Below are 96,866 nucleotides of genomic sequence, written 5' to 3' on the forward strand. Positions count from 1 at the left end.
CATCTCCGGCATCTCCGGCATCTCCGGCATCTCCGACATCTCCAACACCTCCAACACCTCCAACACCTCCAACACCTCCAACACCTCCAACACCTCCAACACCTCCAACACCTCCAACATCTCCAACATCTCCAACATCTCCAACATCTCCAACATCTCCGTCATCTCCGTCATCTCCGTCATCCCGGCGAACGCCGGGATCCAGTGTCGTTCGTCGCGCCTCCGAGAACTTCGTTCGGACTGAGTAGCCGCTTTGCGGCGTATCGAAGTCAGCGTGCATACGGTTGTTTGACGCTCGGGTAGTCTGGTCTTGCTGCGTGCAGATGTACTGGCTCTGGTTCTATCTTTCTTCGGTCAGGAGGGAGCGCCGGGAGCGGCCCGGCAGCCGCTCACTTTTCTTGCTCCGCCAAGAAAAGTAAGCAAAAGAAGGCGGCCGCTACCGCCCAGCCCCTTCGGGGTCCCCGCTGAACCGTGCGGAAAAATGGGAAAGGAGGCAAGTCGCTACGCTCCGGCCTCCTTTCTGATCCATTTTTCCGCACGGTTCAGCGGCTGGGCAGAAGCGGACTTCCGATTCGGCTCGCCTGCGGCTTTGCCTTGTGTCCGGCTCGCCTTCGGCCTCGCGGTGCTTGCTGCTCGCTGCTCACCTGCGGCATCGATTTCGTGGCTCGCTATCCAATGTAATCCGTCATCCCGGCGCAGGCCGGGATCCAGCGTCGTTCGCGGCATCATCTCCATAGTTCGTTTTACGAAGCCGCCATCGCCGTCCCTCACACATCTCACACAATCGACGAGCAGAAGATTGCGAACACCCCTCCCCATCCCGATGCCGAAGGCGAGGCGGTTAAGTCTTCCCCTTGGGGGCCAGCCGGCGGGGCGCGGGGGAAAATGGATCAGAAAGGAGGCCGGAGCGCAGCGACTTGCCTCCTTTCCCATTTTTCTCCGCGCTCTGTCGGGTACCCCTCCGCAGGAGGGGCTGGACCTTAGGGGCCGCCTTCTTTTGCTTACTTTTCTTGGCGGAGCAAGAAAAGTGAGCGGCTGCCGGGCCGCCCCCGGCGCTCCGTTTCGACCGAAGAAAGATAGATATAGAGCCAGTACATCGGCATGCAGCAAGACCAGACTACCCAAACGAAAACAACCGCATACACGCTGACTTCGATACGCCGCACAAGCGGCTACTCAGCCAGAACAGGGTTCAAAGAAGCACAACGAACGACACTGGATCCCGGCCTTCGCCGGGATGACGGCGATGAAAGGAGCCAAGCGTGTATTGCGTAAGCACGTAAACAAGTAAGCGAATTGGCAAGCAGGCAGGCAGAAAACGGTGACGACGTGGAGCAGTAGTTCAAAACCCCAAATCAAACACCAACCAGCGCAAAGACAAAAGATCAAAACATTCAAAAATGGAATACAACATAAGAACTTAAGTCATACAGCGACTTGACTCCCCTTCCTATACTCCCCCTGCCGACACCCGCCACGTCCGCCGGCCGCGGCGGCGGAACCGGAATGACGCCGCCGCGGGGATAAACCGTGCGGGTGCCGGCACCCTTCTTCTGCGCACCCTGTCCACCCGCCCATAGCATGCCGCCGCCGCTATCGACCACCGGTCGTTCCGCTCTCCGTTTCCCATTTTCCTTGCGTCGTCTGCGCCTGTTGACCGAGCGCTGGCGCGCCCGTTTCCCGCTGCGCAACGCCAGCCTGTCGGAGGGCCTGCGCGCCGCCTGCGGGGCCAGCGCCATGCTGCTCCTGGGCGAGTGGCTGGGCAATCCGCTGTTCTCGTGGGCGGCCATCGGCGCCTTCCTGACCTGCCTGGCCGACAGCGCCGGTTCCAACCGCGCGCGGCTGGCTTCGATGGGGGGCTTCGCGCTGGCGTCCACGCTGGGCGGGATGCTGGCCGCGAGCGCCGCGGGGCTGGGCGTGGAGGCGGGTTTGCTGGCCATCATGGCCTGCGCCGGCGCGGCCGGATTTTCGCGCATCTATGGCGCCGCGGCCGGGCTGGTGCTGATGCTGGCGGCGGGCGTGTCGGCCATCATGGCCGATGCGCCGGTGGTGCTGTGGCCGTTTGCACACAGCCATGTGCTGGTCTATTTCGCGGGTTGCCTGTGGGCCATGCTGCTGGGGCTGACGGTGTGGCGCATCCATCCCTTCGCGCCGGCGCGCCAGGCGGTGGCGCGCGTCTACGGCACGCTGGCCGAGCTGGCGGCGGTGGCCGCGGACGGGCATGAGGGCGACGATGCGGCCCAGCTGGCGCATGCGGCCGAACTGGCGGCGCATACGCGTCGCCACGCCCGCTTCGACATCGCCGCCGCGCGCCGCGCCCTGGATGCGGTGGCGGCCGAGCGCACCGAGTCGCGCCGGCTCTACGAAAACCTGCTGGTGCGCCTGGCGCGCGCCGGCGATCTGCTCGACTGCATCACGGTGCTGGCCGACCTGCGGCTGACGCACTACCAGCAACACCAGGCGCGCCGCCGCACCACGCGCGTGCTGCAATCCATGTCGCAGCTGCTGCAAGGCATGCAGCGTGCCATGGCCAAAGGCGAGGACATCGCCGCGGCCGACGACGCCCGCATCATGCTGCGCCTGCGCCAGCTGGTGGCGCGCCTGCCCAGCGGCGCCGGCCGCGTGCTGCAGCTGGTGGAGGCGCCGCTGGCCGCCGGCGGCGACGCCGACGCCGACAATCCGGCCGGGCTCAAGCTGGCCGCCCGCGAAGCGCTGGCGCGGCCGCGCGGCATGCCGGCCCTGCTCCACCGGCTGCGCATGCTGTGGCGCAAGGGCGCGCTGCACGCCAACGCCGGCTCGGCCGAACTGCATCACGCCTGGCGCTGCGCCGCCGCCGCCGGCGTCACCTACCTCATCGTGCATCTGCTGGAACTGCCCTTCGGTTACTGGGCCACCATGGCGACCATGCTGGTGATGCAACCCACCATCGCCGACAGCTGGTCGCGCAGCATGGAGCGCGCCGTCGGCAGCGTGGTCGGCGGCGCGCTGGCCATCGCGCTGTGCCTGGTGGTGCATTCGCCGCTGGCGCTGGCGGTGCTGGTGTTTCCGCTGACGGTGCTGACCATGGCGCTGCGGCCGGTCAGCTATGGCTTGTACGCCACCTTCCTGACGCCGGTGTTCGTGCTGGTGGCCGATGTCGCCACCGAACCCGCGCAGCAGCTGACCAATGCCGCGCTGCGTGCCGGCAACAACGTCATCGGCGCGGCGGTGGCGGTGGCCGCCAGTTATCTGTTCTGGCCGCGCCGCCAGCCGGCCGACGTCGGCGCGCAGTTGCTGCGCATGGTGCGGCTCAACCTCGCCTACCTGGCCGACGCGATCGGCGGCGAGCAGGCGCCGGCCGATGCCGCGCGCATGCATGCGCACCGGCGCGACGCCTGCGTGGCCAATGTCGAGGCGGGGTTGCTGCTGCAGAGATCGATGCGCGAGCGCAGCTTGAACGAGCGCCAGGCCGGCGCCGGGCGTACCGCCGTGGCGCTGTCGCGTCGCCTTGCCGCCGACGCCAGCCACCTGTGGGCGCATCCGCAGCCGGCCGCGCCGCAACTGGGCGAATGGATCGCGGGCATCGACGCCGCGCTGGCGGCGACCGACGCGCTCGCGCTGCGCGAACTGTTGCGCCAGCGCCCCGCGCCGATGCAGCTGGCCCAGGCCGATGCGGTGGAAACGCTGTGCCTGCTGGCCGCCGCCGTGATGCCCGCAGGCAAATAAGCGGAAACAAAATCCCCCTTCCCGGTTCGAACGCGGAAACGCCTTGCATCCACCACGATGCAACCGCGACAACCTATGGAAGGGAAGCGATGACTCTGGACCTGGATTTTCTCTACAACATGAACGAGGGACCGTTGCGTTCCGGCCTCATCGTGCTGGGCGTGGCGCTGTTGTCGGTGGTGCTGGCCATCGTGATCCACCGCGCCGGCACGGCGCTGATACGTCGTCTCGCGCGCGGCCATCCGTTCACCATCACCGCCACCGAAGTGGCCTACAACTCCGGGCGCACCTGCCTGATCCTGTTCCTGCTGCGCCTGGTGCTGACCGGCGCGCCCGACAACACGCCCGGACTGACCTCGATCTCCTACCTTACCTCGGTGGCGCTGATCCTGGCGCTGACCTGGTTCCTGATGCGCTGCGTGAAGTCGGTCAGCGTGGCCGTGGTCAAGCTCAATCCCTACGATGTGGCCGACAACCTGAGGGCGCGCCGCATCCTGACCCAGACCCGGGTGCTGTCGCGCAGCGCCTATTTCATCATCGCGCTGCTGGGCCTGTCCTTCGTGCTGCTCACTTTGCCGGGCGCGCGCCAGTTCGGCGCCAGCCTGCTGGCTTCGGCGGGCGTGGCCGGCATCGTCGCCGGTATCGCCGCCAAGCCGGTGCTGGGCAATTTCTTCGCCGGCCTGCAGATTGCGTTCTCGCAACCCATCCGCATCGACGATGTGCTGATCGTCAAGGGCGAGTGGGGGCGCGTGGAAGAGATCACCGGCACCTTCGTGGTAGTGAAGATCTGGGACGAGCGGCGCATGATCGTGCCCTTGCAGTGGTTCATCGAAAACCCCTTCGAGAACTGGACCCATACCTCGGCCACCATCCTGGGCACGGTGTTTCTGTGGCTGGATTATGCGGTGCCGGCCAGGGAAGTGCGCGCCGAGTTCGAGCGCGTCTGCAAGACCTTGCCGCTATGGGACAAGCGCGTGTGCGTGATGCATGTGACGGACGCCGACCAGCGCTGCATGCAGGTGCGGCTCTTGGTGTCGGCGGTCGACTCCGGCAGCGCCTTCGACCTGCGCTGCCAGATCCGCGAGCACATGATTTCCTTCATCGCGACGAATTATCCCCAGGCCTTGCCGCGCCTGCGCGCCGAAGTCACGCCGCGCAACGATCCCGATGCGCTGGAGCGCATCGTCGACGGTTCGCCCAGGGAGAGCCTGGGCTGACGGCGCGGAAAAGGGAAGGACAAAAACGCAAGGACAAAAAGGTAGGCGGGCCACACTACCGGCGACCGAGGGGAGAGACTGTCGCTTTCATGGGGCCCGCCTGGGGAGAGCTTGGCGCGCCGGGATCTCCGGCGCCCTGTCGGCAAGCGGCGCTGGTGGCGCCGGTGCCGGGTACTGCGTGAACTGCGTTGCTACCGATGCATCGCGGCCGTGCCGCCGATGATTACAGCGCGTTGCTGTTGCTGACGGCCTGGCCTTGCGAACGGGCTTGTTGCAGCTCGTCCTTCACTTGCTGGCGGGTCAGGGTCGACTGGAAAGGCTTGTCGGCCGGATATTGGTCGGTGACCAGGATTTCGCCGTTGGCGCGGGCTTCCTTGAGCTCGGCGACCACGTCGGCGCGGGTCTTGGTCGATGTCACGGCCTTGTCGGCGGGATAGCGGTCGGTGACGAGGATCTCGCCGCTGGCGCGGGCTTGTTGCAGTTCCGCGATCACTTCAGCGCGCGACTTGGTCGACACGATCTGGGTTTCGGCGGGATACGGTGCTTCAGCCATGGCGGCGCCGACGGCGGTGGTCAACAGAAGGCCTGCAAACAGGTTCTTGGCAATGTTCTTGGTGTTCATGATCGTTTCCTTGTGAGAGATAGGATGTGCGATTCAGCCCGGCCCGACACTTGTGGATCAGTCGCTTTTCGCTTTCATCGTGAAACCAAGTTTAGGGATCGCGAGCGCCAAGAAAAAGGCTCAAAACCGGAATACATAATTCCCAATTCCAGAACAATCAGTTTTTTCGTACAGCATGGATGGGATCCGCCATGTTGTCGCATGTGGTGGCTGGGGCGTTCAATTTCAATGGTTAGAATCTAGAATCGGCCGAAAAGCCTTGTAAATAAAGGATGTTGCAAAATAGGAAACGCGACATTTCTTGTACTGGGTGAAAGATTTTTGAGATGACGCAATGCGGAAACTATCGCCCTGATACAGAATTTCAATGAACTTGTTCAATGGATTTGAGCAAGTTCCTCAGGTGTTCGTTGTATACGTTAAGATATAGCGAAAACACCACCCTCGCCCTTCGCGCATCCCTACTCCACAGGCCGCCACCATCATGAAAACCGCCCTCGCCCTCCGCCACGTCGCCTTCGAAGACCTGGGCCAGCTCGCGCCGCTGCTCAAGAAGAGCGGCTACCAGGTCAGCTACTTCGATGTCGGGGTCGACTCCTTCGCCAACATCTCGCCGCTGGACGCGGACCTGGTCATCGTGCTGGGCGGCCCGATCGCGGTCTACGACACCGCCGAATACCCCTACCTGCGCGCCGAGATCGCCTGGCTGCGCGCGCGCCTGCTGGAGGATTTGCCGACGCTGGGGATTTGCCTGGGCGCGCAGCTGATGGCCGCGGCGCTGCATGCGCGCGTCTATCCCGGCACGTCCGGCAAGGAGATCGGCTGGAGCCCGCTGAGTCCGGCCGAGCATACGGACGAGCTGCCCTGGTTCAGCCAGCTGGTCGGGCAGGATACGCGGGTGCTGCACTGGCACGGCGACACCTTCGACCTGCCGGAGGGGGCGCGCCACCTGGCGTCGTCCGCGCTGTATCCGAACCAGGCCTTCGCCTGGGGCGAGAACTGCCTGGCGCTGCAGTTCCATCCGGAATTCGACGTGCGCATGGTGGAGCGCTGGCTGATCGGCCACGCGCACGAGATCGCGCATACGCGCAACATCAGCCTGGCCAGCCTGCGCGCCGACGCCGAGCAATACGGCCGCTCTTTCGAGGCCGCCTCTCAGCATTTCTGGCAGGGCTGGCTGCGCAGCCTGAACGGGGAACGGGAAGGATTGCGGCGCACCGCCTGAGGTTACCCAGGCCGCGCGCCGCGCAGGAAGGGATCAGGCGGAAGGCGTCAACTGCAGCGGCTGCGGGGTGATGTCGCGTTCGCGGCGCGTGCCGCCGGCCTCGACCAGCTGCGAACCCAGGCTGAACTTGCGGCCGGCCTCGGCCAGCTTCTGCGCCTGGCCGCGCAGCATGTCGGAGGTGGCCGTGGCCTGCTCCACCAGCGCCGCGTTCTGCTGGGTGGCGTCGTCGATCTCGGTGACGGCGCGGCTGATCTGCTCGATGCCCGAACTCTGTTCGCGGCTGGCCACCGAGATCTCGCCCATGATGTCGGTCACGCGCTTGATGCTCTCGACCACGTCGCCCATGGTGGCGCCGGCTTCGTTGACCAGCTTGCTGCCGGCGTCGACCTTGCCCACCGAGTCGTCGATCAGCTGCTTGATCTCCTTGGCCGCCGCCGCCGAGCGTTGCGCCAGCGAACGCACCTCCGAGGCCACCACCGCGAAGCCGCGGCCCTGCTCGCCCGCACGCGCCGCTTCCACGGCGGCGTTCAACGCCAGGATGTTGGTCTGGAAGGCGATGCCGTCGATCACGCTGATGATGTCCACGATCTTGTTGGACGAGTGGTTGATCTCGTTCATCGTCTGCACCACCTGCGACACCACCCCGCTGCCCTTCTTGGCCACGTCGGAGGCATCCATCGCCAGCTGGTTGGCCTGCTGGGCGTTCTCGGCGTTCTGCTTGACGGTGGAGGTCAGCTCCTCGATCGAGGCCGCGGTCTCTTCCAGCGAACCGGCCTGCTGCTCGGTGCGCGAGGAGAGGTCGAAATTGCCGGAGGCGATCTCGCCGGCGGCGGTAGTGATCGACTCGGTGCCGACCTGCACTTCGCTGACGATGGCGCGCAGCGAATCGTTCATCTCCCGCAATGCGCCCATCAGTTCGGCGATCTCGTCACGGCCCTTCTGCTCGATGCGCGCCGACAGGTCGCCGGCGGCCACCATCCTGGCCACGTCCAGCGCCCGCTTCAGCGGCGTGGTGATGCTGCGCGAGATGATCACCACCGCCACCGCGCCGATGGCCACCAGCAGGATGCCCAGCACGATCATCAGCTGGATGCTGCGCTGGCTGCTGGCGTCGATGTCGGTGGCCAGCTTGTCGATGGCCTTGCGCTGCATGGCCAGCAGGTTGTTTACCTGCGCGCCGTAGGCTTTGGCCGCCGGGTCGAAGACCTCGACATAGGCCTTCTCCGAAGCGGCGGCGTCGCCGCTCTTGCGCGTGTTCATTACCAGCTCCTTGGCGGCCTGGTACTTCTTGCGCGCTTCGATGATGACGGCCATCAGCGCCTTCTCTTCATCCGAGGACAGCAGCGGCTCGATCTTCTTGATGATCGCGCTGCCGCTCTTGACGCTCTGCTCGATGTCGTCCTTGAAGGTGTTGGACAGCTCGCCGTCGCTGCTGCGCGCGATCATCGAGGTGCGCACCACCGCCGAATAGGTCAGCACGAACCAGTCAGCCACCAGCCTCTCCTTGGCCAGCGGCACCTCCATCATCTGCCGCGTGGCATCAGCGTTGCGCCGGGCGTCGTACAGCGCCATCGACGTGGACAGGACGGCCAGCACCAGAACGAGGGCGAAGCCGAAGGTCAGGCGGTTGGAGATCCGCATGTTGGAAAGGATGTTCATGATGTGTGCGAGTGAAAATGGCTTGCGCCGCGGGCCTCAGGATTATTCTTGTTGATTGTTATTGGACGTCGCCGGCTCTGCCGTGGGGACCGGGTTGCGGTGGCTGTACGGCAGCGGATGCAAATTCAGATTACTGGCTTTTGCAGGCGGAGTGAATAGGGATAAACCGCGTATCGGAAGAAACAGGCGAAAGAGGCGCAATTGCCGCAAGGCATGTGGCGATGCTGCCATGCATCAAAGCACCGTCTTGCGCTCTGCGCCGCCGCCGCGCGAGGAATGCCCGATTCCTCACACACATCTTCTCAACAGCCGGGACCCGCGTTCTCCATCACGCCCACGCCCAGCAGCGGCGGCAATTCCTTCGCCAGTTCGTCGATCACCGTGCGCAGGCGATGCGGCATGTGGCGCATCGGCGTCCAGGCCAGGTGCATGTCGATGGCGACATAGGATTCTTCTTCCATCACCTTCACCAGCCGTCCGGACTTCACATGCGCCGCGATCAGCCAGCACGGCAGGCGCGCGAGCCCGGCGCCGGCCACCGCGGCGGCGGCGATGGCCTCGAGATCGTCAAAGCGCAGCCGGCTGAGCACCGGCGCTTCGCGCAGCCGCCCTTGCGGGTCGCGCAGCTGCCAGCCGTCGTCGCGCGCGCCGCGGCCATACAGAATGGCGTGATGGCGGGCGAGATCGTCCAGGCGTTGCGGCCGCCCGTGCTGCGCAAGATAGGCCGGCGCGGCGCATAGCATCAGCGTCTGCACGCCCAGCTTGCGCGCGGCCAGGCCGCCGCTGTCGTGCATGTCGCCGCTGCGCAGCACCAGGTCCACGCCCTCGTCGACCAGGTCGACGCGGCGGTCGCTGAAGGATGCGGCGATCTCCAGCTGCGGATGGCGGCGCGCCAGCTCCACCAGCAGCGGCGCCACGCAGATGCGGCCGAACAATACCGGCATGCTGAGCTTCACGCGGCCGCTGGGTTCGCGCTTGCCGTCGCCGAGCAGCGCCTCGCCGCTCTCCAGCTCCGCCAGCGCGCGCAGGCAGCGTTCGTAGTAGGCCTGGCCTTCGTCGGTCAGGCTCTGGCTGCGCGTGGTGCGATGAAACAGCCTGACTCCCAACCGCTCTTCCAGTCGCGCGATGCCCTTGCCCACCGCCGAACGCGACAGGTGCATGCGCTCGGCCGCGCGCGCGAAGCTGCCGGCCTCCACCGCCTGCACGAAAACCGAGATGCCGTTGAAGCTGTCCATGCCTGCCCTTCCCTGTAGTGACGATCTTGGCTGGGCGGATTGTCGCGCCATGTCGCCGTGTCGATTGGAGAATCTGATTCTACAGCGCGGCGAAAAAGCACCGCCACCGGCGCCCTGTATTCCTTTATAGACTGGCCTCCCCTTCATCCCTACAAGGAGTCCGTCGATGGAAAAGCACATGCGACGCTGGCGTATCGAGCAGTTCGGCAAACAGAACCTGCGCCTGGAAACCGTCCCCGTTCCCACGCCGGGGCGTGGCGAGATCCTGGTCCGGGTGGCGGCGGTGGCGCTGAACTACCGCGACAAGATGAACATCGACAACGGCAGCGGCGGCGCACAGGTGGCGCCGCCCTTCACGCCCGCCTCCGACATGGCCGGCGAGGTAGTGGCGCTGGGCGAAGATGCGCGACGCTTCGCCGTCGGCGCGCGGGTGATGTCGACCTTCTGGGGCGGCTGGCTCGACGGTGAATGGCCGTCGCACGCCGTGGCGCTGGGCGCGCCCGGGCCGGGCATGCTGTCGGAGTACGTGCTGCTGCCCGAAGACTGGGCCGTCGCCGCCCCCGCCGCGCTGTCGGACGCGCAGGCCAGCACCCTGCCCTGCGCCGGCGTTACCGCGTGGTCGGCGCTGGTGGAGCACGGCCGCCTGCATGCCGGGCAGACGGTGGTGCTGCAGGGCACCGGCGGCGTGTCGCTGTTCGGATTGCAGCTGGCGGCGGCGCATGGCGCGCAGGCCATCGTCATCTCGGGCGACGACGCCAAGCTGGAGCGCGCGCAGGCGCTGGGCGCGGCCCACCTGATCAACCGCCGCCGGACGCCGCGCTGGGACGAGGCGGTGCGCGAGATGACCGGCGGGCGCGGCGCCGATCATGTGCTGGAGATGGTGGGAGGAGACAACTTCCGGCTGTCGCTGCAGGCGCTCAGGCAAGGCGGCCGGGTGTCGGTGATCGGCCTGCTGGGCGACGCCGAGATCCACGCGAGCAGCGTGCCGCTGTTCCTCGGCCGCCCGACCATCCAGGGCATAGGCGTGGGCCACCGGCGCGCGCTGGAAGAGCTCGCGCGCGCCGCCGGTCATGCCGGGCTGGCGCCGGTGATCGAGCGCGAGTACGGCTTCGGCGACCTGCCCCAGGCCATCGATCACCTGGAGCGCGGTCCCTTCGGCAAGCTGGTGCTCAGGCTGGATCGCTGATCAGGCGACGGCGCGGCGCCGTGTCCATACCTCGGGACGCAGCATGTGTTCGGGCATGCGCCCGGCCAGCGCGTCGATCACCTGTTGCGCGCAGCGGCGCGCGGTGGCCTCCAGCGCCTCCTGCGAGGAACCCGCCACATGCGGCGTCAGCACCACGTTGGGCAGCGCGGCGATGGCGGCGTCCGGCGCCAGCGGTTCGCGCTCGAACACATCCAGCCCGGCGCCGGCCAGCCTGCCGGCGGCCAGCGCCTCGACCAGCGCGGCTTCGTCGATCAGCCCGCCGCGCGAGGTGTTGACCACGATGGCGCCCGGCTTCATCAGCGCCAGGTGGGCGGCGTCCAGCGTATGGCGCGTATCGGCGCGCAGCGGGCGATGCAGCGACACCACGTCGGCCTCGGCCAGCAGCTGCGCCAGCGTGGGCACGGCGCGCGCGCCGCCCTGCGCGATCGCGGCCGGATCGGCGCTGGGCGACCATACCAGCACGCGCATGCCCAGGCCGCGCGCGGCCATCTCTCCCAGCAGCCTGCCGGTGCGGCCGTAGCCGACGATGCCCAGCGTCTTGCCGTACAGCGAAACCATGCGCCCTTCGTACTTGAAGCGCCAGTTGCCGCGCCGCGTGGCGGCGTCGGCGGCCACCACGTTGTGGGCCGCGGCCAGCATCAGGGTGAAGGCATGCTCGGCCACCGCCAGCACATTGGCGTCGGGCAGGTAGGTGACCGGGATGCCCAGCGCGTGCGCGCGCTCCACGGCGATCTTGTCGGTGCCGGTGCCGTGGTTGGCGATCACCGCCAGGCGCGGCGCGCTGTCGACTTCCTGTTCGGAGAGGCCGTCGCGCACGATGGCGGCGTCGGCGCGTTGCAGTTCCGCGGCCAGCAACGCCGCGTCCGGCGCCATGCAGACCTCGATGCCGGCTGCGCGCAGCAGTTCGGGGCCCACCGGATGGATGGGCTGGGGAATCACGCACAGCGTCACGTCAGCCCTCCATCAGTCCGGCGCGCGCGGCCATCACCTGCGACAGCGCGCGCGTGCCGGCGGCGAAGTCGTCCAGTTCCATCGCTTCATCGGGATTGTGGCTGCCGTTGCCGTTGCGGATGAACAGCATCGCCGTCGCAATCCCCTGGTTGGCGAACAGCGCCGAGTCGTGCCCTGCCCCGCTGGGCAGGCGCCGATGCGACAGCTGCAACCGCTGCGCCGCCGTCTGCAGTTCGTCCTGCAGTGCCGCGTCCATCTGCGCCGGCTGGCTGCCGGTGCGTTCGCCCAGTTCGAAGCGCACGCCGTGCTTGCCTTCGGCCGCCGCCACCGCGTCCAGCAGGTGGCGCTCCATGCGCTGCAGGCTGTCGGTGCTGCGCGAGCGGATGTCCACGCCGAAGCTGGCCAGGCCCGAGACCTTGCTGATGTCGGCCTGCTGGGCATCGGTATAGACCTGGCCGAAGGTCAGCGTCAGTTCGTGCCCTTCCGCTTCCATCTGCGCCCAGTCCTGCTGCAGGCGCGCGATCACCTCGGCCAGCGCCGCCACGGCGTCGCGGCGGTGGCTGCGCGGGGTCGCGCCGGAGTGAGCGTATTCGCCCAGCACGCGCGCATGGCGATAGCGCAGGCTGCCGCAGATGCCGGTGACCACGCCGACCTGTTCGCCGGCCTCCACCAGCACCGGGCCCTGCTCGATGTGCAGCTCGAGGAAGCAGGCGATGCGCGCGGCTTCGAGGTGGGCTTCGCCGGCGGCGATGCCGGGCGGGCGGCCGCCGCATTCGGCGAGGTGCTCGCGCAGGCTGCGGCGCGTGTCCAGGCGCAGGATGTCCAGCGCGGCGGCGTCCAGCAGGCCGAAGGCCGATTTGCTGCCGATGTACGACACCGGGAACCAGGCGCTCTCTTCCGCGCGCACGCCCATGACGGTGACGTCGCAGCGCGGGCGGCGGCCGGCGGCGACCCAGCCTGCCAGCACCGCCAGCCCCGCCACCACGCCGGCGGCGCCGTCGTAGTTGCCGCCGCGCGGCACCGAGTCGAGATGGGAGCCGGTCATCATGGCCGGCGCATCGCGGTCGCTGCCGGGCAGCGTCATGTACAGGTTGAGCGCGGCGTCGGTGGCGACCTCCAGGCCCAGGCGGCGCGCGGTCTGCGCCATCAGTTCGTGCGCGCGCTGTTCGCCGGCGCCGTAGGTGTCGCGCGTGATGCCGTGTGCGCTGCCGTTGAGTTCGTCGCTGTCGCGGCGCAGCTGTTCGAACAGCTGCCGCGCCAGTTGCATGTCGGGTTCGGCCGTGACGGGTGTGGCGGCCGTGGTCTTGGTATCCATGTCTGCTTCCGATGTGATTGCGGTGTGGCTGGGTGGCGAAGGGACGACGCTGCGGGCATTCTGCCCCAAAACGGCAAGCCTGCCCGCCGCAGGTGCGGCGTGCGCATGTCTCTGTGCCCGGACGGGGTTCGGCGGATGGGCCGCGAGGCGGCGCGGTGGCAGGGCCGGCGGCGGATGGCGCGCGGCGTGTCGTGTTTTCGCAGTCTTGCTGCAAGCAATACTCATGCCGCAGGGAAAGGCGGCACCGTTTCTCACAAGGCGGGGTTGGCGCTGTCCGACAGACGGCGCGCACATGTTTCTTCGCGGCTTCGAAAAGGCGCGTTTTGCGTCATCGGCGAAGCTGAAAATCAGGGCTTGTCCGACATAGCCGGCGCGCGTGGCTGCCTATAGTGGTCGAACGGATTTTCCGGTTATTCATTTGACGCCTAGGAGGTAAAACATGAACGCACATAAGATGAAAGCACGTCATATCCTGATTCCGTCCCTGCTGCTGGCCCTGGCCGGCGGCGCCATGGCGCAGACCACCGCACCGGCCGCGGCAACCGCCGGCGTGCCGTCGAACGACCCGTTCGTGCAGAAGCGCCAGGCCGACGCCGACGCCAAGGCCGAATACAAGGCTCAAAAGAAGGCCGCCAAGGCCGACTACAAGGCCGACAAGAAGGCCGCGTCCAAGCAGCTCAAGCAGGAGCGCAAGGACTCCACCGCCGAACGCAACGAGCAGCTGGCCACATCGCCGGCCACCAAGTCGGACAAGACGCCTTAAGGATATCAGCCACGATTGGCGCATAGCCAGCGCCCACAAAAAAGCCGGATCGCATCCGGCTTTTTTGTCGTCCATCGCCGGCCGCTGCGCGGCCTAGGTTCGTCCGTGTCGCCACAACCTGCGCGCCAGCCATCCTGCCGCCAGCACTTGCAGCAGCATGAACCCCGCCACCGCGTTCCATCCCGAATGCTCCCAGAACCAGCCGCCCACCGAGCCCAGGATGCTGCCGCCCAGGTAGTAGGCCAGCAGGTAGAGCGAGGCGGCGTGGCCGCGGCCGGTGGCGGCCATGCGGCCGACCCAGCTGCTGGCCGCCGAGTGCGTGGTGAAGAAGCCGATGGTCAGCAGCACGATGCCCAGGATCACCAGCGGCAGCCACGGCGTGCAGGTCAGGAACAGGCCCGCGCACGAGATCGCGATGCCGGCCGCCACCAGCGGCGCGCGGCCGAAGCGGTCGGCCAGCGCGCCGGCCCAGGAGGAGGCGACGATGCCGAAGATGTAGGCACTGAAGATCAGGGCAGTGGCCGTGGCCGAGAGCGAGAAGGGCGCGCCCATCAGGCGAAAGCCGGCATAGTTGTACGAGGTGGCGAAGATGCCCATGGCCAGCGCGCCGATGCAGAACACCAGCGGCAGGCGGCCGTGCGCGAGATGGCCTTTCCACAGCGAGAAATGATCGCGCAGCTTCATCGCGCCGTTGCGCATGAAGTTGCGCGACGTCGGCAGCAGCAGCACGAAGGCCACGGCCAGCGCCAGGTCGAGCACGCCGATGGCCAGCATGGCGCTGCGCCAGCCGAAGGACTCGGCCATCATGCTCATCGCCACCCGTCCCATCATGCCGCCGAAGGCGTTGCCGCTGACGTACAGCCCCATCGAAAAGCCCAGGCCGGCCTGGTCGATTTCTTCCGACAGGTAGGCCATCGCCACCGCCGGCACGCCGCCCAGCGCGAAGCCTTCCAGCGCGCGCGCCGCCAGGATCAGGTGCCAGGTCGGCGCCACCGCCGCCAGCAGGTTGCAGCAGGCGGCCACGGCCATCGAGGCGAACATCAGTTCCTTGCGGCCGTAGCGTTCCGAGACGATGCCGGCCAGCGCGATCGACAGCGCCAGCAGGGCGGTCGACAGCGACAGCGCCAGCGAGGCGCCGGCCGCGCCGACGTTGAATTCGCGGGCGAACTCGGGCAGCAGCGGCTGCACGCAATACAGCAGCGAGAAGGTGGCGAAGCCGGAGCAGAACAGCGCCAGCGTGATGCGGCGATAGGCGGCCGAGCCGCGCACCGCGCCCTGCGCGGGTTTGGCTTGGACGCTGGAAGAGGGCGGGCGTTGCGCCGGCGCGCCGGACTTGGCGGGCTTGGCGGATTCGGAGATGGACTGCATGGCGGATTCCTGGCCGGCGCGCGCAGCCGTGAGGGCCGGGCGCCTTGTCGTTTCAGATGAACGCCAGTCTGGAAGAATTCGGCTATATTGTCCAATATATGGCACTGCCTGTATCCATCTACAAAACAGATATCACATGGAACTCCGACACCTGCGCTACTTCCTGGCCGTGGCCGAGCAACTGAGCTTCACCCGCGCCGCCGAGAAGGTCGGTATCGGCCAGCCGCCGCTGTCGATGCAGATCAAGGCGCTGGAGGAGGAGGTCGGCGCGCCGCTGTTCTTGCGCACCTCGCACGGGGTGGAATTGTCGGAGGTGGGGCGGGTGTTCCTGCCGCACGCGCAAAAGGCCGTGGCCGGCGCCGAGCAGGCGCTGCGCGCGGCGCAGCAGGCGGCCAGCGGCGAGGTCGGCCTGCTGCGCATGGGCTTCACGTCTTCCGCGGTGTTCCATCCGCTGGTGTCGCATTCGCTGCAGCAGTTCCGCGAGCGCCATCCGCGGCTGGAGATCTCGCTCAGCGAGGGCATCACCGAACAGCTGCTGGCCGACATCGCCGGCTCCCAGCTCGACGCCGCCTTCGTGCGCATCGCCACCACGCCGTCCGAGGAGCTGGGCGTGGTCGAGCTGCCGGCGGAGAAACTGAAGGTGGCGCTGCCGCGCACGCATCCGCTGGCGCGGCGCAAATCCTTGCGGCTGGACGACCTGGCGCAGGAAAAATTCATCATGGTCCCGCGCGGCAAGGGTTCGGCGCTGTACGACGAGATCTTCAGCGCCTGCCAGGCGGCCGGCTTCGATCCGCAGGTGATCCAGCTGGCGCCGCAGCTGACCTCGGCCATCAACCTGGTGGCGGCGGGCCTGGGCATTTCCATCGTGCCCGAAGCCATCGAGCAGGTGCAGCTGGCGCAGGTGCGCTATATCGAGATCCGCGAACCGGCGCCGCGCGCGCAGCTGTCGCTGGCCTATCACCGGCAGTCGATTGCGGCGTCGCGCTTCGCCGGGCACCTGCAGCGTTCGCTGCGGCGCGCGGGGGCGGCGGAAAAGGAGTGAGGCGGGCGTGAGCGCCGGCGGGGCAGGGCGGCATCGCCACCCGTCGCCGGGTTCAGCGGGTCTTGAACTGGTCCAGCACCGAGTTGGCCTGCTGCAGGAAGGCGGTCGGGTATTCCTCCACCAGCTTCTCCAGCGAAGGGATCATCCGCTCCAGCGCGATGGTCAGCGCGATGTCGCTGATCTCTTCGCCCCACAGCACTTTCTGCACGAAGGCGGCGGGGCCGATCTCGGAGATCAGGCGCATGCTCATCTGGCGTTCGATGGTGTCGGTGCGGGGGCCGAAGACTTCCTCGAAGATGTGCACGATGGCTTCCTCGAGCTTGCGGCGGAACTGTTCGACGTCGTCGATCAGCTGCTGCGGGTCGGCCGGCGCGGGCATCTGGCCGCGCTCGATCAGGTCGCGCGCTTCCTCGGCCATGCGGCTCAGTTCCTGGACGTGCAGCGTCAGCGCGCTGATCTCGTCGATCAGCGTGCGCAGGCGCAGTTGTTGCGGCATCTCGGATTCGGCGGAACCCGATGGACTTGGATTCATATTCTTCTTGTGCTCAGGCGACCGACCGGGCAAGGCCCGCGCAGCCTGGTTGAATCAATCGTGCCGAGGAGACCGTTCCCTCACGGCTTCTTCGCCACCCCTGGGAAACGGCCATCCGATCCGGTGTCCCGGAAGGCGACGGCGACTTCCCGACCCTTGGTAATAATTTCCGTGTGGAAATGATGCGAAGTATAGTGCGGTGCAAAAATTTACGCATGAAAATTTTGGTCGATTCAGCGCAGAAGCGACAAAGATGACGTCTATTATTGCCTGATTATTAAAAGAATGGCGCTGCGTTACGTTTTTTTTCGTGGCCGCCGGCGGCCAGTTCCTCGATCTGGAACATGTCCGAAAATTCGCAGCATTCCTGCGCCAGCATCAGGATCGAGGAGATGAAGCTGCTCCTGCGCTCGCTGCGGTAGAGCGCGACGTAGGGCACGTCGGGCAGCTTGGGGGTGGTCTCCACGATTTCCAGCGTGCCGCCCTCGATCAGCGGGCGCAGCGGCTTGTAGGGCAGGTAGCTCACGCCCATGCCCGAGACGGTCAGGCCGATCAGCGCCACCACGCTGCTGCAGGAGAGCGAGTGGCTGGGGAAGATCGACTGCGACTTGATCCAGCGGTCATAGATGATGCCGGTGCCGGACTTGTTGCCCTGGGTCAGGATGGTGTGGGAGGCCAGCTCGTGCATGCGCAGCGGCCGCCGGCGCTCGCCGATCAGGCCCGGGCGCGCCAGCCATACGCTGCGCACGGCGGCCAGCGGCAGCGCCGACAGTCCCGGCTCGGCGAAGGCGTCGGGCACGATGATGGCGTCCATCTCGTCGTTGAGGAGCTTGTCGCGCAGGTTCACGCTCAGGTCCACGTCCGGCTCGATCACCACCCGCGGATAGTGCTGGTGGATGCGGCGCACCAGGCGCGGCAGCCAGGTCATCGCCGTCAGTTCGGTCACGCCGATGCGCAGGCGGCGCTCGATCACCTCGGGTTTGCTGAACTGCTCGATGGCGATGTCGCGCTGCTCCAGCAGGCGCCGCGCGATCAGCAGCATTTCCTCGCCTTTTTCGGTCAGGCGCGCCTGGCGCTGCTCGCGGTCGAACAGCGGCGTGTCGAAACTGGTCTCCAGTTCCTTGATGCGCTTGGAGACCGCGGACTGCGTGGTGTTGAGCTTGCGCGCCGCCGGCGCGAAGCCGCCGAGGGTGGCGATCCAGTAGAGGGCTTCGAGTTGCTTGAACGAGAACATGGGCTTTCCTGGTGGGCCGCCCCGGGGCGCGGCCGATGGCGCATTGTAGAGCAAGCCCCGGCGGCGCCCCGCGGATGCTGCGTCATATTGCCGCACAAGCGCCTGGGCGCGGCGGCGAACGGGGCGCGCAGGCGGGCGGCCTTATATAATGAGAATGCTTATCGATTCTGCTTGCCCAATTCTCCTCCCCATTATTTCCAAGCCATGCGATTGACCGAATTAGCCAGGGGCGTTTCCGCCATCGTCGACCACGTTGCAGACATCCATGCCGCTGACGCGGTCGCGGGCCGCCTGCGCGACCTCGGATTCGTCAACGGCGAACCGGTGCGCATCGTCGCCGCCGCGCCCTGGGGCGGCGATCCCATCCTGGTGCAGATCGGCTCCACGCGCTTCGCCTTGCGCCGCGCCGAAGCCGACCGCGTGCGCCTGCGCGCCGGGGAGGCCCAATGAGCGGCGCACTCAACATCGCCCTGGTGGGCAATCCCAACTGCGGCAAGACGGCGCTGTTCAACCAGCTGACCGGCGCGCGCCAGAAGGTGGCCAACTACGCCGGCGTCACCGTGGAGCGCAAATCCGGCAGTTTCACCGCGCCGTCGGGACGCGCCATTCGCGTGGTCGACCTGCCGGGCGCTTACAGCCTGCAGTCGGTCAGCCCCGACGAGCGCGTCACGCAAGCGGTGCTGGAGGGGCGCTATCCGGGCGAGGCCGTGCCCGACCTGATCGTGTGCGTGGCCGACGCCACCAACCTGCGGCTGCACCTGCGCTTCGTGCTGGAGGTGCGCCGCATCGGCCGTCCCATGGTGCTGGCGTTGAACATGATGGACGCGGCCGCGCGGCGCGACATCACCATCGATGTGCCGGCGCTGGCGCAGCGCCTGGGCATGCCGGTGATCGAGACCGTCGCCGTCCGCCGCGGCGGCGCGCAGGCGCTGGTGGCGGCGATCGACTCGGCCGCGCCGCCGGCCACTGTTGCGGCTGCGGCCGCGCGCGCGTCAGACGACCTGCACGCCGAGGTGCGCGCGATCCTGGCCGACACCGTGCAGATGCCCGCGCCCACCGACCGCCGCGACGACGCGATCGATCGCGTCGCGCTGCATCCGGTGCTGGGCGTGGCGCTGCTGGCGCTGGTGATGTTCCTGGTGTTCCAGGCGGTGTACGCGATCGGCAAGCCGATGACCGACGCCATCGCCGACGGCTTCGGCGCCCTGGCCGGCATGGCCGGCGAGTGGTTGCCCGAGGGTCCGCTGCGCGGGCTGGTGTCGGACGGGCTGCTGTCGGGCCTGGGCACGGTGCTGGGCTTCCTGCCGCAGATCCTGGTGCTGTTCTTCTTCATCCTGGTGCTGGAGGAGTCCGGCTACCTGCCGCGCGCGGCCTTCCTGCTGGACAAGCTGATGGTGTCGGTGGGCCTGTCCGGGCGCTCCTTCATTCCGCTGCTCTCCAGTTTCGCCTGCGCCATTCCCGGCATCATGGGCACGCGCAGCATCACCGATCCGCGCGACCGCCTGGCCACCATTCTGGTCGCGCCGCTGATGACCTGCTCGGCGCGCCTGCCGGTGTATGCGCTGCTGATCGGCGCCTTCATTCCGCACCGCGAGGTGCTGGGCATCTTCAACCTGCAGGGCGTGGCGCTGTTCTGCCTGTACGTGGCCGGCATCGCCGCGGCGATGTTCGTGGCCTGGATCGCCAAGCGCATCCGCCGCAGCCAGCAGGAACGCGCGCTGCTCATGGAGTTGCCCGCCTATCGCCTGCCCAAGTGGCGCGACGTCGGCATCGGCCTGTGGGAGCGCGGCAGCATCTTCCTCAAGCGCCTGACCGGCGTGATGCTGGCGCTGACCGTGCTGATGTGGGCCATCTGCACCTTCCCCGCGCCGCCGGCCGGCGCCACCGAAGCGGCCATCGACTACTCGCTGGCCGGCACCATCGGCCACACGCTGCAATACCTGTTCGCGCCGCTGGGCTTCAACTGGCAGATCAGCCTCTCGCTGATCCCGGCCTTCGCCGCGCGCGAGACCGCGGTGGCCACGCTGGCCACGGTCTACGCGGTGGGCGGCGACGAGGGGGCGGCGCTGCAGCAGGCGCTGGCCACGCATATCTCGCTGGCCAGCGCGCTGTCGCTGATGGTGTGGTTCGCCTTCGCGCCGCAGTGCATGTCGACCCTGGCCATCATCCGCCGCGAGACGCAGTCCTGGCGCATGGTGGCGCTGTCCTTCGGCTACATGTTCGTGCTGGCTTACGCGGCTTCCTTCATGACCTATCGCATCGCGGGGTGGCTGGCATGAGCGCGCTCTGGTGGCAATACGCGGTGGTCGGCGCGCTGGTCGCGGCCAGTCTGTTCTACATGTTGCGCAAGCTGGCGCCCGCCGCCGCCTGGCGCTGGCAGGCGCGCTTTGCGACATGGCTGCTGCGCCGCCGCTCCCCACGCTGGCAAGCGCTCGGTCGCCGGCTGCTGCCCGCGCGCGCGGGCGGCGGTTGCGGCGGCGGCGCCTGCGACGGTTGCGGTGACAGCGGCGACGCCATGCCGCCGCTGGAGCAGAAGGTCACGTTTCACCGGCGCCGCTGAAGCGCGTTTCCGGCCCCGGTCCCGGGGCCGGATCTTCTTCCCGTTCCTCCCCTCTCAACCCCTTTTTGCGCAGCTCGCGGGAACGCCGTCCCGCGCGGCGGGAGCGCGTGCGCGCGGCAAAGCCATGCCGATATCGATCCGATAATTCATTCTTAAAAGCGATGCTTATTGATAATTAAATATCGCTTTTTTTAACATTTCATCACTCCTATGATGCGGCCATACCCAATAACAAACGCATCGAGGAGATCAACATGGCGACCAATGCCACTGTTCCCGTTTCGCCTTTCCAGATCCATCCCGTCACCGCACCCGCACCGGCCGCCACCATCGCCGCGCTGCAGGACATCGTGGTCTCGCACCTCTCGGACAACCTGCAGCGCCTGTGCGGGCTGGGCGGCCTGCGCCGCATCCACGGCAGCAAGAAGCTGGTCGGCACCGCCGTCACCGTCAAGACCCGTCCCGGCGACAACCTGCTGATCTACAAGGCGCTGATGATGATGCAGCCTGGCCACGTGCTGGTGGTCGACGGCGGCGGCGAGGGCAGCAACGCGCTGGTCGGCGAACTGATCATGCTGTACGCGCAGCAGCGCGGCTGCGCCGGCTTCGTGCTGGACGCCGCGGTGCGCGACACCGCCGCCTTCGCCGAGGCCGACTTCCCTTGCTACGCGCGTTCGGTGTCGCATCGCGGCCCCTACAAGAACGGTCCGGGCCACATCAACGTGCCGGTCACCATCGGCGGCCAGGTGGTCAATCCCGGCGACATCGTGGTGGGCGACGAGGACGGCCTGGTGTCGTTCCCGCAGGCGCAGGCCGAGGCGCTCATCGCCGCGGCGCGCAAGACCCAGGCCTACGAAGACGCCATCAAGGCCGAGATCGCCAACGGCCGCGTCGAGCAGGAATGGCTCACGCGCGTGCTGTCGCCGTTCGGCCTGTAATCAGCGCAGCGCCCGCAGCGCCGTCTCCCTTTTCATCTTTCCGGAGTTTGCATTGGATTCCCGACTCGCCCACCGGCTTGACAGCGTCAAGCCATCGCCCAGCATGGCCGCCAAGGCTCGCGTCGACGCCCTGCGCGCCGAAGGCCGCAACATCGTCGACTTCACCATCGGCGAGCCCGACTTCGCCACGCCGCCGCACATCGTGGCCGCCGGCGTGGCCGCGCTCAACGGCGGCCAGACCCGCTACACCGCCGCTACCGGCACGCCGGCGCTGCGCCGCGCCATCGCCGCCAAGCTGGAGCGCGAGAACTCGCTTTCCTACGCCATCGAGCAGATCGTGGTGGGCATCGGCGCCAAGCACATCATTTACAATGCCTTCGCTGCAACGCTGAACGAAGGAGACGAAGTCATCATTCCGACGCCGTTCTGGGTGTCGTATCCGGACATGGTGGCCATCAACGGCGGCAAGCCCGTGATCGTCGGCTGCGACGAGAGCTCGGGCTTCAAGCTGACCGCCGCCGCGCTCGAAAAGAGCATCACGCCGCGCACCCGCTGGCTGGTGCTCAACACTCCCAACAATCCCAGCGGCGCCGTCTATTCGGCCGGTGAACTGAAGGCCCTGTGCGAGGTGCTGATGCGCCATCCGCACGTGTGGGTGATGACCGACGAGATCTACGAACACTTCGTCTACGGCGGCGCCAGGCATGTGTCGCCGCTGCAGGTGGAGCCCGCGCTGGCCCAGCGCACGCTGGTCATCAACGGCGTCTCCAAGGCCTATGCCATGACCGGCTGGCGCATCGGCTACGGCGCCGGTCCGCTGCCGCTGATGAAGGCCATCGCGCTGCTGATCACGCAGAGCACCACCTGTGCCTCCGGCGCCAGCCAGGCGGCCGCGGTGGAGGCGCTGTCCGGTGCGCAGCAATGCGTGGCCGAAGGCGCGGCGCTGTTCGCCCAGCGCGGCGAGCGCATCGTCGCGCTGGTCAACGCCATCGACGGCATCCGCTGCCTGGCGCCGGACGGCGCCTTCTACATCTTCCCGAGCGTGCAGGGCCTGCTGGGCCGCACCACGCCGCAGGGCAAGACGCTGGACAACGACGTCGACGTGATGATGTACCTGCTGGAGCAGGCCGGCGTGGCCACCATCGACGGCACTTCCTACGGGCAGCCCGGTTACCTGCGCATTTCCTTCGCCACGTCGATGGAGCAGATCGAACAGGGTTGCGCGCGCATCGCCGAGGCGGTGGCGGCGCTGAAGTAAGGCCGGCCGGCAGCAGGCGGCATGCAGCAGGACATGCCGGCCCGGGAGGCCGGCAACGATAGATCGGCCACGCAAAAAAGGCCGCAATCAAACCGGGGGCGCCAGCCGGCGTCCCCTCTTTCAGGAGAGGGATCATGATGCAATTCAAGAAAACCATTCTGGCAGCCGCGCTGCTGGCCGCCAGCTTCTCGGCCGCGGCCGACCAGCTGGCCGACATCAAGCAGAAGGGCACCCTGGTGTGCGGCACCCTAGGCACCGCCGAGCCGTTCAGCTTCCCCAACCAGCAGACCCGCGAGATCCAGGGCTACGACGTCGACTTCTGCAAGGCCATCGCCAAGAACCTGGGCGTGAAGCTGGAGCTGAAGATGATCTCGGTGGCCGCCCGCATTCCCGAGCTGCAGCAGAACCGCGTCGACATCGTGATCGCCAACCTCGGCTGGACCGCCGAGCGCGCCGAGCAGATCGCCTACTCCGACGCCTACTACGCCAGCCCGCAGAAGGTCGCCGTGAAGCGCTCCTCCGGCTACAAGTCGCCGGCCGACCTGGGTGGCAAGCGCGTCTCCGCGACCAAGGGCTCGACCTCGGAACTGGCCGTGCGCAAGGCCATCCCGACCGCCTCCGTGACCACCTTCCAGGATCCGCCGGCCGGCTTCCTGGCCATGCAGCAGGGCAAGGTCGAAGGCTTCGCCGTGTCCGAGCTGATGCTCTCCAAGTTCCAGGCCCAGGTCGAGAGCAGCTCGCCGATCGACATCCTCAACCCGCCGCTGATCAACGAGCTGTGGGGCGTGGGCATGCGCAAGGAAGAGGGCGGCCTGATCAAGCAGGTCAACGCCACGCTGGAAGGCATGGAAAAGTCGGGCGAAGCGCAGCAGATCTTCGACAAGTGGTTCGGCGCATCCACCCAGTACAAGCTCAAGCGCGATTTCAAGATCGAGCCGATCAAGGGTTAAGTCCCCGGCATCGTGATATCGAGGCAGGCGCAGCGCGCCTGCCCAGCCGCATCACCTGACCGCGCAAGGCGGTCGCGACGGCGCCGGGCCCGGGGAGGACCGGCGCCGTGCATTGCAGGAGACCTCCATGAAACTGGATTTTTCGGTGCTGCTGCGCGAGGACTACCCGCGCATGATCATCGAGGGCGTGATCACCATGCTCAAGCTGACCGCCTACTCGTGGCTGCTGGCCATGGCGGTGGGCATCGTGCTGGCGGTGATCCGCATGAGCAACAACCGCGTGGCCACCGGCTTCGTCGCCGGCTATGTCGAGTACCACCAGAACGTGCCCATGCTGGTGCAGATCTTCCTCTGGTACTTCGGCGTGCCGACCCTGCTGCCGGACTCGGTGCAGCTGTGGTTCAACATGCATCGCAGCGATTTCCTGTTCGCCACCATCGCGGTGGGCCTGGCCATGGGCGCCTACATGTCCGAGGGCCTGCGCGGCGGCATCCGCTCGATCCCGCGCTCGCAGATGGAGGCGGCGCGCGCGTTGGGGCTGTCCTACCTCAAGGCCTCGCGCCTGGTGATCCTGCCGCAGGCGCTGCGCCTGGCGCTGCCCACGCTGGTGAGCTACAGCGTGCTGCTGTTCAAGAACACCAGCCTGGCGATGGTGATCGGCGTGGCCGAGCTGACCTACGCCACGCGTGAAATCGAAAGCCAGTCCTTCCACACCGTGGAAATCTACCTCGTGTCCACCATGATCTATCTCGGCATCTCGCTCTTGATCATGGCCGCCGGCGCGGCGCTGGAAAACCGCTACCGCATCAAGACGCGCTGAAGGGGCCGCCATGAACGACATCTACGACATCATCCGCGACAACTGGGTGCTGCTGCTGGTCGGGCAGTATCCGCACGGCCCGCTGGGCGGGCTGGCGATCACGCTGATCCTCTCCGTGCTGGGCCTCATTCTCGCGTTTCCGGTCAGCGTGCTGCTGGCGCTGGGGCGCGTCTCGCCCTTGCGCGTGCTGCGCGTGCCGGCCACCGTCATCGTCTACCTCGCCCGCGGCGTGCCGCTGGTGATGTTCATCTTCTGGGTCTACTTCTTCGTGCCGCTGCTGATCGGGCGCACGGTGTCGGGCTTCACTACCATGCTGATCACGCTGGTGATCTACGAGGCGGCCTACCTGGCCGAGGTGATCCGCGCCGGCATCGAGGGCCTGCCGCGCGGCCAGGTGGAAGCTTCGCGCGCGCTCGGCATGAGCTACCTGCAGACCATGTTCAAGGTGGTGCTGCCGCAGGCGCTGTACAACATGCTGCCGGCGATGATCAGCCAGTTCGTCTCCAACATCAAGGAGACCTCGCTGGGCTACGTGATCAGCGTCAACGAGCTGACCTTCGCCGCCAACCAGATCAACAGCATGCTGCTGACCAAGCCGTTCCCGGTCTTCGTGATGCTGGCGCTGATCTATTTCGTGCTGTGCTTCATGCTCACGCGCATGGCGCGCGTCGTGGAGAAACGCATCGCCGCCAAGCGCGCGGCCAACCCCGTGAACCCGGCGCCGCAGGCTCAGGCCGCGCCCGCGGTCGCGGCCTGAACCAAAACGAGGAGCAACGCATATGGCGAGCAACAACCAGACCGCAGGCAATCCGGCCATGATTTCCTTCGACGGCGTCAACAAGTGGTACGGCGCCTACCACGCGCTGGCCGAGGTCAGCGCCGAAGTGGCCAAGGGCGAAGTGGTGGTGATCTGCGGCCCGTCCGGCTCGGGCAAGTCGACCCTGATCCGCACCGTCAACCGCCTGGAAGAGATCCAGAAAGGCCGCATCGTCTTCGACGGCCAGGACATCCACGCGCCCAAGCTGGACCTGAACCATTTCCGCAGCCGCGTCGGTTTCGTGTTCCAGAGCTTCAACCTGTTCCCGCACCTGTCGGTGGCGGAGAACATCATGATGGCGCCGATCAACGTGCTCAGGAAAAAACGCAGCGACGCCCGCGTGCGCGCGCTGGAGCTGCTCGAGCGGGTCGGCCTGGCGTCCAAGGCCGAGGCCTTTCCCGGCCAACTCTCCGGCGGCCAGCAGCAGCGCGTGGCGATCGCCCGCGCGCTGGCCATGGATCCGCCGGCCATGCTGTTCGACGAGCCGACTTCGGCGCTCGACCCCGAGATGGTGGGCGAGGTGCTGCAGGTGATGAAGGAGCTGGCGCGCGAGGGCATGACCATGATGTGCGTGACCCACGAGATGAACTTCGCCCGCGAGGTGGCCGACCGCGTCTGGTTCATGGACCACGGCAAGCTGGTCGAGACCGGCACGCCCGAGCAGTTCTTCAGCCATCCGCAAAGCGAGCGGGCGCGCAAATTCCTGGCCGAACTGCGCAATCACTGACGCCGCCGCAAGCGCCGGCAAGCACAAGGGGAAAAGCATGAAATGGAATGACGTGCGCGTATCGGTGCGCCTGTCGGCCTGCATCACGGGCCTGCTGGTGGCCATGCTGTCGGTGGCTGCGGCCACCCAGTACACCACGCTGCGCTCGATGGAAGCGGCGCAGGATTCGGTGCGCGATTACGACCAGCGCATCATCACTGCCGTGCGCTGGCTGGGCGCGGCCGAGCTGACCAGCGAGCGCATGGTGGGCGCGCTCAACACCTCCGACGGCGACCTCGCCATGCGTTACGAGCAGGAGGTGCAGGCCGGCCGCGAGCAGATGGCCAAATTGGAGAAGGAGATCGCCGCGCATGAACTGAGCGACGGCGACCGCGCCTCGCTGGCCGCCATCGAGGCGGCGCGCAACAAGCTCGCCGGCATCTCCAGGGCCGCCACCGAGCTGTCTTACAAGGGGGATATCGGCGGCGTGCAGACCATGATAGACGGCGAGCTCAAGCCCGCTATCGCGGCCTATCTCGGCGCGCTCAAGAAGTTCGTCAGCCTGGAAGAACAACAGCGCGACCAGGTGGTGGCCGACGTCGCCGCCCAGAACCGGCGGCTGACCAGCGCCGGCCTGATCGGCGCGGCGCTGCTGCTGGCCTTCGGCATTGCCACCGCGCGCCTGATCGCGCGTTCCATCACGCGCCCGCTGGCGCGCGCGGTGGAGCAGGCCGAGAAGATCGCGCACGGCAACCTGCTGCGCAGCCCCGATGAAGGACAGGTCGCCCGTCGCGATGAATTCGGCCAGTTGCAGCAGGCGCTGGAACGCATGTCCGAGGGACTGCGCACGCTGGTGTCGCAGGTGCGCGGCGGCGTGGGTTCGGTGTCCACCGCCACCTCCGAGATCGCCAGCGGCAACCAGGAGCTGGCGCAACGCACCGAGCAGACCGTGGGCAACCTGCAGGTCACCGCGGCCAGCATGGAAGAGTTCGCCGGCACCATCGCGCAATCGGCCGACACCGCGCGCCAGGCCAGCCGGCTGGCGGTGCAGGCCGCGCAGTCGGCCAGCCGCGGCGGCCAGGTGATGGGCGAGGTGGTGCAGCGCATGGAGCAGATCTCGGACTCCTCGCGCAAGATCGGCGAGATCACCGGCGTGATCGACGGCATCGCTTTCCAGACCAATATCCTGGCGCTCAATGCCGCGGTGGAAGCGGCGCGCGCCGGCGAGCAGGGCAGGGGCTTCGCGGTGGTGGCCACCGAGGTGCGCACGCTGGCCCAGCGCAGCGCCACGGCCGCGCGCGAGATCAAGGAGCTGATCGCCGCCTCGGTGCAGACGGTCGACGCCGGCGGCCAGCTGGTGCAGCAGGCCGGCTCGGCCATGCAGGAGATCGTCGGCGACGTGCATCGCGTGAGCGACCTGATCGGCGAGATCACCGCCGCCGCGGCCGAACAGAACAGCGGCATCAGCCAGGTCAACGCGGCCTTGTCCGACCTCGACGCCATGACGCAGCAGAACGCCGCGCTGGTGGAGCAGGCCTCGGCCGCCGCCGAGTCGCTGCGCGACCAGGCCGCCGGGCTGGCGCAACTGGTCAGCGTGTTCGAGATCGAAGAGCGCCATCCGCGCGCATCGGCGCCGGCGCGCGCGCAACAGTCCTCTCTGGAAGCGCCGCTCGTGCAAGCGATCGGTGTCTGACGGGTTTCGGGTTTGATCGCCCGGAACGTTTCGGGGCCGGTTCGCCGGCCCTTTTTTATTGCCCGCTTTTTTTGGGGCGACCGGGCGCGCGTTTGGCGGGCGCCTTCTTCACTTCCACCTGGCTTGCCGTGAGCGGCTTGCCGTCGCCGCCCATCGGTTGCATGCGCGGCAAGGTCTTGCCGGTCTTGCTCTCCACCAGCTTCGAGTGCGCCTCGCCGGGAGCGAACAGGTGCTGCTCGCCCCACTGGCGCAGGCCGATCACCACCGGCAGCAGCGCTTCGCCCTTTTTCGTGAGCACGTATTCGAGGTAGGCGCTGCCGTCGGAGGCGGGCACGCTGTCGAGGATGCCGGCGTCGGTCAATTTCTTCAGGCGGTCGGCCAGGATGTTGCGCGCCACGCCGAGGTTGTCGCGGAACTCGCCGAAGCGGCGCAGGCCGTCGAAGGCATCGCGCACGATCAGCAGCGCCCAGCGGTCGCCGACGATGTCCAGCGAACGTCCCACCGGGCATTGTTGGGCATAACCGGGGTGGTCGGCGGCGGGTTTCTTGCTGGTCGGCATGGCGGTCTGGAAAGTTGCGTTCAGTTGCATAGTATCAAACCGCGCGCCAAAACCCTTGCGGCAGTCGGGTTGCATTTTGAAACCATATCGACTTACACTGCAACTGGTTTTGAATTGCAACCTGATGAGTTCCCCAAGAAAGGAAAGCCATGCCATCCGCCGCGCCAGCCCCGACCGCCCCGACCGCCATTTCCACCGATCCCTGCCGTGCGCCGGCGCTGGAGCGCGCCATGGTGCTGCTGTTCGCGGTGGCCGCCGGCATCAGCGTGGCCAACGTCTACTACGCCCAGCCGCTGCTGGATGCGCTGGCGGCCGATTTCGGCATCGCCACCGCATCGGCCGGCGTGGTGGTCACGGCGACCCAGGCGGGTTCCACACTGGCGTTGCTGCTGCTGGTGCCGTTGGGCGACCTGCTGCCGCGCCGGGCGCTGATGCTGTGGCAGGCGGCGGCGCTGGCCCTGTTCCTGCTGGCCCTGGCGGCCAGCGCATCGGTGTGGACGCTGTTGGCGGGGATGCTGGCGGCCGGCCTGCTCGGCACGGCCATGACGCAGGGACTGATCGCCTACGCCGCGGCGTTGTCGGCGCCGTCGCAGCGCGGCAGCGTGCTGGGCACGGTGCAGTCGGGCGTGGTGATCGGGCTGTTGCTGGCGCGCGTGGTGTCGGGCGCCCTGGCCGACCTGGGCGGCTGGCGCCTGGTCTATCTTTGCTCGGCGGCGCTGATCGCGCTGCTGGGCGTGGTCCTGGCGCGCACCTTGCCGCCGTCGCCCGCGCCGGCGGCGGTCGGCGGCTACCTGCGGCTGCTGGCTTCGATGGCTGCGCTGCTGCGCCATGACCGCGCCTTGCAGGTGCGCGGTGTGCTGGCGCTGCTGATGTTCGCCGTCCTCAATGTGTTCTGGAGCGCACTGGTGCTGCCGCTCTCGGCGCCGCCGCATTCCATGTCCCACGGCGCCATCGGCGCGTTCGGTCTGGTCGGCGCGATCGGGGTGCTGGGCGGATCGCGCGCCGGCCGCTGGGCCGACCGCGGCCTGGCCCAGCGCGCGAGCGGCGCGGCCCTGCTGCTGCTGGTGCTGTCGTGGCTGCCGCTTGCCTTCACCGGGGCCAGCCTGTGGGCATTGATAGGGGGCATCCTGGTGCTGGACATTGGCGCGCAGATGATCCACGTCACCAACCAAAGCCTGATCCTGCGCGCCCATGCACAGGCGCACAGCCGCCTGATCGGCTGCTACATGATGTTCTACGCAGTGGGCAGCGGCGGCGGTGCGCTGGCGGGCACGCACGTGTATGCCAGCGCCGGCTGGGCGGGAGTGTGCTGGCTGGGGGCGGCGATCAGCCTGGCGGCGCTGCTGTGGTGGGCGTTGACGCTGAAATGGATGCCCTCTGCATCGCCAACGGCGGCGTAAAGAAAGCCGGCCACCTCGCGGCGCCGGCCTGGTTGTCCATCGTGGCCCGCCGTGCATCGAACGCGATGCACGCGCGCATGTTCAGCCCGGCCTGCGATAGCCGCTGGCCACCCAACGTTGCGCGCTGTCGGCGTTCAGTTGGTAGTTGGGCGCCACTTGCACTTTGGCCAGCATGTCGCCCATCTCGTCCCATGCGGTCAGGTCGGCATAGGGGAAGTCATCGTCCGGAACGATGTCCAGCGTGACCTTGATGCGGCCTTCGGCGGTGTCGATGGTGACATGCTTGTGCAATTGCGCATGCAGTTGCTGTTCGCTGCGACGGATGAATTCCGACGCGGTCTTGACCAGGGTGTTGAAGGCGGATTTGTCCAGGGGCTTGGGATTTTTCTTGTCCCGTCCCATGGTCCAGGGGCCGATCAATGCCGGTTCGCGTTCGCCGTCGCGGCTCATCTCGACCGCCCAGCCATCGTCGTCTTCGTTCTTGATCACGCGCGCTGTCCAGCCTTCGTCGCGCCACAGGCGAGCATCGTGAATGGCGTCGTTGTCCGGGGAAAGGGTGTCGTTGTTGCTGTCGATATCTTGCATCGTGGGTATTTCTATTCTGAATAAAACGGAACTGCCATGGGCGCGGGGCGAGAGGAACGCCCCGGCCTGTTGCGGGAGATGCTGCGGCTTAGTGCAGCTCCTCCGCCTCGAACCCCGCCGCGCGCAGCGCCTGCAGTACCTGCGCCAGGTGCGGGCGGCCGCGCGTCTGCAGCACCAGCTCGATGTCCACGTTCTGCGCCGCCAGCAGCGTGAAGGCGCGCTGGTGGTGGACTTCGTCGATGTTGGCGCCGGCTTCGGCGACGATGCCGGTGATCTTCGCCAGCGTGCCCGGCACGTCGCGCGAGCTGACCTTCACGCGCGCCAGGCGGCCGGCGCGCACCATGCCGCGCTCGATGATGGCCGTCAGCAGCAGCGGATCGATGTTGCCGCCGGAGAGCACCAGGCCCACGCGCTTGCCGCGGAAGCGGTCCGGGTAGCGCACCAGCGCGGCCAGGCCGGCGGCGCCGGCGCCTTCGACCAGGGTCTTTTCGATTTCCAGCAGCATCAGCACGGCCTGCTCGATGTCGCCTTCGTCCACCAGCAGCAGATCGTTGGCTTCGCGCGCGATGATGGCGCGCGTCAGCGTGCCCGGCGTGCCCACCGCGATGCCTTCGGCGATGGTGCTGGAGCCGACCGGATGTTCGGTGCCCTTGACGGCGTTGACCATGGTCGGGAAGCGCTTGGTCTGCACGCCCACGATCTCGATCTCCGGCTTGATGGCGCGCGCGGCCACGGCCATGCCGGCCAGCAGGCCGCCGCCGCCGATGGCCACCACCAGGGTGTCGAGCTCGGGCACGGCCTTGAGCATTTCCAGCGCCACGGTGCCCTGGCCGGCGATGATGGCTTCGTCGTCATAGGGGTGGACGAAGGTCAGGCCTTGCTGTTCGGCCAGCTCGTAGGCGTGGGCGCGCGCCGCTTCCAGGGTGTCGCCGTGCAGCACGACGTTGGCGCCGAAACCGCGCGTGCGCTCGATCTTCACGCCCGGCGTGAAGCGCGGCATGACGATGGTGGCCGGCAGCCCCAGGCGCTGCGCGTGGTAGGCCACGCCCTGGGCGTGGTTGCCGGCGGACATGGCGATCACGCCGCGGCTGCCGTTCTCGCTGGCGGCGACGTCGGCCATCTTGTTGCAGGCGCCGCGCTCCTTGAAGGAGGCGGTGAATTGCAGGTTCTCGAACTTGAGGAATACCTGGGCGCCGACGATCTGCGACAGCGTGCGCGACTCGACGCAAGGCGTCTCCAGGATCTGGCCTTGCAGCCGGCGGGCGGCTGCTTCGATGTCATTGAGTGTAGTCATGCTGGGATTGTAGAGGCATTGCCCGGTTTTGTAGCGTATCGATCAGGGCGACTTGCAGGATGACGCAAAATCGACGCCGCGACGACGCTCCTTTGCATCCATCGAAAAACCCGGCGGCATTTTTTTACCGGCTATCGACGGCTGGCGCCGGATAGTGCTGCGCCCGCAGCAAGGCGGGAGTGACAAATCGACAATTAGCGCCTGTCCATACGCAGGCCGGCGGCGATAGAAAAATTCTTTGGCGCGAACCATTGAAGTCCGGCGGAGCTGGGACTACAGTGAATTCTCCGTCGCACCGCAGCCTGAAATTTCCCGCCGAAGTGGAAAGCGACACCGGGCCGTCCGGCCTCTCCCCAGCAACACCATCAACCGGTAATTCAATCCAGCTTCTGCCGTTCTCACCAAGGAGACACTAATGAGCATCGCAACCCGGCATCCGGATGTCAGGCCATCCCCGCCACCGTTGTTCCCGCCGCCGGCTACCCCGCGCATCGCGCCGCGCTACGAGCAGCGCGCCTCGCCGTTGCTGCTGTCGCTGGTCGAGCTCGATCCGCGCGAAGTCATCGAAGGCGTCATGACCGAGAAAGGTTTCCTCGCCGCCGACGTGGTGCCGGTGGGCCCCATGCGCGAAGCATGCCCGCATTGTCCCGGCGTGGCCCTGCAGCTGGTGCTGCGCCATCGCCACGTCAAGCGTTCGCACCTGTTCTGCCGCGTCTGCACCCGTTGCTATGACGCGCTCAACGACCACGGCCATTCGGTGCTGACGGCCTGAGCGCCCGCCCGATCCATTTCCTGTTGCACCTGTCGCCGGGGCGCCTTCCATTGGTTGGCGCCCCGCATCATTTTCCGTCCTGCAATGATGGCGCCTGAACGCCTGCCGCCGCGGGCGCGGCCCTTTCCATTTCCCTGACCACCGCTTCCAGCATGGCCGCGAGGTCGCGCCGCATCAAGGCGCCGCCGAACAGGCCCGGCACGTAGAAATCGGGCGAGAGCAAGCTGGTGTAGCGCAGCAGCACGCCGGGTCCGGCGGCGTCGTCCTGCGGCGCCAGCTCCCAGCGGGCGTGGTACTTGCGCATGTTGCCGCTTTGCAGCGTCATGTCGATGGCCGAGACCGGCTGTTCCCGCACCCGCAGCACCAGGTCTATCGGTTGCCGGATGAACAAGAACTGCGCGTAACCGTGCTGTTCCACCAGATGCTCGTTGGCGGCGGCGTCGGGAAAGGGCAGCGCGCGCGACGAGCTCAGCCGCGGCACGAACTCGGCCAGCCGGTCGTAGCCGGTCAGCACCTTCCAGGCGCCGGCCATGTCGGTGCGGGCGAAGGCCTCGGCGCGCACGTCGAACTCGGTGCGGCCGTCGACCCGGCTGGTGGCCACGCTCACCCGCGGCGGCGCCTGCGCGGCAGTATCGGCGGCTGCCGCGGCCAGGGCGCACGGCAGCAAGAAAGCGAACAGGACCGGCCGTATCTTCATGCGATGAACGAGGGTGGGGATGGCGCAGCATACCGCAGCGATGCGCCGGTATTGTCGGCGCGACCTGCATATTGCGTGTGGGAACCTCGCCGGGCGCCGGCGTTCCATCCGAAGATCGGGCAACATCATTCAATTCCAGTCAATCCCAGTCATCAGGAGTCGCCATGCCCCGTGCCGCCAGATTGCCGTCCCGCCAGGATTTCCCGGTGCACCAGGTCCGCCGTTACCTGGAGCCCGGCCCCATCGTGCTGGTGTCCTCCGCCTATCGCCGCCAGCGCAACATCATGACCATGGGGTGGCACTGCATGATGGAGTTCGCTCCCTCGTTGCTGGGCTGCGTCATTTCCTCCGGCAACCACAGCTTCGAGCTCATCCGCAAAAGCCGCGAGTGCGTGATCAACCTGCCGACAGCCGCGCTGATCGACCAGGTGGTGGGCATCGGCAACTGCTCCGGCGCCGAGGGCGACAAGTTCGAGCGCTTCGGCCTGACCGCCTTGCCGGCGCAGCAGGTCGGCGCGCCGCTGATCGGCGAATGCCACGCCAGTTTCGAATGTCGCCTGCACGACGGCAGGCTGGTCGGCAAGTACAACTACTTCATCTTCGAAGTGGTGCAGGCGCATGTGGCGCGTACGCCGAAAAATCCGCAGACGCTGCACTACAAGGGCAACGGCGAGTTCATGCTGGCCGGCGAGGTGGTCAGCCGGCGCGCGAAGTTCCACCGCGAATATCTCTGATTGCTAGGGCTGCAGCGCCAGCACGAAGTCGAGGAAGGCGCGCACCTTGGCCGGCGGATGATGGCGCGAGGGATAGAGCGCATACAGCGGGAAGCGCTCGTCCGGCCAGTCCGGGAACAGGTCCACCAGGCGGCCGTCGTCCAGCATGGGCTGCAGCCCGAGGTCGAACACCTGCGCCACGCCGTAGCCCGACAGGCACACGCTGTAGAGCGAGCCGCCGTCGTTGACGGTGAGCTGGCCGTCCATCTCCAGCTCGATGCGCTTGCGGCCGCGGATGAATTCCCAGGTGAAGGGGCGGCCGGTGCGCGAGTCGCGAAACAGGATGCAGGTATGCCCCGGCGTCTGCAGCTCCTGCGGCGTGGCCGGACGGCCGTGGCGCTTGAGGTAGCCGGGAGCCGCGATGGTGACGATGCGGCAGTCGGCCAGCTTGCGCGCCACCAGCGTGGAGGCCGGCGGCTGGCCGAAACGCAGCGCCAGGTCATAACCGTCGGCCACCATGTCGCCCAGCTCGTCGCGCATGATCAGTTCCAGCTTCAGCTCCGGGTGGGCCGCCAGGAAGTCGCCCAGGCGCGGCGCCAGCACCATGCGCGAGAAGAACGGGTCGACGTTGACCCGCAGCCGCCCGCGCACCGTGCCGCGCCCCTCCTGCGCCGAGGACGCGGCCTCCTCCAGCGCCGCCAGCAGCGGCGCCACCTGGGCGTGGAAGCGCCGTCCCTCGTCGGTCAGCGTGATGGAGCGCGTGGTGCGGTCGAACAGGCGGATGCCCAGCCGCGCCTCCAGTCGCGCCACCGCCCGGCTCACGCCCGAGGGCGTCATGTCCAGCAGTTCGGAGGCGGCCGCGAAGCTGCCGCTGTCGACGATCGCGCACAGCACGCTGATGCCGTTCATCATGCGTTCGTCAAAGGCCATGGTGTTTTTCCTTGCGGTGGATTGATGATGAATGATCATCAATGAAGTGACGTCGATGATATCGCAAAAGCAGTCGCCGACGCCCAGAATGCGCTCCATGCCTGCCCGCCGGGCAGCCTTCACACACGACAAGGAGCGCAACATGTATGCAATCACGGGAATCACAGGACAAGTCGGCGGCACGCTGGCCCGCAGCCTTCTGGCCGCCGGCCGCGACGTGCGCGCGGTGGTGCGCGACGCCGCCAAGGGGGAATCATGGGCGCGCCAGGGCGCCGAGGTGGCGCTGGCCGAGCTGACCGATGTGCCGGCCATGATCCGCGCCTTCTCCGGCGCCGACGGGGTGTTCATCCTGCTGCCGCCGGCCTTCGATCCCATGCCGGGCTTTCCGGCGGCGCGCCGCATCATCGCCGCCGTGCGCGAGGCGCTGGAGATGGCGGGCCCGAAAAAGGTGGTGGCGCTGTCGACCATCGGCGCCGATGCCGAGCAGCCCAACCTGCTGAACCAGCTGCGCATCATGGAACAGCAGTTCGCCACGCTGGAGATGCCGGTCACCTTCCTGCGCGCCGGCTGGTTCATGGAAAATTCGCGCTGGGATATCGACGCCGCCCGCGCCGGCGCCATCGCCAGCTATCTGCAGCCGGCCTCGCGCGCCATCGCCATGGTGTCTACCGCCGACGTCGGCCGCACCGCCGCCGCGCTGCTGCAGGAGGACTGGAACGGGCGCCGCGTGGTGCAGCTGGAAGGGCCGCAGCGCACCAGCCCGGACGACATCGCCGCCGCCTTCGGTCGCCTGCTGGGCCGCGCGGTGGAAGTCGACGTCGTGCCGCGCGTCGAATGGGAAGGCATCTTCCGCGCCCAGGGCATGGAAAACCCCTTGCCGCGCATGCAGATGGTGGACGGCTTCAATGCCGGCTGGATCGACTTCGCCCACGGCGGCCGCGATTCGCGCCGCGGCAGCGTCGGCATCGAGGCGGCGCTGCGCGCGATGCTGGAGGAGCAGGCCGGTACCGTGTGATGCCGGCTGCGGCCACGAGGGAGGTTCAGCCGCCGCGCTCGCCGTTGGCGCGGTCGGCGATCTCGTTCCACAGGTGCTGGGCCACATAGGCGCGATAGGGCGCCCAGGCCAGGCTGCGCTGTTTCTGCTGGGCGGGCTTGACCAGCGCAGCATCGCGCGCGGCGATGGCCTGCATCAGCACCAGGTCGGTGGCCGGCCAGCCGTCCGGGTCGCGCCAGGCGCGCATGGCGACATACTCCACCGTCCATGGGCCGATGCCGGGCTGGGCCAGCAGCGTCTGGCGCAGCTGCGCCAGTTGTTCCTGTGAATAGGGCTGGCCGGGTGGGTCGATCACGGCGGCGCCTTCGGCCACCGCGCGCGCCAGGCCCTGCAGCGCCGCCACCCGTTTGCCGGGCATGCCGATGCTGGAGAGATCGGCGTCGGCCAGCGCCGCCGGCGTGGGAAAGCGCCATGCCGTCAGCGCATGTCCATGATCGGGGATGTGCTGGCCGGCGCGCTGCACCACGCGGCCCATGATGGTGGTGGCGGCCTTGACGCTGACCTGCTGGCCGATGATGGTGCGCACCACCAGTTCGAACGCCGACCAGGCGCCGGGTACACGCAATCCCGGCGCGGCCTTGAGCAGGGGCTTGAGCCACGGGTCGGCGCCCAGCGCCTTCTTCACCGCGGCGGGATCGGCCTGCAGGTCGAACATGCGCGACAGCGGAGCGGCCAGCGCGTCGGCGTGGCGGCTGACCTTGCCGGCCAGGGTCGCCACCAGGCAATGCTTGGCCGCATCGAGCGTGACGGCCAGCGTGCCGGCGTCGCCTTCCCATTCGATGGCCCGCAGATAGGCGCCGTTTTCCACCGCCTCCACGCCGATGGTGGCGCGGCCGTTGAAGAAACGCAGCATGCGCGGCCAGTCGAAAGGCGGCCGGTAGGGCAGGTGGAGGACGGCGATCGCGGGCTTGGGCATGCGGCATCATAGCGCAGCGCGTAGCGTGTCGCATTCCGCAGTAGAATCGACGGTCTTGAAGCACGGAGACCGCAATGGATTACGCATACAAGCTCATCGACTCGCCCGTTGGGCAACTGACGCTGGTGGCCAGGGGCGACAAGCTGGCCGCGATCCTGTGGGAGAACGACCGTGCCGGCCGCGTGCGCCTGGGCGAGATGACGCCGGACGAGCAGCGCCCGGTGCTGCTGGCCGCCGCCGGCCAGCTGGAAGAATATTTCGCCGGCAAGCGCACCGGCTTCGACGTGCCGCTCAGCTTCGATGGCACCGATTTCCAGAAGCAGGTGTGGGCTGCGCTGCTCACCATTCCTTACGGCCAGACCCGCACCTACCTGCAGATCGCCCGCCAGCTCGGCAACGAGAAGGCGGTGCGCGCCGTGGGCGCGGCCAACGGCCGCAACCCGATTTCCATCATCGCGCCCTGCCACCGCGTGATCGGCGCCGGCGGCGAACTCACCGGGTTTGCCGGCGGCCTGCATGCCAAGAAACTGCTGCTGGCCATCGAAGGCATTTCCACCGAAGGACGCGACGCCGGCGACACCATCGACCCGCGCCGCAAGGCCCAGCATCGTCGCCGGGAAGATCCCAACCAGTTGTCCCTGCTGTAAGTCCCGCACCGGATCCCTGCGTCCGGTCATGCCATTTCCGCCCTTACGGAGAGCCGCCATGGAACAGCCCGCCAACGCATTTTCCGACCCGTTGCACGCGCAGGTCGGCGCCTTGCGCTATCTCGTGCTGATGATGCTGCAGCGGCTCGACGCCGACGGCTACGCCAGCATCGCCGAGATCACCGCGGGCGTGAAGGGCGACCGCGCCCATCTCGATCCCGGCCTGCCCGACCACGCCCTGATCGACGCCACCTTCCGCGAGACCCTGGCCATCCTCGAGCTGGCCGCGCACAAGCACTGAGGCCTTGCGCGCCAGGCGAGAAAAACGGCAGCGGGCGCAGCCGGCTGCCGTTATCGTCGCTTGCGGCTTGCGCTCAGGCCGCCTTCAGGAACTCCGGTCCGAAATCCAGCAACACGTCGCGCACCAGCGAGGCGGTGCTCTGGCAACCGAGCTTGTCCTTGATGCTGGCGCGATGCACGTCCACCGTCTTGACGCTGATATTGAGTTCGCGCGCGATCAGCTTGCTGGAGTGCCCCAGGATCACCTTGTCCAGGATCTCGCGCTCGCGCGCGGTCAGCGTTTTCAGGCGCGCCTTGAGCAGTAGGCGGCGTTCGCGCGCCTGCATGTTTCCGGCCACGTTCTTGAGCGTCACCTGGATGCGCTCCAGCATCTGCTGCGAGTTGTAGGGCTTCTCGAAGAAATCCACCGCGCCGTTTTGCAGCGCCCGCACCGACATCGGGATGTCGCCGTGGCCGGAGACGAAGATCACCGGAATGCCGGCGCCGATCTCGTTCAAGCGCTCCTGCAGCTGGAAGCCGCTGACCTCGGGCATGCGCACATCGAGGATCAGGCAGGACAGGCTGTTGGCGTCGTAGGCCCTGAGGAAGGCCTCGGGGCCGTCGAAGCATTCGGTGCGGATGTTGACCGAGCTCAGGAGCCAGGCCAGCGATGTGCGGACGGCCTCATCGTCGTCGACGATATAGACCACGGGCAGGTTGGAGTCCATCATCATTCCTCGTCAGAAAGCCGGCGCACCGGCAGGTGGCATCCCGGCCGCCGCCGTCGCGGCTGGCACAGGTTGGCGCGGCATGCCTTGATCCATGCAAAAAGCAGGCCCGATATGGCACCCGCCGCGCATCGCACCGCGCGCACCGACATGCCGCAGCATGCGCCCCGCACCGGATCACGGCCTAGGTATTTCTACCTAGGCCGCCTGCGGGAATCCCCCGAAACAGGGCATGCGGCACGAATTGTGGGCGGCCTGCGCCTGCCTTAATCTGGTGACATCGACAACGCCGCGCATCATCGGCGTGCAAACCAGGGAGTCACCATGAGCGCCAACGGCGTCAGCAGTCAACACAACCCGGCGGCCAGGCCGCCGCTCACCCAGCAGCAGATCGCGTTTCGCAACGCCATGGCGCACCTGCCGGCGGCGGTCTCGGTCATCACCACCAACGGCCCGGGCGGGCGCTGCGGCATCACCGCCAGCGCGGTGTGTTCGGTGACCGATTCGCCGCCGACGGTGCTGGTGTGTATCAACCGCGGCAGCGCCATGCATGGGGTGTTCCGCAAGAACGCGCGGCTGTGCGTGAACGTGCTGTCGGATGAGCAGGAGCAGCTGGCCATGCATTTCTCCGGGGCCACCGGGGTGCCGATGGAGGAGCGCTTTTCCTGGGATATCTGGCGGCACGACGGCGCGCTGGAGCAGCCGGTGCTGGCCGATGCGCTGGTGACGCTGGAGGGGCGGATCCTGGAGTTCAAGGAGGTCGGGTCGCATTCGGTGATGTTTGTGGAGCTGGGTGAGGTGCGGGTCAATGAGCGCAAGGACAGTCTGATTTATTTCAATCGCTTGTTTCATAAGGTCAAGAGGACGGCGATTTGACGGGGGCTGTTTTTTCTATGGGGTCTTTTGTTGTTTTCGTGGCGGGGGGATGGGCGCGATGAGGGGACTTGTGTTGCGATGATGGGCATTTCATCGGGTGCGTGACTCGCTATCTTGCCTTCTCCGTCATCCCGGCGAAGGCCGGGATCCAGCGTCGTTCGTCGCGCCTCCGAGAACTCCGTTCGGACTGAGTAGCCGCGTATGCGGTGTATCGAAGTCGGCGTATATGCGGTTGGTCTTCGGGGTAGTCTGCTCTTGCTACATGCCGATGTACTGGCTCTATGCCTATCTTTCTCCGGTCGCAGGGGAGCGCCGGGGCGGCCCGGCAGCCGCTCACTTTCTTTGCTCCGCCAAAGAAAGTAAGCAAAGAAAGGCGGCCGCTACCGCCCAGCCCCTTCGGGGTACCCGCTGAACCGCACGGAAAAATGGGAAAGGAGGCAAGTCGCTACGCTCCGGCCTCCTTTCTGATCCATTTTTCCGCGCGGTTCAGCGGCTGGGCAGAAGCGGACTTCATTGACGGCTCGCCTGCGGCTTTGCCTTGTGTCCGGCTCGCCTTCGGCCTCGCGGTGCTTGCTGCTCGCCTGCGGCATCGATTCCGTGGCTCGCTATCCAATGTAAACCGTCATCCCGGCGCAGGCCGGGATCCAGTGTCGTTCGTTGCGCTTCTCCGAATTCCGTTCGGGCTGAGTAGCCGCGCATGCGGCGTATCGAAGTCAGCGTATATGCGGTTGTTCTTCGGGGTAGTCTGGTCTTGCTGGATGCCGATGTACTGGCTCTATGCCTATCTTTCTCCGGTCGGAAGGGAGCGCCGGGGGCGGCCCGGCAGCCGCTCACTTTCTTTGCTCCGCCAAAGAAAGTAAGCAAAGAAAGGCGGCCGCTACTGCCCAGCCCCTTCGGGGTGCCCGCTGAACCGCACGGGAAAATGGGAAAGGAGGCAAGTCGCTGCGCTCCGGCCTCCTTTCTGATCCATTTTTCCGCGCGGTTCAGCAGCTGGGCAGAAGCGGACTTCCGATTCGGCTCGCCTGCGGCTTTGCCTTGTGTCCGGCTCGCCTTCGGCCTCGCGGTGCTTGCTGCTCGCCTGCGGCATCGATTCCGTGGCTCGCTATCCAATGTAATCCGTCATCCCGGCGAAGGCCGGGATCCAGCGTCGTTCGTTGCGCTCAGCCAGCGCTTCGCTCAGATCGCGCGAAGTTCACATCCATCTCCATCCTCCCAAAAAAAGCCGCCCAAAGGCGGCCATCCCCCCAGCGACCCCGCTCAAAGATCCAGCACCAGCAACCCCGACTTCGCCCGCGAAACGCAGGTGCAGATCTGGTCATTGGCCGCCTTTTCCTTCTTCGACAGGCAATTGTCCCGATGGTCGGGTTCGCCTTCCAGCAGCGGCACCACGCAGGTGCCGCAGATGCCTTCGCGGCAGGAGGTGTCGATGGCGATGCCTTCCTGCGCCAGGATGTCGACGATGGGGATGCCGACCGGGATGCGCACCACCTTGCCCGAGCTGGCCAGCTTGACTTCGAAGGCGCCGTCGCCTCCGCTCGCGGCCGATGTGGAAGCTGGCGCGGCCTGGAAGTGTTCCAGGTGGATGGCGTCTTCGGCACGGTTGCGCGCGGCGCATTGCACCACCGCGTCCATGAACGGGGCCGGGCCGCAGGTGTAGACGTGGGCGTCGCTGGCCGCGGCGTCCAGGCATGCGTTCAGGTAGTGCGCCATGTCCGACGGTTGTACGGCGTAGTGGAAGCGTACATGGGCGGCGAAGGGCGCGGCGTCGAGCAGGTCGGCGAAGGCGGCGTGCTCGCGCGCGCGGACGAAATAGTGCAGCGTGAACTTGCTCTGCCCGGCCCACAGCTTGTAGGCCATCGACAGCAGCGGGGTGACGCCGATGCCGGCGCCGAAGAGCACGTGCTCGGGCGCGTCGGCATGCAGCGCGAACAGGTTGCGCGGGGCGCCGATCTCCAGTTCCATGCCTTCGGTGACGGCCTCGTGCAGCGCCGAAGAGCCGCCGCGCGAGGCGGCTTCCTTCTTGACCGCGATGGTATAGCCGCAGGCGTCGTCCGGCGGGCCGCACAGCGAGTACTGGCGCGTCACGCCGGTCGGCCCGGTGACGTCGATGTGGGCGCCCGGCTCATAGCCGGGGAGCGCCGCGCCATCGGCGCGCACCAGGCGGAAGGAGCGGATGTCGCCGGTTTCGTCGATGAGTTTGTCTACGATCAGTTTCATGTGTTGCGCCAATACGGTGTGCGGTGTTGCGGTCGCGATGCTGCGCTTACAGCAGGAAGCCCAGGGCGTTCAGGCTGTCCATGGAGTTGATCAGGCGGATCACCTTCTGCTCGATCTTCGGTCCCTGTGCGGTAAAGCGCAGGCGGTGCGTGACGTCGCCCACGAACAGCGTGTGCTGCTGGCGCTTGTAGCCGACGATGACCTGGGCCGAGTTGATCTCCACCAGCTCGTCCGACAGGTGCACCGGCACGAAGCGCGACACCGTGCGCACCGTGGCTGCGGCGTCGGCAGCCGACATCGCGAAGCCCGAGGTCAGGCGCTCGATGCGGATCTTGCGCATGTGGGCGTTGTCGTAGGCGTAGTTCAGCGTGGCGGCGAAATCGGTGGTGGCGTGGTCGATCGGCACCACGTAGTAGCCGTCCTCGCTCCACAGCTCCTGCCAGGCGGCGTAGTCCTTCCGGTCCAGCAGCTCGGCCTCCTTCCAGATGAAGGCGATGGCGCGGGCCATTTGTTCGGGGATGCCCTGCAGCTTGTCTTGTTGGTTCATGCTGATCACTTCTCCATCATCTTTTTCCACATGGCATAGGCTTCGCGCATGCCGGTTTCGTCGGTCGAGTGCGAGACCTTGTCGCCGTTGTCGTCGACCCATTCGCGGTTCAGGCCGCGGTTGACCAGGATGGGCGCGTTGCGGCCGGCGTAGGCGCCGGTTTGCACGCGTTCCCAGGCCTCGGCGTCGTCGGGGCTGCCGAAGCCGAACGGACCCTGGAAGTGCTCATGGATGCGCAGGCGCTCGCGGTTGGCGATCTCGGGGCCGCCGTCCATGCCCAGCGCCACGTGGCGGATCTGGGTCTCGGTCACCGACACCGGATGCAGCACGCGGAAGAAGGACATCGACATGGCCACGTTGGGGAACAGGTTCAGGTTGAAGCCGGCGCCGTGCAGCGAGCGCACGATGCGGCGCACCTGCTCCGGCGGCATCGTCCTGGACAGCTCTTCGATGACGTGCGAGAAGCGCTCCTGCAACTGTTCGGAGCCGTCGTCCACATCCAGGTCGACATGCTCGGGCACCATGATCATGACGCTGTGGCCGTTGCCCAGCGAACGGGTGATCGACTGGTCGTCGGTCATGAAGGACAGCATCTCGGAGGTCTCTTCATCCACCGACGAGAGGAAGGTCTTGTGCACCACCGGGAAGTGGTAGCCGTCGGTGGTGTTCTCCAGCTGGATCTTCCAGTTGCCCTTGAAGCTGAACTTGTGCTCGCCCTGCACCTTGATGGGGAAGCCGGCGCCCTGCTTCATGAACAGGTCGATCCATGTCCTGGCGTGGCCGAGGAAATCTTCCAGCGGCTCGATGTCCTGGTTGAAGGAGGCGAAGATCATGCCGCCGTAGCTGCCCACGCGCAGGCTTTGCAGCGGCAGGTCGGCTTTTTCCACCACGTCTTCGTAGCCTTCCGGATAGGGCAGGCCGCGCAGCTTGCCGTCCAGGCCGTAGGACCAGCTGTGATACGGGCAGGTGAAGCCGGTGGCGTTGCCCTTGTGCTTTTCGCACACGGTGGCGCCGCGGTGGCGGCAGCGGTTTTCCAGCACGTTGATCTTGCCGCTCTTGTCGCGTACCACGATCACCGGCTGGCGGCCGATCTGGGCGGTCTTGAAGTCGCCCGGGTTCTTGATCTCGCTTTCATGCGCGACCCAGACCCAGGTCTTGTAGAAGATCTTGTCCATCTCGGCCTCGAAGATCGCCGGATCGGTGTACAGCGAGGGATCGACCACGGCGCCCTGGACCAGGTCGCCGTAGGAAGTGTCCGTCGTTCGCGGATGGAAGCGTAGCGGTGCGTTCATTGCATTCTCCAATTGTTGCGTCGGTGTTGTTGTCGGGGGGTGTCGCGCGCGGCCTATGCCGGCACGCGCCTGAGCGCCTGTTCCAGGTGCAGGCCCAGGGCGCAGATGGTCTCGTCGTCGCCTTTGCGGCCCACCAGCTGCAGGCCGGCCTTGAGCTTGCTGCCGGCGATCGGCACCGGGATGCTCAGCGCCGGATGGCCGGACAGGTTGAACGGCCGCACCAGCGCCGACAGCGTCAGCACGCTGGCGCCGTTGCGGATCTCGGCCAGCGTCGGCGGCAGGGTCGGGAGCGTGGGCATCAGCAGCGCATCGGCATCGGCCAGCGCGGCGTCGACTGCCGCAGTGAAGGCGCTGCGCACCTGCTCGGCCCTGGCCACTGCCTCGTCGCTGGTGGCGCCGGCGGCGGCCAGGCGCTTCTCGATGTCGGCGCCCAGGCTGCCCCGGCCCAGCAGGTGGCCGAAGGCGGTGTGGGTTTCGCGGTTGATCAGCACCATGCCAGCCTCGAAGGCGGCCTGCATGTCCGCCAGTCCGATCGGTGTGCCTGTCCAGCCGGCGGCGTCGAACGCGGCCTGTACGGCGGCGGCGATGGCCGGGTCGGCGTCGGCCTGCACCAGTTTCACGCGCGCGCCGGCTTGCGGTGCGCGGGCGGCGGCGAGGTCGAAGCCGGGGGCGATCGAGGCCATGGCGCTGACGATCAGGTCCATGTTGCGTGCGAAGGGCCCCAGGCAGTCCAGCGTGCTGGCTTGCGGCCAGGCGCCGGCGCGGCTCACGCGGCCATAGGTCGGCTTGAAGCCGGCCACGCCGCAGCAGGCGGCGGGCAGGCGGATCGAGCCGCCGGTGTCGCTGCCGATGGAGACATCCACCAGGCCGGCGCCGACCGCCGAGGCCGAGCCGCTGGAGGAGCCGCCGGGCATGCGCGCCGCATCCTGCGGGTTGACGGGGGTGCCGTTCCATTCGTTGATGCCGGTCATGCCGTAGGCCAGCTCGTGCATGTTGGCGCGCGCGGTGATCTGCCAGCCGTCGGCCAGCAGGCGGCGCACCACATCGGCGTGCTGCGCCGCCGGGCGCGCGTCGGCCAGTGCGGCACTGCCGCCGCAGGTGGGCTGGCCGGCGATGTCGATGCAATCCTTGATGGCCACGGTGGGGCCGCTGCCGCCCAGGTGAAAGCGCGAAAGCAGGGCGTTGCCGGTGCCCGCGACGGTGCGTTCGCTCATCAGGCATCCCCCTTGCATGCGATTTCTGTCTGGCGGCGCAAGGCGGCTGCCGCGGCGACGCCGGTCAGCTTGCGCGGCGCCGGGATCGGGGCGTGGTACCGGGCATCGCCGGACGGTTGTGGCGCCGCGGTGGATGCCGGCGGCGAAGTTGGCTCAGGTGTCATGGCGCATCCGTAGGGTTAGGCATTGCAGGTGGCGCGAAACGCAGCGCCGGCGCGGGATGCAAGCGATCGGGAATCAAAACCTTGGCTGATCGGAAGCATTCTAGAAGTCGCCTTAAAATAGATCAAATTGATGTAAAATATTTTTCTCATAAATGGCATTGATGTATGTGCCGTTTCATCTTCCAGGCTGTTTTTCACCCAGAGGGCTGCGATGGCGACGTTCAACAACATGGATCTCAACCTGCTGCGCGTCTTCCAGGCCATTGCCGACGAACGCAGCCTGACGCTGGCCGGCAACCGCCTGCACCTGTCCCAGCCGGCGGTCAGCTACGCGCTGGGGCGGTTGCGCCACATCTTCGACGACCCCCTGTTCATCCGCACCAAGGAGGGCATGCAGCCCACCCCGACGGCGATCGAACTGTCCAAGCCCATCAACCGCGCGCTGCAGGCGGTGCAGGACGCGCTGCGCCATACCGAGCGCTTCGAGCCGTCCACCAGCACCCGCGTGTTCCGCGCCTCGATGACGGACGTCGCGGAGATGATGTTCCTGCCGCACCTGTGCGAAATCCTCACCGAGCAGGCGCCGGGCACCCGGCTGCAGGTCGAGCAGGTCGCGCCCGCCCATCTGGAAGAAGCGCTGCGCACCGGCCAGCTCGACTTCGCCTTCGGCAACCTGCCGGCCTTGAAGCCGGTCACCCACTACGAACTGCTGTTTCGCGAGAGCTACGTCTGCATGATGCGCAAGCGTGACGGCCTGCCGCGGCGGCGCCAGCTTGAGCTCGACGAGTTCCTCGCCATGTCGCACGTGCTGGTGGAGTCCGCCGAGAGCAGCCACCACCAGGTGGAGAGTTCGTTCCGCACGCTGGGCGTGCAGCGCAAGATCAGCCTGCAGATCCCGCACTTCACCGTGCTGCCGCGCATCCTCGGCAAGTCCGACCTGGTGGCCACGGTGCCGCAGCGCATCGCCAAGCTGTTCCAGGTCGAGCATCCGGACGCTTTCGCCGTCTACCAGCTGCCGGTGGACATCCCGGCGGTGGACGTCACGCTGCACTGGCACGAGGGCTTCGACAGCGACGCCGGCAACGCCTGGCTGCGTCAGATCTTCATCGACCTGCTGCAGCAATACGGGCGCAGCAGCTGACGCCTTCCCGTCCAACGCAGAAGGCCCGTCCTGCGACGGGCCGTCTCCTCTCCCTCCTGCGCGGGAAGGCCGCCGGATGTCGGCGGCGGCCCTCCCATCCTCAGACTACTTGCCCTGCTCAGAAGCGATGGCGGATGCCCATGCGCACCGCGGACTGGTTGCCGGTGGCCGACTGGATGCCGCCGCCGAACACCGGATAGGCGTTGTAGCCCTTGTCGCGGTCATACACCGCGCCCACGTACAGGTCGGTGCGCTTGGAGATCTTGTAGTCGGCCATCGCAATGAGCGCCTGGGCATTGCCCACGCCCTGGTTGCGGCTCTGGAATTGATAGGCCGCCGACAGGTCCCACAGCGGGGTCAGCGCATACACGGTGCCCAGTTCATAGGTGGTGGCCTTGGCGCTGGTGTTGGTGTTCTTCACCTGGGTCGCCACGCCAAAGGGCTTGAACGCGCCCAGCTGGTAGGTCGCGCCGATGCCGTACATGCGGGTCGAGTAGCTGCCGGTGGAGTCCTTGATGTCGGTGTAGGACAGCGCGCTGCTGAAGGCGCCGTTGTCGTACTGGCCGGTGGCGCTGGTGGTGCGGCCGGCCGAGTTGTTGCCGGCCACTTCGCCGAAGCCGTACATCAGGCCGAAGCTGAAGCCGCCCATCTTGGCGCTGTTGTACTTGACCGAGTTGTTGGTGCGGTCGCCGGCGTAGATGTGGTTGTTCAGCGCGGTGCCGTGCGCGGCGTCGGCATGCAGGCCCCAGGCGAAGGAACCGGCCGGCGACAGCGCGCCCATGGCGTACTGGCCGCCGAGGTTGGCCATGAAGTCGTACTGGCGACCCACGCTGACCGAGCCCCACTGCTTGCTGCCGATGCCCACGAAGGACTGGCGGCCGAAGATCAGGCCGCCCTGGCCCAGGCTGCCGTCGTCGGCGCCGAAGCCGGTTTCCAGCGTGAAGAAGGCGTTCAGGCCGCCGCCCAGGTCTTCGGTGCCCTTGAAGCCGATGCGGCTGCCCTGGGCGATGCCGCTGTCCATGCGCAGCAGCGAAGCGCCGCCGCCGCCGGTCTTGGGCGCGCTGGAGTAATAGGTCAGGCCGAGGTCGATCAGGCCATAGATGGTGACGCTGCTCTGCGCATGCGCCATCCCGGTACCTGCCGCGAGCATCGCGGCGACCAGCAGTTTCTTCTTCATGTAATGGAGCTCCCTGTAGTGTTGCGTAGTGAATGTCTGCACAGCCGTGCACGACACGTGGCGACACAACGTGCCGCGCCGACGTGCAAGCGCAGACCACGACAACGTCATGCAGGGCCATGTTAGGGACGGGGTTTGAGGCAGATCAAATTGATGCCTTCGATTGCCGGGATAAGTACGGCCGATGGCGGCGGCGGCGCGCGCTCGCATTCTCGAATTCGGTGCAGAAACGGATGCGCGGCATGGCGCCAGGGGCGCAACGGCACCACGCAAGTGCGCGGCGTCACCAATCCGGCGCGTGCGGCATGGGGGCTAAAGGTATCTTTAGCTGTCGCATTTCACCAACGGCAGCGCGAAGCAAAAACAGGCGCCGCGCGGCGTATTCGGCTGCGCCCAGATATCGCCGCGGTGGCGCGAGACGATGTTCTTGCACAGCGCCAGGCCGATGCCGTTGCCGCTGACCTTGGAGGAGAAAAAGCCGTCGAACAGCCGTTCACGCTGGCCGGCCTCGATGCCGCCGCCTTCGTCGGCCACGCGCAGCAGCGCGGTGGCGCCGGCGCGTTCGACGGCGATGCGCACGCGCCGGCGTTCCGGCTCGAACGCGCTCATCTCTTCGATCGCGTTGAAGGCGAGGTTGAGGATCACCTGGCCGATCAGCACCTTCTCGCAGCTCACCGCCAGCGGCTCGCCGCCGGCGTCGATCTCCAGCCGCACGCGACCCTCGGCGGCCTTGAGCTCGATGAACCAGCGCACCTCGTTCAACACCTCGCCGAGCTCGATCACCGTCTCGCTCTGCTCCAGTTTGACCACGTACTCGCGCACGCTCTTGATGATGGCCGCGGCGTGGTCGACCTGGCGCCCGGCGCTCTCCAGTCCCCACACGATGCCGTCGGCCTGGCTCGCCTCGAGCTGCGCGCGGGCCTGCTTCATGCGCAGCACCGAGCCTTCGAGGAAATTGCGGATCGCCGCCAGCGGCTGCGAGAGCTCGTGCGCGATGGCGGTGGCCATCTCGCCCATGGCGTTGTGGCGCGCCAGGTATTCCAGCGAGGCCTGGTCGCGCCGCCGCGCCTCCTCGGCCTCGACCTGCTCGGTGATGTCGTGGAAGTGCAGCAGGTGACCCTTGAGGTCGTTCTCGATCTCGATGTAGCGGCAGCTCGCGTGGTGCCAGCGCGCCACGCCGTCCTTGCGCACGATGCGGTAGCGGATCGGAAAGGAGATCGCGTCCGGCAGCGCCAGCGTCAGCAGTTCCAGCAGCTCCTCGCGCGACTCCGGCAGGCACATCGCGGCGAAATTGCGCGGCGGATGCTGGCCGGGCCGCACGCCCAGCAGCTTGCGGCCGGCGTCGCTCATGTACTCGATGCCGCCGTCGGCGCGCAGCACCGCCACGCCTTCGTCGGAGTCCTGCATGAACTCCTTGAGGCGGCTCTCCAGCCGCTTCATCTCGCGCCGGATCTGCTCCTCGCGCGCGATGTCGCGGAACTGCACCATGATCACGTCGCGCTCGGACAGCTTCACCAGGGTGGCGATGGCTTCCGACAGGATCTCGTCGCCGTTCTTGGCGCGGTAGCACCATTCGACCACGTTGCTGCCGTGCAGGACCGCCTCATGCAGCCACTTGCGGCCGATCTCGCGGCGATACTCGTGCGAGCGCCGGCTCATGTCGGGCGCCTTCAGCGGCAGCAGCTCCTCCAGCGTGAACCCCAGCACCTTGCAGGCCGAAGGATTGGCCCAGAGGATGGACTTGGTCTGGGCGTCGTGCAGGATGATGCACATCGGCAGCGCTTCCATCATGCGGCGGAAGTCTTCCATTTCGAAGCGGATGGCGTCGTCCGGGGCAGCCATGGTGAGGATATTCACATGTGAATTTATAGAAATATCTCTATAAGCAAGGACTATGCGCGGCGCCCGGCGGCGCTGGCCTTGAAGCCATCATCTCCGGTTTGTACGGTGGAATCACATCAACGCCAAGGAGCCGCCATGAAACTCGCCGCCATGAAAGTCGCCACGCGGCTCAACATCGTCTTCGGCATGCTGCAGATCATCCTGGCCACCGTGATCGGCGTGGCGATCTGGCGCATGGCGCAGATCAACGAGCACATGACCTCGATCACCGATATCAACAACGTCGAAGTCCGCCATGTCAACGCGATGCGCTCGGCCGTGTTCGAGCAGTCGATGACGGTGCGCAACCTGGCGCTGACCCAGGATCCCGCGGACGCGGCGCGCGAGGCCGGCCGGTTGCGCCAGCAGGTCGCCGCCTACGATCATGCCGAGGCGGCGCTGGGCCGGATGTTTGCCGACATCGCCGAAACCACCGACCATGAGCGCCAGGCCATGCAGCTCATCGCGCAGCAGGCCTCACGCGCGCGCCCCCTGCTGGAGCGCGCCGCCGCTTCCGGCCAGGCCGGCGATATCGCCGGCGTACGCGCCTTGCTTGGCGGCGAGATGGTCGCCCTGCAGGCGCAGCGCCGCGAGACGCTGGCCGCCCTGGCGCGCTTCGAGGACGAGCTCAATGCGCGCATGCAGACCGAGGCCGCCGGCGCCTACCGCATGGCCTTCCTCAATATCGTCGCGCTCGGCGTGGCGGCCCTGGTGCTGGGCCTGCTGGGCACCTGGCGCGTCACTCGCAGCCTGCTCGACGAGCTGGGCGGAGAGCCTTCCTATGCGGCGGCGCTGGCGCGCTCGATTGCCGCCGGGGACCTGACGCGCCGCATCCATACCCGCGAGAGCGACCGCCTCAGCCTGCTGGCTGCGATGCGCACGATGAACGAGAGCCTGCAAGGCATCGTCTCGCGCGTGCGATGCGGCGCGCACAGCATCAGCACCGCCAGCGAGCAGATCGCCACCGGCAACATCGACCTGTCGGAGCGCACCGAGCGCCAGGCGGGTTCCCTGCAGCAGACCGCATCGGCCATGGAGCAGCTGACCTCCATCGTGCAGCAGAACCAGCGCAGCGCCGAGCAATGCAACGAACTGGCGGCCGAAACGGCGCGCGCCGCCGCTGACGGTCGCGCGCTGATCAGGGAGCTGATTGCGACCATGCGCGCCATCGATGCCAGTTCGTCCCGGGTGGTCGAGATCATCGAGGTGATCGACGGCATCGCCTTCCAGACCAATATCCTGGCGCTGAACGCGGCGGTCGAGGCGGCGCGCGCCGGCGAAAGCGGACTGGGTTTTGCGGTCGTGGCCAGCGAGGTGCGCGCGCTGGCGCAGCGCGCGGCCACCGCGGCGGCGGAAATCAAGGTGCTGATCGGCGACGCCGCCTGCGCGGTCAATGCCGGCACGCGCCAGGTGGCCGATGCCGGCGGCGCCATCGACGGCATCGCGGAGCGCGTAGAGCGGGTGGTCGGCGTGATGGCCGACATCACCGGCGCCGGGCGCGAGCAGGCCCAAGGCATCGAAGAGATCAACAAGGCCATCGTGCTGATGGACGGCGTCACCCAGCAGAACGCCGCGCTGGTCGAGCAGGCCGCGGGCGCCGCCCAGGCCCTGCTGGACCAGGCGCGCGAGCTGACCGACATGGTCGACGTCTTTACGCTCGAAGAGTCGCCCGCGCCGGCGGCGAGGATGCCGGCACGGCCCGCCGCGCCGCCGGCGGAGATACTGATCAACTGACGTCGCCCGCCTAGGGGTTTTCTTTATGCGCCTCCCGCCTATCCCCTAAAAATCCCCCGGCCGTCCCGATTGAACCGGGAAAGCGCGCTCCCTACACTCGTTTCCAGATGTGCAGCACGCAACCTGGAGAACGAGATGTCCGTAATGGAAGCACCGGAAGCACCGGCCGCATGGGTGGCCGGGGAAGAAGACGCGATGGCGCAGTTGTTTGCCGAGATCCGCGCGCGCCGCGACGAGTTCGGCCGCCAGCGCTTCGTCCCCAAGGAGTTCATCGCGCAGCTCAAGAAGCTGGGCGTCTATCGCGCCGCCACGCCGAAATGCTTCGGCGGCACCGGCCTGGCGCCGGCCGACTTCCTCCGGCTGGTCGAGAAGATCTCCGAAGCCGACGGCTCGGTGGGCTGGGTCGCCAGCTTCGGTTCGGCCTCGGTCTACCTGGCGGCGCTGCCGAAGGAGACCCAGGCCAGGCTTTACGCCGGTTCGCCCGACCTCACCTTCGCCGGCGGCCTGTTTCCGATCCAGCCGGCCACCCAGGTGGACGGCGGCTGGATGGTGGACGGCACCTGGAAGTTCGCCAGCGGCTGCAAGGGCGCCGACATGCTGGGCGTGGGCATAGGCGCGGCGGTGCCGGGCCAGCCGGGCGCCAAGCCGCGCACCGCGGTGCTGCCGCCGGAGCAGGTCGAGATCGTCGACAACTGGGACGTGATGGGCCTGGCCGGCACCGGCAGCCACGACCTCAAGGTGACGCAGCAGTTCGTGCCGGATGAGTGGACCTTCATCCGCGGCGGCGTGCCCACCATCGACGAGCCGCTCTACCGCTATCCCACCATCGCCTACGCCGCGCAGGTGCTGGGCGTGGTCAACCTCGGCATCGCGCGCGCCGCCATCGACGAGATCAACCGCATGTCGGGCGGCCGCGTGGCCATCACCGGCGCGCCCAAGCTGGCCGACCGCTCCTATGTGCGCATCGAGGTGGCCAAGGCCGAAGCCATGCTGCGCTCGGCGCGCGCCTTCCTGTACGACGCCACCGGCGAAGTCTGGCACACCATCCTGGCCGGCGATCCGGTCACGCCGGAGCAGGTCAGCCTGCTGCGCCTGACGGCGGTGGAGATCGCCCGCGCCGGCAATGAGGTGGTGCAGAACATGTTCGGCCTGGCCGGCACCACCGCCATCTACTCGCACCACCCGCTGCAGCGCTGCCTGCGCGACGCGGCCGTGGTCAAGCAGCACGCCTTCCTCGGCGAGGGCATCTACGACGGCGCCGGCGCCGTGACGCTGGGCGTGCCGCCCATGCCCGGATACCTGTGACGCACAACGCATTCAAGACGGAGAACAGCATGACCCCAACCACTGAAAAAGAACCGCTGCGCGTGCTGTTTTGCGTCGGCGTCACGCAAAACTTCTTCGACCTGCCGGCCACCGAGACCGGCCCGGTGTGGAAGGCCTACGGCGACATGATGAGCAACCTGGCCAGGATGGAGGGCATCAGCGTGATCGGCACCATGGACGACGACCGCCTGATGGTAGGCAAGTCCGACGACGCGCCCTGGACCTTCTACATCATGGCCGACGTGGCCGACCTCGACACGGTGGTGGCCGCCTGCAACCTGTTTCGCACCACCATGGTCGGCGAGCATCGCCTGTGGAAGTACGGAAAGATCGAGGCGCGCGTGGGACGCGCGCTGATCATCCAGGGCGGTTGAGCCGCGCTCTTGCAACGATCTCAAGCGACAGGAACACATGGACAAGAAGATTGCACTGGTCACGGGCGCGGCGCGCGGGCTGGGTGAGCGCATCGCGCGCAAGATGCACGCGGCCGGATGGAAGGTGGCGCTGGCCGACGTCGACCTGGAACTGGTTTCGGCGGTGGCCGCGAGCCTCGACGCCAGCGGCGACACCGTCATGGCGCTGGCGCTGGACGTGCGCCGCAAGCCCGATTTCATCGCCGCCTGCGACGCCGTCGAGGTGCGCTGGGGCGGCGCCGCGGCGCTGGTCAACAACGCCGGCCAGTCGCGTGTGGCGGCGCTGATGGACATCACGCCCGAGGAGTTCGACGACGTCACCGCGATCAACCTCAAAGGCACGTTTCTTGCGTGCCAGGTGTTCGGCAAGCGCTTCGCCGAACGCGGCTACGGCCGCATCGTCAACATCGCCTCGCTGGCCGGACAGAACGGCGGCACCGCCACCGGCGCGCACTATGCGGCGGCCAAGGGCGGCGTGCTGACGCTGACCAAGGTGTTCGCGCGCGAACTGGCGGCATCGGGCGTCACCGTCAACGCGATCTCGCCGGGGCCGCTGGACCTGCCCATCGTGCGCGAGATCGTACCGGCCGACAAGCTGGCCGCGACGATCCAGAACATTCCGGTCAAGTCGCTGGGCGAACCGGACTTCATCGCCGACGCCGTGCTGCTGCTGGCCTCGCCGGAGGCGGGCGCGGCAACCGGCGCCTGCCTGGACATCAACGGCGGCCTGTTCATGCGCTGAGCATGCCGTCGACGCACGGCGGCGCCGGGGAGCAGCCGCCATCCGTTTCACTTCACCAAGGGAGAGAACCAACATGCTGCACAAACGCCTGATTGCCGCCGCCGTCGCGCTGGCCGCTTTTTCCGCCGCTTCGGTCCATGCGCAGGTCAAGATCGGGGTCGTGACCTCGTCCACCGGCCCGGTCTCGCTGGTGGGCATCCCGCAGAAGAACACCGTGCCGCTGCTGCCGGCCAAGGCCGGCGACCTGAAGGTCGAATACATCTCGCTGGACGACGCCAGCGACCCGACCAAGTCGGTCACCGAAGTGAAGAAGCTGATCTCCGAATACAACGTCGACGCCATCATCGGCCCCTCGGGTTCGCCCAACGCCATGGGCGTGATTTCCTTCGTGGCCGAGGCCGGCGTGCCGATGCTGGCGCCGGTGGGCACCGCCGCCGTGGTGCTGCCGATGAACGAGCAGAAGAAGTGGGTCTTCAAGACTACCCAGAACGACGACCTGATCGCCAAGGCGCTGGTCGAGCAGATGGTCAGGACCAAGGTGAAGACGGTCGGCTTCATCACCATCAACGACCCCTTCGGCGAGAACTGGAACAAGGTCTTCGGCGAGCTGGCCGGCAAGGCCGGCATCAAGATCGTCGCCAACGAGCGCTACCAGCGCACCGACACCTCGGTCACCGCGCAGACCCTGAAGATCATGGCCGCCAATCCGGACGCGGTGCTGGTGGCGGCGCCGGGCGCGGCGACCGTGCTGCCGCAGACCACGCTCTACGACCAGGGCTACAAGGGCAAGATGTACCAGACCCACGGCGCGGCGCTGCCGGCCTTCCTGCAGCTGGGCAAGAACAAGGTCGAGGGCACCATCCTGGCCGCCTCGCTGATGCTGGTGCTGCCGGAGATCTTCGACGGCAACCCGTCCAAGAAGGTCGCCACCGACTACATCGAGGCCTACAAGAAGATGTACGGCAGCGTGCCGGCCACCTTCGGCGCCAACGTGTATGACGCCGGCCTGTTGCTGCAGCAGGCCATTCCCGTCGCCGCAAAGAAGGGCAAGCCGGGCACCAAGGAGTTCCGCGCTGCGCTGCGCGACGCGCTGGAAAACACCAAGGAGCTGGTCGCAACGCAGGGCGTCTACAACATGAGCGCGGCCGACCACAGCGGCTTCGACGAACGCGGCCGTGAACTGATCACGGTCAAGAACGGCAACTGGACCTTGTTGAAGTAATCGTCCTTTCGCCTTCGATACGCCGCAACGCGGTATATCGAAGGCGCGCCGGAATCCACATCGGAATCCGCATCGGAATTTGACCCGGAATTTGCATCAGGGAAGTCGCAATGAATCTTCAGATCGTGGCGTTGCTGGGACAGGACGGCATCACCAACGGCGCCATCTACGCGCTGCTGGCGCTGTCCATCGTGCTGGTGTTTACCGTCACCCGCATCCTGCTCATCCCGCAGGGCGAGTTCGTCTCCTTCGGCGCGCTCACCATGGGCATGATGCAGAACGGCCAGCCGCTCTCGGTGGCCTGGCTGCTGGTGGCGCTGTGCCTGGGCGCCGCCGCGCTCGACTTCTGCGACATGTGGCGCAGCGGCCGCCGCCGGCCCAGCCTGTGGCTGCCGGCCAAGCTGCTTTACGCCGTCGTCGTGGCGGGCGTGGCGCTGTCGTTCAATTTCAGCGCCGTGCCGATGCTGCTGCAGGTGGCCATGACGCTGCTGCTGCTGGTGCCGATGGGGCCGCTGATGTACCGCATCGTGTTCCAGCCCATCGCCGGCGCCTCGCCATTGGTGCTGCTGGTGGTGTCGATCGCGGTGCACGTGGCGCTGGTGGGCGTGGCGCTGCTGGTGTTCGGCCCCGAGGGCGCGCGCACCGCGCCGTTCACCGAGGCCGCGCTGGAGCTGGGCTCGCTGCGCCTGAGCAGCCAGGCGATCTGGGTCATCGGCGTGTCGCTGCTGCTGATCGTGGCGCTGTTCCTGATGTTCGAGCGCACGCTGTACGGCAAGGCGCTGCGCGCGGCCGCGCTGAACCGCATGGGCGCGCGCCTGATGGGCATTTCGCCGGTGTTCGCCGGCAAGGCCATGTTCCTGCTGGCCTCGCTGATCGGGGTGATGTCGGGCGTGCTGATCGCGCCCATCACCACGATCTACTACGACTCGGGTTTCCTGATCAGCCTCAAGGGCTTCGTCGGCTCCATCATCGGCGGGCTGGTGAGCTACCCGGCCGCCGCCGTCGGCGCAGTCGCCATCGGCCTGATCGAATCCTTTTCCACCTTCTGGGCCAGTGCCTACAAAGAGATCATCGTGTTCGTCCTGATCATCCCCATCCTGCTGTGGCGCTCGCTGACCAGCCGCCATGTGGAGGAGGAAGAATGAAGCGGCCCATCCCCGCGCGCGCCGTGCTGGGCGCGTTCATCCTGCTGCTGGCGGCGGCGCCCTTCGTGCTGCCCTCGTTCTACATGACCCTGCTCAACAACATCGGCCTGGCCTCGCTGGTGGTGCTGGGGCTGGTGCTGCTGAGCGGCGTGGCCGGGCTGACCAGTTTCGGCCAGGCCGCCTTCGTCGGCCTGGGCGCCTATATCTCGGCGGCGCTGTCGGCCAACGTGGTGCCGCTGCCGCAGGCGCTGGACTGGCTGCATTCGCCGTGGGCCGCGCTGTTCGTGGCGCTGGCGCTGACCGCGCTGCTGGCGCTGGCGGTGGGCGCGATCACGCTGAAGCTGTCTGGTCATTACCTGCCGCTGGGCACCATCGCCTGGGGCATCAGCCTGTACTTCATCTTCGGCACGCTGGAGAGCATGGGCGGACAGACCGGCATGTCGGGCATCCCGCCGATCACGCTGCTGGGGGCGTCGCTGTCGTCGGACCGCGCGATCTACGGCCTGATCTGGCTGGCCGTGATCCTGGGCGTGGCGGCGCTGAACAACCTGCTGGATTCGCGCGAAGGGCGCGCCATCCGTGCGCTCAAGGGCGGCATGGTGATGGCCGAGGCGATGGGCATCAACACCGCCCGCTCGCGCACCGTGATCTTCGTCATCGCGGCGGTGCTGGCGGCGCTGTCGGGCTGGCTGTACGTGCACATGCAGCGCTTCGTGAACCCGTCGCCGTTCGGCCTGGGCTTCGGCATCGACTACCTGTTCATGGCAGTGCTGGGCGGCGCCAGTTACGTCTGGGGCGCGGTGCTGGGTTCGACCGTGATCGTGGTGCTCAAGGAATGGCTGCAGGGCGTGCTGCCGGCGCTGCTGGGCCGTTCCGGCAACTTCGAGACCATCGTCTTCGGCCTGTTGATCGTGGTGCTGCTGCAGCGTTCGCGCGACGGCATCTGGCCTTACCTGGCCCGGCTGGTGCCGGTGCGTGCGCGCCGTATCGAGCTCGACCTGCAGGCCGAGCCGCTGCCGCGCCGTCCCATGCCCAATCCGAACGAGGTGGTGCTGGACGTGCGCGACGTCACGCGCCGCTTCGGCGGGCTGGTGGCCAACAACAACATGAACCTGAAAGTGGTGGCCGGCGAAGTGCTGGCGCTGATCGGCCCCAACGGCGCGGGCAAGTCGACGCTGTTCAACCAGGTCTCGGGCGTGGATACGCCGACCTCGGGCAGCGTGCAGTTCCGCGGCCATGAGGTCACCGGGCGCGGCTCGCGCCACATCGCCGGGCTGGGCATGAGCCGCAGCTTCCAGCATGTGCGCCTGATGCCGCGCATGACGGTATTGGAGAACGTGGCCATCGGCGCCTACCTGCGCGGCAAGCGCGGCGTGCTGGCGGCGATGCTGCGGCTGGACCGCCGGGAAGAAGCGCGCCTGCTGGCCGAGGCGGCGCGCCAGATCGAGCGCGTGGGCCTGAAGGAACAGATGTTCGAACAGGCCGGCGCGCTCTCGCTGGGCCAGCAGCGCATCCTGGAAATCGCCCGCGCGCTGGCCGCCGATCCCTGCCTGCTGTTGCTGGACGAGCCGGCCGCCGGCCTGCGCCTGGGCGAGAAGCAGGCGCTGGGCGACCTGCTGCGCAAGTTGCGCGCCGAGGGCATGGCGATCCTGCTGGTGGAGCACGACATGGACTTCGTGATGGAACTGGTGGACCGCATCGTGGTGATGGACTTCGGCCAGAAGATCGCCGAAGGCCTGCCCGAGGAAATCCAGAACAACCGCGCGGTGCTGGAAGCCTATCTGGGCGTGGCCGACGAGGAAGAGGGCGGGGCCGGGGCTGGTGCACAATCGGCGCCGCCACAGGCCGCCATCGCAGGAGCGCAACATGGGCAATAAGGTATTGGAAGTACGCGACCTGTCGGCCGCCTACGGCCGCGTGCAGGTGCTCTCGGGCATCAACGTCAGCGTCGAGCAGGGGCGGATCGTCACCGTCATCGGCCCCAACGGCGCCGGCAAGACCACGCTGCTGTCGGCCATCATGGGGGTGCTGCCTTCGCGCGGGGCGATGGCCTTCGACGGCGCGATTCGCACCTCGCCCGAGGTGGAAGACATGGTGGCCGCCGGCATGACGCTGGTGCCGGAAAAGCGCGAGCTGTTCGCCGAGATGAACATCGAGGACAACCTGGTGCTGGGCGCCTTCCACCGCTACCGCACCGGGCAGCGCGACTACCAGGACACGCTGGAAGAGGTCTACACGCTGTTTCCGCGGCTGCGCGAGCGGCGCACCCAGCTGGCCGGAACCCTCTCCGGCGGCGAGCGCCAGATGCTGGCGGTGGGGCGCGCGCTGATGGCCAAGCCCAGGCTCTTGATGCTGGACGAACCCAGCCTGGGCCTGGCGCCGCTGATCGTGCGCGAGATCTTCCGCATCATCGCGGAGCTGCGCCGGCGCGGCGTCTCCATCCTGCTGGTGGAGCAGAACGCGCGCGCCGCGCTGCAGGTGGCCGACTACGGCTATGTGCTGGAGAACGGCGAGATCAAGATGCACGGACCGGCCGGCCAGCTGGCCAACGACCCGCGCGTGATCGAAGCCTATCTTGGCCTCTCGGGCAAGCACCAGGACAAGCTGGCCGGCTGAGCCGGCGCAACATGAATGCAAACGGATAGACCGGCATCGCGATGCCGGCGGGGGCGGCTGTTCGCCCGCATCACACCACGCCAAACGCTGGATGAACGACATGAGCAATGAGCCAAGCACCGCAGCCGAGCCGCTGCGCATCTGCATCGCCGGCGCCGGCGCCATCGGCGGCACGCTGGCCGTCCGGCTGGCGGCAGCCGGCCACCACGTCAGCGTGCTGGCGCGCGGCAAGACCCTGCAGGCCATCCGCGAGAACGGCCTGACGCTGCATGATCTGCACGGCGTCACGCACGCGCGCCCGGCGGCCGACGACCGGCCCGGCTTCGGCGTGCAGGACCTGATCCTGGTGTGCGCCAAGAGCCAGGACATGGCCGGCCTCCTGCCGCAGCTGCAGCCGCTGATCGGCGAGCACACGGTGGTGGTGCCGACCAACAACGGCGTGCCCTGGTGGTACTTCCACAGGGAGGGCGGGCGTTTCGACGGCGAGCAGGTCAGGGCGGTCGACCCCGAGGGTGCGCTGGCGCGCGCCGTGCCGCTGGACAACCTGATCGGCAGCGTGCTGTTCATCACCGCCGAGGTGACGGCGCCGGGCGTGATCCGCTCGGTCAACCCGCACCTGATCGTGCTGGGCGAGCCTTCCGGCGCGATGAGCGAGCGCCTGCTGCGCGTGCGCGCGGCGATCGAAGCCGCGGGCATCGAGGCGCGCGCCACCGACCGCATCCGCGACAAGCTGTGGACCAAGATCATCGCCAACATCAGCACCAATCCGCTGTCGGTAATCACCCATGGCACGCTGGAGCAGCTCTACGGCCAGCCGGAGCTGCGCGAGGTGGTCACGCAGGTCATGCGCGAAGCGCTGCTGGTGGCGTCCAGCTACGGCGCGCGGGTGGACATCGATCCGCTCACTTTCGTGCAGCTGGGCGAGGCCATGGGGCCGTTCCGCACATCGATGCTGCAGGACCTCGAGCGCGGCCGTCCGCTGGAACTGGCGGCCATCGGCGACGCCGTGCTGGAGCTGGCGCAGCGTTATGCGGTGCCGATGCCGATCACGCGCGCGGTGGTGTCGCTGGCGCGCTTTCGCGGTCTGGGCGCGCAGCAGCAACACGCCGCCCGCGCGGCCTGAAGAGGATCCGGGGACGCGGCCGCGCCGGCATTTCACCTCGCGCGGCCATATCAATCACAGACAGAGTTCGGGAGTTTGACGATGAGCATCATGCAATACAGCTACGGCGCCGACCAGCCGGCCCATTGCAGCGACGAGGAATGGCGCCTGCGCATCCAGCTGGCGCATTGCTACCGCCTGGTGGACTACCTCGGCTGGACCGAGATCATCTTCAACCACATCTCGGCGCGCCTGCCGGGCGCGGAGCATCACTACCTGGTCAATCCCTTCGCGCTGAACTACAACGAGGTGACGCCGGCCAACCTGCTCAAGGTGGGCCTGGACGGCCAACTGGTCGAGCCGTCGGACTACAAGGCCAACCCGGCCGGCTTCGCCCTGCACAGCGCCATCCACGGCGCGCGCGACGACCTGCACTGCGTGATCCACACGCACACCACGCCGATCTCGGCGGTGACGATGAAGAAGTCCGGCTTCGAGCACAACGACTTCTACGGCGCGCAGCTGTTCGGCCGCATCGGCTATCACGACTTCGAGGGCATCACCCTGTTCGCCGACGAGAAGGAGCGCATGCTCAACAGCCTGGGCCAGAAGCACATCCTGGTGCTGCGCAACCACGGCGTGGCGGTCTGCGAGCGCGATATCCAGCGCGCCTTCTTCCTGCTGTGGACGGTGCAGCGGGCAGCCGAGATCCAGGCCGCGGGCCGGGCGATGGGCGGCGAAGACGTGCAACTGGCCGACGAGGTGCGGCAGAAATGCGCCGACCTGACGCAGCAACTGATCCGCAATGACGGGTTCGCGGTGATTTTCTTCGAAGCCATCGTGCGCAGGATGCTGAAGGCGCAGAGGCTGGTGTAGGCGGGACGCTGCGGGCGGAGGGGATGTTCAGGTTTGCGAGAGCGGCTTGACCTGCAGGCCCAGTCCCATCGCCTTGAGGATGGCGGTGAGGCTGTTCAAGCCAGGATTGCCCCTGGACGACAGCGTGCGGTAGAGCTGGGTCGGGTTCAGGTCGGCGCGCTCCGCCACGGCCTGCACGCCGCCGAAGGCCTGTGCCAGCTGGCGCAGCACGATCAGCAGTTCGGACTGGTCGCCGTCTTCCAGGATGTCGTTGATGACGGCCAGCGCGAGGGCCGGATCCTTGCGGTACATCTCGGCCATCACATCGTCATTTGGTCTGCTTCTCATGATCGTATCTCCTCAGCCAATCCTTCCAGCACGCGACGGCGCGCGCGATGTCGGCGTCCTGCCTGCGTTTGTCGCCGGCGCATAGCAACAGCACGATATGTCCGTCGGCGCAGGCAAAGTAGACGCGGTATCCCGGCCCGGTGTCGATGCGCAATTCCCACACGCCGTCCCGGCAAAACTTGTGGTCGCCGAAATTGCCGCCTTCCATCCGGATCACCCTGCGAATTATCGCCAGTCTGGCATGTTGATCCTTCAGGCCTCCCAGCCAGTCGCCATAGTGGTTATGGCGCTGATCGGCGGTGATGTAGTGCTCGACGCGGTAATTCATTTTCGTTTATTGACGAATTCTGGTCAAGTCGGAGATGTTTGCGACTCATCATCCTCGCAGCGCTTGCGTCAATAAAAAAGGACGGACGCCCAAACAGGCATCCGTCCTCGGAAAGCGCCGACATGCGCTCAGGGATTCTTCGGCGTCATGCGCTCAGCGCTGCATGCCCCAGCGCTTCACGGTCGCGCGCTCCAGGGTGTTGAACACCAGGTTTTCCACCAGCAGGCCGATGATGATCACCATCGCCAGTCCGGCGAACACCTTGTCCGTATACAGCTCGTTGCGGTTCTGGAAGATGTACCAGCCCAGGCCGCCTTTGCCGCTGGTGGCGCCGAACACCAGTTCGGCGGCGATCAGCGTGCGCCAGGCGAAGGCCCAGCCGATGCGCAGGCCGGCGAGGATGGAGGGCAGCGCCGCCGGCACCAGCACCTGCAGCACGAAGGACAGGCCCGTGAGGCCGTAGTTGCGGCCGGCCATGCGCAGCGTGTCGGACACGCCGAGGAAGCCCGCATAGGTGTTCACCGCCAGCGCCCACAGCACCGAGTGCACCAGCACGAAGATCAGGCTGCCCTGCCCGAGGCCGAACCACAGCAGCGCGATCGGCAGCAGCGCGATGGCCGGCAGCGGGTTGAACATCGAGGTCAGCGTGCTCAGCAGGTCGCGGCCGAACTGGGTCGACACCGCCAGCGTGGTCAGCACGAAGGCCGCGACGATGCCCAGCACGTAGGCTTTCAGCAGCACCTGCAGGGACAGCCAGGTCTTGTTGAGCAGCTCGCCGGTAGCCAGGCCTTCGAAGAAGGCTTGCGCGGTCTGGCCGAAGGTGGGCAGCAGCAGGTCGTTGTTCTGCCAGCGGCCGATGGCTTCCCACAGCAGCGCCAGCAGCACCAGGATCACGCCCTTGCGGATCCAGGCTTGCTGCCAGATGCGCTGCGGCAGCGAGAAACGGCGTTCCAGCGCGAGACCGGGCAGGGGCGCGAGCGGGATTTCATACTCTTCGCGGACGGGGGGAGTCAGGCTCATGGTGAAATTCCAGTGGCGGCGCGCTCAATAGGAGAAGCGCACATCGCCGAAGTTGATCGGTGGTTCGGCTGCCGCAGGCGGCGCGCCGCCCTCGTCGAACAGCAGGCGGTGGATGCGCTGCGCGGTCTGCTGGAAGCCGGCGCCGCCCAGGCTGGAGAGGTCGTACTGGTGGCTGTTGATCTCGGCGCGCACGCGACCCGGATGCGGCGAAAGCAGCAGGATGCGGTTGCCGACCACCAGCGCCTCTTCGATCGAGTGGGTGACGAACAGCAGCGTGAAGCGCACCTCGTCCCACAGCGCCAGCAGCTCTTCCTGCATCTTGCGGCGGGTCAGCGCATCGAGCGCGGCGAAGGGCTCGTCCATCAGCAGCATCTTGGGTTGCATGGCCAGCGCGCGGGCGATCGCCACGCGCGCCTTCATGCCGCCGGAGAGCGTATGCGGGTAGGCGTCGGCGAAGCGCGCGAGGCCGACCTTGTCCAGGTAATGGCGGGCGCGCTCGGCGGCTTCGCGCTTTTTCAGCGTCTTCGAGGCCAGCAGCGGGAACATCACGTTGGCGAGCACCGTCTTCCACGGCGGCAGCTGGTCGAACTCCTGGAACACCACGATGCGGTCCGGCCCCGGATGGCGCACCGCCTGGCCGTCCAGCCGGATCTCGCCGGAGGCCGGCGGCAGGAAGCCGGCTACCGATTTGAGCAGGCTGGACTTGCCGCAGCCCGACGGGCCCAGCAGCACGAAGCGGTCGGCCGGATGCACGCCGAAACTGACCTCATGCGTGGCCTGCACCACGGCCGAGGCGGTGCGGTACTGCAGGCTGACGCGGTTCACCTGCAGCAGCGGCGAGGAGGCCTGGGCGGTTGCCGAGACGCTGGCCGTTTCAGCTGCCGGGTTGTGCATATGCTTCCTCGAAGAAGTAGTCTTTCCACGACGACGAGCGGTTCTTCAGCACGCCGATCTCATGCAGCTTCTCGGCATAGACGAAGCTGCGCTCGGGCGAGACGGTGAAGTTGATCTCCGGATCCTCGACGATCTTGCGCACGAACTCCGGCGACAGCTTGGACTTCTGCACGCGGATGAAGGTGTCGGCGGCTTTGGCCTTGTTGTTGCGGATGAAGTCGGCCGCTTCCACCAGCGCGTTGTAGAAGGCGCGGTAGGTCTTGGGATTCTCGTCGTGGAACTTCTGCGTGGTGTACAGGAAGTTGAAGGTGGCCGGGCCGCCCAGGATGTCGTAGGAGCTGATCACCTTGTGCACGTTCTTGTTTTCCAGCGCCTGGTACTGGAACGGCGGGCTGGAGAAATGCGCGTTGATCTCCGAGCCGCCGGCCAGCAGCGCGGCGGTGGCGTCCGGATGCGAGAGGCTGACGGTGATGTCGTCGAAGCGCTTGTAGTTCTCCTTGCCGTAGAGCCTGGCGGTCTCGATCTGCAACGTGCGCGACTGGAAGCCGACGCCCGCGGCCGGCACCGCGATGCGGTCCTTGCTGCTGAAGTCCTTGACCGTCTTCACGTTCGGATTGTTCGACAGCAGGTAGTTGGGCATGGAGCCCAGCGAGGCGATCGCCTTGACGTTCTGGCGGCCGCGCGTGCGGTCCCACAGCACCAGCGCCGGCGGCGCGCCGGCCGAGACCACGTCGAGCGCGCCGGCCAGCAGCGCCTCGTTCATGCCGGTGGCGCCGGACAGGCTGTTCCACTCGACCTTGATGTCCAGGCCTTCCTTCTTGCCCTGCTTTTCGATCAGCTTCTGGTCCTGCACTACGTCCAGGATCAGGTAGCCGATGCCGAACTGCTGGGCGATGCGGATCTGGCCTTCGGCCTGCGCATTGGCGGCCAGCGCGAGGGTAATGAGGCCGGCGGCGACGGCCGGGATGAATGTGCGTGCGAACGGCATGTCAGCTGCCTCCCTGGATATGGGCGTCGTCGAAGAAGTAATCCTTCACCGACGCCGGTTTGTTCTTGATGGCGCCCACGCGGTGCATGAATTCGGCCAGCCCGTAGGTGTTTTGCGGGCCGATCTTGAACTGCACCTCGGGGTTCCTGATGATCTGCAGCAGCAGCTTGCGGTCGGTGTTGCCCTTGTTGACCTTGAGGTAGATGTCGGCCGCTTTCTCCGGATTGGCCGAGATGAACCTGGCCGCTTCATCCAGCGCGCCGACGAAGGCGCCGTAGGTCTTGGGGTTGTCCTTGCGGAATTTCTCAGTGGCGTACAACACCGTGGCCGAGGACGGGCCGCCCAGCACCTGGTAGGAGTTGAGCACGATGTGGGCCTTGGGATTGCCGGCCAGCTCCTGTTCCTGGAACGGCGGGTTGCCGAAGTGGCCGGTGATCTCGGTGCCGCCGCTGATGATGGCGGCGGTGGCGTCCGGATGCGGCACGGCCACGCTGATCTTGTCCAGCTTGTTGTACTGGGCGTCGCCCCACAGCTTGGCCGACGCGTACTGCAGCACGCGCGACTGCACCGACACGCCCACCGCCGGCAGGGCGATGCGGTCCTTTTCGGTAAAGTCGGCGATGGTCTTCACGTTGGGGTTGTTGCTGACCAGGTAGTACGGGAAGTTGCCCAGCGAGGCCACGCCGCGCACGTTCTGCTTGCCATAGGTGCGGTCCCAGATGGTCAGCAGCGGCCCCACGCCGGCGCCGGCGATGTCCACCGAGCCCGACAGCAGCGCGTCGTTGACGGCCGAGCCGCCCGAGAGCTTGAGCCATTCGACCTTGATGTCGACGCCGGCGGCCTTGCCGTGCTTCTCGATCAACTGCTGGTCCTGCGCCACGTTCAACAGCAGGTAGACGATGCCGAACTGCTCGGCGATGCGCAGCTGGCCTTCGGCGTGCGCCGCGGGCGCTGCGGCCAGCAGCGGCAATGCCAGGCCGGCCGCCAGGGTTTGGGTAATGAGGCGCCGGAGACGTCCCGGGGCGGGGCGAGCTGGTTTCATGGTGTCCTGTTCCGATGGATGGGCCGGCGGGCGACCGGCGAGGATGGCTTAGAACCGTCTTGCCAGAAAATCGCGGTTCTTTATTCGTTCGGAGTATATAAAGGGCAGGGCGGAAAGAAAAACTCGATTACCGCATATCCATATGAGGCTGCCGTATAGGGTGAAAAGCCTTGCCGGACAAGGGCTGGCGCGTCGCAGGCGGGACTTTTGCGCAAGCTTGACGCCAGGAAAATCCGCAACCGCGATCTTGCCCCGTTGTCAAGTTTCCGATGCCGCGGGAGAGGCGGCGGCGCAACGCCGGTGGCGCGGACCGGGCATTTTGATCGCGCCGCGGGTAGAGTGCGATAAAGTACGCCTCCTGCCGGACCGATGGCCCGCCCGCCGCATTTCCAGGCATGCCCTGCGCATCGCTGCACCCGATGGATACGCAGGCGCCGCGGCCCTCCGGCAACAATTTGAAGAAGCAAAGGGAGCCCGATGAGTTCGTCTCACACCAATCCGAATCTTTCCTTCCGTTCGCAGAAGCTGCACCTGATCACACTGGCCGCCCTCGGGGTGGTGTTCGGCGACATCGGCACCAGCCCGCTGTACGCGCTCAAGGAATGCTTCAGCCCCGACCACGGTATCGCCTTTTCTCCCGACGCGGTGCTGGGCATCATCTCCATGCTGTTCTGGGCGATCACCATCGTGGTGACCATCAAGTACGTGCTGTTCGTGCTGCGCGCCGACAACAACGGCGAAGGCGGCGTGCTGGCCCTGATGGCGCTGTCGCTGCGGTCGGCCGTCTCAGGCTCGCCGCGCGCCAAGCTCCTGATGATGCTGGGCGTGTTCGGCGCCTGCATGTTCTACGGCGACGTCGTGATCACGCCGGCCATCTCGGTGCTGTCGGCGGTGGAAGGCCTGGAGATCGCCGCGCCGCAGACCTCGCACGTGGTGATCCCGCTGACCATCACCATCGTGATGGTGCTGTTCCTGATCCAGCGCCACGGCACCAGCGTGGTGGGCAAGTTCTTCGGGCCGGTGATGTTCGTGTGGTTCCTGTCGCTGGCGCTTCTGGGCCTGTACAACATCACCAAGGCGCCGGAAGTGCTGGTGGCGATCAATCCCTACTACGCTGTGCGCTTCATGCTGGACCATTCGCTGCAGGCCTTCATCGTGCTGGGCTCGGTGGTGCTGGTGCTGACCGGCGCCGAGGCGCTGTACGCCGACATGGGCCACTTCGGCATCAAGCCCATCCGCTACGCGTGGATCTTCACGGTGATGCCGTCGCTGCTGATCAATTACTTCGGCCAGGGCGCCAACCTGATCGCCAACCCTGATGCGATCAAGAACCCGTTCTACCTGATGGTGCCCGACGCGCTGGTGCTGCCCATGGTGCTGCTGGCGACCTGCGCCACGGTGATCGCCTCGCAGGCGGTGATCTCGGGCGCCTTCTCGCTGACCAGCCAGGCCATCCTGCTGGGCTTCGTGCCGCGCATGCGCATCCTGCACACCTCCGAAGATGAACAGGGCCAGATCTACATCCCGCTGATCAACTGGATGCTGCTGGTGGTGGTGGTGGCGGTGGTGCTGGCCTTCAAGAAATCCGACAACCTGGCCGCCGCCTACGGCGTGGCCGTGACCACCACGATGGTCATCACCACCATGCTGCTGGGCGTGGTGATGCGCCATATCTGGAAATGGAAGATGCCGGCGGTGGTGGTGGCCATCGGCTGCTTCCTGGTGGTGGACGTCGCCTTCTTCGCCGCCAACCTGCTCAAGCTGACCGAGGGCGGCTGGTTCCCGCTGGTGATCGGCGGCGCGGCCTTCTTCCTGCTGATGACCTGGTACTCCGGCCGCATGCTGCTGCGCATGCGCATCAAGGACGACGGCATCCCCATCGAGCCCTTCATCGAAGGCCTGCTGGCGCATCCGCCGCACCGCGTGGGCGGCACCGCGGTCTTCATGACCGGCAATATCGCCACCGTGCCGGTGGCGCTGCTGCACAACCTGAAGCACAACCGCATCCTGCACGAGCGCGTGTTCTTCCTGAAGATCAGTATCTGGGACGTGCCCTACGTGGCCGACAGCGAGCGCCTGACCATGAAGGACCTGGGCGGCAACGTCTACCTGCTGCGCGCTTCCTTCGGCTTCAAGGAGACGCCGGAAGTCAACAAGGTGATGGCGCTGGCCGAGCAGCAGTTCGGCCATCACTTCGACCTGATGGACACCTCCTTCTTCCTGGCGCGCGACACGGTGGTGCCGAGCAAGCTGCTGGGCATGTCGCTGTGGCGCGAGCGCCTGTTTGCCTGGATGTACCAGAACGGCGCCAAGCCTTCGGACTTCTTCAATATCCCGGCCAACCGGGTGGTGGAGCTGGGGACCAAGGTGGAAATCTGAGGCGGGCGTTCCGGGCCTCCGACAGCAAAACGGCGATGAGTGATCATCGCCGTTTTTGTTTTTGCCGGGCCCCTGTCATCCCGCGCAGCCATGCCGGCGCTCGGGGTGACGCGGGCCGAGGTCAGTGCCGCATGCCCAGCACCACCGCGCCCGCCGCGATCACCAGGCAGGACAGCACGCGCCGCAGCGTCAGCTTCTCCCCCAGGAACAGCGCGCCGATCAGCAGCGCGAACAGCACCGAGGTCTCGCGCAGCGCCGAGACCATGCCCATCGGCGCCAGCGTCACGGCCCAGATCACGATGCCGTAGGCGACCAGCGACATCACGCCGCCGGCCAGGCCGATCCAGCTCTCACGCTGGTTCAGCGCGATCGGCGAGCGGCCGTGGCGGCGCCAGTAGATCAGCGCCAGCGGGATGCTGTCCAGCACGAACAGCCAGCCGGCGTAGGCGACCGAGTCGCCGGCCAGGCGCGCGCCGATGCCGTCGGTGACGGTGTAGGCGGCGATGAAGGCGCCGGTGGCGAAGGCCGCCGCCGGGCCGGACAGGTTCTCGCGCCGCTTGAGGCTGCGCAGGTTGGCCAGGCTGACGATGCCGGCTGACACCAGCGCGATGCCGACCACCGTGTAGAGGCCCAGCTGTTCGCCCGCGAACAGCGCCGCGCCCAGCGCCACCAGCAACGGCGAGGAGCCGCGCGCGATCGGATAGGACTGGCCGAAGTCGCCGATTCGGTAGGCGCGGATCAGGAACAGGTTGTAGCCGGTATGCAGGATGCCGGAGAGGATGATGTAGAACCAGCTGCCGGCCAGCGGCAGCGGGCGCAGCAGCACCAGCGGGATGGCGGCCACGCCGGCGCCGATGGTCATCAGCGACAGCGAGGCCAGGCGGTCGGCGCTGCTCTTGAGCAGGGCGTTCCAGGAAGCGTGCAGCAGGGCGGCGGCCAATACCAGGCCGATGACGGCGAGGCTCATGGCAGCAAGGCGGTGGCGGGTGGATGGAACAGCGGTGCGGCGGCGTCGGGCGCGGGGATCGTTATTGTCATCTCGTTGTGCCCGCGCATCCGGAGCCGCGCAGGCCGGCGGCGGAAAAAACGAGATGATACCGCGTCAGCGAGGCGCCGGACCGCCTTGGCCGAGATCGGCGGCGCAGCGCCACAACTCGTGGCCGGAGGCCAGGTACTTGCGCTCGAAGGGCGTGATCGGGGCATCGGTGAGATAGCGCTCGGCGGCGACCTCGCGTCCGCTCAGCTGATGCAGCGCGGCGGCGAACTCTTCGACGTAGATGCGCCAGTTGCTGCGGCATTCGATGTGCCCGCCCAGCGCCACGATGGCGGGAAACACCGCGTGACCCTGCCAGCGCCGCGCCAGATGGCCGATCTTGGGCCAGGGGTTGGGATACAGCAGGTAGTGGCGCGCCGGGCGCAAACCGGCGTCCAGCGCGAGCCGCCAGTAGTCGACCAGGTCGGCGCGCACGAAGCACAGGTTGCCGGGCTGCGGGCCGTCCCACAGCGTATTGCGCGCCAGGCGGTCGGCCGACTGGTCGATGCCGATCACGAAATGGTCAGGATATTGCGCGGCCAGGTTCAGCGTCGACAGGCCCACGCCGCAGCCGGTGTCGAGGATCAGCGGCGCTTCGCCGGCGGCGCGCCAGGCGGCGATGCTGTGCTCGAAGGCGCGCCGGTTGTAGTCGGTCACGGGTTTTCTGAACGGGTGCGCGGCGTGGCGCGCGACCAGTTCGGCCAGCTGTTCGTGCACGCCGCTCTGGGCGCTGCTGATGGGGGAGGAGTTCACAAGTGTGCGGCTGAAACGGCAAAGCGCCATCTTAATGGAAACGGCGGCCGAAAAAAAACGCCGCGCAGGTCGCGCGGCGTCTTGCGTCCCGCAGGCTGCGGCATCAATGCAGCGTCATCGGGTGGCGCATCAACACGTCGTAACGGCTCAGGAAGGTGTCGATGTCTTCCATGGTGGGCTCGCTGGCGATGAGTTCCTGAACGTCCTTGCGGAACAGCTCCGCGGCCGGGCCGTCGATATAGATTTCCCGCTGGCCCGACTTGTCCATGATTTCATAGCCGCCAAAGCGCAGGGCTTCGTGGTCGGTGTCGGCACCGAATTCGACGACGCTGTACTGTTCACTGTTGTAGATCAGGTTCATGGTGACTCCTTATGCTGGAATACTGCTTCGAAAAGGAAGTGGCGTCTTCACCGGGAATTTCAAGGGCCACGCACCCGCCGCGCCCTTTGATGCATTTCTGCTATCGCGTTACAGCACCCTCGCGGAGCATCCCCTTTCATGTGCTCCTGAGTCTGGTTACGGCGTTGCGGCCGAAAACTTTTGCACCTCGTCTGCACCTTCGTCCAGCCTTGCAGCACTGTCTGCCGACAGCCTGAAAAAATAGATGAAGGCCGGCGCCGTTAGTTCATCGCACGCTTTCGTTGCCGGCGCGCAAGCGGGTTTGCATCCCGGCAAAAGCGCGGCCGTACGGCCCTTTCCATGTCATTTGCGGCCAGGCCCCCGCAGCGCCATACCGTAGAACTACCGGCCCTTGCGGCGCTGCCCCGGCGACGACCGGTACCGCATTTGTCTCCAGCATGCCGCCGCGGCGGAGAAAAGAACATCAGGAAAATTCTGACCCCCGAAAAGGAGGATGAAGAAGGGGCAGAAAAGAAAACAGGACCGCGATACGGTCCTGTTTCGAGGGGTGCTGCCGGAGGGCGCCGCGCGGAGGCGGCGGACATGCGGCAGGAGGATCAGTGATTTTTCTTCGCCAGCTTGCCCGGTTCCACGCCCAGCTGCTTGAGCTTGCGGTAGAGGTGGGTGCGTTCCAGACCGGTGCGTTCGGCCACGCGCGTCATGCTGCCGTTTTCGCGCACCAGGTGGTACTCGAAGTAGGCGCGCTCGAAGGCGTCGCGCGCTTCGCGCAGTGGCAGGTCGAAGGAGATGTTGGCGGCGTTGTCGGCTACCTGGCCGTAGGGCGTCGCCGTAGCGATGCCGTGGTGCAGGGTGTCGGCGCCGCCCAGCGCGGGCGCGTAGCTGGCGATGGGGGCCGCGTGCTCGGGCGCATGCAGGCTGTCGGCTGCGCCGTTGGCCACCGTCGCCACGGCGGCGGGACGATAGCTGGCCGGGCGCACCGGTTCGCGGCTGTGCGACAGGCCCTGCTGCACGGCCTTCAGCAGCTTTTGCAGCGCGATCGGCTTTTCCAGGAAGTTGAGTGCGCCGATGCGGGTGGCTTCGACGGCAGTGTCGATGGTGGCGTGGCCGGACATCATGATCACCGGCATGGTGAGCAGGCCGTCGCGCTGCCACTCCTTCAACAGGGTGACACCGTCGGTGTCCGGCATCCAGATATCCAGAAGCACGAGGTCGGGCACGCTGCCCTGGCGCAGTTCGCGGGCCTGCTGCGCATTTTCCGCAGTGGCCACGACATGCCCCTCATCGCCCAGGATTTCTGAGAGCAATTCGCGGATACCCATTTCGTCATCGACGACCAGGATGTTAGCCATGTGCTGCTTTCCTCGCTGCTAGTTCAATGTCCAAGTTTTCGGTCTTGTTCCGGGCGATGCCGCTGCGAGGCGGTAAGTGCGCTTGGCAGACTTCGATGAACCGCCGACTTCCCCCGGGGTAGTGCATTGAATCTTGGGTCTTAATCAATAGGTGCTAACTTTACCAGCAAAATTACTATTTTTGCGCCTCTGCTGTCGGTGCGATTCTGGATATCGATTCTTCCGCCGTGTTCCTCGACGATTTTCTTGACCATGGCCAGCCCGAGGCCGGTGCCGCGCGGCTTGGACGTGACGTAAGGCTCGAAGGCGCGGGCCAGCACCTTGGGCGAGAAGCCGGGGCCATTGTCCATGATCGACAGCCGCACCGCCGGCTGGCGCGCGCCGTCGGCGCCGGCGATCTCGATCTGTTCGGTCAGCACGTCGATGCGCGGCGCCTGCGCCGGGGCCAGGGTCTCGTCGCCGACGGCGTCCTGGGCGTTCTGCAGCAGGTTATGGATGACCTGGCGCATCTGGGTGGCGTCGCCCATGACCTTGGCCATGCCCGGCGCCAGGCGCGGCTGGATCGCGTCGCGCCCGTCGCCTGACAGGTAGAGGTTGAGGATTTCCTCGATCAGCGCGTTCAGATCCAGCGCCACCGGCTTGGCCGGCGGCGTCCTGGCGTAGTCGCGGAAGTCGTCGACCATGCGCTTCATGGCCGTGACCTGGTTGACGATGGTGGTGGTGCCCTTGTCCAGGATGGCGGCGTCGGCCGGCATCAGCTTGTCCGACAGGCGGTGCTGCAGGCGCTCGGCCGACAGCTGGATGGGCGTCAGCGGGTTCTTGATCTCGTGGGCCAGGCGGCGCGCCACCTCGCCCCAGGCGATCGAGCGCTGGGCCGAGATCACGTTGCTGATGTCGTCGAACACCACCACATAGCCCACGCCGCTTTCCACCGGCAGGTGCGAGCCGCGGGCGAACAGGGTGAGCTTGTCGTGGTCGGGCGCGCCGGCGCCTTCGGCATCGATCACCGCGCCGGGCTGGCGCGGCAGCTCGATCTGGCGCTGCCAGTGCAGGCCGTCGTGCGGCGCGCCCGTGCTTTGCTGGGCGCGTTGCTCGGAGAACGCGCGGATGATGGCCTGGGCGAACACCGCCTGGCTCTCGATGGTCTGCAGCGGGGTGCCGATGTCGCCCGAGAAGTCGTAGCCGAGGATGCGGCGCACCGAGTCGTTGCTGCTGACGATGTTGAACTGGTCGTCCAGCACCATCACGCCGGCCGACATGTTGGCCAGCACCGATTCAAGGTAGGCCTTGGCGTTTTCCAGCTCGGCGCGGTTCTTCTCCACCGAGGTGCGCGCCTCCAGCAGCTGGCGCGTCATGGTGTTGAAGGACTGCGTGAGCGTGCCCAGCTCGTCGGAGGTGCTGACGATGGGCCGCGGCGACAGGTTGCCTTCGGCCACCGCCTTGGTGCCTTCTGCCAGCAGCAGCAGGGGCTTGGCCAGGTCGCTGGCGATCAGGAAGGCGCTGGCGATGGCCGCGAAGATGGCCAGCAGCAGCGTGAGCGTGAGCGTCACCAGGTAGATCTTGCGCAGGCCCGAGCGCGATACCGAGCGCTGCTGGTATTCGCTGTAGGCCTGGCGCAGGGTTTCGGCATTGCTGGCCAGGTAGTCGGGCACCGGCTGCAGGATCTGCAGGTAGCGGCTGTCGTTTTGCAGCGAGAGGCCGCGGGTGGGGCCGGGGATCTGCACCACCACGTGCAGCCGCAGGTTGGCGTCGGAGTCGGATTCGCCGCCGGGCGGACGCGAGTCGTCGCTCTCGACCGCGGCAAAGCCGCGCGAGATGCGGGCCTGGCGCATCGCTTGGGCGTTGGGCAGCACCGGCGTGAGCGAGCCTATGCTGCCGCCCACGGTGGACATCACCTGCCCGGTGCCGTTGACGATGGTGATTTCCATGTTCTGGTCGCGCAGGCGCGAGAGGTAGGTCACCTGCTCGGATTCGCTCATGTCGGCCAGTTCCTGGGCCATGCCGCGCGCGCGCGAGGAAAGGTCCGACAGCGAGGAGTCCAGCGCGTTGCGGCCCAGGTTCAGGCCCGACTCGAGCGCCGCCTCCATGCGCACGTCGAACCAGGATTCGATCGAGCGCGACACGAACTGCACCGACATCAGGTAGATCACTGCGCCCGGCAGGATGCCGATGAGCGCGAACATCAGCACCAGCCGCGCCAGCAGCCGCGAGCCGAACTTGCCGCGGCGGTAGCGCTTGTAAAGACGGGTCAGCAGCAGCAGGACCAGCCCCAGCAGCGAGATCGCGGCCAGACCGTTGAGGAACAGCAGCCACGGGTAGTGCTGCTCGAAGAGTGCGGAGTTTTCGGAAGCCGAGGCCAGCAGGAACAGCAGGATGCTGATGACGCCCCCGCCGACGACCAGCAGATAGCGTAGGGTGCGGCTCATTCGGGTTTGTAGGTGAATTCGATCCAGTCCGAAGACAGGCGCCAGTCGCTGTTGTTGAGCGCGTTGACCTGGAAGGGCTTGGGCAGCTGCGCCACGTCCAGTCGCATGCGTACGCCCACGCTGTAGGCGTCGCCGGACTTGAGGGCGTTGTTGTCGGCGATGATCCAGCGCGGCGGGCGGCGGATCAGGGCCATGGCGTCCTCCAGGTTGGAGAAGCTCTGCTGCAGCTGGCCGCTGATGGCGGTGTGGTACTGCCGGGTCAGCACGTTATAGGAGATGCGCACGGTGCGCGAGGCCGACACGCTGGTCTCGTCGAACCAGTACCAGCGATGCCGGGTCAGCTGGACCTCGGTGGTGAAGTACAGCGGCACGCCGCGCGAAAGCGCGTCTTCCAGCCCGCGGTTGAGCTCGAACGAATAGGCCAGCGACAGCCGGTAGCCTTCGTCGCTGGGCTCAATCGAGGCCTGGGAAATGGTGATCTCCGCCGCCCTGACGGGCGACGCGCCGGCGCAGGCCAGCAGCAGCACCAGCAGCGCCAACCGCAGCCACTGCGCGAGACGTCCGGCAAACTGCGGATGAGCGCCGCCGGAGGCCGGGCGCGGGCCGTATTGCGAGCGGGAAGTGAAGGAGGCCGATTGCGTCAAATTCATGCACCAGTTTTTTGGAACAGCGCGTAGAACAGGCCATCATGGTCGGTTTCTGCGCTGGCAGTCGGCAACAGTTGGCCTGGAGCTGGCAGTCGTATGGCGTTGTGTCTTTGCGCGAAGGCGATGGCCTGCTGCTCCGATTCCTGGGGCCACAGCGAGCACGTTACGAGCAGCAATTTACCATCCGGCCGCAGCATCTGCCAAAGGTTGTCCAAAATTTGCGAGGAAAGTGTTGCAAGCTGCGCCGTGTCGGTCTTGCGCCGCAGCCAGCGGATATCGGGGTGACGCCGCACGATGCCGGAGGCGGTACAGGGCACGTCGGCCAAGATGCGGTCGAAGGGCTTGCCGTCCCACCATTGCTGCTGGCGGGCGTCGCCGGCGGTGAGCTCGGCCCGCAGGCCCAGGCGCTGCAGGTTCTCGTCGATGCGGCCCAGGCGGCGCGGATCGTGGTCCAGCGCCTGCAGCTCCAGGTCGGCCAGCTCCAGCAGGTGGCCGGTCTTGCCGCCGGGGGCGGCGCAGGCGTCCAGCACGCGCATGCCGTCGGCCACGTCCAGCAACGGCGCGGCCAGCTGGGCGGCGGCGTCCTGCACCGAGACCATGCCGTCGGCGAAGCCCGGGATCTGCTGCACCGGCAGCGCCTTGTCCAGCCGCACCGCGGTCGGCCCCACCTGGCGGGCGGCCATGCCGGCGCCGGCCAGGGTGGCCAGATATTGCTCGACCGTGGCCTGGCGGCGGTTCACGCGCAGCGTCAGGGGCGGCGCCTGGTTGCCGGCGTGCAGGATGCGTTGCCAGTCTTCCGGATAGGCGCCCTTGAGGCGGTCGATCCACCAGGTCGGGTAGTTCCAGGTGCCGGGCGGGGTCTTGGTCGCCTGCGGCATCAGCAGCGCGCGTTCGCGCTCGAAGCGGCGCAGGATGGCGTTGACCACGCCCTTGGCGAAGCTCATGTCGGGGCTGATGGCGGCAGCTTCGACCGCCTGGTTCACCACCGTGAAGGGGTCGTAGCCGGCCTCTTCCCCATCCACCAGCAACGCCAGCGCGCAATTGAGCAGGCCCAGCAGCGCCTCGGGTTCCGGCGGCTTGTTGGCCAGCAGCGCCAGCAGGCCGTCGGTGACGCCCAGGCGCCGCATGGCGCGGTAGCTGATGTCCTGGATCGCGCCGCGCGAAGGCGGCGGCGCGTCGGCGCGGGCGAAGATCTGGGCCAGGGCCTGCGGCAGCGCGCTGCCGGCGCGCACGGCGGCGACCGCCTGGGCGGCGTAAGCCAGCTGGTAGGCCAGGGAGTCGGCCTTGGCCGCGGGGGAGATGAGGGAAATGTGGATCACGTCAATTCTTGCAGAAGGCGGGCGCCGCCGGGGGTGTTGCCGGGCGGCATGAGCGAGCTCGCCGTGGTCGGCCGGGCCGCCAGTGTACCAGCCGCGAAGGAGGCCGGGGCGGCCTTCGGCAGGATTTCGCGGCTTCGGCTAAAGTGGCTGCCTCCGATGCCGGGCCAGCCCGCACGCCACCTGTACAGAAAGACAACTTCCATGCAAGCCGCCACGGCCGATACCACGCTGCCACACGATATTCCCCGCTGGATGGTGATGCTGCTGGCCGCCGCCTGCGGCATCATCGTCGCCAACCTCTATTACGCCCAGCCGCTGATCGGCCCGATCGCCCGCGCCACCGGCATTTCGCCCGGCGCGGCCGGCCTGATCGTCACGCTCACCCAGATCGGCTACGGCCTGGGCCTGCTGTTCATCGTGCCCATGGGCGACCTGTTCGAAAACCGCCGGCTGGTGCTGACCGGCCTGGTGATCACCTGCATCGCCCTGGTGGGCGCGGCCTTTGCCGAAAGCGCCGCGCAGCTGATGGCGTCGGTGCTGCTGATCGGCCTGTCCTCGGTCGGCGCCCAGGTGCTGGTGCCTTATGCCGCCCACTTCTCGCGCCCGGAAACGCGCGGGCGCGTGGTGGGCAACGTCATGAGCGGCCTGCTGCTGGGCATCCTGCTGGCGCGCCCGCTGGCCAGCCTGGTGGCCGACCTGCTCGGCTGGCACGCCATCTTCGGCCTGTCGGCGGTGGCGGTGGCCGCGCTGATCGCCGTGCTGTCGCGCTACCTGCCGCAGCGCCGCCCGCCGGCCGGCATGCATTACCTGGCCCTGCTGGGGTCGATGTGGACGCTGGTCAGGACGACCCCGGTGCTGCGCCGCCGCGCGTTCTATCACGCCATGCTGTTCGCCTCGTTCAGCCTGTTCTGGACCGCTTCGCCGCTGTGGCTGGCCAGCCCCGACTTCGGCATCTCGCAAAAGGGCATCGCCCTGTTCGCCTTCGCCGGCGTGATCGGCGTGATCGCCGCGCCGATCGCCGGGCGCATGGCCGATCGCGGCTGGAGCCGCCCCGCCACCGGCGCGGCGCTGCTGTGCGGCGCGCTGTCCTTCCTGCTGCCGCACCTGGTCCACGGCGGGCGCGAGTTGTCGCTGGCCATGCTGCTGCTGGCGGCGATCCTGCTCGACTTCGCGGTCTCGGCCAACCTGGTGCTGAGCCAGCGCGCCATCTACGCGCTGGGCGGCGAGATCCGCAGCCGCCTGAACGGCCTGTTCATGGCCACCTTCTTCGCCGGCGGCGCGCTGGGTTCGGCGCTGGGCGGGTGGATGTATGCGCAGGCGGGCTGGAGCGGGGTGACCTGGGTCGGGTTTGCCTTTCCGTTCGTGGCGCTGCTGTATTACCTGAGCGAGCTGCGCGGGGGCAAGTGAGCGTCGCGATGCCTGCGCGCGGCATGCGGGCTGGGAAGTCGGCCCCAGGAATATCCCTTTTCCTTCGGAAGAGCAGCGTTCTGTATTAACCGCGAAATATTATTAAATCTAGAAAGTAAACGATTGCCATCCAGGTCATGAATGGATGAATCTGGCAGGTTTCAATGAATGCATGCCGACCGCGGCGCGCATGCTTGCCTGGGGATGGGACCTGCAGATGCCGAACGGCAAATTCCGACGTCAATTTTTCAAACGCGCAGTGCTGGCCGCCACGGTCGGAGGAGCGATTGCCGCGCTGGCCGGCCTGCTCGGATCCAGCCGCCGTCGGGCGGCTGGGACACAGCCCGACGAACTTCTCTGGCTGGAGGAACAGGAAGGTGCGCGCGCGCTGGACTGGGTGGCGCAGGAAAACGCCCGCACCCTGGCCGCGTTTGCGCAAGGGCCGGCGTTCGAGCCTCTGCGCGGGAACATCCTGGCGGCGCTGAACCAGGACGGCCGGATCCCCTGGGTAAGCAACTATGGCGGCCAGTATTACAATTTCTGGCAGGACCAGGCCCATCCTCTGGGGCTTTGGCGCAGGACCACTCCGGCGCAATACCGCAAGCCCGATCCGCACTGGGAGACCGTACTGGACCTGGACGAGCTGTCGCGGCAGGAAGGCGTGGAGTTTGCGTTAAGCGGGATCACGCCGCTTGAGCCCGAATACCGGTATTGCCTGGTCAGCCTGTCGGCGGGCGGCGGCGATGCGGCCGAGGTGAGGGAATTCGACCTGCTGGAAAAACGCTTCGTCCCGGACGGTTTCTCGCTGCCGGCGGCCAAGAGCCAGGTCTCGTGGATCAGTCGCGACGAGCTCTTCGTGGCCACCGACTTCGGGCCGGATTCATTGACGCGCTCGGGCTACCCGCGCAGCGCCAGGCGCTGGCGGCGCGGCGAGCCGCTTACCGCCGCGCGTATCGTGTACGAAGGTGCGCAGCAGGAAGATGGCGTGGTCGCCACGCATGACCCGGAACCCGGTTTCGAGAGGGACTATGTGTTCCGCTTGATCGATTCCCGCCGGGTGCAGACCTTCCTGTTGCAGTCCGATGGCGGGCTGCTGCCGCTGGACGTGCCTCTGGATGCCACCGCGACCGGCTATCGCGAGCATTTGCTGGTTACCCTCGCCAGCGACTGGGAGGTCGGCGGGCGGACCTACCCTGCGGGCAGCCTGCTGGTTGCAAATCTGGAGGCCTTTCTGGCGGGGGCGCGGGACTTCGACGTGCTGTTCGCGCCGGCCCCGGGCCGCGGCCTGGGCGGTTACGACTGCACCCGGGATCATCTCATCCTCCGCATCATGGAAGACGTGTCGACCCGGCTGGAAATACTGACACCGGAGCGCGGAGCATGGCGCCGGGCGCCGCTGGGAGATGCCCGGTCGCTGTCGGCCATCGGGGCCGCTGCCGTCCGCCGCGACAGCAACGAATACTTCCTCAGCGTCGGCGAATTTCTTCGGCCGCCGGCGCTCTATTGCGGCAACCTCGACACGGCCGACGCGCCGGAACTGCTGAAGCAGGAGTCCCCGGCTTTCGACGCACAGCGTTATGAGGTCAGCCAGCATTTCGCCGTCTCGCAGGACGGCACGCGCGTGCCGTATTTCCAGCTTTCCCGGCGCGGTATTGCAAGAGACGGCAGCCATCCGACGCTGCTCACCGGTTACGGCGGCTTCGAGGAGTCGCTGTTGCCTGAATATCTTGGCGCGGGCGCCATCGGCTGGCTGGAGCGGGGTGGCGTCCATGTGGTCGCCAACATTCGCGGCGGCGGGGAATACGGGCCGCAATGGCATCAGGCCGCGTTAAAGCGGGAGCGCCATCGCGCCTATGAGGACTTCGCTGCCGTGGCGCAGGATCTCGTGGCGCGCGGCATTACCGTACCGGCCAGGCTCGGCGCGCGCGGCGGCAGCAACGGCGGGCTGCTGGTGGGAAATATGCTGATCCGATATCCCGAGCTGTTCGGCAGCATCGTCTGCGAGGTGCCGCTGCTGGATATGCAGCGCTACACCAGGCTGGGCGCCGGGGCCTCCTGGATCGCGGAATACGGTGATCCGGAGCTGCCTGAAGAATGGGCGTTCCTGAAGACATATTCTCCGTTCCACAACCTGCGCCCCGGCATGGCCTGTCCTCCGGTGCTGTTCTGCACGGCCGTCAACGATGACCGCACCCATCCCGCCCATGCGCGCAAGATGGCCGCCCGCATGCGGCAGATGGGGCTGGACCAGGCCTATTTCTACGAAAGCGATGCCGGCGGACACGGCGGTTCCATCGACAACGAGCAGGCCGCCTTCACCGAAGCGCTGGTGAGCGAGTTCCTGTGGCGCCATCTGGCGGCCTGAAAAGACCAAACGGCCGCCGCGGTGGATGATCGCGGCGGCCGTTCTTCTCGTTCTTCCGATTGACGCAGGGCGGTGCTGTCAGTCCGGTCGCCCCGGCCTCATCGCAGCCGCTCGGGACTTACACGCCCCACAGCACGTCGTAGTTGCCTTTCTTCGCCTCGCGCAGCATGTCCAGCAGCGGATAGGCGCGCGCCGAGAAGCTGACCGGTTCGATCTTTTCGTGGTTGTGGTCGTCGGTATTGGCGTTGTGGTGGGCGTTGACGTCGCGCTCGAGCGCGTCGGCCGCCTCATGCGCCTTGCTGGCGGTGATGTGCTTTTCCAGCAGGGCGATGGCGTCGCCCGCTTCAGCGGAGGTGATCACGCCGCGGCCGGCGTCCTTGTGCAGCAGGTCCAGGATGGGTTTGGCGTGCGACTCGTACATCACCACATCGGCAGCCGCTTTTGATTTGAAGGTGATCAGCATATTTCCTCAGGGTCTTTGATTGATAACGATTTTTGTCGGCGGGCCGTATCGGGCCGCCGGGAAATGCGCTGCAGACTGCATCCGCACTTCTGCGGGGCTGTCCGCCGCCGGGGCGGGCAATCCGGTCTCTAGAATACTCCCCGGCTCAGGCCTTTGTCATCCGCCCGCCGTCCTGCCTACGTTGGTTTGAAAGAGCCGAAAAAGGTTTCAATATTCTCATCCGTGAGGGCTTTTTCATCGCCCAGTATCAGCACCTGGTAGATGCGCCGGTCGCGCGCGGCCAGCCGGGCCACCAGGCGCAGCGGCCGGCCGCCGGCTGCGCCATGGGCATCGAGGTCGATGCTGCGGGAGAAACCGTCGGTCTTGCCCGGCAGTAGCGCTGCGCCCTGCGGCCGGCCGCCGATGTTGTTGAGCAGGGCGGTGGACATGGCGTCCAGCGCCTTGACGGCGGCGGCGGCATCGGCCAGCTCGGCCGTGCCCACCGCGAAGGTGGCGCCCCCGGCCTCGGCGGCGGTCATGGTCATGTCCACCTTCGGGCCGTCGAGGTCGACCGGGCGCGTGACGGTGGCCGGCTTGCCCGGCAGCAGCACGACGAAATGCGCGCCGTTGTCGCTGGCTTCGCGCCAGTTGTAGCGGGGCGAACAGGCGGCGAGGGCGAGCAGCGCGGCCAGGGCGGCGGCGGAAATAAGGTTGCGCATCGTTTGGGCAGGCGTGAACAGGCAGATGGCCGCGGCGCGGCCGGGCGCAAATCATAGCAAATGCGGCGGGCGAGCCGGGCCGGCAGTGCTTGGCGGAAAAATCGGATTTTGTCTGACAGTGGCGAGCCGATTCTTGCGGTATAAGAACGCATTCCAATAAACAAAGGACCGCACATGCATAACGACAACCAGGCCGGCCTGCCTGAATTGACCCTGCGGGGCATCGTGCTGGGGGCGCTGATCACGGTGGTCTTCACGGCATCGAACGTCTATCTCGGGCTGAAGGTGGGGCTGACGTTTTCCTCGGCGATTCCGGCGGCGGTGATCTCGATGGCGGTGCTGCGCCTGTTCTCCGGCGCCAACATCCTCGAAAACAACATGGTGCAGACCCAGGCCTCGGCGGCCGGCACGCTGTCGTCGATCATCTTCATCCTGCCCGGGCTGGTGATGATGGGGCACTGGCATGGCTTTCCGTTCTGGCAGACGGTGGGCATCTGCGCCGCCGGCGGCATGCTGGGCGTGATGTTCTCGATTCCGTTGCGGCGCGTGATGGTGGTGCAGGGCGAGCTTCCCTATCCCGAGGGCGTGGCCGCCGCCGAGATTCTGCGCGTGGGCAGCGCCGACGCCGACGGCGGTGAGGAAACCCGGCGCGGCTTGCGCGACATCCTGTTCGGCGGCGCGCTGTCGGCCGGTTTCAGCCTGGTGGCCGGCGGCTTCAAGATCTTCGCCGAGAACATGAGCCTGTGGTTCTCCGCCGGCGCCTCGGTGCTGCGCCTGACGGTGGGCTTTTCGCTGGCGCTGGTGGGGGCCGGCTACATGATCGGCATCGTCTCCGGCATTGCGATCCTGATCGGTTTCGTGATCGCCTGGGGCATCGCGGTGCCCTATCTCACGGCCGTCACGCCGCATGAGGCCGGCGTCGCCATTTCCGCCTTCGCCAACGGCATCTGGAGCAAGCAGGTCCGCTTCATCGGCGCCGGCATGATCGGCGTGGCGGCGGTCTGGACGCTGGCCACGCTGTTTGTGCCGATGATGGATGGCGTCAAGGCGTCGCTGTCGACCTTCTCGCGCCGCCAGCAGGGCAGCGGCGAACGCACCGACCGCGACATGCCGCCGGCCTGGATCATCGCTATCAGCCTGGCCATGATCGCGCTGCTGGCCGTGGTGTTCGCGTCCTTCCTGGCCGATGCGCCGGTGTCGCCGGCCTTGTTTGCCGGGCTGATCGTCTACGCGGTGACGTTCGCCTTCATCTTCGGGTTCCTGGTGGCGGCCGCCTGCGGTTACATGGCGGGGTTGATCGGCTCCTCTTCCAGCCCGATCTCGGGCATCGGCATCGTCGCGGTGATCCTGGTGTCGCTGCTGCTGCTGGCCTCCGGCGCGGTCGATCCGCTGCTGGCGACGCCCCAGGGCGGCAAGCTGGCCATCGCCATCGCGCTGTTCGTCACGGCCGCCATCATCGCGGTCGCGGCCATCGCCAACGACAACCTGCAGGATCTCAAGACCGGCCAGCTGGTCGGCGCCACGCCCTGGCGCCAGCAGGTGGCGCTGCTGGTGGGCTGCGCGGTGGGCGCGGCCATCATCCCGCCGGTGCTGAACCTGCTCTACAACGCCTACGGCTTCACCGGCGCGCTGCCGCGCGAAGGCATGGACGCCGCCCAGGCGCTGGCCGCGCCGCAGGCCACGCTGATGACGGCGATCGCCACCGGCATCTTCACCCGCGAGCTGAACTGGACCATGCTGGTCATCGGCGTGGGCCTGGGGATCGTGCTGATCATCATCGACTGGCTGCTGGAGAAGCGCGGCGGCAAGGCGCGCCTGCCGGTGCTGGCCGTGGGTATCGGCATCTATCTGCCGCCGGTGGTGAGCATGGCGCTGTTCTTCGGCGCCGCGCTGGGCTGGCTGATCGACCGCGCCCTGGCCAGGCGCGCCCGCGCGGCCGGGAAGGATGTCGATGCCTATGCCGAAAAACCGCGCCAGCGCGGCATCCTGATCGCGTCGGGGCTGATCGTCGGCGAGAGCCTGGTGGGCGTGCTGCTGGCGGCGGTGATCGGATTCACCGGCAAGGACGCGCCGCTGGCGCTGGCGTCGGCCGGTTTCGAAGGCATCGGCCAGTGGCTCGGCCTGCTGGCCTTCCTGCTGATCCTGTGGTCGGTGGCAAGGCGGGTGCTGCCTACGCGTTGAGGCGGTGTCGCCGGCTCAGCCGTCGAACGATGAAGAAGGGCGGGCTGCCGTTGCCGGTAGTCCGCCCTGATTTTTTAAGGCCGCATCCGGCGCATGGCAAATCGACCGGGGATCCGCCCTTTCAATATGACCGCTTTGGAGATCGCCGCGCGGTGCGCGCTCAGGGCTGCCGCAACGCGCGCCGGTACTGGATCGCCTCCGCGATATGCGCCTGCTGCACGGACGCTGAACCGCCGAGGTCGGCGATGGTGCGCGCCACCTTCAATACCCGGTGATAGGCGCGCGCCGACCAGTTGAGCCTGGCCATGGCTGCACGCAGCAGGTCCTCCCCGGCTTTTTCCGGGCGGCAGTGGAGGTCGATCTCCTGCGGCCCCAGCCGGCTGTTGCATTTGCCCTGGCGCTGCAGCTGGCGCTCATGGGCTTGGGCGGCGCGCAGCGCCACTGCGGCCGACGCTTCTCCCGGCGCGGCATCGGCCAGTTCGGACGCCGGCAGCGCGCCCACCATGACCTGCAGGTCGATGCGGTCGAGAAGCGGGCCGGAGATGCGTCCCTGGTAGCGCGCGATGATATCGGGCGAGCAGCGGCAGCGTCCGCTGTCATCGCCGTAGTAGCCGCAGGGGCAAGGATTCATCGCGGCGATCAGCTGGAAGCGCGCGGGAAACTCCGCCTGCCGCGCCGCCCGCGAGATGGTGATGCAGCCGGACTCCAGCGGCTCGCGCAGTACTTCGAGCACGTGCCGGCTGTACTCCGGCAATTCGTCCAGGAACAGGATGCCATGGTGCGCCAGGGAGACCTCGCCCGGGCGCGGCGTGCTGCCGCCGCCGACCAGCGCTACCGCGGACGCCGTGTGGTGCGGGGCGCGATACGGGCGCTGCTTCCAGCGGGCGGCGTCGAAGCCGGCGCCCAGCGATTGCACCGCGGCCGCTTCCAGCGCCTGCTCGTCGCTCATCGGCGGCAGGATGCCCGGCAGGCGCGAGGCCAGCATCGATTTGCCGGTGCCGGGCGGCCCCATCAGCAAGGCGCTGTGGCCGCCGGCGGCGGCGATTTCCAGTGCCCGTTTGGCCTGCAGCTGCCCCTTGACGTCACTGAAGTCGGGCCACGCGAGCGGCGAGTCGCCGCGTTTGGCGCAGTGGCGGGCGAGTTTGCCCTGGGGATCGCGCGTGGCGAAGTGGGTGCATACATCCAGCAGCGAGCGCGCCGGCAGCACGCTGGCGTTGGTCACCAGCGCGGCTTCGTCGGCGTTGGCCGCGGGCAGGATGAAGCCGCGCCGGGTTTGCGCATCGTCCCCGCTGCGGTACATGGCATAAGTCATCGCCAGCGCGCCGCGGATCGGGCGCAGCTCGCCGGAGAGCGAGAGCTCCCCGGCGAATTCATATTGGTCGAAGCTGTCGCCCGGGATCTGGTCCGACGCGGCCAGGATGCCCAGCGCGATGGGCAGGTCGAAGCGCCCGGACTCCTTGGGCAGGTCGGCCGGGGCCAGGTTGACGGTAATGCGGCGGGAGGGGAATTCGAAGCGGGCGTTTTGCAGTGCGGCGCGCACCCGGTCCTTGGCTTCCTTCACCTCGGCTTCGGGCAGGCCGACGATGGTGAAGGAAGGCAGGCCGTTGGCCAGGTGGACTTCCACCGTGACCGGCGGGGCGCGCATGCCGGCCAGCGCGCGGCTGCGCAGGACGGCCAGGCTCATGTCGGCGAGCCCGGCTGTCGGTCGGCGTGTTCGGGAGGGGAAAAGTAGAGGGCGTGTTTGGGCGTCGGGATCATTGCGTCTGTTTTTGCAGAGCTTCCAGCTCGGCAACACGCGCTTCCAGCGCTTCCAGGCGGGCGCGGGTCTTGGCCAGTACCTGGGCCTGGACGTCGAATTCCTCGCGCGTGACCAGGTCGAGCTTGGCGAAACCCTGGCTCAGCATGGCCTTGACGTTCTTTTCGATGTCCTTGGCCGGTGAGTTTTCGATTGCCTTGTTGAGTTTGGATTGCAGGTCTTCAAAGAATTGGGGCTTGTCCATGGCGGATCTCCTGGCGGGTTGCTGTGGCGTCAAGTTTAGCCGTTTCACGGTAATACATAAACTCCGCATCACACCGGCTTCCGACGATTGAGACCGCATCCCGGCGGGAATGTGCCCCTTCGGACGATGAAGGCTGTTGGAAGGGAAATGGGCCGACTTGGTGAATCGACCGGCCGCAGCACCCTTGCGCACCAAAATGTGTTTGCCGTTGGGGAAGAAAGATTGTTGTTAAACAATAAATTTCGCACCAATTTCGTGCCATTGCGGTCGTTGTGCACTATTTTGGTCTATATCCCGAAAAAAATCGGTTGAGAAGTCTTGTTTCTCTGGAAAAGTCCCGTTTGTCATGCCGGAAGGACATGGCACGGCTCCTGCTACATGGTTTGAGCAAAACACAAAAAACGACTTTTATTGTTCAACAAACAAACCAGAGGGAAAGTCATGAAGAAACTGATTCTTGCAACAGCCATCGCAGCATCGTTCGTTTCGACCGTCGCACGCGCCGAAGACGCCAAGCCGGACAACGAATTCAGCTTCAACGCCGCAGTCGTGAACGACTACCGTTACCGCGGCCTGACCCAGACCCGCTTCGATCCGGCATTGCAAGTTGGCGCAGACTATACGCACAACCCGACCGGCCTGTACGCAGGCACCTGGCTGACCAACATCAAGTGGATCAAGGATGCCGGCACCAACACCGGCACCAGCACCAAGGGTGATATCGAGTGGGATATCTACGGCGGCAAGCGCGGCGACATCGGCGGCGGCTTCACCTATGACGTCGGCGGCCTGTACTACTACTACCCGGGCAACACGCTGGCCAACAGCGGCGCCAAGAACGCCAACACCTTCGAACTGTACGGCCAGATCGGCTACGGCCCGGCCTACTTCAAGTACTCGCACGCGCTGACCAACCTGTTTGGCACCGTCGACAGCAAGAACAGCCAGTACTTCGACCTGGGCGCCAACATCGAGACCTTCTACGGCGTGATGCTGGGCCTGCACCTGGGCCACCAGACCGTCAAGGGCAGCACCAACGGCGTGTCCAACAGCCAGTACAGCTACACCGACTGGAAGATCGGCCTGTCGAAGACCTTTGAAGAAGCCGCCGGCATCACCCTGGGCGTGGCATACGTCGGCACCGACCTGAAAGACGGTGTGAACGTGACCCCGACGTCCGACGGCGCCAAGAACGTCGGCAAGGGCGGCGTTGTCGTCTCCATCAGCAAAACTTTCTAACAAGAGGTTCGTATGAAACTGATCACAGCGATCATCAAACCGTTCAAGCTCGACGAGGTGCGTGAAGCCCTCTCGGCGATCGGTGTGCAAGGCATCACCGTGACCGAAGTCAAGGGCTTCGGCCGTCAGAAAGGCCACACCGAGCTGTATCGCGGCGCCGAGTATGTGGTCGATTTCCTGCCCAAGACCAAGATCGAAGCAGCGGTCGACGACGCCATCGTCGAGCGCGCGCTGGAGGCTATCGAGACGGCCGCCCGCACCGGCAAGATCGGCGACGGCAAGATCTTCGTCCAGGACCTGTTGGACGTGATCCGTATCCGTACCGGCGAAACCGGCAAAGACGCTCTGTAAAAAAAGGGGAATTCTAATGAGCATGAAGAAAATGTTTTCCAGCGCCTTCGCCATCGGCGCTCTGCTGTTGGCGGTAGGTTTTACCGCTCCGGCCCAGGCGCAGGACGCGCCCAAGCCTGAAGCCGCCGCGGCCACCGCCGCCGCACCGGCTGCCGCCGAAGCACCGAAGGCCGAAGCCCCCAAGGCTGACGCCGCGCCTGCAGCAGCGGCGCCCGCCGCTCCGGCCGCAGCCGCAGCGGCTCCCGCACCCGTGCCCAACAAGGGCGACACCGCATGGATGCTGGTCTGCACCGCATTCGTGATCCTCATGACCCTGCCGGGCCTGGGCCTGTTCTACGGCGGCCTGGTCCGCAGCAAGAACATGCTGTCGGTGCTGATGCAGTGCTTCATGATCTTCTCGCTGATCTACATCCTGTGGTTCGTGTACGGCTACAGCATCGCGTTCACCGAAGGCGGAGCATTCTTCGGCGGCTTCGATCGCCTGTTCCTGCACGGCCTGAACGGCGATTCGACCACCGGCACCTTCAGCAAGGGCGTGGTGATTCCGGAGCTGGTGTTCGTGGCCTTCCAGGGCGCGTTCGCTGCCATCACCGTGGCGCTGATCATCGGCTCCTTCGCCGAGCGCGTGAAGTTCTCCGCCGTGATCCTGTTCTCGATCCTGTGGTTCACCTTCTCGTACCTGCCGATGGCTCACATGGTCTGGTTCTGGCCTGGTCCGGACGCCTTCACCGACGCCGCTGCCGCTGAAAAGGCGACCGCGATCTCGGGTTGGCTGTTCCAGAAGGGCGCGCTGGACTATGCCGGCGGCACCGTGGTGCACATCAACGCAGCCGTGGCCGGCCTGGTCGGTTCCTACGTGATCGGCAAGCGCGTCGGTTTCGGCAAGGAAGCCTTCAAGCCGCATAGCCTGACCCTGACCATGGTCGGCGCTTCGCTGCTGTGGTTCGGCTGGTTCGGCTTCAACGCCGGCTCCGGCCTGGAAGCCAACGGCGGCGCCGCTCTGGCCTTCGTCAACACCATCCTGGCAACCGCTGCCGCCGTCCTGTCCTGGAGCTTCGGCGAATGGATCGGCAAGGGCAAGCCCTCGATGCTGGGTGCTGCTTCCGGCGCTGTCGCCGGCCTGGTGGCCATCACCCCGGCAGCCGGCTTCGTCGGCGTGATCGGCGCGGTCGTCATGGGCCTGATCGCCGGCCTGCTGTGCCTGTGGGGCGTTACCGGCCTCAAGAAGCTGCTGGGTTCCGACGATGCGCTGGACGTGTTCGGCGTGCACGGCGTGGGCGGCATCCTGGGCGCCATCCTGACCGGCGTGTTCGCTGCGCCGAGCCTGGGCGGCACCGGCATCTACGACTACGTCGCCAACGCAGTGTCCCCGGACTACTCGATCGGCGGCCAGGTCTGGATCCAGTTCCAGGGCGTGCTGACCACCTTGATCGTGTCGGGCGTGATCTCCTTCATCGCCTACAAGATCGTCGACGTGGTCATCGGCCTGCGTGTGACCGAAGAGGAAGAGCGCGAAGGCCTGGACATCTCCAGCCACGGCGAATCGGCCTACCACTGATCCGCAGCAACAGAGTCTTATTCCTTCGGGGCCGGCAACGGCCTCTTTCAAAGGCGCCCTTCGGGGCGCCTTTTTTATCGCCTATATTGTTCATATGGCAATGGGCGTTGCGGAAAACTATTCCCGACTATTTGACTCGGGCTCTTTAAAAAAGCGCGACGGTCGCCATCTGGAACATCCGAACTCCGGCCTTGCAGCGACCCGGACCGGGTAAACGATTTCCCCAAATGGCAACACGGCCGTCTTGCGCGTTGCAACACGATTTCAGGAATCCGCTAAAATCATCGTTCGCTGCCGGCATTTACATATCGTTAAGGTCTTTTATGGTCCCGCATCTCGTCACCGCTCTGAATGGTCCCCTGCTGGAGCTGGAGAAGAAAATCCTGGGCGCCACGCCGGCCATCGAACGCTGGTTCCGCATGGAATGGCAGGAGCACACGCCGCCGTTCTATTGCTCGGTCGACCTGCGCAACGCCGGTTTCAAGCTGGCCCCGGTGGACACCAACCTGTTCCCGGGCGGCTTCAACAACCTCTCCCCTGAGATGCTGCCGCTGGCGGTGCAGGCGGCGATGGCGGCGATCGAGAAATATTGCCCGGATGCACGCAACCTGCTGCTGATCCCGGAAAACCACACCGGCAACACCTTCTACCTGCAAAACATCGGGCGGCTGATGCAGATCTTCCGCCAGACCGGCCTGAACGTGCGCCTGGGCACGCTGGCGCCGGAGATCACCAAGCCCAAGGACATCGAGTTGCCGGACGGCACCAGCATCACGCTGGAGCCGCTGGAACGCTCGTCCAACGGCCGCCGCCTGGGGCTGAAGAACTTCGACCCCTGTACCGTGCTGCTCAACAACGACCTGTCCATCGGCGTGCCCTCGGTGCTGGAAGGCCTGCACGAGCAGAGCGTGCTGCCGCCGCTGCACGCGGGCTGGGCGCTGCGCCGCAAGAATAACCACTTCGCCGCCTATGACGAGGTGGTCAAGAAATTCGCCAAGATGGTCGAAGTCGACCCCTGGATGCTCAATCCCATGTTCGCCAAGGTCGGCGACATCGATTTCCAGGAAAACACCGGCACCGACGCGCTGGCCGACAGCGTCTCCTCGCTGCTGTCGAAGATCCGCAAGAAGTACAAGGAATACGGCATCAAGGAGCAGCCCTTCGTCTTCGTCAAGGCCAACGCCGGCACCTACGGCATGGGCATCATGACCGTCAAGGACGCCAGCGAGATCAAGGACCTCAACCGCAAGCAGCGCACGAAGATGGTGGCCGGCAAGGAAGGCCTGGAGGTGTCGGAAGTGATCGTGCAGGAAGGCGTGCACTCCTTCGAGCGCATCAACGAGGCCGTGGCCGAGCCGGTGGTCTACATGATCGACCGCTATGTGGTGGGCGGCTTCTACCGCGTGCACGCCGACCGCGACGTCAACGAGAACCTGAACGCTCCCGGCGCGCACTTCGTGCCGCTGGCCTTCGCCCAGCAGCACGCGCTGCCCGACATGCACGCCAAGCCCGGCACCGCCGCGCCCAACCGTTTCTACATGTACGGGGTGGTGGCGCGCCTGGCCTTGCTGGCCGCGTCGCTGGAGATGGAAAAGACCGACCCCAACCCGGAAGTATATTAACCGCGAGCCCGCCAGGCTCAACAGGACCCCAGCCACATGAAAATCGCTTTCCTCGCCGATCCGCTCGATACGTTCAAGACGTACAAGGATTCCACCTTCGCCATGATGCGCGAGGCCGCACGCCGCGGTCACGCCATCTACGCCTTCGAGCAGGCCGACCTGGTGCTGGAGAGCGGACTGGTGACCGCCAACGCCTTCAAGGTGACGCTGACCGGCGACGCCGACGACTGGTATCGCGCCGACAAGCCGGCGTCGAGCTTCCTGTCCGAATTCGACGCCGTGATCGTGCGCAAGGATCCGCCGTTCGACATGGAGTACATCTACACGACCTACCTGCTGGAGCTGGCCGAAAAGCAGGGCGCGCGCGTGTACAACAAGCCGGCGGCGATCCGCAGCCACAACGAGAAGCTGGCCATCGCCCAGTTCCCGCAATACACCGCGCCCACGCTGGTCACGCGCGACGACAAGCGCCTGCGCGCCTTCCACGCCGAGCACCAGGATGTGATCCTCAAGCCGCTGGACGGCATGGGCGGCATGGGCATCTTCCGGGTCAAGGCCGACGGCATGAACCTGGGCTCCATCATCGAGACCCTGACCGACAACGGTCAACGCACGATCATGGCGCAGCGTTTCATTCCTCAGATCAGCGCCGGCGACAAGCGCATCCTGCTGATCGGCGGCAAGGTCGTGCCCAACGTGCTGGCGCGCATTCCGCAGGGCAATGAAGTGCGCGGCAACCTGGCCGCCGGCGGCCTGGGCAAAGCTCAGCCGGCTTCGGAGCGAGATTTGGAAATCGGCCAGGCGCTGGCGCCTGTGCTGTACGAGCGTGGATTGTTGCTGGTCGGCCTGGATGCGATCGGCGACTATCTCACGGAGATCAATGTGACCAGCCCGACCTGCTTCCAGGAAATTACCCAGCAGACCGGTTTCGACGTGGCGGCGATGTTTGTCGACGCGCTGGAAGCGGCCGTGGGTGCAAGCGCATAATGGGTGCAATGGGTTCGGTGGAGCATGACGGGCTGCTCGGGGAAAAGCGCGTCGCAACAGGTGGCAACAATTTCATGGTTGGTATTCTTCTTTTGACGCACGCCCCGCTGGGGCAAGCTTTCCTGGATGCCGCAACGCATGTGTTCCGCGGCCGGCCCGAACGGATTGAAGCGATCGACGTGATCGCCGACCAGAATCCGGCGGATGTGCAAAAACTGGCGATCGAGGCGGTCAAGCGCCTCGACGACGGCAGCGGCGTTCTGGTGATCACCGACGTCATGGGCGGCACGCCTTCCAACTGTACGGGTTTCCTGTGCGGCCTGGAAAACGTCTCGGTCATCGCCGGCATCAGCCTGCCCATGCTGCTGCGCGCGCTGACCTATCGCAACGACACCCTCGACGTGGTGGTGGAGATGGCGCTGGCCGGCGGACAGAACGGCGCGGTGCGCATCGACAACCGCATCCGCGTGGCGGCATCGGCCTGACGGCCGGCGATGCACGACACCGGGCAAAGACATAAAAACGAAAGCTGAAAAATGATTCAAAAAGAACTAGAGATCGTCAACAAGCTCGGCCTGCATGCGCGCGCCTCCGCCAAATTCACCCAGCTCGCCGGCAAATTCAAGAGCGAAGTCTGGATGACCTTCAACAAGCGCCGCGTCAACGCCAAGTCCATCATGGGCGTGATGATGCTGGCCGCCGGCAAGGGCAGCGTGATCACCCTGGAAACCAACGGCGAGGACGAGCAGGAATGCTTCGCCGCACTGGAAGCCCTGATCGCCGACAAGTTCGGCGAAGGCCAGTAAGGCTTTCCCTTCGCCGGTGCGCCGCATTGCGTTGCAGCATCGGCGGCCGGCTGGAACGCTTCTTGCGACGGGAATGCGCAGGGCGCAGCGCCTGATGCGCGCCCGTACCCACTTTCACGAGGACTGCCCGTTTCTCCATCCCGCCTGATTTCGCGTCGATCCGCGGTTGCCGCGATTGCCAAACCGCTATTTGTTCGGTAACTTCCTTCAAGCTACCGCGACCGGAATACGGCGGAATATAAAAACGAGGCAGGAGATAACGCGATGGCTTCTTTCAGCTTGCATGGAATCGCGGTGTCGCAAGGCATCGCCATCGGACGCGCGCACTTGATGGCGCCGGCCGCACTGGACGTCAAACATTACCTGATCGCCGACGAGCAGGTCGAGGCTGAGATCGAGCGCCTCAAGAGCGCCATCAAGGCCGTGCACGAAGAACTGCACACGATCCGCACCGATCTTCCCAAGGACGCGCCGGCCGAACTGGGCGCCTTCATCGACGTGCACTCGCTGATCCTGTCGGATCCGATGCTCTCGGAGGTGCCGCTCAACATCATCCGGCATCGCGCCTACAACGCCGAATGGGCGCTGGTGACCCAGATCGATGAGTTGTCGGCGCAGTTCGACGAGATCGAGGATCCCTACCTGCGCGAGCGCAAGGCCGACATCCAGCAGGTCGGCGAACGCATCCTGAAGGTGCTGACCGGCAGCGCCATCCACCTGCCGCCCACCGGCGAAGCCGCCGCCAACATCATCGTGGTGGCGCACGACATCTCGCCGGCCGACATGCTGCAGTTCCGCGACAGCGCCTTCGCCGGTTTCGTCACCGATCTGGGCGGCCCCAATTCGCACACCGCCATCGTCGCCCGCAGCCTGGACATCCCGGCCGCGGTCGGCATGCACAACGCCTCGGCACTGGTGAAGCACGACGACCTGCTGATCATCGACGGCGATGCCGGCGTGGTGATCGTCGATCCTTCGCCGCTGGTGCTGGCGCAGTATCGCGCGCGCCAGGAGCGGCTGCTGCGTGAGCGCAAGAAACTCTCGCGCCTGAAGAAGACCCCGGCCATCACGCAGGACGGCGAGCTGATCAGCCTGGTGGCCAACATCGAGCTGCCGGCCGACGCGGCCAACGCCTGGGAGGCGGGGGCGATGGGCATCGGCCTGTTCCGTTCCGAGTTCCTGTTCATGGGGCGCGCCGGGCACCTGGAAAAATTCCCGTCCGAGGACGAGCAGTTCGAGTCCTACAAGCAGGCCGTGATCGCGATGAAAGGCCGGCCGGTCACCATCCGCACGCTGGACGTGGGCGCCGACAAGCCGCTGGACGAGGATGAAGAGACCGCGCTGAACCCGGCGCTGGGGCTGCGCGCGATCCGCTATTGCCTGTCCGAGCCGCAAATGTTCCTGACGCAGCTGCGCGCGATCCTGCGCGCCTCGCACTTCGGCCCGATCAAGCTGCTGATCCCGATGATGGCGCACGCCTTCGAGATCGACCAGACCCTCAACATCATCGAGCAGGCCAAGCAGCAGCTGCGCGAGCGCAAGCAGAAGTTCGACGAAGACATCCCGGTCGGCGCCATGATCGAGATCCCGGCGGCGGCGCTGGCCTTGCCGCTGTTCATCAAGCGCCTGGATTTCCTTTCCATCGGCACCAACGACCTGATCCAGTACACGCTGGCCATCGACCGCGTCGACCACGAGGTGGCGCACCTGTACGATCCGCTGCACCCGGCCGTGCTGTTCCTGCTCTCGACCGTGATTTCGCAAGGCCGCAAGGCCGGCATTCCGGTGTCGGTGTGCGGCGAAATGGCGGGCGACGTCAAATGGACGCGCCTGTTGCTGGGCATGGGCTTGCTGGAGTTCTCGATGCATCCTTCGCAGATACTGTCGGTGAAGAACGAAATCCTGAACAGCGACCTGCGCCTGTTGGAGCCGCAGGTGAAGAAGGTGATGCGCGCCAGCGAACCGGCGGCGATCGCCGCGGCGATGGCGCAGCTGCAGGCGCTGACCTCGGAGCAAGAGGTCAAGGAGAGCAAGGTGGCGCGCCGCCGCTGAGCTGTGCCCCGCAATCCGTCGCACGAGGCCGCCCGCGGGCGGCCTCGTGCATTGCAGATGACGGCGGCAGGCATGGCCGGATGCGGTTTGACGGGTTTGCCCGACTTGGGTATTCTTATGCCACTGCGCCGATTTGAACGGTTTAACCAACCTCAGCTTGCGGGCGCCGGGAGTCATCCCATCTAAATGCGGCTAAAGCGAGCTTGGAGTCCGAGTTTCCCTCCCCAAGACGAGCCCGCAAGCGATGCTTCCGGGCTTTTTTGTTGTCCGATCACAGCCGATGGTCCAGCCTTCGCCGGCGCGAAGCGACCGCCTGCCGCGCCGCCCTCGTGCGCGGCATGGGCGCCTTGCCACTTACGCAGAGTCATCATGTCGATCGGAATCGTATCGCCCCAGGTCATGCATTTCGCCGAGCCGCTCCCGCTGCAGGGAGGGGCCGCGCTGGCGGATTATTCGCTGACCTATGAAACCTACGGCACCCTCAATGCCGACAAATCCAACGCCGTGCTGGTGTGCCATGCGCTGAACGCATCGCACCACGTGGCCGGCGTCTACGCCGGCGAACCCGACAACGTCGGCTGGTGGGACAACATGGTCGGTCCCGGCAAGTCGCTCGACACCGACAAGTTCTTCGTCATCGGCGTCAACAACCTGGGATCCTGTTTCGGCTCGACCGGGCCGATGCATGCCAACCCGGCCACCGGCAAGCCCTATGGCGCCGATTTCCCGGTGGTGACGGTGGAGGACTGGGTCAACGCCCAGGCGCGCCTGGCCGACCGCCTCGGCATCGCGCAGTTCGCCGCGGTGATGGGCGGCTCGCTGGGCGGCATGCAGGCGCTGGCCTGGAGCATCATGTATCCGGAGCGCCTGCGCCATTGCCTGGTGATCGCCTCCACGCCCAAGCTGTCGGCGCAGAACATCGCCTTCAACGACGTCGCGCGTCAGGCCATCCTGACCGATCCGCAATACCACGGCGGCGACTTCTACGCGCACGGCGTGGTGCCGAAGAACGGCCTGCGCGTGGCGCGCATGGTGGGTCACATCACCTATCTCTCGGACGACGACATGGCCGAGAAATTCGGCCGCGACCTGCGCTCGGGCGACTACCAGTTCGGCTACGGCATCGACTTCGAGATCGAGTCCTACCTGCGCTACCAGGGCGACAAGTTCTCCACCTACTTCGACGCCAACACCTATCTGCTGATCACCAAGGCGCTCGACTACTTCGACCCGGCGCGCGAGTTCGGCGGAGACCTGGTCAAGGCGCTGGCCTGCACCAGGGCCAAATTCCTGCTGGTGTCCTTCACCACCGACTGGCGCTTCTCGCCGGAGCGCAGCCGCGAGATGGTGCAGGCGCTGGTGGCCAACAAGCGCCGCGTGAGCTACGCCGAAATCGACGCGCCGCACGGGCACGACGCCTTCCTGCTGGACGACGAGCGCTATATGAAGGTAGTGCGGGAATATTACGCAAGCATCTGGACTGAACTGGCGCAGGAGGGCCGCGCATGACTTTCAACGAACTGAGCGAACTGCGCCCGGACCTGGCGTTCATCGCGCATTGGGTGCGCGAGCAATCCAATGTGCTGGACCTGGGGTGCGGCGACGGCGTGATGCTGGATTACCTGCAGAGCGACAAGAAGTGCGTGGGCTACGGCGTGGAGATCGACGACGGCGAGATCCCGAAATGCGTCGCGCGCAACGTGTCGGTGATCCAGCAGGACTTGAACGGCGGGCTGGCGATGTTCGAGGACAACGCCTTCGACACCGTGCTGTGCCTGTCGGCGCTGCAGATGGTCAAGGACGTCGAGGGCACGCTGCGCGAGATCGCGCGGGTCGGGCGCGAGGCCACGGTTTCCTTCCCCAATTTCGCCTACTGGCCGCACCGGGTAGCGCTGCTGCGGGGGCGCATGCCGGTGTCCAAGACGCTGCCATACCAGTGGTATGATACGCCGAACCTGCGCTGCGCCACGATCAGGGATTTCGAGGCGCTGGCCAACGAGGTCGGGCTGGAAGTGCTGGAATGCGTGGCGCTCAAGGACGGCAAGCCGGTGCGTTACCTGCCCAACTGGCGCGGCAGCCTGGCAGTGTTCAGGCTGCGCAAGAAATAAGCGCGGTGACCGTTTCGCAGCGTCTTCATCTCGCTCGCCATCCTCCGCAAAACGCCGGTCCGACCGCGGCATGTCCGCCGGTCACCGGCGTTTTCCTTTTTGTCTTCTTGATTTCTTCGGCCCGCCCATGACCGCACCCGCCGCTTCCTGGCGTCAATACCTCAACCGGCGCATGCTGATCTGCGTCTTCCTCGGTTTCACTTCCGGCCTGCCGCTGTTCATCCTGCTGTCGCTGCTGCAGGCCTGGCTGGCCAAGTCGGGCCTGAACGTGAAGACGCTCGGGCTGTTCGCGCTGGTGATGTTCCCCTATACCTGGAAGTTCGTCTGGTCGCCGCTGATGGATCGTTTCCACTTCGGCCGCATGGGGCGCCGGCGCGGCTGGATGTTCTTCACGCAGCTGCTGCTGTTCCTGGGCATCGGCGCCATGGGCATGCTCGATCCGCTGACCGAGGTGGGCGCGATCGCCTTCATGGCCTCGGTCGTGGCCTTCCTCTCGGCCAGCCAGGACATCGCCATCGACGCCTTCCGTCGCGAGATCCTGCCCGACGAAGAGCTGGGCCTGGGCAGCGCCATCCACGTCAACGCCTACAAGCTTTCCGGCATGGTGCCCGGCGCGCTGTCGCTGGTGTTGGCCGACCGCATGCCGTGGCCGACCGTGTTCTGGGTGACCGCGGCCTTCATGCTGCCGGGTCTGCTGTGCTCGCTGCTGGTGAAGGAGCCCAAGGTCTACGGCACGCCGCCCAAGAGCCTGAGTGACGCGGTGGTGCTGCCGTTTCGCGAATTCATCGCGCGCGGCGGCTGGGGCAACGCGCTGTGGGTGCTGGGCTTCATCTTCCTCTACAAGCTGGGCGACAGCATGGCCACGGCGCTGGCCACCAAGTTCTATATCGACCTCGGCTTTTCGATGACCGAGATCGGCGTGGTCTCCAAGACCACCAGCCTGTGGGCCAGCGTGGCCGGTGGCATCCTCGGCGGGATCTGGATGGTCAAGCTGGGCATCAACCGCGGCCTGTGGGTGTTTGGCGTGCTGCAGGCCATCCCTATCCTGGGTTTTGCCTGGCTGGCGCATGTCGGCGCCGACCTGCCGGTGCTGGCGGTGGTGATCGGGCTGGAAGCCTTCGGCGTCGGCCTGGGCACGACCGCCTTCGTGGCCTACATCATGCGCGAGACCGATCCGCGCTACACGGCGACCCAGTTCGCGCTGTTCACCAGCCTGATGGCCGTGCCCCGGACTTTCGTCAATTCCTCGGTGGGATATATCGTGGCGGAAACAGGCTGGTTAAATTTTTTTCTGATTTGCTTCGTTCTGGCCTTGCCTGGAATGCTGATGTTGCCTAGAATTGCGCCCTGGAATGAAAAGCCGGTTGAGTCGCAGACAAAAAAAGCCTGAAGATTCGAAAAAACGTCGCGATTCATTCTTGAGAGCAACTCTCAGCCGTCATTAAAAATATTTGCCTCGTTGCTTGTTTTTAGTTGACAACCCGAAGTTGTTCCTCTATAGTTTTGAGTTCCCTGCGCGGAGAGGTGGCCGAGTGGTTAATGGCAGCAGACTGTAAATCTGCCCTCTTACGAGTACGCTGGTTCGAATCCAGCCCTCTCCACCATTAGGCCGGGAAGTTGTAGCAAATTCGCGATCCAAGTCGCGGCGGATGTGAAGTGAAAAGTTGGTCCTCGCGGGTGTAGCTCAATGGTAGAGCTGAAGCCTTCCAAGCTTAAGACGAGGGTTCGATTCCCTTCACCCGCTCCAAGTTTTGGTCCGGTTGCATGTTTGGTTGTTGTGCAATCGGCAAAAATGCCCTTGTAGCTCAGTGGTAGAGCACTCCCTTGGTAAGGGAGAGGCCACGTGTTCAATCCACGTCAAGGGCACCAGTTATTTGAGTTGTATCGCTACAGCAGGTCAGCAATCAGTCGGGCGCATTGCCTGGACATTCTCATCAAATCTAGGAGTCTAAAATGGCAAAAGGCAAGTTCGAACGGACCAAGCCGCACGTGAACGTGGGCACCATTGGCCACGTTGACCACGGCAAGACCACGCTGACCGCAGCGATCGCAACCGTTCTGTCGAAGAAGTTCGGCGGCGAAGCAAA

The 96,866-nt window shown here is 66.5% G+C and carries 90 protein-coding genes and 3 tRNA genes; 54 read left to right on the top strand and 39 right to left on the bottom strand.

The features are described 5' to 3' along the window. From CEJ42_RS25100 to CEJ42_RS22390, 3 genes are all read left to right on the top strand, one after another. Positions 1 to 244: hypothetical protein (locus tag CEJ42_RS25100; protein WP_207760473.1), on the top strand; the 244-nt coding region annotated here is incomplete at its 5' end. 1,391 nt (positions 245 to 1,635) lie between these two features. Further along, on the top strand, positions 1,636 to 3,705 hold the full coding sequence (locus CEJ42_RS22385; protein ID WP_243397929.1) for an FUSC family protein: 2,070 nt from the start codon (positions 1,636 to 1,638) through the stop codon (positions 3,703 to 3,705). 89 nt (positions 3,706 to 3,794) lie between these two features. Continuing rightward, the gene (locus CEJ42_RS22390; RefSeq protein ID WP_088752604.1) at positions 3,795 to 4,922 is read left to right on the top strand and encodes a mechanosensitive ion channel family protein; all 1,128 of its coding nucleotides are present in this window, start codon (positions 3,795 to 3,797) and stop codon (positions 4,920 to 4,922) included. A 223-nt stretch (positions 4,923 to 5,145) separates the two neighbouring features. Here CEJ42_RS22390 and CEJ42_RS22395 read toward each other — a convergent pair whose 3' ends face one another. Further along, positions 5,146 to 5,544: a DUF4148 domain-containing protein gene (locus CEJ42_RS22395; protein ID WP_088752605.1), complete on the bottom strand. Its 399-nt coding sequence runs from the start codon at positions 5,542 to 5,544 to the stop codon at positions 5,146 to 5,148. A gap of 484 nt (positions 5,545 to 6,028) precedes the next feature. Here CEJ42_RS22395 and CEJ42_RS22400 point away from each other — a divergent pair, with 484 nt between their 5' ends. Next, positions 6,029 to 6,769, top strand: a complete 741-nt coding sequence (locus CEJ42_RS22400) for a glutamine amidotransferase (protein ID WP_079217366.1) — start codon at positions 6,029 to 6,031, stop codon at positions 6,767 to 6,769. A gap of 33 nt (positions 6,770 to 6,802) precedes the next feature. Here the strand turns inward: CEJ42_RS22400 and CEJ42_RS22405 are convergent, their stop codons facing one another. Further along, positions 6,803 to 8,428: a methyl-accepting chemotaxis protein gene (locus tag CEJ42_RS22405; RefSeq protein WP_088752606.1), complete on the bottom strand. Its 1,626-nt coding sequence runs from the start codon at positions 8,426 to 8,428 to the stop codon at positions 6,803 to 6,805. A 302-nt stretch (positions 8,429 to 8,730) separates the two neighbouring features. Continuing rightward, positions 8,731 to 9,663, bottom strand: a complete 933-nt coding sequence (locus CEJ42_RS22410) for a LysR family transcriptional regulator (protein ID WP_088752607.1) — start codon at positions 9,661 to 9,663, stop codon at positions 8,731 to 8,733. A gap of 166 nt (positions 9,664 to 9,829) precedes the next feature. On the opposite strand from CEJ42_RS22410, the gene CEJ42_RS22415 reads away from it, so the two are divergent. Then, the gene (locus CEJ42_RS22415; protein ID WP_088752608.1) at positions 9,830 to 10,849 is read left to right on the top strand and encodes a zinc-dependent alcohol dehydrogenase family protein; all 1,020 of its coding nucleotides are present in this window, start codon (positions 9,830 to 9,832) and stop codon (positions 10,847 to 10,849) included. Here the strand turns inward: CEJ42_RS22415 and CEJ42_RS22420 are convergent, their stop codons facing one another. Both CEJ42_RS22420 and CEJ42_RS22425 read right to left on the bottom strand, forming a co-directional pair. After that, positions 10,850 to 11,821, bottom strand: coding sequence for an NAD(P)-dependent oxidoreductase (locus CEJ42_RS22420; protein WP_088752609.1), 972 nt, complete (start codon positions 11,819 to 11,821; stop codon positions 10,850 to 10,852). It abuts the gene before it with no gap. A gap of 1 nt (position 11,822) precedes the next feature. After that, positions 11,823 to 13,136, bottom strand: coding sequence for a Zn-dependent hydrolase (locus CEJ42_RS22425; RefSeq protein WP_088752610.1), 1,314 nt, complete (start codon positions 13,134 to 13,136; stop codon positions 11,823 to 11,825). A gap of 454 nt (positions 13,137 to 13,590) precedes the next feature. On the opposite strand from CEJ42_RS22425, the gene CEJ42_RS22430 reads away from it, so the two are divergent. Continuing rightward, a complete protein-coding gene (locus CEJ42_RS22430; RefSeq protein WP_079219245.1) occupies positions 13,591 to 13,899 on the top strand; it encodes a hypothetical protein in 309 nt (102 codons plus the stop codon). 93 nt (positions 13,900 to 13,992) lie between these two features. On the opposite strand, the gene CEJ42_RS22435 is transcribed toward CEJ42_RS22430, so the two are convergent. Beyond that, complete coding sequence (locus CEJ42_RS22435) at positions 13,993 to 15,267, bottom strand: MFS transporter (RefSeq protein ID WP_088752611.1); 1,275 nt, start codon at positions 15,265 to 15,267, stop codon at positions 13,993 to 13,995. Positions 15,268 to 15,403: 136 nt separating this feature from the next. On the opposite strand from CEJ42_RS22435, the gene CEJ42_RS22440 reads away from it, so the two are divergent. Beyond that, a complete protein-coding gene (locus tag CEJ42_RS22440; protein WP_088752612.1) occupies positions 15,404 to 16,309 on the top strand; it encodes a LysR family transcriptional regulator in 906 nt (301 codons plus the stop codon). Between the two features lie 52 nt (positions 16,310 to 16,361). Here the strand turns inward: CEJ42_RS22440 and CEJ42_RS22445 are convergent, their stop codons facing one another. Together CEJ42_RS22445 and CEJ42_RS22450 are read right to left on the bottom strand one after the other, a co-directional pair. Next, positions 16,362 to 16,841: a hypothetical protein gene (locus CEJ42_RS22445; RefSeq protein ID WP_237772385.1), complete on the bottom strand. Its 480-nt coding sequence runs from the start codon at positions 16,839 to 16,841 to the stop codon at positions 16,362 to 16,364. A 277-nt stretch (positions 16,842 to 17,118) separates the two neighbouring features. Beyond that, positions 17,119 to 18,075 carry a LysR family transcriptional regulator gene (locus CEJ42_RS22450; protein WP_088752613.1) on the bottom strand — a complete coding sequence of 319 codons (957 nt, stop codon included), beginning with the start codon at positions 18,073 to 18,075 and terminating at the stop codon, positions 17,119 to 17,121. 204 nt (positions 18,076 to 18,279) lie between these two features. Between CEJ42_RS22450 and CEJ42_RS22455 the strand changes: the two genes are divergently transcribed. The 10 genes from CEJ42_RS22455 to CEJ42_RS22500 all read left to right on the top strand — a co-directional run bounded on the left by CEJ42_RS22455 (position 18,280) and on the right by CEJ42_RS22500 (position 27,817). Continuing rightward, positions 18,280 to 18,525 (top strand): FeoA family protein, encoded by a 246-nt coding sequence (locus CEJ42_RS22455; protein WP_079217356.1) that lies wholly within the window; start codon positions 18,280 to 18,282, stop codon positions 18,523 to 18,525. After that, positions 18,522 to 20,354, top strand: a complete 1,833-nt coding sequence (gene feoB / locus CEJ42_RS22460) for a ferrous iron transporter B (protein ID WP_088752614.1) — start codon at positions 18,522 to 18,524, stop codon at positions 20,352 to 20,354. The genes CEJ42_RS22455 and feoB overlap by 4 nt, the downstream gene beginning before the upstream one ends. Continuing rightward, the gene (locus tag CEJ42_RS22465) at positions 20,351 to 20,635 is read left to right on the top strand and encodes a DUF6587 family protein (protein WP_088752615.1); all 285 of its coding nucleotides are present in this window, start codon (positions 20,351 to 20,353) and stop codon (positions 20,633 to 20,635) included. Before feoB ends, CEJ42_RS22465 begins: the two co-directional genes overlap by 4 nt. Positions 20,636 to 20,889: 254 nt before the next feature. After that, a complete protein-coding gene (locus CEJ42_RS22470) occupies positions 20,890 to 21,573 on the top strand; it encodes an RraA family protein (protein WP_079217353.1) in 684 nt (227 codons plus the stop codon). Between the two features lie 103 nt (positions 21,574 to 21,676). Next, a complete protein-coding gene (locus tag CEJ42_RS22475) occupies positions 21,677 to 22,831 on the top strand; it encodes an aminotransferase class I/II-fold pyridoxal phosphate-dependent enzyme (protein WP_088752616.1) in 1,155 nt (384 codons plus the stop codon). A 134-nt stretch (positions 22,832 to 22,965) separates the two neighbouring features. Then, positions 22,966 to 23,781, top strand: a complete 816-nt coding sequence (locus tag CEJ42_RS22480) for an ABC transporter substrate-binding protein (protein ID WP_079217351.1) — start codon at positions 22,966 to 22,968, stop codon at positions 23,779 to 23,781. A gap of 127 nt (positions 23,782 to 23,908) precedes the next feature. After that, complete coding sequence (locus tag CEJ42_RS22485; protein WP_079217350.1) at positions 23,909 to 24,601, top strand: amino acid ABC transporter permease; 693 nt, start codon at positions 23,909 to 23,911, stop codon at positions 24,599 to 24,601. A 10-nt stretch (positions 24,602 to 24,611) separates the two neighbouring features. Then, positions 24,612 to 25,358 (top strand): amino acid ABC transporter permease, encoded by a 747-nt coding sequence (locus CEJ42_RS22490; RefSeq protein WP_088752617.1) that lies wholly within the window; start codon positions 24,612 to 24,614, stop codon positions 25,356 to 25,358. Between the two features lie 58 nt (positions 25,359 to 25,416). After that, positions 25,417 to 26,145, top strand: coding sequence for an amino acid ABC transporter ATP-binding protein (locus CEJ42_RS22495; protein WP_079219244.1), 729 nt, complete (start codon positions 25,417 to 25,419; stop codon positions 26,143 to 26,145). A gap of 37 nt (positions 26,146 to 26,182) precedes the next feature. Further along, entirely contained in the window at positions 26,183 to 27,817 is a 1,635-nt protein-coding gene (locus CEJ42_RS22500) for a methyl-accepting chemotaxis protein (RefSeq protein WP_088752618.1), read from the top strand. Positions 27,818 to 27,872: 55 nt separating this feature from the next. Here the strand turns inward: CEJ42_RS22500 and CEJ42_RS22505 are convergent, their stop codons facing one another. Further along, entirely contained in the window at positions 27,873 to 28,376 is a 504-nt protein-coding gene (locus CEJ42_RS22505) for a winged helix-turn-helix transcriptional regulator (RefSeq protein WP_088752655.1), read from the bottom strand. 149 nt (positions 28,377 to 28,525) lie between these two features. Between CEJ42_RS22505 and CEJ42_RS22510 the strand changes: the two genes are divergently transcribed. Then, positions 28,526 to 29,776 carry an MFS transporter gene (locus CEJ42_RS22510; protein ID WP_088752619.1) on the top strand — a complete coding sequence of 417 codons (1,251 nt, stop codon included), beginning with the start codon at positions 28,526 to 28,528 and terminating at the stop codon, positions 29,774 to 29,776. 81 nt (positions 29,777 to 29,857) lie between these two features. Here the strand turns inward: CEJ42_RS22510 and CEJ42_RS22515 are convergent, their stop codons facing one another. Together CEJ42_RS22515 and CEJ42_RS22520 are read right to left on the bottom strand one after the other, a co-directional pair. Then, entirely contained in the window at positions 29,858 to 30,361 is a 504-nt protein-coding gene (locus CEJ42_RS22515; protein ID WP_088752620.1) for a hypothetical protein, read from the bottom strand. An 88-nt stretch (positions 30,362 to 30,449) separates the two neighbouring features. Then, entirely contained in the window at positions 30,450 to 31,655 is a 1,206-nt protein-coding gene (locus CEJ42_RS22520) for a threonine ammonia-lyase (protein ID WP_079217346.1), read from the bottom strand. Positions 31,656 to 32,070: 415 nt separating this feature from the next. Between CEJ42_RS22520 and CEJ42_RS22525 the strand changes: the two genes are divergently transcribed. Next, on the top strand, positions 32,071 to 32,427 hold the full coding sequence (locus CEJ42_RS22525; protein WP_079217345.1) for a hypothetical protein: 357 nt from the start codon (positions 32,071 to 32,073) through the stop codon (positions 32,425 to 32,427). A gap of 67 nt (positions 32,428 to 32,494) precedes the next feature. Here CEJ42_RS22525 and CEJ42_RS22530 read toward each other — a convergent pair whose 3' ends face one another. Next, a complete protein-coding gene (locus tag CEJ42_RS22530; protein ID WP_088752621.1) occupies positions 32,495 to 33,124 on the bottom strand; it encodes an SRPBCC family protein in 630 nt (209 codons plus the stop codon). Between the two features lie 164 nt (positions 33,125 to 33,288). Here CEJ42_RS22530 and CEJ42_RS22535 point away from each other — a divergent pair, with 164 nt between their 5' ends. Further along, entirely contained in the window at positions 33,289 to 33,858 is a 570-nt protein-coding gene (locus CEJ42_RS22535) for a flavin reductase family protein (protein WP_088752622.1), read from the top strand. A 3-nt stretch (positions 33,859 to 33,861) separates the two neighbouring features. On the opposite strand, the gene CEJ42_RS22540 is transcribed toward CEJ42_RS22535, so the two are convergent. Next, the gene (locus tag CEJ42_RS22540; RefSeq protein ID WP_079217342.1) at positions 33,862 to 34,767 is read right to left on the bottom strand and encodes a LysR family transcriptional regulator; all 906 of its coding nucleotides are present in this window, start codon (positions 34,765 to 34,767) and stop codon (positions 33,862 to 33,864) included. 142 nt (positions 34,768 to 34,909) lie between these two features. Between CEJ42_RS22540 and CEJ42_RS22545 the strand changes: the two genes are divergently transcribed. Beyond that, a complete protein-coding gene (locus CEJ42_RS22545; RefSeq protein ID WP_088752656.1) occupies positions 34,910 to 35,782 on the top strand; it encodes an NAD(P)H-binding protein in 873 nt (290 codons plus the stop codon). A 25-nt stretch (positions 35,783 to 35,807) separates the two neighbouring features. On the opposite strand, the gene CEJ42_RS22550 is transcribed toward CEJ42_RS22545, so the two are convergent. Then, positions 35,808 to 36,737 carry a DNA-3-methyladenine glycosylase family protein gene (locus CEJ42_RS22550; protein ID WP_088752623.1) on the bottom strand — a complete coding sequence of 310 codons (930 nt, stop codon included), beginning with the start codon at positions 36,735 to 36,737 and terminating at the stop codon, positions 35,808 to 35,810. Between the two features lie 74 nt (positions 36,738 to 36,811). On the opposite strand from CEJ42_RS22550, the gene CEJ42_RS22555 reads away from it, so the two are divergent. Together CEJ42_RS22555 and CEJ42_RS22560 are read left to right on the top strand one after the other, a co-directional pair. Continuing rightward, positions 36,812 to 37,384 carry a methylated-DNA--[protein]-cysteine S-methyltransferase gene (locus tag CEJ42_RS22555; protein ID WP_088752624.1) on the top strand — a complete coding sequence of 191 codons (573 nt, stop codon included), beginning with the start codon at positions 36,812 to 36,814 and terminating at the stop codon, positions 37,382 to 37,384. A gap of 58 nt (positions 37,385 to 37,442) precedes the next feature. Next, complete coding sequence (locus tag CEJ42_RS22560) at positions 37,443 to 37,685, top strand: hypothetical protein (protein WP_088752625.1); 243 nt, start codon at positions 37,443 to 37,445, stop codon at positions 37,683 to 37,685. Between the two features lie 73 nt (positions 37,686 to 37,758). On the opposite strand, the gene CEJ42_RS22565 is transcribed toward CEJ42_RS22560, so the two are convergent. Then, positions 37,759 to 38,391, bottom strand: coding sequence for a response regulator transcription factor (locus CEJ42_RS22565; protein WP_207760474.1), 633 nt, complete (start codon positions 38,389 to 38,391; stop codon positions 37,759 to 37,761). Positions 38,392 to 38,715: 324 nt separating this feature from the next. Here CEJ42_RS22565 and hpaC point away from each other — a divergent pair, with 324 nt between their 5' ends. After that, the gene (hpaC, locus tag CEJ42_RS22570; protein ID WP_079217338.1) at positions 38,716 to 39,267 is read left to right on the top strand and encodes a 4-hydroxyphenylacetate 3-monooxygenase, reductase component; all 552 of its coding nucleotides are present in this window, start codon (positions 38,716 to 38,718) and stop codon (positions 39,265 to 39,267) included. Positions 39,268 to 40,524: 1,257 nt separating this feature from the next. On the opposite strand, the gene CEJ42_RS22575 is transcribed toward hpaC, so the two are convergent. The 5 genes from CEJ42_RS22575 to CEJ42_RS24870 all read right to left on the bottom strand — a co-directional run bounded on the left by CEJ42_RS22575 (position 40,525) and on the right by CEJ42_RS24870 (position 44,932). Then, entirely contained in the window at positions 40,525 to 41,484 is a 960-nt protein-coding gene (locus CEJ42_RS22575) for a PDR/VanB family oxidoreductase (protein ID WP_088752626.1), read from the bottom strand. A gap of 46 nt (positions 41,485 to 41,530) precedes the next feature. Then, complete coding sequence (locus CEJ42_RS22580; protein ID WP_088752658.1) at positions 41,531 to 42,031, bottom strand: aromatic-ring-hydroxylating dioxygenase subunit beta; 501 nt, start codon at positions 42,029 to 42,031, stop codon at positions 41,531 to 41,533. Between the two features lie 5 nt (positions 42,032 to 42,036). After that, positions 42,037 to 43,323 (bottom strand): aromatic ring-hydroxylating oxygenase subunit alpha, encoded by a 1,287-nt coding sequence (locus tag CEJ42_RS22585; protein WP_088752627.1) that lies wholly within the window; start codon positions 43,321 to 43,323, stop codon positions 42,037 to 42,039. 53 nt (positions 43,324 to 43,376) lie between these two features. After that, complete coding sequence (locus CEJ42_RS22590; protein WP_088752628.1) at positions 43,377 to 44,537, bottom strand: amidase family protein; 1,161 nt, start codon at positions 44,535 to 44,537, stop codon at positions 43,377 to 43,379. Between the two features lie 179 nt (positions 44,538 to 44,716). Continuing rightward, on the bottom strand, positions 44,717 to 44,932 hold the full coding sequence (locus CEJ42_RS24870) for a hypothetical protein (RefSeq protein ID WP_129587822.1): 216 nt from the start codon (positions 44,930 to 44,932) through the stop codon (positions 44,717 to 44,719). Between CEJ42_RS24870 and CEJ42_RS22595 the strand changes: the two genes are divergently transcribed. Next, positions 44,913 to 45,842 carry a LysR family transcriptional regulator gene (locus CEJ42_RS22595; RefSeq protein WP_088752629.1) on the top strand — a complete coding sequence of 310 codons (930 nt, stop codon included), beginning with the start codon at positions 44,913 to 44,915 and terminating at the stop codon, positions 45,840 to 45,842. The genes CEJ42_RS24870 and CEJ42_RS22595 overlap by 20 nt on opposite strands. A gap of 118 nt (positions 45,843 to 45,960) precedes the next feature. Here CEJ42_RS22595 and CEJ42_RS22600 read toward each other — a convergent pair whose 3' ends face one another. Both CEJ42_RS22600 and CEJ42_RS22605 read right to left on the bottom strand, forming a co-directional pair. Continuing rightward, on the bottom strand, positions 45,961 to 47,019 hold the full coding sequence (locus tag CEJ42_RS22600; RefSeq protein WP_079217333.1) for a porin: 1,059 nt from the start codon (positions 47,017 to 47,019) through the stop codon (positions 45,961 to 45,963). A gap of 324 nt (positions 47,020 to 47,343) precedes the next feature. Beyond that, entirely contained in the window at positions 47,344 to 48,861 is a 1,518-nt protein-coding gene (locus CEJ42_RS22605) for a PAS domain-containing sensor histidine kinase (protein WP_088752630.1), read from the bottom strand. Positions 48,862 to 48,996: 135 nt separating this feature from the next. Between CEJ42_RS22605 and CEJ42_RS22610 the strand changes: the two genes are divergently transcribed. The 10 genes from CEJ42_RS22610 to CEJ42_RS22655 all read left to right on the top strand — a co-directional run bounded on the left by CEJ42_RS22610 (position 48,997) and on the right by CEJ42_RS22655 (position 60,076). Further along, on the top strand, positions 48,997 to 50,634 hold the full coding sequence (locus CEJ42_RS22610; RefSeq protein WP_088752631.1) for a methyl-accepting chemotaxis protein: 1,638 nt from the start codon (positions 48,997 to 48,999) through the stop codon (positions 50,632 to 50,634). Between the two features lie 144 nt (positions 50,635 to 50,778). Beyond that, on the top strand, positions 50,779 to 51,939 hold the full coding sequence (locus tag CEJ42_RS22615) for an acyl-CoA dehydrogenase family protein (RefSeq protein ID WP_420840792.1): 1,161 nt from the start codon (positions 50,779 to 50,781) through the stop codon (positions 51,937 to 51,939). Positions 51,940 to 51,968: 29 nt separating this feature from the next. Beyond that, complete coding sequence (locus tag CEJ42_RS22620) at positions 51,969 to 52,334, top strand: hypothetical protein (RefSeq protein WP_088752659.1); 366 nt, start codon at positions 51,969 to 51,971, stop codon at positions 52,332 to 52,334. A 37-nt stretch (positions 52,335 to 52,371) separates the two neighbouring features. After that, the gene (locus CEJ42_RS22625; RefSeq protein ID WP_079217329.1) at positions 52,372 to 53,115 is read left to right on the top strand and encodes an SDR family NAD(P)-dependent oxidoreductase; all 744 of its coding nucleotides are present in this window, start codon (positions 52,372 to 52,374) and stop codon (positions 53,113 to 53,115) included. A 73-nt stretch (positions 53,116 to 53,188) separates the two neighbouring features. Next, positions 53,189 to 54,337, top strand: a complete 1,149-nt coding sequence (locus CEJ42_RS22630; protein ID WP_079217328.1) for an ABC transporter substrate-binding protein — start codon at positions 53,189 to 53,191, stop codon at positions 54,335 to 54,337. A gap of 110 nt (positions 54,338 to 54,447) precedes the next feature. Beyond that, positions 54,448 to 55,482 carry a branched-chain amino acid ABC transporter permease gene (locus tag CEJ42_RS22635; protein ID WP_088752633.1) on the top strand — a complete coding sequence of 345 codons (1,035 nt, stop codon included), beginning with the start codon at positions 54,448 to 54,450 and terminating at the stop codon, positions 55,480 to 55,482. Further along, positions 55,479 to 57,359, top strand: coding sequence for a branched-chain amino acid ABC transporter ATP-binding protein/permease (locus CEJ42_RS22640; protein WP_079217326.1), 1,881 nt, complete (start codon positions 55,479 to 55,481; stop codon positions 57,357 to 57,359). The genes CEJ42_RS22635 and CEJ42_RS22640 overlap by 4 nt, the downstream gene beginning before the upstream one ends. Beyond that, positions 57,349 to 58,098, top strand: a complete 750-nt coding sequence (locus CEJ42_RS22645; RefSeq protein WP_088752634.1) for an ABC transporter ATP-binding protein — start codon at positions 57,349 to 57,351, stop codon at positions 58,096 to 58,098. The genes CEJ42_RS22640 and CEJ42_RS22645 overlap by 11 nt, the downstream gene beginning before the upstream one ends. Positions 58,099 to 58,198: 100 nt before the next feature. Further along, positions 58,199 to 59,221 (top strand): ketopantoate reductase family protein, encoded by a 1,023-nt coding sequence (locus CEJ42_RS22650; protein ID WP_088752660.1) that lies wholly within the window; start codon positions 58,199 to 58,201, stop codon positions 59,219 to 59,221. Positions 59,222 to 59,302: 81 nt separating this feature from the next. After that, positions 59,303 to 60,076 carry a class II aldolase/adducin family protein gene (locus CEJ42_RS22655; protein ID WP_088752635.1) on the top strand — a complete coding sequence of 258 codons (774 nt, stop codon included), beginning with the start codon at positions 59,303 to 59,305 and terminating at the stop codon, positions 60,074 to 60,076. Between the two features lie 27 nt (positions 60,077 to 60,103). Here the strand turns inward: CEJ42_RS22655 and CEJ42_RS22660 are convergent, their stop codons facing one another. The 6 genes from CEJ42_RS22660 to CEJ42_RS22685 form a co-directional block, all read right to left on the bottom strand. Beyond that, positions 60,104 to 60,403 carry a helix-turn-helix domain-containing transcriptional regulator gene (locus tag CEJ42_RS22660; RefSeq protein ID WP_079217323.1) on the bottom strand — a complete coding sequence of 100 codons (300 nt, stop codon included), beginning with the start codon at positions 60,401 to 60,403 and terminating at the stop codon, positions 60,104 to 60,106. Then, on the bottom strand, positions 60,384 to 60,731 hold the full coding sequence (locus tag CEJ42_RS22665; protein WP_088752636.1) for a type II toxin-antitoxin system RelE/ParE family toxin: 348 nt from the start codon (positions 60,729 to 60,731) through the stop codon (positions 60,384 to 60,386). Before CEJ42_RS22665 ends, CEJ42_RS22660 begins: the two co-directional genes overlap by 20 nt. 153 nt (positions 60,732 to 60,884) lie before the next feature. Further along, positions 60,885 to 61,751: an ABC transporter permease gene (locus tag CEJ42_RS22670; protein WP_088752637.1), complete on the bottom strand. Its 867-nt coding sequence runs from the start codon at positions 61,749 to 61,751 to the stop codon at positions 60,885 to 60,887. A gap of 24 nt (positions 61,752 to 61,775) precedes the next feature. Further along, the gene (locus CEJ42_RS22675; RefSeq protein ID WP_088752638.1) at positions 61,776 to 62,645 is read right to left on the bottom strand and encodes an ABC transporter ATP-binding protein; all 870 of its coding nucleotides are present in this window, start codon (positions 62,643 to 62,645) and stop codon (positions 61,776 to 61,778) included. After that, the gene (locus CEJ42_RS22680) at positions 62,626 to 63,633 is read right to left on the bottom strand and encodes an ABC transporter substrate-binding protein (protein WP_088752639.1); all 1,008 of its coding nucleotides are present in this window, start codon (positions 63,631 to 63,633) and stop codon (positions 62,626 to 62,628) included. The genes CEJ42_RS22675 and CEJ42_RS22680 overlap by 20 nt, the downstream gene beginning before the upstream one ends. Position 63,634: 1 nt before the next feature. Beyond that, positions 63,635 to 64,675 carry an ABC transporter substrate-binding protein gene (locus CEJ42_RS22685; RefSeq protein WP_088752640.1) on the bottom strand — a complete coding sequence of 347 codons (1,041 nt, stop codon included), beginning with the start codon at positions 64,673 to 64,675 and terminating at the stop codon, positions 63,635 to 63,637. A 477-nt stretch (positions 64,676 to 65,152) separates the two neighbouring features. On the opposite strand from CEJ42_RS22685, the gene CEJ42_RS22690 reads away from it, so the two are divergent. Beyond that, on the top strand, positions 65,153 to 67,054 hold the full coding sequence (locus CEJ42_RS22690) for a potassium transporter Kup (protein WP_088752641.1): 1,902 nt from the start codon (positions 65,153 to 65,155) through the stop codon (positions 67,052 to 67,054). Between the two features lie 121 nt (positions 67,055 to 67,175). Here CEJ42_RS22690 and CEJ42_RS22695 read toward each other — a convergent pair whose 3' ends face one another. From CEJ42_RS22695 to rsmB, 7 genes are all read right to left on the bottom strand, one after another. Further along, a complete protein-coding gene (locus CEJ42_RS22695; RefSeq protein WP_088752642.1) occupies positions 67,176 to 68,021 on the bottom strand; it encodes a DMT family transporter in 846 nt (281 codons plus the stop codon). 135 nt (positions 68,022 to 68,156) lie between these two features. Continuing rightward, positions 68,157 to 68,840 carry a tRNA (guanine(46)-N(7))-methyltransferase TrmB gene (gene trmB / locus CEJ42_RS22700; RefSeq protein ID WP_088752643.1) on the bottom strand — a complete coding sequence of 228 codons (684 nt, stop codon included), beginning with the start codon at positions 68,838 to 68,840 and terminating at the stop codon, positions 68,157 to 68,159. Between the two features lie 103 nt (positions 68,841 to 68,943). Then, positions 68,944 to 69,201, bottom strand: coding sequence for a BTH_I0359 family protein (locus tag CEJ42_RS22705; protein ID WP_079217314.1), 258 nt, complete (start codon positions 69,199 to 69,201; stop codon positions 68,944 to 68,946). A gap of 596 nt (positions 69,202 to 69,797) precedes the next feature. Continuing rightward, on the bottom strand, positions 69,798 to 70,550 hold the full coding sequence (locus tag CEJ42_RS22710) for a response regulator (protein WP_079217313.1): 753 nt from the start codon (positions 70,548 to 70,550) through the stop codon (positions 69,798 to 69,800). 140 nt (positions 70,551 to 70,690) lie between these two features. Beyond that, on the bottom strand, positions 70,691 to 72,976 hold the full coding sequence (locus CEJ42_RS22715) for a sensor histidine kinase (RefSeq protein WP_079217312.1): 2,286 nt from the start codon (positions 72,974 to 72,976) through the stop codon (positions 70,691 to 70,693). Continuing rightward, positions 72,973 to 73,626, bottom strand: a complete 654-nt coding sequence (locus CEJ42_RS22720) for a DUF4390 domain-containing protein (RefSeq protein WP_079217311.1) — start codon at positions 73,624 to 73,626, stop codon at positions 72,973 to 72,975. The genes CEJ42_RS22715 and CEJ42_RS22720 overlap by 4 nt, the downstream gene beginning before the upstream one ends. Continuing rightward, entirely contained in the window at positions 73,623 to 74,942 is a 1,320-nt protein-coding gene (rsmB, locus tag CEJ42_RS22725; protein WP_088752644.1) for a 16S rRNA (cytosine(967)-C(5))-methyltransferase RsmB, read from the bottom strand. The genes CEJ42_RS22720 and rsmB overlap by 4 nt, the downstream gene beginning before the upstream one ends. 201 nt (positions 74,943 to 75,143) lie before the next feature. On the opposite strand from rsmB, the gene CEJ42_RS22735 reads away from it, so the two are divergent. Together CEJ42_RS22735 and CEJ42_RS22740 are read left to right on the top strand one after the other, a co-directional pair. After that, complete coding sequence (locus tag CEJ42_RS22735) at positions 75,144 to 76,349, top strand: MFS transporter (protein ID WP_088752646.1); 1,206 nt, start codon at positions 75,144 to 75,146, stop codon at positions 76,347 to 76,349. A 145-nt stretch (positions 76,350 to 76,494) separates the two neighbouring features. Next, a complete protein-coding gene (locus CEJ42_RS22740; RefSeq protein WP_243397930.1) occupies positions 76,495 to 78,714 on the top strand; it encodes a prolyl oligopeptidase family serine peptidase in 2,220 nt (739 codons plus the stop codon). 118 nt (positions 78,715 to 78,832) lie between these two features. Here the strand turns inward: CEJ42_RS22740 and CEJ42_RS22745 are convergent, their stop codons facing one another. Together CEJ42_RS22745 and CEJ42_RS22750 are read right to left on the bottom strand one after the other, a co-directional pair. Then, the gene (locus tag CEJ42_RS22745; RefSeq protein WP_079217307.1) at positions 78,833 to 79,177 is read right to left on the bottom strand and encodes a DUF1840 domain-containing protein; all 345 of its coding nucleotides are present in this window, start codon (positions 79,175 to 79,177) and stop codon (positions 78,833 to 78,835) included. A 176-nt stretch (positions 79,178 to 79,353) separates the two neighbouring features. Continuing rightward, positions 79,354 to 79,875 carry a hypothetical protein gene (locus tag CEJ42_RS22750; RefSeq protein WP_088752647.1) on the bottom strand — a complete coding sequence of 174 codons (522 nt, stop codon included), beginning with the start codon at positions 79,873 to 79,875 and terminating at the stop codon, positions 79,354 to 79,356. A 174-nt stretch (positions 79,876 to 80,049) separates the two neighbouring features. Here CEJ42_RS22750 and CEJ42_RS22755 point away from each other — a divergent pair, with 174 nt between their 5' ends. Further along, entirely contained in the window at positions 80,050 to 82,056 is a 2,007-nt protein-coding gene (locus CEJ42_RS22755) for an OPT family oligopeptide transporter (protein ID WP_088752648.1), read from the top strand. Positions 82,057 to 82,216: 160 nt separating this feature from the next. Here CEJ42_RS22755 and CEJ42_RS22760 read toward each other — a convergent pair whose 3' ends face one another. After that, positions 82,217 to 83,740, bottom strand: coding sequence for a YifB family Mg chelatase-like AAA ATPase (locus CEJ42_RS22760; RefSeq protein ID WP_088752649.1), 1,524 nt, complete (start codon positions 83,738 to 83,740; stop codon positions 82,217 to 82,219). Between the two features lie 70 nt (positions 83,741 to 83,810). Next, entirely contained in the window at positions 83,811 to 84,056 is a 246-nt protein-coding gene (locus tag CEJ42_RS22765) for an accessory factor UbiK family protein (protein ID WP_079217303.1), read from the bottom strand. Positions 84,057 to 84,497: 441 nt separating this feature from the next. Here CEJ42_RS22765 and CEJ42_RS22770 point away from each other — a divergent pair, with 441 nt between their 5' ends. From CEJ42_RS22770 to CEJ42_RS22840, 15 genes are all read left to right on the top strand, one after another. Beyond that, entirely contained in the window at positions 84,498 to 85,295 is a 798-nt protein-coding gene (locus CEJ42_RS22770) for a TorF family putative porin (RefSeq protein ID WP_079217302.1), read from the top strand. 12 nt (positions 85,296 to 85,307) lie between these two features. After that, positions 85,308 to 85,646: a P-II family nitrogen regulator gene (locus CEJ42_RS22775; protein WP_006713297.1), complete on the top strand. Its 339-nt coding sequence runs from the start codon at positions 85,308 to 85,310 to the stop codon at positions 85,644 to 85,646. A 16-nt stretch (positions 85,647 to 85,662) separates the two neighbouring features. Continuing rightward, on the top strand, positions 85,663 to 87,204 hold the full coding sequence (locus CEJ42_RS22780) for an ammonium transporter (RefSeq protein WP_088752650.1): 1,542 nt from the start codon (positions 85,663 to 85,665) through the stop codon (positions 87,202 to 87,204). Between the two features lie 323 nt (positions 87,205 to 87,527). Continuing rightward, a complete protein-coding gene (gene gshA, locus CEJ42_RS22785) occupies positions 87,528 to 88,826 on the top strand; it encodes a glutamate--cysteine ligase (protein ID WP_079217300.1) in 1,299 nt (432 codons plus the stop codon). A gap of 36 nt (positions 88,827 to 88,862) precedes the next feature. Then, entirely contained in the window at positions 88,863 to 89,813 is a 951-nt protein-coding gene (gene gshB, locus CEJ42_RS22790) for a glutathione synthase (protein WP_079217299.1), read from the top strand. A gap of 74 nt (positions 89,814 to 89,887) precedes the next feature. Further along, positions 89,888 to 90,298: a PTS sugar transporter subunit IIA gene (locus CEJ42_RS22795; protein ID WP_175354926.1), complete on the top strand. Its 411-nt coding sequence runs from the start codon at positions 89,888 to 89,890 to the stop codon at positions 90,296 to 90,298. Positions 90,299 to 90,349: 51 nt separating this feature from the next. Further along, the gene (locus CEJ42_RS22800; RefSeq protein ID WP_079217297.1) at positions 90,350 to 90,619 is read left to right on the top strand and encodes an HPr family phosphocarrier protein; all 270 of its coding nucleotides are present in this window, start codon (positions 90,350 to 90,352) and stop codon (positions 90,617 to 90,619) included. 264 nt (positions 90,620 to 90,883) lie between these two features. Continuing rightward, positions 90,884 to 92,671, top strand: coding sequence for a phosphoenolpyruvate--protein phosphotransferase (gene ptsP / locus CEJ42_RS22805; protein ID WP_079217296.1), 1,788 nt, complete (start codon positions 90,884 to 90,886; stop codon positions 92,669 to 92,671). A gap of 369 nt (positions 92,672 to 93,040) precedes the next feature. Continuing rightward, entirely contained in the window at positions 93,041 to 94,180 is a 1,140-nt protein-coding gene (metX, locus tag CEJ42_RS22810; protein WP_088752651.1) for a homoserine O-succinyltransferase MetX, read from the top strand. Beyond that, on the top strand, positions 94,177 to 94,779 hold the full coding sequence (metW, locus tag CEJ42_RS22815) for a methionine biosynthesis protein MetW (protein WP_088752652.1): 603 nt from the start codon (positions 94,177 to 94,179) through the stop codon (positions 94,777 to 94,779). The genes metX and metW overlap by 4 nt, the downstream gene beginning before the upstream one ends. A gap of 127 nt (positions 94,780 to 94,906) precedes the next feature. Continuing rightward, positions 94,907 to 96,169, top strand: coding sequence for an AmpG family muropeptide MFS transporter (locus tag CEJ42_RS22820; protein ID WP_088752653.1), 1,263 nt, complete (start codon positions 94,907 to 94,909; stop codon positions 96,167 to 96,169). A 128-nt stretch (positions 96,170 to 96,297) separates the two neighbouring features. Then, positions 96,298 to 96,383: transfer RNA gene (locus tag CEJ42_RS22825), tRNA-Tyr, on the top strand. 69 nt (positions 96,384 to 96,452) lie between these two features. Beyond that, positions 96,453 to 96,526 (top strand) — tRNA-Gly (locus CEJ42_RS22830). A gap of 47 nt (positions 96,527 to 96,573) precedes the next feature. Continuing rightward, positions 96,574 to 96,648: transfer RNA gene (locus tag CEJ42_RS22835), tRNA-Thr, on the top strand. 84 nt (positions 96,649 to 96,732) lie between these two features. Beyond that, positions 96,733 to 96,866 (top strand): GTP-binding protein (locus CEJ42_RS22840; RefSeq protein ID WP_243397932.1); only part of this gene is annotated, 134 nt, incomplete at its 3' end.

Source organism: Herbaspirillum robiniae, assembly GCF_002213415.1.
Lineage (GTDB): Bacteria > Pseudomonadota > Gammaproteobacteria > Burkholderiales > Burkholderiaceae_D > Herbaspirillum > Herbaspirillum robiniae.

Bases quoted from the DNA above. Each gene is read 5' to 3' on its own strand.
- CEJ42_RS22390 (WP_088752604.1), top strand. From the start codon at position 3,795: ATGACTCTGGACCTGGATTTTCTCTACAACATGAACGAGGGACCGTTG.
- CEJ42_RS22395 (WP_088752605.1), bottom strand. From the start codon at position 5,544: ATGAACACCAAGAACATTGCCAAGAACCTGTTTGCAGGCCTTCTGTTG.
- CEJ42_RS22400 (WP_079217366.1), top strand. From the start codon at position 6,029: ATGAAAACCGCCCTCGCCCTCCGCCACGTCGCCTTCGAAGACCTGGGC.
- CEJ42_RS22405 (WP_088752606.1), bottom strand. From the start codon at position 8,428: ATGAACATCCTTTCCAACATGCGGATCTCCAACCGCCTGACCTTCGGC.
- CEJ42_RS22410 (WP_088752607.1), bottom strand. From the start codon at position 9,663: ATGGACAGCTTCAACGGCATCTCGGTTTTCGTGCAGGCGGTGGAGGCC.
- CEJ42_RS22415 (WP_088752608.1), top strand. From the start codon at position 9,830: ATGGAAAAGCACATGCGACGCTGGCGTATCGAGCAGTTCGGCAAACAG.
- CEJ42_RS22425 (WP_088752610.1), bottom strand. From the start codon at position 13,136: ATGGATACCAAGACCACGGCCGCCACACCCGTCACGGCCGAACCCGAC.
- CEJ42_RS22430 (WP_079219245.1), top strand. From the start codon at position 13,591: ATGAAAGCACGTCATATCCTGATTCCGTCCCTGCTGCTGGCCCTGGCC.
- CEJ42_RS22435 (WP_088752611.1), bottom strand. From the start codon at position 15,267: ATGCAGTCCATCTCCGAATCCGCCAAGCCCGCCAAGTCCGGCGCGCCG.
- CEJ42_RS22440 (WP_088752612.1), top strand. From the start codon at position 15,404: ATGGAACTCCGACACCTGCGCTACTTCCTGGCCGTGGCCGAGCAACTG.
- CEJ42_RS22445 (WP_237772385.1), bottom strand. From the start codon at position 16,841: ATGAATCCAAGTCCATCGGGTTCCGCCGAATCCGAGATGCCGCAACAA.
- CEJ42_RS22450 (WP_088752613.1), bottom strand. From the start codon at position 18,075: ATGTTCTCGTTCAAGCAACTCGAAGCCCTCTACTGGATCGCCACCCTC.
- CEJ42_RS22455 (WP_079217356.1), top strand. From the start codon at position 18,280: ATGCGATTGACCGAATTAGCCAGGGGCGTTTCCGCCATCGTCGACCAC.
- feoB (WP_088752614.1), top strand. From the start codon at position 18,522: ATGAGCGGCGCACTCAACATCGCCCTGGTGGGCAATCCCAACTGCGGC.
- CEJ42_RS22465 (WP_088752615.1), top strand. From the start codon at position 20,351: ATGAGCGCGCTCTGGTGGCAATACGCGGTGGTCGGCGCGCTGGTCGCG.
- CEJ42_RS22470 (WP_079217353.1), top strand. From the start codon at position 20,890: ATGGCGACCAATGCCACTGTTCCCGTTTCGCCTTTCCAGATCCATCCC.
- CEJ42_RS22475 (WP_088752616.1), top strand. From the start codon at position 21,677: ATGGCCGCCAAGGCTCGCGTCGACGCCCTGCGCGCCGAAGGCCGCAAC.
- CEJ42_RS22480 (WP_079217351.1), top strand. From the start codon at position 22,966: ATGATGCAATTCAAGAAAACCATTCTGGCAGCCGCGCTGCTGGCCGCC.
- CEJ42_RS22485 (WP_079217350.1), top strand. From the start codon at position 23,909: ATGAAACTGGATTTTTCGGTGCTGCTGCGCGAGGACTACCCGCGCATG.
- CEJ42_RS22490 (WP_088752617.1), top strand. From the start codon at position 24,612: ATGAACGACATCTACGACATCATCCGCGACAACTGGGTGCTGCTGCTG.
- CEJ42_RS22495 (WP_079219244.1), top strand. From the start codon at position 25,417: ATGATTTCCTTCGACGGCGTCAACAAGTGGTACGGCGCCTACCACGCG.
- CEJ42_RS22500 (WP_088752618.1), top strand. From the start codon at position 26,183: ATGAAATGGAATGACGTGCGCGTATCGGTGCGCCTGTCGGCCTGCATC.
- CEJ42_RS22505 (WP_088752655.1), bottom strand. From the start codon at position 28,376: ATGCCGACCAGCAAGAAACCCGCCGCCGACCACCCCGGTTATGCCCAA.
- CEJ42_RS22510 (WP_088752619.1), top strand. From the start codon at position 28,526: ATGCCATCCGCCGCGCCAGCCCCGACCGCCCCGACCGCCATTTCCACC.
- CEJ42_RS22515 (WP_088752620.1), bottom strand. From the start codon at position 30,361: ATGCAAGATATCGACAGCAACAACGACACCCTTTCCCCGGACAACGAC.
- CEJ42_RS22520 (WP_079217346.1), bottom strand. From the start codon at position 31,655: ATGACTACACTCAATGACATCGAAGCAGCCGCCCGCCGGCTGCAAGGC.
- CEJ42_RS22525 (WP_079217345.1), top strand. From the start codon at position 32,071: ATGAGCATCGCAACCCGGCATCCGGATGTCAGGCCATCCCCGCCACCG.
- CEJ42_RS22530 (WP_088752621.1), bottom strand. From the start codon at position 33,124: ATGAAGATACGGCCGGTCCTGTTCGCTTTCTTGCTGCCGTGCGCCCTG.
- CEJ42_RS22535 (WP_088752622.1), top strand. From the start codon at position 33,289: ATGCCCCGTGCCGCCAGATTGCCGTCCCGCCAGGATTTCCCGGTGCAC.
- CEJ42_RS22540 (WP_079217342.1), bottom strand. From the start codon at position 34,767: ATGGCCTTTGACGAACGCATGATGAACGGCATCAGCGTGCTGTGCGCG.
- CEJ42_RS22545 (WP_088752656.1), top strand. From the start codon at position 34,910: ATGTATGCAATCACGGGAATCACAGGACAAGTCGGCGGCACGCTGGCC.
- CEJ42_RS22550 (WP_088752623.1), bottom strand. From the start codon at position 36,737: ATGCCCAAGCCCGCGATCGCCGTCCTCCACCTGCCCTACCGGCCGCCT.
- CEJ42_RS22555 (WP_088752624.1), top strand. From the start codon at position 36,812: ATGGATTACGCATACAAGCTCATCGACTCGCCCGTTGGGCAACTGACG.
- CEJ42_RS22560 (WP_088752625.1), top strand. From the start codon at position 37,443: ATGGAACAGCCCGCCAACGCATTTTCCGACCCGTTGCACGCGCAGGTC.
- CEJ42_RS22565 (WP_207760474.1), bottom strand. From the start codon at position 38,391: ATGGACTCCAACCTGCCCGTGGTCTATATCGTCGACGACGATGAGGCC.
- hpaC (WP_079217338.1), top strand. From the start codon at position 38,716: ATGAGCGCCAACGGCGTCAGCAGTCAACACAACCCGGCGGCCAGGCCG.
- CEJ42_RS22575 (WP_088752626.1), bottom strand. From the start codon at position 41,484: ATGAAACTGATCGTAGACAAACTCATCGACGAAACCGGCGACATCCGC.
- CEJ42_RS22580 (WP_088752658.1), bottom strand. From the start codon at position 42,031: ATGAACCAACAAGACAAGCTGCAGGGCATCCCCGAACAAATGGCCCGC.
- CEJ42_RS22585 (WP_088752627.1), bottom strand. From the start codon at position 43,323: ATGAACGCACCGCTACGCTTCCATCCGCGAACGACGGACACTTCCTAC.
- CEJ42_RS22590 (WP_088752628.1), bottom strand. From the start codon at position 44,537: ATGAGCGAACGCACCGTCGCGGGCACCGGCAACGCCCTGCTTTCGCGC.
- CEJ42_RS22595 (WP_088752629.1), top strand. From the start codon at position 44,913: ATGGCGACGTTCAACAACATGGATCTCAACCTGCTGCGCGTCTTCCAG.
- CEJ42_RS24870 (WP_129587822.1), bottom strand. From the start codon at position 44,932: ATGTTGTTGAACGTCGCCATCGCAGCCCTCTGGGTGAAAAACAGCCTG.
- CEJ42_RS22600 (WP_079217333.1), bottom strand. From the start codon at position 47,019: ATGAAGAAGAAACTGCTGGTCGCCGCGATGCTCGCGGCAGGTACCGGG.
- CEJ42_RS22605 (WP_088752630.1), bottom strand. From the start codon at position 48,861: ATGGCTGCCCCGGACGACGCCATCCGCTTCGAAATGGAAGACTTCCGC.
- CEJ42_RS22610 (WP_088752631.1), top strand. From the start codon at position 48,997: ATGAAACTCGCCGCCATGAAAGTCGCCACGCGGCTCAACATCGTCTTC.
- CEJ42_RS22615 (WP_420840792.1), top strand. From the start codon at position 50,779: ATGGAAGCACCGGAAGCACCGGCCGCATGGGTGGCCGGGGAAGAAGAC.
- CEJ42_RS22620 (WP_088752659.1), top strand. From the start codon at position 51,969: ATGACCCCAACCACTGAAAAAGAACCGCTGCGCGTGCTGTTTTGCGTC.
- CEJ42_RS22625 (WP_079217329.1), top strand. From the start codon at position 52,372: ATGGACAAGAAGATTGCACTGGTCACGGGCGCGGCGCGCGGGCTGGGT.
- CEJ42_RS22630 (WP_079217328.1), top strand. From the start codon at position 53,189: ATGCTGCACAAACGCCTGATTGCCGCCGCCGTCGCGCTGGCCGCTTTT.
- CEJ42_RS22635 (WP_088752633.1), top strand. From the start codon at position 54,448: ATGAATCTTCAGATCGTGGCGTTGCTGGGACAGGACGGCATCACCAAC.
- CEJ42_RS22640 (WP_079217326.1), top strand. From the start codon at position 55,479: ATGAAGCGGCCCATCCCCGCGCGCGCCGTGCTGGGCGCGTTCATCCTG.
- CEJ42_RS22645 (WP_088752634.1), top strand. From the start codon at position 57,349: ATGGGCAATAAGGTATTGGAAGTACGCGACCTGTCGGCCGCCTACGGC.
- CEJ42_RS22650 (WP_088752660.1), top strand. From the start codon at position 58,199: ATGAGCAATGAGCCAAGCACCGCAGCCGAGCCGCTGCGCATCTGCATC.
- CEJ42_RS22655 (WP_088752635.1), top strand. From the start codon at position 59,303: ATGAGCATCATGCAATACAGCTACGGCGCCGACCAGCCGGCCCATTGC.
- CEJ42_RS22660 (WP_079217323.1), bottom strand. From the start codon at position 60,403: ATGAGAAGCAGACCAAATGACGATGTGATGGCCGAGATGTACCGCAAG.
- CEJ42_RS22665 (WP_088752636.1), bottom strand. From the start codon at position 60,731: ATGAATTACCGCGTCGAGCACTACATCACCGCCGATCAGCGCCATAAC.
- CEJ42_RS22670 (WP_088752637.1), bottom strand. From the start codon at position 61,751: ATGAGCCTGACTCCCCCCGTCCGCGAAGAGTATGAAATCCCGCTCGCG.
- CEJ42_RS22675 (WP_088752638.1), bottom strand. From the start codon at position 62,645: ATGCACAACCCGGCAGCTGAAACGGCCAGCGTCTCGGCAACCGCCCAG.
- CEJ42_RS22680 (WP_088752639.1), bottom strand. From the start codon at position 63,633: ATGCCGTTCGCACGCACATTCATCCCGGCCGTCGCCGCCGGCCTCATT.
- CEJ42_RS22685 (WP_088752640.1), bottom strand. From the start codon at position 64,675: ATGAAACCAGCTCGCCCCGCCCCGGGACGTCTCCGGCGCCTCATTACC.
- CEJ42_RS22690 (WP_088752641.1), top strand. From the start codon at position 65,153: ATGAGTTCGTCTCACACCAATCCGAATCTTTCCTTCCGTTCGCAGAAG.
- CEJ42_RS22695 (WP_088752642.1), bottom strand. From the start codon at position 68,021: ATGAGCCTCGCCGTCATCGGCCTGGTATTGGCCGCCGCCCTGCTGCAC.
- CEJ42_RS22705 (WP_079217314.1), bottom strand. From the start codon at position 69,201: ATGAACCTGATCTACAACAGTGAACAGTACAGCGTCGTCGAATTCGGT.
- CEJ42_RS22710 (WP_079217313.1), bottom strand. From the start codon at position 70,550: ATGGCTAACATCCTGGTCGTCGATGACGAAATGGGTATCCGCGAATTG.
- CEJ42_RS22715 (WP_079217312.1), bottom strand. From the start codon at position 72,976: ATGAGCCGCACCCTACGCTATCTGCTGGTCGTCGGCGGGGGCGTCATC.
- CEJ42_RS22720 (WP_079217311.1), bottom strand. From the start codon at position 73,626: ATGAATTTGACGCAATCGGCCTCCTTCACTTCCCGCTCGCAATACGGC.
- CEJ42_RS22735 (WP_088752646.1), top strand. From the start codon at position 75,144: ATGCAAGCCGCCACGGCCGATACCACGCTGCCACACGATATTCCCCGC.
- CEJ42_RS22740 (WP_243397930.1), top strand. From the start codon at position 76,495: ATGAATCTGGCAGGTTTCAATGAATGCATGCCGACCGCGGCGCGCATG.
- CEJ42_RS22745 (WP_079217307.1), bottom strand. From the start codon at position 79,177: ATGCTGATCACCTTCAAATCAAAAGCGGCTGCCGATGTGGTGATGTAC.
- CEJ42_RS22750 (WP_088752647.1), bottom strand. From the start codon at position 79,875: ATGCGCAACCTTATTTCCGCCGCCGCCCTGGCCGCGCTGCTCGCCCTC.
- CEJ42_RS22755 (WP_088752648.1), top strand. From the start codon at position 80,050: ATGCATAACGACAACCAGGCCGGCCTGCCTGAATTGACCCTGCGGGGC.
- CEJ42_RS22760 (WP_088752649.1), bottom strand. From the start codon at position 83,740: ATGAGCCTGGCCGTCCTGCGCAGCCGCGCGCTGGCCGGCATGCGCGCC.
- CEJ42_RS22765 (WP_079217303.1), bottom strand. From the start codon at position 84,056: ATGGACAAGCCCCAATTCTTTGAAGACCTGCAATCCAAACTCAACAAG.
- CEJ42_RS22770 (WP_079217302.1), top strand. From the start codon at position 84,498: ATGAAGAAACTGATTCTTGCAACAGCCATCGCAGCATCGTTCGTTTCG.
- CEJ42_RS22775 (WP_006713297.1), top strand. From the start codon at position 85,308: ATGAAACTGATCACAGCGATCATCAAACCGTTCAAGCTCGACGAGGTG.
- CEJ42_RS22780 (WP_088752650.1), top strand. From the start codon at position 85,663: ATGAGCATGAAGAAAATGTTTTCCAGCGCCTTCGCCATCGGCGCTCTG.
- gshA (WP_079217300.1), top strand. From the start codon at position 87,528: ATGGTCCCGCATCTCGTCACCGCTCTGAATGGTCCCCTGCTGGAGCTG.
- gshB (WP_079217299.1), top strand. From the start codon at position 88,863: ATGAAAATCGCTTTCCTCGCCGATCCGCTCGATACGTTCAAGACGTAC.
- CEJ42_RS22795 (WP_175354926.1), top strand. From the start codon at position 89,888: ATGGTTGGTATTCTTCTTTTGACGCACGCCCCGCTGGGGCAAGCTTTC.
- CEJ42_RS22800 (WP_079217297.1), top strand. From the start codon at position 90,350: ATGATTCAAAAAGAACTAGAGATCGTCAACAAGCTCGGCCTGCATGCG.
- ptsP (WP_079217296.1), top strand. From the start codon at position 90,884: ATGGCTTCTTTCAGCTTGCATGGAATCGCGGTGTCGCAAGGCATCGCC.
- metX (WP_088752651.1), top strand. From the start codon at position 93,041: ATGTCGATCGGAATCGTATCGCCCCAGGTCATGCATTTCGCCGAGCCG.
- metW (WP_088752652.1), top strand. From the start codon at position 94,177: ATGACTTTCAACGAACTGAGCGAACTGCGCCCGGACCTGGCGTTCATC.
- CEJ42_RS22820 (WP_088752653.1), top strand. From the start codon at position 94,907: ATGACCGCACCCGCCGCTTCCTGGCGTCAATACCTCAACCGGCGCATG.